106 protein-coding genes, 1 tRNA gene and 1 pseudogene (1 of these 108 only partly in view) are annotated in these 113,625 nt (G+C 58.9%); 59 read left to right on the top strand and 49 right to left on the bottom strand.

What is annotated here, in order from left to right:
* Both EKK30_RS09300 and EKK30_RS09295 read right to left on the bottom strand, forming a co-directional pair.
* Positions 1-176: the 5' end (the start) of a hypothetical protein gene (locus EKK30_RS09300; protein WP_290983674.1), read on the bottom strand. Its footprint begins 184 nt before the window's first position; only the first 176 of its 360 coding nucleotides appear in the window; it begins with the start codon at positions 174-176; the stop codon falls past the left edge of the window.
* A gap of 254 nt (positions 177-430) precedes the next feature.
* On the bottom strand, positions 431-1,795 hold the full coding sequence (locus EKK30_RS09295; protein WP_290983671.1) for a porin: 1,365 nt from the start codon (positions 1,793-1,795) through the stop codon (positions 431-433).
* A 242-nt stretch (positions 1,796-2,037) separates the two neighbouring features.
* Here EKK30_RS09295 and EKK30_RS09290 point away from each other — a divergent pair, with 242 nt between their 5' ends.
* The 3 genes from EKK30_RS09290 (at position 2,038) to EKK30_RS09280 (ending at position 5,137) form a co-directional block, all read left to right on the top strand.
* Positions 2,038-3,252, top strand: coding sequence for an FAD-dependent monooxygenase (locus EKK30_RS09290; RefSeq protein ID WP_290983668.1), 1,215 nt, complete (start codon positions 2,038-2,040; stop codon positions 3,250-3,252).
* A 137-nt stretch (positions 3,253-3,389) separates the two neighbouring features.
* The gene (locus EKK30_RS09285; protein ID WP_290983635.1) at positions 3,390-4,259 is read left to right on the top strand and encodes a lipid A biosynthesis acyltransferase; all 870 of its coding nucleotides are present in this window, start codon (positions 3,390-3,392) and stop codon (positions 4,257-4,259) included.
* 77 nt (positions 4,260-4,336) lie between these two features.
* Positions 4,337-5,137: a GTP-binding protein HSR1 gene (locus EKK30_RS09280; protein WP_290983629.1), complete on the top strand. Its 801-nt coding sequence runs from the start codon at positions 4,337-4,339 to the stop codon at positions 5,135-5,137.
* A 75-nt stretch (positions 5,138-5,212) separates the two neighbouring features.
* Here EKK30_RS09280 and EKK30_RS09275 read toward each other — a convergent pair whose 3' ends face one another.
* The 5 genes from EKK30_RS09275 to EKK30_RS09255 all read right to left on the bottom strand — a co-directional run bounded on the left by EKK30_RS09275 (position 5,213) and on the right by EKK30_RS09255 (position 9,379).
* Complete coding sequence (locus tag EKK30_RS09275; RefSeq protein WP_290983627.1) at positions 5,213-5,461, bottom strand: hypothetical protein; 249 nt, start codon at positions 5,459-5,461, stop codon at positions 5,213-5,215.
* 117 nt (positions 5,462-5,578) lie between these two features.
* Positions 5,579-7,543: a threonine--tRNA ligase gene (gene thrS / locus EKK30_RS09270; protein WP_290983625.1), complete on the bottom strand. Its 1,965-nt coding sequence runs from the start codon at positions 7,541-7,543 to the stop codon at positions 5,579-5,581.
* A 119-nt stretch (positions 7,544-7,662) separates the two neighbouring features.
* Positions 7,663-7,941 carry a membrane protein insertion efficiency factor YidD gene (gene yidD / locus EKK30_RS09265; RefSeq protein WP_290983623.1) on the bottom strand — a complete coding sequence of 93 codons (279 nt, stop codon included), beginning with the start codon at positions 7,939-7,941 and terminating at the stop codon, positions 7,663-7,665.
* A 55-nt stretch (positions 7,942-7,996) separates the two neighbouring features.
* Positions 7,997-8,629, bottom strand: coding sequence for a hypothetical protein (locus EKK30_RS09260; protein ID WP_290983621.1), 633 nt, complete (start codon positions 8,627-8,629; stop codon positions 7,997-7,999).
* A 288-nt stretch (positions 8,630-8,917) separates the two neighbouring features.
* The gene (locus EKK30_RS09255) at positions 8,918-9,379 is read right to left on the bottom strand and encodes an iron-sulfur cluster assembly scaffold protein (RefSeq protein WP_290983619.1); all 462 of its coding nucleotides are present in this window, start codon (positions 9,377-9,379) and stop codon (positions 8,918-8,920) included.
* Between the two features lie 164 nt (positions 9,380-9,543).
* On the opposite strand from EKK30_RS09255, the gene hisI reads away from it, so the two are divergent.
* Positions 9,544-9,954, top strand: a complete 411-nt coding sequence (gene hisI / locus EKK30_RS09250; protein ID WP_290983617.1) for a phosphoribosyl-AMP cyclohydrolase — start codon at positions 9,544-9,546, stop codon at positions 9,952-9,954.
* 156 nt (positions 9,955-10,110) lie between these two features.
* On the top strand, positions 10,111-11,103 hold the full coding sequence (locus EKK30_RS09245) for a patatin-like phospholipase family protein (protein WP_290983615.1): 993 nt from the start codon (positions 10,111-10,113) through the stop codon (positions 11,101-11,103).
* Here EKK30_RS09245 and EKK30_RS09240 read toward each other — a convergent pair.
* The gene (locus EKK30_RS09240) at positions 11,085-11,513 is read right to left on the bottom strand and encodes a CBS domain-containing protein (RefSeq protein WP_290983613.1); all 429 of its coding nucleotides are present in this window, start codon (positions 11,511-11,513) and stop codon (positions 11,085-11,087) included. The genes EKK30_RS09245 and EKK30_RS09240 overlap by 19 nt on opposite strands.
* Before the next feature lie 192 nt (positions 11,514-11,705).
* Positions 11,706-12,443 (bottom strand): rhomboid family intramembrane serine protease, encoded by a 738-nt coding sequence (locus tag EKK30_RS09235; protein WP_290983611.1) that lies wholly within the window; start codon positions 12,441-12,443, stop codon positions 11,706-11,708.
* A gap of 240 nt (positions 12,444-12,683) precedes the next feature.
* Between EKK30_RS09235 and EKK30_RS09230 the strand changes: the two genes are divergently transcribed.
* The 3 genes from EKK30_RS09230 to EKK30_RS09220 all read left to right on the top strand — a co-directional run bounded on the left by EKK30_RS09230 (position 12,684) and on the right by EKK30_RS09220 (position 14,949).
* Positions 12,684-13,310, top strand: coding sequence for a PAS domain-containing protein (locus EKK30_RS09230; protein WP_290983710.1), 627 nt, complete (start codon positions 12,684-12,686; stop codon positions 13,308-13,310).
* Between the two features lie 165 nt (positions 13,311-13,475).
* On the top strand, positions 13,476-14,105 hold the full coding sequence (locus tag EKK30_RS09225; RefSeq protein ID WP_290983609.1) for a PilZ domain-containing protein: 630 nt from the start codon (positions 13,476-13,478) through the stop codon (positions 14,103-14,105).
* Between the two features lie 160 nt (positions 14,106-14,265).
* On the top strand, positions 14,266-14,949 hold the full coding sequence (locus EKK30_RS09220) for a transglutaminase-like cysteine peptidase (protein ID WP_290983606.1): 684 nt from the start codon (positions 14,266-14,268) through the stop codon (positions 14,947-14,949).
* A gap of 129 nt (positions 14,950-15,078) precedes the next feature.
* Here EKK30_RS09220 and EKK30_RS09215 read toward each other — a convergent pair whose 3' ends face one another.
* Genes EKK30_RS09215 through cysE form a run of 3 tightly spaced genes read right to left on the bottom strand, consistent with a single transcriptional unit; the run spans position 15,079 to position 16,686 of the window.
* Positions 15,079-15,609, bottom strand: coding sequence for a gamma carbonic anhydrase family protein (locus tag EKK30_RS09215; protein WP_290983603.1), 531 nt, complete (start codon positions 15,607-15,609; stop codon positions 15,079-15,081).
* 14 nt (positions 15,610-15,623) lie between these two features.
* Positions 15,624-15,839: a DUF3126 family protein gene (locus EKK30_RS09210; protein ID WP_290983600.1), complete on the bottom strand. Its 216-nt coding sequence runs from the start codon at positions 15,837-15,839 to the stop codon at positions 15,624-15,626.
* A 19-nt stretch (positions 15,840-15,858) separates the two neighbouring features.
* On the bottom strand, positions 15,859-16,686 hold the full coding sequence (cysE, locus tag EKK30_RS09205; protein WP_290983597.1) for a serine O-acetyltransferase: 828 nt from the start codon (positions 16,684-16,686) through the stop codon (positions 15,859-15,861).
* A 202-nt stretch (positions 16,687-16,888) separates the two neighbouring features.
* Between cysE and EKK30_RS09200 the strand changes: the two genes are divergently transcribed.
* From EKK30_RS09200 to EKK30_RS09190, 3 genes are read left to right on the top strand one after another with little or no spacing between them, the layout of a single operon-like run.
* Positions 16,889-17,692, top strand: a complete 804-nt coding sequence (locus tag EKK30_RS09200) for an enoyl-CoA hydratase (protein ID WP_290983594.1) — start codon at positions 16,889-16,891, stop codon at positions 17,690-17,692.
* Positions 17,689-18,801 (top strand): polysaccharide deacetylase family protein, encoded by a 1,113-nt coding sequence (locus EKK30_RS09195; RefSeq protein WP_290983591.1) that lies wholly within the window; start codon positions 17,689-17,691, stop codon positions 18,799-18,801. The genes EKK30_RS09200 and EKK30_RS09195 overlap by 4 nt, the downstream gene beginning before the upstream one ends.
* A 1-nt stretch (position 18,802) precedes the next feature.
* Positions 18,803-19,303: an N-acetyltransferase gene (locus EKK30_RS09190; RefSeq protein ID WP_290983588.1), complete on the top strand. Its 501-nt coding sequence runs from the start codon at positions 18,803-18,805 to the stop codon at positions 19,301-19,303.
* Positions 19,304-19,961: 658 nt separating this feature from the next.
* Here the strand turns inward: EKK30_RS09190 and metH are convergent.
* From metH to EKK30_RS09175, 3 genes and pseudogenes are all read right to left on the bottom strand, one after another.
* Positions 19,962-23,727 (bottom strand): annotated as a pseudogene (gene metH / locus EKK30_RS09185) (methionine synthase).
* Between the two features lie 25 nt (positions 23,728-23,752).
* Positions 23,753-24,667 carry a methylenetetrahydrofolate reductase [NAD(P)H] gene (metF, locus tag EKK30_RS09180; RefSeq protein WP_290983585.1) on the bottom strand — a complete coding sequence of 305 codons (915 nt, stop codon included), beginning with the start codon at positions 24,665-24,667 and terminating at the stop codon, positions 23,753-23,755.
* Positions 24,667-25,680, bottom strand: a complete 1,014-nt coding sequence (locus EKK30_RS09175) for a metalloregulator ArsR/SmtB family transcription factor (protein WP_290983582.1) — start codon at positions 25,678-25,680, stop codon at positions 24,667-24,669. Before EKK30_RS09175 ends, metF begins: the two co-directional genes overlap by 1 nt.
* 274 nt (positions 25,681-25,954) lie before the next feature.
* Between EKK30_RS09175 and EKK30_RS09170 the strand changes: the two genes are divergently transcribed.
* The 3 genes from EKK30_RS09170 to EKK30_RS09160 all read left to right on the top strand — a co-directional run bounded on the left by EKK30_RS09170 (position 25,955) and on the right by EKK30_RS09160 (position 28,006).
* Positions 25,955-26,464: a hypothetical protein gene (locus tag EKK30_RS09170; protein ID WP_290983579.1), complete on the top strand. Its 510-nt coding sequence runs from the start codon at positions 25,955-25,957 to the stop codon at positions 26,462-26,464.
* A 154-nt stretch (positions 26,465-26,618) separates the two neighbouring features.
* Positions 26,619-27,194, top strand: a complete 576-nt coding sequence (locus tag EKK30_RS09165) for an ABC transporter substrate-binding protein (RefSeq protein WP_290983576.1) — start codon at positions 26,619-26,621, stop codon at positions 27,192-27,194.
* A 194-nt stretch (positions 27,195-27,388) separates the two neighbouring features.
* Positions 27,389-28,006 carry a PRC-barrel domain-containing protein gene (locus EKK30_RS09160; protein WP_290983573.1) on the top strand — a complete coding sequence of 206 codons (618 nt, stop codon included), beginning with the start codon at positions 27,389-27,391 and terminating at the stop codon, positions 28,004-28,006.
* Between the two features lie 74 nt (positions 28,007-28,080).
* Here the strand turns inward: EKK30_RS09160 and ettA are convergent, their stop codons facing one another.
* Positions 28,081-29,739: an energy-dependent translational throttle protein EttA gene (gene ettA / locus EKK30_RS09155; protein ID WP_290983570.1), complete on the bottom strand. Its 1,659-nt coding sequence runs from the start codon at positions 29,737-29,739 to the stop codon at positions 28,081-28,083.
* 154 nt (positions 29,740-29,893) lie between these two features.
* Between ettA and EKK30_RS09150 the strand changes: the two genes are divergently transcribed.
* A complete protein-coding gene (locus EKK30_RS09150; protein ID WP_290983567.1) occupies positions 29,894-30,628 on the top strand; it encodes a DUF1003 domain-containing protein in 735 nt (244 codons plus the stop codon).
* A 15-nt stretch (positions 30,629-30,643) separates the two neighbouring features.
* Here EKK30_RS09150 and EKK30_RS09145 read toward each other — a convergent pair whose 3' ends face one another.
* Both EKK30_RS09145 and EKK30_RS09140 read right to left on the bottom strand, forming a co-directional pair.
* Positions 30,644-31,393 carry a CPBP family intramembrane glutamic endopeptidase gene (locus tag EKK30_RS09145; protein WP_290983565.1) on the bottom strand — a complete coding sequence of 250 codons (750 nt, stop codon included), beginning with the start codon at positions 31,391-31,393 and terminating at the stop codon, positions 30,644-30,646.
* A gap of 33 nt (positions 31,394-31,426) precedes the next feature.
* Positions 31,427-32,437: a mitochondrial fission ELM1 family protein gene (locus tag EKK30_RS09140; protein WP_290983707.1), complete on the bottom strand. Its 1,011-nt coding sequence runs from the start codon at positions 32,435-32,437 to the stop codon at positions 31,427-31,429.
* Positions 32,438-32,547: 110 nt separating this feature from the next.
* Between EKK30_RS09140 and EKK30_RS09135 the strand changes: the two genes are divergently transcribed.
* Together EKK30_RS09135 and EKK30_RS09130 are read left to right on the top strand one after the other, a co-directional pair.
* Positions 32,548-33,036 carry an Lrp/AsnC family transcriptional regulator gene (locus tag EKK30_RS09135; protein ID WP_290983562.1) on the top strand — a complete coding sequence of 163 codons (489 nt, stop codon included), beginning with the start codon at positions 32,548-32,550 and terminating at the stop codon, positions 33,034-33,036.
* Between the two features lie 26 nt (positions 33,037-33,062).
* Positions 33,063-33,626 (top strand): hypothetical protein, encoded by a 564-nt coding sequence (locus tag EKK30_RS09130; protein ID WP_290983559.1) that lies wholly within the window; start codon positions 33,063-33,065, stop codon positions 33,624-33,626.
* Positions 33,627-33,647: 21 nt separating this feature from the next.
* On the opposite strand, the gene greA (EKK30_RS09125) is transcribed toward EKK30_RS09130, so the two are convergent.
* The 3 genes from greA (EKK30_RS09125) to EKK30_RS09115 all read right to left on the bottom strand — a co-directional run bounded on the left by greA (EKK30_RS09125) (position 33,648) and on the right by EKK30_RS09115 (position 38,913).
* Positions 33,648-34,121, bottom strand: coding sequence for a transcription elongation factor GreA (gene greA / locus EKK30_RS09125; RefSeq protein WP_290983556.1), 474 nt, complete (start codon positions 34,119-34,121; stop codon positions 33,648-33,650).
* 137 nt (positions 34,122-34,258) lie between these two features.
* Positions 34,259-37,534, bottom strand: a complete 3,276-nt coding sequence (gene carB / locus EKK30_RS09120; RefSeq protein ID WP_290983553.1) for a carbamoyl-phosphate synthase large subunit — start codon at positions 37,532-37,534, stop codon at positions 34,259-34,261.
* A 152-nt stretch (positions 37,535-37,686) separates the two neighbouring features.
* Positions 37,687-38,913 (bottom strand): MFS transporter, encoded by a 1,227-nt coding sequence (locus EKK30_RS09115; RefSeq protein WP_290983550.1) that lies wholly within the window; start codon positions 38,911-38,913, stop codon positions 37,687-37,689.
* Positions 38,914-39,224: 311 nt separating this feature from the next.
* Between EKK30_RS09115 and EKK30_RS09110 the strand changes: the two genes are divergently transcribed.
* On the top strand, positions 39,225-40,766 hold the full coding sequence (locus tag EKK30_RS09110) for a glycosyltransferase family 1 protein (protein WP_290983548.1): 1,542 nt from the start codon (positions 39,225-39,227) through the stop codon (positions 40,764-40,766).
* A 47-nt stretch (positions 40,767-40,813) separates the two neighbouring features.
* Here the strand turns inward: EKK30_RS09110 and EKK30_RS09105 are convergent, their stop codons facing one another.
* From EKK30_RS09105 to carA, 3 genes are all read right to left on the bottom strand, one after another.
* The gene (locus tag EKK30_RS09105) at positions 40,814-41,506 is read right to left on the bottom strand and encodes a hypothetical protein (protein ID WP_290983545.1); all 693 of its coding nucleotides are present in this window, start codon (positions 41,504-41,506) and stop codon (positions 40,814-40,816) included.
* A 30-nt stretch (positions 41,507-41,536) separates the two neighbouring features.
* Positions 41,537-42,169 (bottom strand): hypothetical protein, encoded by a 633-nt coding sequence (locus EKK30_RS09100; RefSeq protein WP_290983542.1) that lies wholly within the window; start codon positions 42,167-42,169, stop codon positions 41,537-41,539.
* Positions 42,170-42,322: 153 nt separating this feature from the next.
* Entirely contained in the window at positions 42,323-43,522 is a 1,200-nt protein-coding gene (gene carA / locus EKK30_RS09095) for a glutamine-hydrolyzing carbamoyl-phosphate synthase small subunit (protein WP_290983538.1), read from the bottom strand.
* A gap of 169 nt (positions 43,523-43,691) precedes the next feature.
* Here carA and EKK30_RS09090 point away from each other — a divergent pair, with 169 nt between their 5' ends.
* The 7 genes from EKK30_RS09090 (at position 43,692) to EKK30_RS09060 (ending at position 51,011) form a co-directional block, all read left to right on the top strand.
* Positions 43,692-44,129: a GatB/YqeY domain-containing protein gene (locus EKK30_RS09090; protein WP_290983535.1), complete on the top strand. Its 438-nt coding sequence runs from the start codon at positions 43,692-43,694 to the stop codon at positions 44,127-44,129.
* A 173-nt stretch (positions 44,130-44,302) separates the two neighbouring features.
* Positions 44,303-46,285 (top strand): DNA primase, encoded by a 1,983-nt coding sequence (gene dnaG / locus EKK30_RS09085; protein ID WP_290983532.1) that lies wholly within the window; start codon positions 44,303-44,305, stop codon positions 46,283-46,285.
* Positions 46,286-46,393: 108 nt separating this feature from the next.
* The gene (gene rpoD, locus EKK30_RS09080) at positions 46,394-48,373 is read left to right on the top strand and encodes an RNA polymerase sigma factor RpoD (RefSeq protein WP_290983529.1); all 1,980 of its coding nucleotides are present in this window, start codon (positions 46,394-46,396) and stop codon (positions 48,371-48,373) included.
* A 93-nt stretch (positions 48,374-48,466) separates the two neighbouring features.
* Positions 48,467-49,120 (top strand): methylthioribulose 1-phosphate dehydratase, encoded by a 654-nt coding sequence (gene mtnB / locus EKK30_RS09075; RefSeq protein ID WP_290983526.1) that lies wholly within the window; start codon positions 48,467-48,469, stop codon positions 49,118-49,120.
* Positions 49,117-49,665 (top strand): acireductone dioxygenase, encoded by a 549-nt coding sequence (locus tag EKK30_RS09070; RefSeq protein ID WP_290983523.1) that lies wholly within the window; start codon positions 49,117-49,119, stop codon positions 49,663-49,665. Before mtnB ends, EKK30_RS09070 begins: the two co-directional genes overlap by 4 nt.
* 1 nt (position 49,666) lies before the next feature.
* Positions 49,667-50,404, top strand: coding sequence for an acireductone synthase (mtnC, locus tag EKK30_RS09065; protein WP_290983521.1), 738 nt, complete (start codon positions 49,667-49,669; stop codon positions 50,402-50,404).
* A 115-nt stretch (positions 50,405-50,519) separates the two neighbouring features.
* Positions 50,520-51,011, top strand: coding sequence for a VOC family protein (locus EKK30_RS09060; RefSeq protein ID WP_290983519.1), 492 nt, complete (start codon positions 50,520-50,522; stop codon positions 51,009-51,011).
* A gap of 10 nt (positions 51,012-51,021) precedes the next feature.
* Here the strand turns inward: EKK30_RS09060 and greA (EKK30_RS09055) are convergent, their stop codons facing one another.
* Positions 51,022-51,480, bottom strand: coding sequence for a transcription elongation factor GreA (gene greA, locus EKK30_RS09055; RefSeq protein WP_290983516.1), 459 nt, complete (start codon positions 51,478-51,480; stop codon positions 51,022-51,024).
* A gap of 37 nt (positions 51,481-51,517) precedes the next feature.
* Here greA (EKK30_RS09055) and EKK30_RS09050 point away from each other — a divergent pair, with 37 nt between their 5' ends.
* Both EKK30_RS09050 and EKK30_RS09045 read left to right on the top strand, forming a co-directional pair.
* Positions 51,518-51,937 carry a secondary thiamine-phosphate synthase enzyme YjbQ gene (locus EKK30_RS09050; RefSeq protein WP_290983513.1) on the top strand — a complete coding sequence of 140 codons (420 nt, stop codon included), beginning with the start codon at positions 51,518-51,520 and terminating at the stop codon, positions 51,935-51,937.
* Between the two features lie 78 nt (positions 51,938-52,015).
* Complete coding sequence (locus tag EKK30_RS09045) at positions 52,016-52,591, top strand: carboxymuconolactone decarboxylase family protein (protein WP_290983510.1); 576 nt, start codon at positions 52,016-52,018, stop codon at positions 52,589-52,591.
* Positions 52,592-52,597: 6 nt separating this feature from the next.
* Here the strand turns inward: EKK30_RS09045 and EKK30_RS09040 are convergent, their stop codons facing one another.
* Positions 52,598-53,218: a TIGR02466 family protein gene (locus EKK30_RS09040; protein ID WP_290983507.1), complete on the bottom strand. Its 621-nt coding sequence runs from the start codon at positions 53,216-53,218 to the stop codon at positions 52,598-52,600.
* Between the two features lie 129 nt (positions 53,219-53,347).
* On the opposite strand from EKK30_RS09040, the gene EKK30_RS09035 reads away from it, so the two are divergent.
* The 3 genes from EKK30_RS09035 to EKK30_RS09025 are packed head-to-tail and all read left to right on the top strand — an operon-like array spanning position 53,348 to position 55,304.
* Positions 53,348-53,779 (top strand): ketosteroid isomerase-related protein, encoded by a 432-nt coding sequence (locus tag EKK30_RS09035; RefSeq protein ID WP_290983504.1) that lies wholly within the window; start codon positions 53,348-53,350, stop codon positions 53,777-53,779.
* A gap of 11 nt (positions 53,780-53,790) precedes the next feature.
* Positions 53,791-54,399 (top strand): GNAT family N-acetyltransferase, encoded by a 609-nt coding sequence (locus EKK30_RS09030; protein ID WP_290983501.1) that lies wholly within the window; start codon positions 53,791-53,793, stop codon positions 54,397-54,399.
* Positions 54,399-55,304 (top strand): carbon-nitrogen hydrolase family protein, encoded by a 906-nt coding sequence (locus EKK30_RS09025; RefSeq protein WP_290983498.1) that lies wholly within the window; start codon positions 54,399-54,401, stop codon positions 55,302-55,304. Before EKK30_RS09030 ends, EKK30_RS09025 begins: the two co-directional genes overlap by 1 nt.
* A gap of 12 nt (positions 55,305-55,316) precedes the next feature.
* On the opposite strand, the gene EKK30_RS09020 is transcribed toward EKK30_RS09025, so the two are convergent.
* On the bottom strand, positions 55,317-55,940 hold the full coding sequence (locus EKK30_RS09020) for an SIMPL domain-containing protein (protein WP_290983495.1): 624 nt from the start codon (positions 55,938-55,940) through the stop codon (positions 55,317-55,319).
* A 304-nt stretch (positions 55,941-56,244) separates the two neighbouring features.
* Here EKK30_RS09020 and EKK30_RS09015 point away from each other — a divergent pair, with 304 nt between their 5' ends.
* The 4 genes from EKK30_RS09015 to EKK30_RS09000 all read left to right on the top strand — a co-directional run bounded on the left by EKK30_RS09015 (position 56,245) and on the right by EKK30_RS09000 (position 59,862).
* Positions 56,245-57,006: a hypothetical protein gene (locus EKK30_RS09015; protein WP_290983492.1), complete on the top strand. Its 762-nt coding sequence runs from the start codon at positions 56,245-56,247 to the stop codon at positions 57,004-57,006.
* A 92-nt stretch (positions 57,007-57,098) separates the two neighbouring features.
* Positions 57,099-57,174 (top strand) — tRNA-Ile (locus EKK30_RS09010).
* 413 nt (positions 57,175-57,587) lie between these two features.
* Positions 57,588-58,700 carry a hypothetical protein gene (locus EKK30_RS09005; protein ID WP_290983489.1) on the top strand — a complete coding sequence of 371 codons (1,113 nt, stop codon included), beginning with the start codon at positions 57,588-57,590 and terminating at the stop codon, positions 58,698-58,700.
* 271 nt (positions 58,701-58,971) lie between these two features.
* On the top strand, positions 58,972-59,862 hold the full coding sequence (locus EKK30_RS09000; RefSeq protein WP_290983486.1) for a hypothetical protein: 891 nt from the start codon (positions 58,972-58,974) through the stop codon (positions 59,860-59,862).
* A 312-nt stretch (positions 59,863-60,174) separates the two neighbouring features.
* On the opposite strand, the gene EKK30_RS08995 is transcribed toward EKK30_RS09000, so the two are convergent.
* Together EKK30_RS08995 and EKK30_RS08990 are read right to left on the bottom strand one after the other, a co-directional pair.
* Entirely contained in the window at positions 60,175-64,146 is a 3,972-nt protein-coding gene (locus tag EKK30_RS08995; protein ID WP_290983483.1) for a hypothetical protein, read from the bottom strand.
* A 206-nt stretch (positions 64,147-64,352) separates the two neighbouring features.
* Positions 64,353-65,408, bottom strand: coding sequence for a tyrosine-type recombinase/integrase (locus EKK30_RS08990; protein WP_290983479.1), 1,056 nt, complete (start codon positions 65,406-65,408; stop codon positions 64,353-64,355).
* Between the two features lie 130 nt (positions 65,409-65,538).
* Here EKK30_RS08990 and EKK30_RS08985 point away from each other — a divergent pair, with 130 nt between their 5' ends.
* The 8 genes from EKK30_RS08985 to EKK30_RS08950 all read left to right on the top strand — a co-directional run bounded on the left by EKK30_RS08985 (position 65,539) and on the right by EKK30_RS08950 (position 75,092).
* Positions 65,539-65,811: a helix-turn-helix transcriptional regulator gene (locus EKK30_RS08985; RefSeq protein ID WP_290983476.1), complete on the top strand. Its 273-nt coding sequence runs from the start codon at positions 65,539-65,541 to the stop codon at positions 65,809-65,811.
* 1,041 nt (positions 65,812-66,852) lie between these two features.
* The gene (locus tag EKK30_RS08980) at positions 66,853-67,257 is read left to right on the top strand and encodes a DUF305 domain-containing protein (protein ID WP_290983473.1); all 405 of its coding nucleotides are present in this window, start codon (positions 66,853-66,855) and stop codon (positions 67,255-67,257) included.
* A 25-nt stretch (positions 67,258-67,282) separates the two neighbouring features.
* Positions 67,283-68,824: an efflux RND transporter periplasmic adaptor subunit gene (locus EKK30_RS08975; protein WP_290983470.1), complete on the top strand. Its 1,542-nt coding sequence runs from the start codon at positions 67,283-67,285 to the stop codon at positions 68,822-68,824.
* A 3-nt stretch (positions 68,825-68,827) separates the two neighbouring features.
* Complete coding sequence (locus tag EKK30_RS08970) at positions 68,828-71,950, top strand: efflux RND transporter permease subunit (RefSeq protein ID WP_290983467.1); 3,123 nt, start codon at positions 68,828-68,830, stop codon at positions 71,948-71,950.
* Positions 71,951-71,964: 14 nt separating this feature from the next.
* Positions 71,965-72,348 (top strand): hypothetical protein, encoded by a 384-nt coding sequence (locus EKK30_RS08965; RefSeq protein WP_290983464.1) that lies wholly within the window; start codon positions 71,965-71,967, stop codon positions 72,346-72,348.
* Positions 72,349-72,470: 122 nt separating this feature from the next.
* Positions 72,471-72,938, top strand: a complete 468-nt coding sequence (locus EKK30_RS08960; protein WP_290983461.1) for a DUF411 domain-containing protein — start codon at positions 72,471-72,473, stop codon at positions 72,936-72,938.
* Between the two features lie 611 nt (positions 72,939-73,549).
* Positions 73,550-74,653: a PAS domain-containing protein gene (locus EKK30_RS08955; RefSeq protein ID WP_290983458.1), complete on the top strand. Its 1,104-nt coding sequence runs from the start codon at positions 73,550-73,552 to the stop codon at positions 74,651-74,653.
* Positions 74,646-75,092: a response regulator gene (locus EKK30_RS08950; protein ID WP_290983456.1), complete on the top strand. Its 447-nt coding sequence runs from the start codon at positions 74,646-74,648 to the stop codon at positions 75,090-75,092. Before EKK30_RS08955 ends, EKK30_RS08950 begins: the two co-directional genes overlap by 8 nt.
* A 174-nt stretch (positions 75,093-75,266) precedes the next feature.
* Here the strand turns inward: EKK30_RS08950 and EKK30_RS08945 are convergent, their stop codons facing one another.
* The 5 genes from EKK30_RS08945 to EKK30_RS08930 all read right to left on the bottom strand — a co-directional run bounded on the left by EKK30_RS08945 (position 75,267) and on the right by EKK30_RS08930 (position 80,611).
* Entirely contained in the window at positions 75,267-76,709 is a 1,443-nt protein-coding gene (locus EKK30_RS08945; protein ID WP_290983453.1) for a PAS domain-containing protein, read from the bottom strand.
* 601 nt (positions 76,710-77,310) lie between these two features.
* Positions 77,311-77,478 (bottom strand): SOS response-associated peptidase family protein, encoded by a 168-nt coding sequence (locus tag EKK30_RS18145; RefSeq protein WP_366927326.1) that lies wholly within the window; start codon positions 77,476-77,478, stop codon positions 77,311-77,313.
* A gap of 86 nt (positions 77,479-77,564) precedes the next feature.
* A complete protein-coding gene (locus EKK30_RS08940) occupies positions 77,565-78,830 on the bottom strand; it encodes a hypothetical protein (protein WP_290983450.1) in 1,266 nt (421 codons plus the stop codon).
* A 129-nt stretch (positions 78,831-78,959) separates the two neighbouring features.
* Positions 78,960-80,162: a hypothetical protein gene (locus EKK30_RS08935; RefSeq protein ID WP_290983447.1), complete on the bottom strand. Its 1,203-nt coding sequence runs from the start codon at positions 80,160-80,162 to the stop codon at positions 78,960-78,962.
* 65 nt (positions 80,163-80,227) lie between these two features.
* Complete coding sequence (locus EKK30_RS08930) at positions 80,228-80,611, bottom strand: hypothetical protein (protein ID WP_290983444.1); 384 nt, start codon at positions 80,609-80,611, stop codon at positions 80,228-80,230.
* A gap of 196 nt (positions 80,612-80,807) precedes the next feature.
* Here EKK30_RS08930 and EKK30_RS08925 point away from each other — a divergent pair, with 196 nt between their 5' ends.
* Positions 80,808-81,317 carry a hypothetical protein gene (locus tag EKK30_RS08925; protein WP_290983441.1) on the top strand — a complete coding sequence of 170 codons (510 nt, stop codon included), beginning with the start codon at positions 80,808-80,810 and terminating at the stop codon, positions 81,315-81,317.
* Here the strand turns inward: EKK30_RS08925 and EKK30_RS08920 are convergent.
* A complete protein-coding gene (locus EKK30_RS08920; RefSeq protein ID WP_290983438.1) occupies positions 81,297-82,565 on the bottom strand; it encodes a site-specific integrase in 1,269 nt (422 codons plus the stop codon). The two genes, EKK30_RS08925 and EKK30_RS08920, sit on opposite strands and share 21 nt — an antisense overlap.
* 225 nt (positions 82,566-82,790) lie before the next feature.
* Here EKK30_RS08920 and EKK30_RS08915 point away from each other — a divergent pair, with 225 nt between their 5' ends.
* Positions 82,791-83,243, top strand: a complete 453-nt coding sequence (locus EKK30_RS08915; protein ID WP_290983435.1) for a low molecular weight phosphatase family protein — start codon at positions 82,791-82,793, stop codon at positions 83,241-83,243.
* Here EKK30_RS08915 and EKK30_RS08910 read toward each other — a convergent pair.
* A complete protein-coding gene (locus EKK30_RS08910; RefSeq protein WP_290983432.1) occupies positions 83,240-83,983 on the bottom strand; it encodes a DUF2470 domain-containing protein in 744 nt (247 codons plus the stop codon). The genes EKK30_RS08915 and EKK30_RS08910 overlap by 4 nt on opposite strands.
* Before the next feature lie 148 nt (positions 83,984-84,131).
* Here EKK30_RS08910 and EKK30_RS08905 point away from each other — a divergent pair, with 148 nt between their 5' ends.
* Positions 84,132-85,712, top strand: a complete 1,581-nt coding sequence (locus tag EKK30_RS08905) for a Na+/H+ antiporter (protein ID WP_290983429.1) — start codon at positions 84,132-84,134, stop codon at positions 85,710-85,712.
* Positions 85,713-85,719: 7 nt separating this feature from the next.
* Here EKK30_RS08905 and EKK30_RS08900 read toward each other — a convergent pair whose 3' ends face one another.
* From EKK30_RS08900 to EKK30_RS08885, 4 genes are all read right to left on the bottom strand, one after another.
* Complete coding sequence (locus EKK30_RS08900; protein ID WP_290983427.1) at positions 85,720-86,862, bottom strand: alpha-hydroxy acid oxidase; 1,143 nt, start codon at positions 86,860-86,862, stop codon at positions 85,720-85,722.
* A gap of 45 nt (positions 86,863-86,907) precedes the next feature.
* Complete coding sequence (locus EKK30_RS08895; RefSeq protein WP_290983424.1) at positions 86,908-87,288, bottom strand: cyclophilin-like fold protein; 381 nt, start codon at positions 87,286-87,288, stop codon at positions 86,908-86,910.
* A gap of 225 nt (positions 87,289-87,513) precedes the next feature.
* Entirely contained in the window at positions 87,514-88,758 is a 1,245-nt protein-coding gene (locus tag EKK30_RS08890) for a beta-ketoacyl synthase (RefSeq protein ID WP_290983421.1), read from the bottom strand.
* A 93-nt stretch (positions 88,759-88,851) separates the two neighbouring features.
* Entirely contained in the window at positions 88,852-89,121 is a 270-nt protein-coding gene (locus EKK30_RS08885) for an acyl carrier protein (protein WP_045836129.1), read from the bottom strand.
* 329 nt (positions 89,122-89,450) lie between these two features.
* Here EKK30_RS08885 and EKK30_RS08880 point away from each other — a divergent pair, with 329 nt between their 5' ends.
* Both EKK30_RS08880 and EKK30_RS08875 read left to right on the top strand, forming a co-directional pair.
* On the top strand, positions 89,451-91,178 hold the full coding sequence (locus tag EKK30_RS08880; protein ID WP_290983412.1) for a long-chain fatty acid--CoA ligase: 1,728 nt from the start codon (positions 89,451-89,453) through the stop codon (positions 91,176-91,178).
* Positions 91,175-91,609, top strand: a complete 435-nt coding sequence (locus EKK30_RS08875) for a MerR family DNA-binding transcriptional regulator (RefSeq protein ID WP_290983409.1) — start codon at positions 91,175-91,177, stop codon at positions 91,607-91,609. The genes EKK30_RS08880 and EKK30_RS08875 overlap by 4 nt, the downstream gene beginning before the upstream one ends.
* A 59-nt stretch (positions 91,610-91,668) precedes the next feature.
* On the opposite strand, the gene EKK30_RS08870 is transcribed toward EKK30_RS08875, so the two are convergent.
* The 4 genes from EKK30_RS08870 to EKK30_RS08855 form a co-directional block, all read right to left on the bottom strand.
* On the bottom strand, positions 91,669-92,970 hold the full coding sequence (locus EKK30_RS08870; RefSeq protein ID WP_290983406.1) for an acetyl-CoA C-acetyltransferase: 1,302 nt from the start codon (positions 92,968-92,970) through the stop codon (positions 91,669-91,671).
* A 45-nt stretch (positions 92,971-93,015) separates the two neighbouring features.
* Positions 93,016-95,034 carry a 3-hydroxyacyl-CoA dehydrogenase NAD-binding domain-containing protein gene (locus EKK30_RS08865; protein ID WP_290983403.1) on the bottom strand — a complete coding sequence of 673 codons (2,019 nt, stop codon included), beginning with the start codon at positions 95,032-95,034 and terminating at the stop codon, positions 93,016-93,018.
* 31 nt (positions 95,035-95,065) lie between these two features.
* Positions 95,066-97,543 (bottom strand): acyl-CoA dehydrogenase, encoded by a 2,478-nt coding sequence (locus tag EKK30_RS08860; protein WP_290983400.1) that lies wholly within the window; start codon positions 97,541-97,543, stop codon positions 95,066-95,068.
* Between the two features lie 218 nt (positions 97,544-97,761).
* Complete coding sequence (locus tag EKK30_RS08855; RefSeq protein ID WP_290983398.1) at positions 97,762-99,081, bottom strand: NAD(P)/FAD-dependent oxidoreductase; 1,320 nt, start codon at positions 99,079-99,081, stop codon at positions 97,762-97,764.
* Positions 99,082-99,413: 332 nt separating this feature from the next.
* Here EKK30_RS08855 and EKK30_RS08850 point away from each other — a divergent pair, with 332 nt between their 5' ends.
* The 5 genes from EKK30_RS08850 (at position 99,414) to EKK30_RS08830 (ending at position 101,991) form a co-directional block, all read left to right on the top strand.
* Positions 99,414-99,758, top strand: coding sequence for a thiosulfate oxidation carrier protein SoxY (locus EKK30_RS08850; RefSeq protein ID WP_290983395.1), 345 nt, complete (start codon positions 99,414-99,416; stop codon positions 99,756-99,758).
* Positions 99,759-99,771: 13 nt separating this feature from the next.
* A complete protein-coding gene (gene soxZ / locus EKK30_RS08845; protein WP_290983392.1) occupies positions 99,772-100,098 on the top strand; it encodes a thiosulfate oxidation carrier complex protein SoxZ in 327 nt (108 codons plus the stop codon).
* A 178-nt stretch (positions 100,099-100,276) separates the two neighbouring features.
* Positions 100,277-101,392 carry an exo-alpha-sialidase gene (locus EKK30_RS08840; RefSeq protein ID WP_290983389.1) on the top strand — a complete coding sequence of 372 codons (1,116 nt, stop codon included), beginning with the start codon at positions 100,277-100,279 and terminating at the stop codon, positions 101,390-101,392.
* A complete protein-coding gene (locus EKK30_RS08835; protein WP_290983386.1) occupies positions 101,389-101,688 on the top strand; it encodes a MoaD/ThiS family protein in 300 nt (99 codons plus the stop codon). The genes EKK30_RS08840 and EKK30_RS08835 overlap by 4 nt, the downstream gene beginning before the upstream one ends.
* Before the next feature lie 63 nt (positions 101,689-101,751).
* Complete coding sequence (locus EKK30_RS08830) at positions 101,752-101,991, top strand: hypothetical protein (RefSeq protein ID WP_290983383.1); 240 nt, start codon at positions 101,752-101,754, stop codon at positions 101,989-101,991.
* A gap of 6 nt (positions 101,992-101,997) precedes the next feature.
* Here the strand turns inward: EKK30_RS08830 and cimA are convergent, their stop codons facing one another.
* Both cimA and EKK30_RS08820 read right to left on the bottom strand, forming a co-directional pair.
* The gene (cimA, locus tag EKK30_RS08825; RefSeq protein ID WP_290983380.1) at positions 101,998-103,629 is read right to left on the bottom strand and encodes a citramalate synthase; all 1,632 of its coding nucleotides are present in this window, start codon (positions 103,627-103,629) and stop codon (positions 101,998-102,000) included.
* Positions 103,626-104,135 carry a GNAT family N-acetyltransferase gene (locus EKK30_RS08820; RefSeq protein ID WP_290983377.1) on the bottom strand — a complete coding sequence of 170 codons (510 nt, stop codon included), beginning with the start codon at positions 104,133-104,135 and terminating at the stop codon, positions 103,626-103,628. Before EKK30_RS08820 ends, cimA begins: the two co-directional genes overlap by 4 nt.
* A gap of 259 nt (positions 104,136-104,394) precedes the next feature.
* Between EKK30_RS08820 and EKK30_RS08815 the strand changes: the two genes are divergently transcribed.
* On the top strand, positions 104,395-104,859 hold the full coding sequence (locus tag EKK30_RS08815) for a hypothetical protein (protein ID WP_290983374.1): 465 nt from the start codon (positions 104,395-104,397) through the stop codon (positions 104,857-104,859).
* A 9-nt stretch (positions 104,860-104,868) separates the two neighbouring features.
* On the opposite strand, the gene EKK30_RS08810 is transcribed toward EKK30_RS08815, so the two are convergent.
* Positions 104,869-106,602: an NADPH-dependent assimilatory sulfite reductase hemoprotein subunit gene (locus EKK30_RS08810; protein WP_290983371.1), complete on the bottom strand. Its 1,734-nt coding sequence runs from the start codon at positions 106,600-106,602 to the stop codon at positions 104,869-104,871.
* 50 nt (positions 106,603-106,652) lie between these two features.
* A complete protein-coding gene (locus EKK30_RS08805; protein ID WP_290983368.1) occupies positions 106,653-108,437 on the bottom strand; it encodes a flavodoxin domain-containing protein in 1,785 nt (594 codons plus the stop codon).
* A gap of 577 nt (positions 108,438-109,014) precedes the next feature.
* Between EKK30_RS08805 and pqqA the strand changes: the two genes are divergently transcribed.
* The 6 genes from pqqA (at position 109,015) to EKK30_RS08775 (ending at position 112,981) form a co-directional block, all read left to right on the top strand.
* Positions 109,015-109,104, top strand: coding sequence for a pyrroloquinoline quinone precursor peptide PqqA (gene pqqA / locus EKK30_RS08800; RefSeq protein ID WP_013947273.1), 90 nt, complete (start codon positions 109,015-109,017; stop codon positions 109,102-109,104).
* A gap of 145 nt (positions 109,105-109,249) precedes the next feature.
* Positions 109,250-110,182: a pyrroloquinoline quinone biosynthesis protein PqqB gene (gene pqqB / locus EKK30_RS08795; RefSeq protein WP_290983366.1), complete on the top strand. Its 933-nt coding sequence runs from the start codon at positions 109,250-109,252 to the stop codon at positions 110,180-110,182.
* Complete coding sequence (gene pqqC, locus EKK30_RS08790) at positions 110,179-110,955, top strand: pyrroloquinoline-quinone synthase PqqC (RefSeq protein WP_290983363.1); 777 nt, start codon at positions 110,179-110,181, stop codon at positions 110,953-110,955. The genes pqqB and pqqC overlap by 4 nt, the downstream gene beginning before the upstream one ends.
* A 3-nt stretch (positions 110,956-110,958) precedes the next feature.
* Complete coding sequence (gene pqqD, locus EKK30_RS08785) at positions 110,959-111,264, top strand: pyrroloquinoline quinone biosynthesis peptide chaperone PqqD (protein ID WP_290983360.1); 306 nt, start codon at positions 110,959-110,961, stop codon at positions 111,262-111,264.
* 29 nt (positions 111,265-111,293) lie between these two features.
* On the top strand, positions 111,294-112,454 hold the full coding sequence (pqqE, locus tag EKK30_RS08780) for a pyrroloquinoline quinone biosynthesis protein PqqE (RefSeq protein WP_290983357.1): 1,161 nt from the start codon (positions 111,294-111,296) through the stop codon (positions 112,452-112,454).
* 170 nt (positions 112,455-112,624) lie between these two features.
* Positions 112,625-112,981 carry a cytochrome c family protein gene (locus EKK30_RS08775; RefSeq protein ID WP_290983355.1) on the top strand — a complete coding sequence of 119 codons (357 nt, stop codon included), beginning with the start codon at positions 112,625-112,627 and terminating at the stop codon, positions 112,979-112,981.
* Positions 112,982-113,037: 56 nt separating this feature from the next.
* Here the strand turns inward: EKK30_RS08775 and folK are convergent, their stop codons facing one another.
* Positions 113,038-113,568: a 2-amino-4-hydroxy-6-hydroxymethyldihydropteridine diphosphokinase gene (folK, locus tag EKK30_RS08770; protein ID WP_290983352.1), complete on the bottom strand. Its 531-nt coding sequence runs from the start codon at positions 113,566-113,568 to the stop codon at positions 113,038-113,040.
* Positions 113,569-113,625 lie beyond the last annotated feature (57 nt).

The following is a 113,625-nucleotide window of genomic DNA, read 5'->3' as shown; positions in this document are numbered from 1 at the left end:
CCTGTGTCGGTTTTTGAAGGAGCGGCTTCTTCCTGTTCCTGAGCTTTAGGCGCGTCGGGCACAGCTACGCCGCCGGGTATCGCGCCCCGCTGCTCTTCCATGGCGATAACAGTGGTGCCTTGGCTTACGGCAATCAATGCCGCCAGCGCGATGAGCACCAAGCTTAGCCGTCTCACGAATACCCCGCCATGCTTTGAAAGCACGCACATAACTCGATGTTGCGAGTTAGATAGCAGAAACTCAATGGCAATATCCCAGGGTTGTTTGCGTCCGCCACGTTTCTCGGGAGCGCTGTTGTAAGGTCGCCATATCGCTTTCGCGACACGCCGGCGAGCCAAAATCCCCTTGTTATCTAGACATTCACGAAAAGAACAAAAAGGGGCCGCCCGAAGGCGACCCCAAACATCTGCTCGCAAACGGGAGAGAGCGATCAGAATTTAATCAAACCACCGGCGATGACGGCCTGGAAGGTGTCGATGTCCTTCGTGCCGGTCGTGTTGAAGGTCACGTCGCCGTCACCCTGACGATACATCACGTAGAGATCCATCGCAGCCGGCTCAACGTTCTGCACTACGCCAACCGTCCAGAAGTTCAGCTTGGCATTGCGAATGAAGTCGTTGGCGCCAGTGTTGTTCGATGTCGGATTAGATCCGGCATCGTCGTGGCGATATTGACCGTAGATCGTGGTCTTACCAATCGGAAGCCACTTCTGCTCGATGCCACCCTGGATGAAGTACATCGAGTGATCGGCATCAAGACCAGCGACATCGCCAACAGGCGCGCCCGTCGAAAGAGGAGCGTTTTCGATAGCGTTGTCGTGAGTCTGGCCGTAGCCACCGTAAACGTAGATGCCTGTCGGAACGTGCATCACAGTCGCAGCAGCGCCGAAAAGTTCGCAATCCTGATGCTTTGTGGTGCTGCCCGGAGGACTAGAGAATGAGCTACCGTTGTTGTGGCAGGTAGCCGTGTTCTCATCGGCATTCTGGCCATAGCCAGCTTTGCCGAGAAGTTTGAAGTCGCCCCAAGTGTTGGCGTAGGTCAGCGACATGCCCCAGTTGTCATCTTCGCCCCAAGATGCCGTGAAGGTGAAGCCAGCGATCGTCGGCGAGTCGTAACGGACGATATTGCGGCGGCCATCCTGTCCCGGCGTATTGTTGTTGGGACCAGCCAGGAGGTTCGACCACGTTAGGCTGGACTTGATGCCAGCACCGCGGAGCTGGAAAGCACCCTGATAAACGCCATCAGCTTCCGCATCGTAGAAGTTGCGGGTGTTGGCAGCGTCAGCATCGTCGAGCACGTGGTACATAGCCGTGCCTTCGAGGCCGACCGTGACCTTGCCCAAATCCTTGCTCTTCAACCACCAGTTGCTCTTACGGACGGTGACGGTGTTGGAGTTGCTGCCGTCGGGCTGGCTCTGGGTGAACTGGTTCAGAGGCGCACCCTGGAGACCGAGTTCGAGGGTGTAACCGGCGGAGTAGCCAGGAGCGATCTGAGCCTCACCGACGAAGCGAACGCGCGACTGTTCGAGCGAGTTCGTGCCGACGTAGGCGTTGCTCTCGGTGCCGTCGTTCCACCACATGACTTGTTCATTCACCCAGCCGGAAACGGTGAGCGAAACCTTGCGGTTGCCCTTGCGAGCGGTGGTCGCTTCGAGTTCAGCAACGCGCTCTTCGAGATCAGCGCAGCAGTCCCCGCCCAGATCAGCAGCGGCAGCAGGCGTGTAGCTCGCAGCGGCCAGACCGAAAGCCGCCAGCAGCGCCCAGCGGCTGCTCGATAGTGATAATACCGATTTCATCGGTGCCCCTCTGTTTTTACAGACCCCAGATCACGAACGGCACGTAATCCCCTAGCGTGCCGGGCGTTGTCGCCTTATGCCCAGACGGCGTCGAAGCCATGTGGACAACTTGATCAACTGCTAACCATGCCAATTTAACAGATGCGTGACAGTTGGCCGCCAAACGCGTTGCATGTCCGCAACATCTGCCCTTTGGATAGTTTCTGTGTTTCAATAACAACAGTTTCGAGGTCTAAGGCTCGATGACAAAAGACATTTTTGACATTGCTGTCGCAGGAGCTGGTCCCGCCGGGCTTGCCGCGGGATTGGCAGCGGCGAAGTCCGGCCTCCGTACGGTGGTCATCGGGCCACCGCCCTCCATCAAGGACCGACGCACGTCCGCATTGTTCGGCGGCTCGATCGAATTGTTGAAGAAGCTCGCGAATTGGGAGCGTATCGAGCCTCAATCGGCGCCGTTGCGCGGCATTCGAATTGTAGATGCCGGCACAAGCTTCCTCCGAGCGCCGGAGGTCCTGTTCGAGGCGCGAGACGCGGGCTTGGAAGCCTTCGGCTTCAATATTCCAAACTTGATCCTAACTGAGGTATTGGAGGACGCAGCGGAGTCGAGCCTCACCCGCCTCCATGCCGCCGTCGCAACCATAAGTATCGAGCCGGATCAGGTTGATCTCGCAACGAGTGCGGGAACGGAAGTGTTCGCTCGGCTGGTCGTGGCTGCCGATGGTCGCGCATCAAGCACACGTTCAGCCGCCGGCATTGAGGTGGCACAGTGGGACTACCCCCAGTCGGCGCTCGTCGCCAGCTTCGCGCACACGCGCGATCATCGGGGCATCTCGACGGAGTTGCACCGCCATGTCGGGCCGCTCACCGTCGTCCCAGGGCCGGGTCTGACGTCCAACCTAGTCTGGATCGACACGCCCGACGAGGTGGCGCGGTTGCAAGAGTTTGATGATGCCACGTTCATTTACGAGCTCGAACAACGCCTTCGGGGACTCCTCGGCAGGCTGTCCGAGATGTCGCCTCGCCAGTCTTTCCGGTTGTCCGGCCAGACCGCAAAGTGCCTGGCGCGAAACCGGGTGATCGTCGCCGGCGAGGCAGCCCACGTTATTCCCCCCATCGGAGCGCAGGGCCTCAACCTCTCGTTTCGAGACGCGGCTACGATCGCAGACATCATCGGCGAAGCCAGGGAAAGCGGCAGCGATATTGGAGGCGAAGCGACCCTCAGCCGCTACGATAAGGCTCGCCGCGCCGACATCGGCACGCGCGTGTTTGCCGTCGACGTGCTCAATCGCTCGCTCTTGAGCAACATTCCGGGCGTGAGCCTCGCCCGCGGTCTTGGCCTGTTTGCGCTCGCCTCCAGTCCCTCTCTCAGGGCAAGAGTGATGCGCGAGGGCATCACGCCGTTTGCATCGAACCCGCGGCTGATGCATTCGGACGTATCGGACTTTCGCGCCGGCTGAAAACCCGTTGTACAGGCTTGACGGGAGCATGACGGGCGGAGCATCTCCCTGCACGATCCGTTCACGAACAAGGAGTCCGGTCGCTGTCTTCTACTGAAAATTCCCGGCTGCGCGATCTACAGTTCAGACTGGAATACGTGCTCCTGCGCATCATCGTCGGCATCGTTCGCGCCGTGCCTTTGGACGCCGCTACGCACCTCTCCGCGTGGTGCTGGCGTAGACTGGCACCCATCATCAATCCGAAGCGCCATCAGCGCGCCCTGGAAAACTTGCAGATCGCCTTTCCGGAAAAAACGGAAAAAGAGCGTGAAGCCATCGCGCTCGCACACTGGGAGAACCTGGGGCGCGTAATGGCAGAGACTATGCGGATCGATCAGATTATCGCCGAGCCGTCCCGCCTTGTGATCAAGAACCCTGAAGTCTTCAACCGGTACGCAAGCAAGCTCGGGCCGATCGTCGGTGCATCCCTGCACATGGGAAATTGGGAGCTTGCGATCTGGCCGTTGACGATCGCGGGAGCCAACCCGGCTTGCGTCTACCGGTCCGTGAACAACCCCTATATCGACAGTTACATTCGCTATACGCGCCGCGATCTTTATCCGGGCGGACTGTTCGGACGTGGCCGGGTCGAAGGCGATCATGATGAAAGTCAGAAGACCGCGCGCGTCATCATGGATTACGTGCGAACAGGCGGCCGCCTCGGCGTCGTTTGTGATCTCTACGACCGCACGGGCCTTCCCGTCCCCTTCTTTGGCAAGGATGCGCGCACCGTCGCAATTCCGGTGATGATCGCGCGACGCGTCGGTGCGCGGATATGGATGTCGCGTTGCATGCGGGTGGGCACCGACAGCCGCTTCGAAATTGAGCTCAAAGAACTTCGCCTGCCTCGCACAAAAAATCACGGCGAGGACGTCAAGTGGGCGATTGCAGAAATGACCCGGCAGTTCGAGGAGTGGGTTCGCGAGTTGCCCGAGCAATGGATGTGGTCGAACCGGCGCTGGAAGTAGAATCGGCGGGTTAGAACGCTCGGAACCGTGCGAAGCCCCGAAGCGTTTTGTTGGGTTGAACCACGATGGAGCGCGGAATGAGCGACGCCCTGAGCCCGTTACGCCTGGCTATCGTTCTGATGGGGCTATTGCTTCCGACAGTGGCGCTCATCCCCCTCGGAAGCCTCTGGCTCTGGCAGCACGGCTATCTCATTTATTGGGCCGTTGCTACTCTGATATGCACCGCGGTCGCGTTCGCATTCGAGCGCAGGACACTTGGAAAACCCGGGAAGATCGCCACGGCCGAAACGCCATCGCAGGAGGTGCTTCCGCCGGGCGTGATGCCGGACGCCGGTGTCGAAGGCGACTCCATGCGGTCCGCGGCGACGTCAGCGGTCGAGGTATTTGCGAAGAACTCCAATTCGCGCACCATCGCGACGTGGAATGATCTCCTCAACACCGGGCTCGAGACCGTCGAGCTCGTCGCCAAGGTCTACCATCCTTCTGACAAGGACCCGATGCTGCATTTCACGGTGCCGGAAGCGCTGACGCTCGTTGAACAGGTCAGCGGTCGACTGCGGCCCGTGTTCGAGGGGACCATTCCGCTTGGCAATCGGCTGACGGTCGCGCAATTTGCGCAGGTGTATCGTTGGCGCGGCATCTACGATGTGGCCGGACGGGCTTGGTCCGTTTGGCGTGTTGCTCGGCTCCTCAATCCGGCAACCGCAGTGACTTACGAAATGCGCGAGCGCCTTTCGAGTTCTCTTTTCCAGTGGTTGAAGGGAAGCATCTCGGGACGCTTGGTGCGCGCTTACATTCACGAGGTGGGTGAAGCGGCGATTGATCTCTATAGCGGCGAGTTGCGCAAGAGTTCCGCGGCACGTAAGGCGAAGGGATAGGCCCACCCAAATCAAAAACCGCCGGCTGTCGATCGACAACCGGCGGGAAGTTAAATCTCGTCTCTTATATCGTTCTTAGGATTTCCAGAGCGCGCCGACGACGAAACCGACGGCGGCTGCCATCAAAAGCGTCGTTACGGGTTGATCTTTGACCGAACGGTCGATTGCGCTCTTCACGGTGCTGGCGACCTCGCCGGCCTGACGGCTAGCCTGGCCCGCGATCTCTTGAGCGCGATCCGAGGCTTCATCGTACGTCTGCTTGGCCTTACTCTTGAGGTCTTCGACTGTGCCAGACCCATACTGGGAGGCGGATGGTGAAGCCATTTGGGAAACTCCGTTGGTTGCAACTCCTCACGTGCAACGCAGAGCGCAAGCGGAAGGTTTCACGGTATCAAAGTAGAGACTGCTGAGCAGAGACACGAACGCGTGACCTGCTTCGGGCTAAGCTCTTTCTGCGGCAGCCCACCGCAGATCTGGAGGCACCGCTTCGTTGGCAAGCGCCGTTAACGCCTCATCGAGACCAAGCACAGTCTGGTCCTGAGAGCCGAGGCGGCGGACCGAGACCTTCTTCTCTTCGGCCTCGCGCTTTCCGACCACGAGGATCACCGGCACCTTCGTCAGCGAATGCTCGCGGACTTTGAGGTTGATCTTTTCGTTGCGAAGGTCCGTTTCGACGCGCAGGCCCAGCGCCCTCGCCTTCTCGGCAACGTGGACGGCATAATCGTTGGCGTCGGAAACGATCGGCGCGACGACGATCTGCAGCGGCGCGAGCCACAGCGGAAAATGGCCTGCGAAGTTCTCGATGAGGATGCCGGTGAAGCGTTCGAGCGAGCCGAAGATCGCGCGGTGGATCATTACCGGAGTCTTTTTCTCCGACTTCTCGTCGATGTAGAACGCGCCGAGACGGCCTGCGAGATTGAAGTCGACCTGCGTGGTGCCGCACTGCCAGTCGCGGCCGATGGCGTCGCGCAGCACGTACTCGAGCTTGGGCCCGTAGAATGCGCCCTCACCAGGCTGAATCTCAGTCTTGATCTGATCGTTCGAGCGGCGCTTCACTTCGTCGAGCACATCACTCAGCGCCTTCTCCGCCTTATCCCAAAGCTCATCAGAGCCGACGCGCTTCTCCGGCCGCAGCGATAGCTTGATGACGATGTTCTCGAAGCCGAAGTCCTTATAAATCGAAAGCAGCAGATCGTTGATCTTGAGACATTCCTCCATGATCTGATGCTCAGTCAGGAAGATGTGGGCGTCGTCCTGCGTGAAGTGGCGCACGCGCAGCATGCCGTGCAGCGCGCCCGATGGCTCGTAGCGATGCACCTTGCCGAATTCGGCAATGCGCAGCGGCAGATCGCGATAGCTCTTCAGGCCGTTCTTGTAGATCTGTACGTGGCCTGGGCAGTTCATCGGCTTGCAGCAGAACACCCGCTCGTCCGGCAGGACGGTCGTGAACATGTTCTCACCGTAGTTCTCCCAGTGGCCCGAAAGCTCCCAGAAGTGCTTCTCCATCATGTCCGGGGTGTTGACCTCGGTGTAGCCGGCGCGCGCCTGTTGACGGCGCATGTACGCGATCAAGGTCTGGAACAAAGTCCAACCCTTCGGATGCCAGAACACAGAGCCAGGCGCTTCTTCCTGGAAATGGAAGAGATCCATCTCGCGGCCGAGTTTGCGGTGATCGCGCTTCTCGGCTTCCTCAAGCTGATGCAGGTAAGCCTTCAGCTTATCCTCGGTCGCAAATGCGGTCCCGTAGATGCGCTGAAGCTGCGGTTTCGTTGAATCGCCGCGCCAGTAGGCGCCCGCGAACTTCATCAGCTTGAACGCCTTGCCAACTTGTCCCGTCGACGTCATGTGCGGGCCGCGGCAGAGATCGAGCCATTCGCCCTGCTTGTAGATCTTGAGGTCCTGATCCTCGGGGATCGCGTCGACAAGCTCGACCTTGAAGTATTCGCCCTTGTCTTTGAAGAACTCCTTCGCCTTGTTGCGCGACCAGACTTCCTTGGTGAAAGGCGCGTTCTTGGCGATGATCTCGCCCATGCGCTTTTCGATCTTCGGAATGTCTTCCGGCTCGAAGGGCTGCTGCTTGGCGAAGTCGTAATAGAAGCCGTTGTCAATGACCGGACCGATGGTCACCTGCGTGCCTGGCCAGATCGACTGCACCGCTTCGGCAAGGACGTGCGCGGCATCGTGCCGGATAAGCTCCAAGGCTGCCGGATCTGTCCGCGAGACGAAATTGATCGAAGCGTCCTGATTGATCGGATCGGCAAGGTCCGCCAGCGCGCCGTTGAGCTGCATGGCGACCGTGCGCTTGGCCAGAGATGGCGATATCGACTTTGCGATTTCGAGGCCCGTGGTTCCCGCTTGCACCTGGCGCTGTTTGCCGTCGGGGAACGTAATGGTGACGTCAGTCATCGTGGCCTCCTTTGCTCACTCGCCGCAAACGGACGCGGCGTAAGACGATTTCGACCGGCGTAATGGGGTGGGATGAGGCCCAAGTCAAGCCAGGGCAAGCAACGGGCAGTTTACGGTGGCTACCGCCAGCGGCCGTACCGCCAGGGCTTGAATGGGTGGCTGACGTTCCGGATGTCCGGCACAGGATCTACCCCGTGCGTCCCGCCCGGACCGCAGCGCACGAACCGCGAGAATGTCAGCCAGAAGCCGCGCCATGCCCCGTTCAGCTCAATGGCCTGAAGGCCGTATTCCGAGCACGTCGGCCAGTGCCGGCACTGACTGCCGACCATCCATTTGAAGCTGTAGCGATAAAGGTGGATCGGCGCCTTCAGCAACGTTTTTGCAAGCCTGGAACTCATGAGGCCAGAAGAGCGCGTTCCGTCAAACTGAAGCAAGGATTAAGCGCGCTGGGCCTCAGGGAGCCGGCGCGGGAGCCTTTGAAGGTCCTGGCGCCGCCGGGGCGGCCGCTTGCCCAGCCGCCTTCGCCGTTTCCAATTCCTTTTGCAACGAGGTGATCTGCGCCTTCAGGCTGTCGATCTCGCCGCGGAGTGCCGCTGCGGCCGATTCCGCATCTGCTTTAGCTTTGTTCGCTACGTCCAGATCGGATTTGACCTTGTTCGCAGCTTCATCGGCGGCTGCGAGCCGGCCCTTCAGTTCTTCGCCGGCGCTGGCAAGTTTTGCCCTGAGATCGTCATTCTCTTTCTTGAGCGCCGCGGCGCGGTTGTCCAACTCGGAGACCTTGCCCATCGCCGTCGAAACGTCGGCCTTGCTTTCGTCGGCCTGCCGCTGCGCTTCCCCTACCGCAGCTTTAAGTCGGTCGATCTCGTCCTGTGACGATTTCCTGACTTCAGCGGCATCATCGACAGCTTTGCGCAGAGACGTTACTTCGCCGCGCATCGCGGTCAGTTCGCCATCGGCCGCGCTCTTCTGCTGCCATCCATAAATTGCGACCACAGCCAGGATCGCAATGACAGCCCACTTCAGCGCGCTTGTCGACGAGGCAGCACCGTCCGTGCGCGCGCCACTATCGTTATCCTGCGCCGACATTTAGATCTCCGTTGTGCTCTAAAGTTTATTTTGTTCGACCGGTTTGGCGTTCGTCCGTCAGTATTTTTCAAGCGCGCTGCGGGCGGTCGACGGTGACTTCTACCCTCAGTTTTTCCTGAACCGGAAGTACCATCGACACTCCAGCAACAAGAAATCCGCCGGGTATCGTAAGCGCGCCGCGTGACGTCGGGATATCTCCAAGCCGGATATAGAGCACGACACTCAATCGCCGTCGATTGGGGTGGCGGGTCCTCCGGCACGCCCAGGCAGGAATAATTGCGGTAAAGGTTAGCGCGCGGTCTGAAGCCGCGCCTCGTTTTTGGCGAGCGCTTCGTCGAGCGCCTTTTCGACCGCGTCGAAGACAAGCAGGGTAGAAGCATGCCGGGCTTTATAGTTTCGCACCGGCTCCAGCACCCCGAGGTCGGCCCAGCGCCCGTTTGGCGGCATACCGTTCTCCTTGAGCATGGACCGCATCTCCCGGCCGATGCTCCGCAGCTCGTCCGGGGTCGAGCCGACAATTTCCCGCGCCATGACAGATGACGATGCCTGTCCCAGCAGGCAGGCCTTGACCGACTGTCCGTACTCACTGACCCGTCCGTCTTTGAGCTTAAGATCGACGGTCACGGTCGACCCGCACAGCTTGGAGTGCGCAATCGCCGTCCCGTCCGGCTCCGGCAGACGGTCAGTATGGGAGATCGCCCCGGCAAGTTCGAGGATCCGCGTGTTGTAGATCTCATCAAGATTGGCCATGGCGGTCCGGTTTAGGTCTTAGGTACTTAGGGTTTGCTTGGAGCGGGCTTTTTCGCAGCCACTGCTGCGCAGCTTCCGGTCGCCATATATAAGCAGGGCTCGCCGCAAATGCGAGATGGCGGCAGAAGCGCGCTGACTTAGAACTCCCGAGGTCCTCATTCCCTATGACTGAAACGATCGAAACCACCCGCAGCTTCGAACCGCGTTTTAGTCCGGACGGGCTTATCCCCGCGATCGTCACGGATAGACGCACCGGCGATGTCCTCATGTTTGCTTACATGAACAAAGAGGCTCTTGACGAGACGATCGCCAGTGGGATCGCCCATTTCTGGAGCCGCTCGCGCGGCAAACTCTGGAAGAAGGGCGAAGAGAGCGGCAATCTTCTTCAGGTCGCGGACATCCGGACCGATTGCGATCAGGATGTCGTGTGGCTTGCGGCGGATGTTCAGGGCGATGGAGTTGCCTGTCACACCGGTGCGCGATCCTGCTTCTATCGCCGCGTCGTGCAAAGACCTTCGGGCGAGCCCGCCCTGGAGTTCGCCGACCTTCCCTCGCCGAAAGAGACGTCTAAGTGAGGGCTTCATGGTGCGATCGAGCATTACCGATGCGCGCATTCATACCTCGCTTACCTATTAGTAGTGGGACCTTAATCGCGCAGCGCTAGCCTTGCCTTCGAGGACGACCCTAGCGCGCCAGCGTGGCCGTAGTGGGCTCCTCTCGGAGTGCCGCATATGGGCAAGTCCAACGTTCGGATCGGATTGGCGCTTGGTGGCGGGGCGGCCCGCGGGTGGGCTCACATCGGAGTTTTGCGCGCACTCGAACGCGCTGGGATCAGGCCAGACGTCATCGCCGGCACTTCCATTGGAGCCGTCGTCGGCGGCTGCTACGCAGCCGGCCATCTCGATGTTCTGGAGCGATGGGCGTGCGAGCTGACGCCCAAAAGGATTTTTGGCTACCTGGATTTCAATCTCGCGGGTACGGGCCTCATCAGTGGGCAAAAACTGTGTGAGCGCCTGGAACAGCACCTTGGCGACCGTAACATCGAAGACCTAGACACCCACTTCACTGCCGTCGCCACCGAGATCGGCACGGGGCACGAGCATTGGCTGTCGCGCGGCCGGCTGGTGGATGCGGTTCGCGCCTCCTATGCGCTTCCCGGGATCTTCAAGCCAGTTAAGGTCGGCGGCCGTTGGCTTTTCGACGGCGCCCTCGTCAATCCCATTCCAGTTTCTGTCTGCCGGGCGCTCGGCGCGCGCTATGTCATCGCCGTCAATCTGAACTTCGACGTTCTGGGCCGCGGCAGCGTACTCGCCTCGCCCGAAGCGTTGATCTCGGAAGCCGACGAAGAATTGCGCAATGCAGCGGCTGCGGAGACAGCTGGCAAAAAAGGCGTGCGCGCCCTACTTCAGCGCCAGATCCTGGGCAAGGGCGATGGAGCACCCGGCATCTCGACCGTGATGGTTGATGCACTTAACATTGTGCAGGATCGGATCGCGCGTTCGCGCCTTGCAGGCGATCCACCAGACACGATGCTTTCACCGCGCCTGCAAGACGTTGGCCTCTTCGATTTTCATCGTGCACAGGAATCGATTGAAAGGGGAATGCATGCCGTGGAGCGGCAGCTCGACGACATGCTGAGCGAGATTGCGACGTGCGAACCGAAACGTGTTCGCAGGGAGCTCGAACCAATATCCGCCGGCGACGTTCAGCCCGTCGCCAAGTAATCACGCATCGCGGTAACTTCGAGTTCGACCTCGGCGGTATGGTACTTCACCACGTCGCCGATCGATATGATGCCCACGAGCGCACCATTCTCCATCACTGGCATATGGCGGAAGCGTCCCTTGGTCATGGTGTCCATGATCTCTTCAAGCGTGCAATCACGCGTGCACGAAATCACGTTCCGCGTCATGCCGAGACTGGCTGGCATGTCGAGTGCCTTTGCTCCGTGCTCTGCGATGAGTCTGATGATATCCCGTTCGGAAATGATGCCGGCGACGTTGGCGCCTTCCAAGATAATGATCGCACCGATTTTCTTGCTTGCAAGACGCAACGTGATTTCATGAAGCGTGTCGTCGGGGGATGCCGTCATCACCCCGCGAGGCTTCGATTTCAAAATTTGTCCGATGATCATTTTTCAGCCTCGGTCCTTGGAACGTTGCGCCGAACTGAAGTCGCGGCGGCCCGCCTGCTCGCCACTTGAAAGGCCGCAAGCCTGCCCGGTCTTCCGCCGGCATTCCGCTGCGATTTCTCACCCAATATTTAAATCCGCTCTTGCGGCGGAATGACCTGAAGGCTGAGGCAATTCAGCGGCGATTGCAAGCGTTCAATCCAGATCATCTTCAGAACGTTCCGTATTTTGCGGCGCACTCATCTCTGGGCGATCGAACAAGCCAAAAGCCAAAAGGCCAAAGAGATATCCGCCGATGTGGGCTTCCCATGCGACGGCGCCCGCTTCACCCATCTTGCCGAACCCGACGATGGCCAGAAGATTGATTGCGAGGAAGACAATCGAGGCGAGAACGATACGCCGATCACGGAGCGTCTGCCCAATCGAGAGCGCTGGAATGGCCGCCGGATTGTGGCGAAGCAAATAGCCTTCGCCGCGGTCAATTCCGTTGAACAGAAAGCGCATGACGCCGCCCATCATCGCCGACACCGCGCCCGAGGCACCAATAACGGGGGCCGCAAGGCCGGGATTGAGCAACAGGAACACCAGCGCTCCCGTTACACCGCCGCAGATCGAGAACAGGATGAAGCGCCAGGCACCCATTCGCGAACAGAGCACCGACCCGAACGCGAGCAGCCAGATGCCATTGAACGCCAGGTGCATAAGATCGGCATGAACCAGCATGTGCGTGACGAACGAGGTTACTTCGGCCGTAACACCTCCCGGCAATTCGGCCGCGAGCCCCGAGTAGCGCGCCGGGATGAAGGCAAGTGCCAACAGCCACCACGTGAAGTCGTCAGGCGACAGCATCGACATGACGACGTGCACGGCGATCAGCACCGCGAGAGTGCCGATGACGGCGCCGGGGGCGTTAAAGATTCTTTCTCTCTGCACGTCGTCGTCCCAGTTTGAGGCGGCCAAGCCTGTCTAGCGTGAACGGGCGTTGTTAACGGTTCGTCCGACGCCGAGCAACATTGCACGAAATGAGTGTCCCGGACTTCCGCCGGCGATGGCACGAAGGCTGCTCCCCTCACTTGGTATGGGAGCGACGCAGCAAAAGCGTGCTCCGAAATGGCACGGGAAGCCTCAAGCGGCATCCCGGCCAACGTGAATGCGGAGTTAATTCAGGTGAGCATGCAAGAAGCTGTTAGTCAGTCGTTGTTCGCGTATTGGAATGGTCTTCGAGGCAATCGGCCGGCGCCGAAGCGTTTCGAGATCGATCCTTCGCGGATTGCCAATCACCTGCCCAACACCTTCATTCTGGAGCGCCACGATGCTGGCGACCTGCGGTTTCGGCTCGCCGGAACACGTATCGCAGATGCCCTCGGCGTCGAACTCCGCGGCACGAATTTGTTCGACCTATTCAACAGCGAGGATGCACGCGCGCTCCAGGATCGGACCGACGTGATCGCAGAGCAATGTGCGGTCGGGGTCTTCCGCATGTCCGCGGTCAACCCGGAAGGCCGCTCGGCATCTTTCGAAATGCTGATCCTGCCGCTCGTTCACACTCAAGATACCGTTGATCGCTTCCTGGGCTCCATCGTACCGCTGGATAAACCCGATTGGCTCGGAACCTCCGTTCTCACCAACCGCGCGCTGACCGATCACCTTCTCGTCTGGCCCGATCGCGCGCTCGGCATTGCTCACTCCGACCGCCAGTTGCCATTCCAGCCAATCCGTCGGGAAGCTAGGATCGTCCGTTCCGCGCGGCGGCAGTTCCGCGTGTACGACGGCGGCCTGTGCCAAGCGGAAGAACGATAATCTTCTTTTAATACATAACCTTCGCAATCCGCGCGCCCACCGAATTTGGGGCGCCGGTTAGAACTTAATTAAGGAGGATGCCCGCATAATTCAGGCGGGCGTACTTCGTACTCAAGCGCGAAGACCCGTCCGACGAGCCTTTAATCGGGATTTCACGGGACGGCCATGGCTGTGCACTCGAGCATCATCCGGGATATGCGGCATCAGCCAGATGCGCTGAAGACCGGCGATCACCGCAAGCACAGGCGGCTCCCCCTCTCACTCGCTGGCCGCTTCATGCGCGCCGATCGTTCCGAGTACGATTGCCGGATGCGAGACGTGTCGGTCGGCAGCGCCGGCGTCGTGGCGGATACCGTTCCCGAAACGGGCGAACGCATCGTCGCCTACTTCGAACATTTGGGCGGAGTTGAGGGCGTTGTAGCTAGAATTACTCCGGATGGTTTCGCATTCGTTTTCAAAGTCACCGAGCACAAGCGCGAAAAACTCGCCGCGCAGATTATGTGGCTCGTCAATAGAGATGACTTCCCCGAAGCAGCCGGCAGGCGTCACGAACGCATCGGAACTGGTGGCCGACGTACGACGTTGAAGGTCGAGGAAGGGGTCATTATCGACGTGGAACTGCTCGATCTTTCAGCATCTGGCGCGTCTATCGGCACGCCAGCGCGGCCGCCGCTGGGCAGTTTGGTCATAGTGGGCAAAACACGGGCAATTGTTCGGCGTCACCACGCCCACGGCATTGGACTTCAGTTTCTCTCACTTCTTTCGCCTGACGCCTTGCGCGACAGGTTTCCTTGATCGTCTTCGCGTTGGTTGTGTGATGCCTCAAATCGCTCGCCGAGTTGCCAAAATCCTAAAGTTAAATTTTTATACGAATTTGGCGCGAATGGCGCGGCGGCCATTCATGCTAAAACCAGCTGTGTCGCGTAGAGTATCGTACCGTGTTCGAGGGCGTTTCATGAAGTACGGTAGCGTAGCCATCTCGGTGGCAGTGTGGTTGTTTAGTGCGGCGGCATTTCCGGTGGCGGCTCAACAGGTCGCCATCGTCAGTCCAGCGACGAGAGCCCCGGAGTTCATGCGTGTCTATGGCAGCTCACAGCCGCCATATGGCTTCGTCGCTTTCTGCGAGCGCATGCCTCAGGAATGCATCGTCACCTCATCCGATGACTCGCGATTCCAGGCGACTCCTCAGGCTCTGAGTGAGCTTGATGAGATCAACCGTTCGGTCAATCACGAGATTGAGCCGGCGACAGACATGGAAGTCTACGGCGTGGCCGAATACTGGACCATTCCGAAGACGCGCGGCGACTGCGAGGATTATGCGCTGCTGAAGCGGCATCGTTTGATCTCCCGCGGCTGGCCATCGGGCGTCCTGCTGATGACCGTCGTCCGCGACGAGAAGAACGAAGGGCATGCCGTTTTGACGGCACGCACCACTCAGGGCGACTTCATCCTCGACAATAAGGTCGATGTCGTCCGCCTCTGGAACCAGACGCCCTATCACTACGTGATGCGGCAATCCTACATGGATCCAAAGGTTTGGGTTTCGCTCGATCCGAACGATGCTTCGACCCCGGCGGCATTGTCCGGCGTTCAGTCGGTCGACCCGTCGATCTTCGACGCGCTGCCCAACTTTCCCTGAGGCTTTCCCGAAACGAATGATCTGAAACTGCAGGCCCGGTTCTCGCCGTCCCCCGACCGGACCTGCTTAAGCGGGCCGCGCGCTTCCCCAGCCGCCGGCCCGCATTCTTTTTGAGGGCTTAACCTCGCGTCAGCTTTGTGGAGTAAGTCCGGCCGCGTAACGCTTCCAGTTGGCCACGTAGCGTTTGGCGCCACGCCCGAAACGTTCGACCTCTTCATCGCTCAATTGCCGGACGACCTTGCCGGGCGAGCCAAGGACCATCGAACGGGGAGGAATCTCCTTCCCTTCCGGGATCAGCGCGCCAGCGCCGATTACGCATTCCTCTCCCACCTTCGCACCGTTCATGACGATGCTGCCGATACCGATGAGGCTCCCCCGGCCGATGGTGCACCCATGCAGCATCGCCATGTGCCCGACCGTGCAGTCTGCGCCGATCGTGAGCGGAAAGCCTGGGTCGGTATGCAGGACCGACCCGTCCTGCACGTTCGAGCGTGCGCCGACCGTGATCAGCTCGTTGTCGCCACGGAGCACCGCACCAAACCAGACGCTCGCGTCCTCTTCCAGCAACACTTTGCCGAGCAGAACCGCATTTGGAGCCACCCAGAACGCGCCGTTCGCGGGCGTGGTGACGCCCTCACCATCGAGCTTATAGAGAGGCATTTCGGAACTCGGTGTCAGACGCCTTCAAGATCCATATCGAGGATCGCCATCTGGAACTGGTACGACGTCTCCCCCTCCTCGACTTCCCGATAGAGTGTGGCGACGAACTCGTCATTGATGAAGACTTCCGCCATGTCGTCCTTCTTCGGCTGCGCTCTCACCTCGAGCGTAGGCGCTCCAAAAGTTTTGCGCAGATACGACTGCAGGCGAGCTAGCTCTTCCTTTTTCAATGTCTTTCTCCTGAATGAATTACAGTCCGCCGAAGTCGTCGACCCAGCCCTGCTCCATCGAGCGGGCAGGTTCGGCGCAACCGGCGCTGCCGACCACTTTCGCAGGCACGCCCGCGACGGTCACGTTGGGCGGCACTTCTGAAAGCACCACTGAGCCCGCCGCAACACGTGAGCAGTTGCCCACCTTTATGTTGCCGAGCACCTTGGCGCCTGCACCGATCAGCACGTTGTCGCCGATCTTGGGATGACGGTCGCCGGTCTCCTTGCCGCTACCGCCAAGCGTGACGGCATGCAGGAACGAGCAGTTGTCACCCACCACCGCCGTCTCACCGACAACGAAGCCCGTGGCGTGGTCGAGCATGATCCCTTTGCCGAAGCGGGCAGCGGGATGAATGTCGACAGAGAACATGCGCGAGGACTGGCTTTGAAGATAAAGCGCAAAGTCCCGCCTGCGGCTCTTCCACAGCGCATTGGCAAAGCGGTGGGTAACCAGCGCGTGGAAACCTTTGAAATAGAGCAGCGGATCCAGGTACCGCGTGCACGCCGGATCGCGGTCGTAGACCGCCTGAAGATCCGCACGAAAGACCGCGCCAAGCTCGGGTTGTTCCGCCAGCACGCTTTGAAAGGTTTGCGAAATCAGACCGGCATCGACATCCGTGTGGTTCAGCCGCTGCGCGAGTCGATGACACACGGCGTCTTCCAGCGCATTGTGGCTGAGAATAGTCGCGAAAATGAAGCTGCCGAGCGCAGGCTCGTGCTTCATCGCGGACTCGGCCTCAGACCTGATCTGGGCCCAGATGGGATCGACGATCTGGACTTTCGACGTCGCTGTCTTCGTGTTCGACACGGGAATCCTCGGCTCGAAATCGGACCCGGTGGGCCATCGATTATGGCAGGCGATTAACGGTCCTGCTTACGGCGGTCAATCGACCTTACTGTTAAACGTATACACTTTCTCCCCTCCGCGTGCATCTGCCGCCCTGGGCGGCGTTTGCCGTGTCCGAATTTGCCAATTAAATGGCCACCCGGATCGGAAAGGACACGTCTTAATGGCAGCTGCAGCTGAAGTCGCGACCCCAGCATTGCGATACAAAAAGGACGGCGCGATCGCGTGGATCATCGCCGATAACCCTGCCCGGATGAATGCTCTGACGGCTGCTATGTGGCAGGCGCTTCCCGATGCAGTCTCAAGGGCAGTCTCCGACCCCGAGGTTCGCGTAATCGTTCTGCGCGGCGCCGGTGAAAAAGCCTTCTCGGCGGGCGCAGATATTTCGGAGTTCGAGAATTCACGGACTGGCGACGCCGCTAAGACTTACGACGCCTTGAACGATGCGGCTTTCAACGCTCTGATCGGCTGCCCGAAACCGACGATTGCGATGATCCATGGTTTCTGCTTGGGCGGTGGTCTTGGCCTCGCGCTCTGCTGTGACATGCGCATCGCCGACGACGCCAGCCAATACGCGATACCTGCGGCGAAGCTCGGCATTGGCTACAATGCGCGCTGGGTGCGGCCCATCCTGGCAGCCGTGCCCGCGGCGCGAGCCAAGGAACTCCTCTTCACGGGGCGCCGCTTTCGTTCCGCTGACGCGGAAGCCATGGGCCTCGTCTCGCAGCTCGTTCTGGCGGCCGATCTTGAAGCAACTGTGCGGGCGCTGGCACTCGAGATCGCGGCAAACGCGCCGCTTTCGGTGGCGGCCGCGAAGAAAGTGATCGACGAGATCTCTCGCCATCCCGAGCATCCCGACATGGCCGCGCTCGACGCAGTTGTCATGGCATGCTTCGAAAGCGACGATTACGCGGAGGGGCGGCGGGCGTTTCTGGAAAAGCGCAAACCGGAATTCAAGGGCAAATGATCGCTTCGTTACGCTTGTCTCTGTTGACGGTCCTGAGCGCTTCGGCGCTTGGATCCTATACGCCCACGGCTTTCGCGCGTGACGACGCAAGCCTGCATGCATGCTTTCCAGCTTCGGCGCTCGCCGGAGTTCCTGGAGAGGAAAAAGTTCTGCGGGGCAATCGCACGTTTGATGCGCCTATCAAGCTGAAAGGATTCCAGCAAGCTGCGCCCGTAGCCGACGCCATGCGCGGCTCCATCCGTCGCGTCAATCTTCCGAAAGGCGAGAAAGTCATCGCACTGACGTTCGATCTCTGCGAACAGCGCGGCGAAGTCGCCGGCTACGATGGCCGCATCTTCGATTATCTGCGGCAACAGGGTGTGAAAGCCACGTTCTTCGCCGGAGGAAAATGGATCGTTTCGCATCGCGCCCGTATCGAGCAGCTGATGGCGGATCCATTGTTCGAGATCGGCAATCACACCGAGACGCACGCCAATCTGCGACTGCTTTCACCGGAAGCGATCAGGCAGCAAGTGCTCGCACCACAGAAAGCCTTCGAGGACGCGCGTGCCGATCTCGCGTCCAAACAATGCGTGGCTACATCACCGGACGCCCTCAGCGGCGTTCCCGATCAGCCAAAGATTTTTCGCTTTCCCTATGGCACGTGCAACGACGCATCCATGAAAGCGGTCAACGATGCCGGCATGCTCGCCATTCAATGGGATGTGTCGACGGGCGATCCAGATCCCCATGAATCCGCAGAACGTATCGCGGCCGCGATGGTCAATGAAGCGAAGCCCGGCTCGATCATCGTCAATCACGCGAACGGGCGTGGCTGGCACACTCCTGAGGCATTGCGGATCGCGATCCCGAAGCTCAAGGCCAAGGGCTATACGTTCGCGACGGTCACCGAGTTGCTCGCCATGGGCAAGCCCGTCATCACCGCCGAGTGCTACGATCGCAAGCCCGGCGACGTCAATCGCTACGACTTCCTTGGCGCTCTTCAACATCCGCTGAGCGCGGCGTCAAAAAGCTCCGCGACCCTTACATCGACCTCGGCTGGAGCCAAGGAAGCGCTGAAGAAGAAGCACAAGGCCGGCGACCCGGCCACTCCATCGACTGGTCAGTGACATGGCCGATGAACTCAAGGCTGCCGGTTCACACAGCGACGAAGTTTCTTTTCAACCGATAAGCGCGGACAGCGCAGCGCGCCTGGGACCAGCCTTCGCCGCGATGGACCCGTGGGCCTATTACCACTATGCCGGCGAAGCTTTGGCCGCGTATCTCGCTGGTCAGGAAGAAGCGGCTCCCCGACTCGAGATTAGGGTTGGTGATGATCTCGCTGGCGCCATCTGCATTCGAAAAAATTGGCTACGTGGCCCCTATCTCCAGTTCCTTGGAATCTTGCCGTCATTCCAGAATCGCGGCGTCGGTAGCGCGGCGCTCGAATGGCTTGAAGCCCTCGCCACGCGCGAAAAATCGCAAAACGTCTGGGTCGTCGCGTCCGGTTTCAATACCGGAGCGCTTTCGTTCTATGAGCGCTTTGGGTTCGTGCGCGTCGCGACCCTCGATGGGTTGGTCGCCGACGGGACCGATGAAATTCTTTTGCGAAAGCGGTTAGCGATCCGTTGATTGCCCGGCGCTTTTGCGTTGCATAAGCGGCTTTGGCTGCTGCGAACTGTTATCGCCGCCGCATGTGCGCGACGCCCGCAAGCGAAATATCTTTGGATCGTTTTTGTGCGCTGCGTCTGGTCTTTTGCGTACGGAACGAAAAAGGAAGAAGTCTCCCCCACCGCGAGCCCACAGAAGAAAACCACAGAATTGCGCCGTTTTTTGCTAGTTGGCATCGATCAGCGCGGAACGAGGGGGTGGGCGTCGAGTTAGCCTCTTCGCGATTGCCGAAGATTTAACGATTTGGTGACGCGCGATGCCCCGCGACGCAAAATGCTTTTTTCTTGTCAGTTACCACTGACGCTGCGTAGTTTTCGGCCGCGCTTCGAAGAGGGGAGCGGCGAATTCGGAAGCCTCTCGAACTCGGAGGTGTGACATGGCTCTGCAAGCCAGCCTTAATGTCCTTGCAGTATTATTGTCGTTTGGATTCGTAACCCTGGTCGTGCTCGGGACCTTTTGAGAGCGACCTTCTGGAGGAAACGCCTGAAACAGTAATCCCACGCACGATGCTCCAAGGAGCCAACGAGACGGGGGACTATTTCTGGGATGTCTGGCGCGAGCCAAACGACCATGCGGCGCGGCTTCAATGAGGACCGCGCCGTTTTTTTATCTCGCGTGATCAGGCTGCGGCGTTCACCGAGCGCGCGCGCTCGTAGTTCAGCACCGGCGCGAGCCAGCGCTCCGCCTCTTCTACAGTCCAGCCTTTTCGCGCGGCGTAATCCTCGACTTGATCGCGCTCGACCTTGCCCACGCCGAAATAGTGACTTTCCGGGTTCGCAAAATAAAGTCCCGAAACCGCCGAGCCCGGCCACATCGCATAGCTTTCGGTGAGAGTGATCCCCGTCTGCTGTTCCACGTCCATCAACTTCCAAAGCGTGGACTTCTCGGTATGGTCAGGTTGCGCGGGGTAGCCCGGCGCAGGCCGGATACCCTGATATTTTTCGAGGATAAGATCAGTACTGGACAGCTTCTCGCCCTTCACGTAGCCCCAAAGTTCCTTGCGCACTTTCTCATGCATGGCTTCAGCGAAGGCTTCCGCGAGGCGATCGCAAAGCGCTTTCGCCATGATGCGCGTGTAGTCGTCCGTCTTCTTGACGTGACGCTCGATTGCCTCTTCTTCACCGAGCCCTGTCGTCACCGCAAAGCCGCCGATGTAATCGGGGACGCCGGTGTCCTTCGGCGCGATGAAATCGGCGAGGGCCGTGTGCGCACGATCGCGCGAAGGATCGCGCGCGATCTGCTGGCGAAGCGTGTGCAGCGTTGCGACCTGGGTGCCCCGCCTATCGTCTTCGTATAGGGCGATATCGTCGCCGATGCTGTTGGCCGGCCAGAAGCCGACGACGGCCGATGCTTTGACCCATTTTTCCGCCACGATGCGTTTCAGGAGTGCCTGCGCATCATCGAACAGTTTTTTGGCTTCGGCTCCCACCTTATTATCGGTCAGAATTTGCGGGTAGCGCCCCGTGAGCTCCCAAGTCTGGAAGAAAGGCGTCCAATCGATATAGGGAACCAGCGAGCCCAGCGAATAATCAGCAAAGGTCCGCGTTCCGAGAAAACTCGGTTTGGCAGGTTGGAAGGTCCGCCAATCGATCTTGAACTTGTTGTCGCGCGCCGCTTTTAGTGTGATCCGCTGCTTGCGCGCTTCGTTGGCGAGATGCGCTTCGCGAACTTTTGCATATTCCGACTTTATGTTCTGGATGAACGGCGCCTTCTCCGTGTCCGAGAGAAGGTTTGACACCACGCCAACCGCGCGGCTCGCATCGAGCACGTACACAGCCTGGCCGCGATTGTAGTTCGGATTGATCTTAACGGCCGTATGCACCTTGCTCGTCGTCGCGCCGCCGATGAGCAGCGGAACAGAAAAGCCTTCTCGCTCCATTTCGGCCGCGACGAAACACATCTCGTCGAGCGACGGCGTGATCAGCCCAGAAAGGCCGATCATATCGACCTTTTCCCTCTTCGCAGTCTCAAGAATTTTGGCAGACGGCACCATGACGCCGAGGTCGATGACCTCATAGTTGTTGCATTGAAGAACGACGCCTACGATGTTCTTGCCGATATCGTGGACATCGCCTTTCACGGTCGCCATCAGGATCTTGCCCGCAGCGGGCTTCGCCTCCAAACCCGAGGCTTTCTTTTCCGCTTCCAGATAGGGCTGCAAGTACGCCACGGCCTGCTTCATCACGCGAGCCGATTTCACGACCTGAGGTAGGAACATCTTCCCCGCGCCGAAGAGGTCACCGACGACGTTCATGCCCGCCATCAGCGGACCTTCGATGACATGCAGCGGTTTCTCAGCCTTGCTGCGCGCCTCTTCGGTGTCGACCTCAATGAAATCCGTGATGCCGTGCACGAGCGCGTGCGTCAGGCGATCCTCAACCGGCCTTTCGCGCCAAGACAAGTCCTTTTCTTTTGCCTTCGCCCCGCCCTCGCCCTTGAACTTCGGTGCAGCCTCTAGAAGGCGGTCGGTCGCGTCTGGACGGCGATTGAGGATGACGTCTTCGCAAAGCTCGCGCAGCTCGGCGGGAATGTCGTCATAGACGGTGAGCTGACCGGCGTTGACAATGCCCATGTCCATGCCGGCCTGGATCGCGTGATACAGGAACACCGAGTGCATGGCTTGGCGCACCGGTTCGTTACCGCGGAAAGCGAACGACAGGTTGGAGACACCGCCTGAAATATGCGTCAGCGGCAGCTTTTGTTTGATCTGCCGCGCGGCCTCGATGAAGGCAATGCCATAGCCGTTGTGTTCTTCGATCCCCGTGGCAACTGCGAAGATGTTCGGATCGAAGATGATGTCTTCCGGCGGAAAACCGATTTTCTCGGTCAGGATTTTGTAGGCGCGCTCGCAGATTGAAACTTTGCGCTCAACCGTATCGGCTTGCCCCTCCTCGTCGAACGCCATGACGACGACAGCCGCGCCGTAACGCAGCACTTTGCGCGCATGTTCGAGGAAAGGCCCCTCGCCTTCCTTCAACGAGATCGAGTTGACGATCGGCTTACCCTGCACGCACTTGAGACCCGCTTCGATCACGCTCCACTTCGAGCTGTCGATCATGATCGGTACGCGGCTGATGTCCGGTTCGGAGGCGATGAGATTGAGGAACGTCTCCATGGCCTTCTCGGAGTCGAGGAGGCCTTCATCCATGTTGACATCGATGACCTGGGCGCCGGACTCGACCTGCTGACGCGCGACGGCCAGCGCACCAGCGTAATCGTTCTGTTCGATGAGCTTGCGGAATTTCGCTGAGCCGGTGACGTTTGTTCGCTCACCGACATTGATGAACGACTGCGCTGCGTTGGCTGCTGTCATTGTGTTTTGTTCACCCGTGAACGAATGGTTCGAGGCCGGAGAGGCGAAGACGCGGTTCGGCCTTTGTTATTGCGCGCGGTTTGTAGCCCTTCGCGTGACTTGCGATGTGAGCGATGTGATCCGGTGTCGAGCCGCAGCAGCCCCCTACCACGTTGATTAGGCCATCCGCCAACCACGGCTCGATCTTGCAAGCCATGTCATGCGGGGTCTCGTCGTATTCACCCATCGCGTTCGGAAGACCGGCATTTGGATAAGCCGAGATGCGAACGTCGGCGACATGCGAGAGTTCGGCGATATACGGGCGCATGAGCTCGGCGCCCAGCGCGCAGTTCAGGCCAATCGAGAACGGCCGCAGATGCCGCATCGAATACCAGAAGGCTTCTGCCGTCTGGCCGGAAAGCGTGCGTCCGGAGCGATCGGTGATTGTCCCTGAAATCATGACGGGGAGTTCAAGATCCTTTTCCTCGAAGACCTCGAGCGTTGCGAAGCCGGCCGCCTTGGCATTCAGAGTATCAAAGATGGTCTCGATCAGAATGATGTCGGCGCCGCCGTCGATCAATCCGCGCACCTGCTCCTTGTATGCGTCGCGGAGCTCTTCGAAATTCACGTTGCGATAACCTGGATTGTTGACGTCAGGCGAGATCGAGGCGGTCCGGTTGGTGGGGCCAACGGCACCCGCGACGAAGCGCGGTTTGTCCGGCGTTTTCTTGGTCCACGCGTCAGCCGCCCTCCGCGCGAGCTTAGCCGCGGCGACGTTCATCTCGTAGCCGAGTTCCTCCATGTGATAATCGGCGAGCGATATGCGCTGCGCGTTGAAGGTGTTGGTCTCGATGATGTCGGCACCGGCTTCGAGGTACTGGCCGTGGATCTCTTCAATGATGGCGGGCTGCGTCAGGACGAGCAGGTCGTTGTTGCCCTTGATGTCCTTGGAATGATCCGCAAATCGCTCGCCGCGATAATGGTGTTCGCCAAGCTTATATCTCTGGATCATCGTGCCCATGGCGCCGTCGATGATGAGAATGCGCTCGCCAGCTGCTTTTTCCAGCGCCGTCCAACTCGGTTTCCGTCTCATGTGAACGCCTCGATTTCTGATTTCGTTACGCTGCGTTGGCGTTTGCTGCGCGCGCCGCACGCAGACCCAGCAGATGGCAAATCGCATAGACGAGGTCGGCGCGGTTCAAAGTATAGAAGTGGAACTTCTTGATGCCTTCGTCGACGAGGTCCATCACCTGTTCGGTCGCCACCGCGGCGGCAACAAGATGCGACGTCGCGCTGTCATCTTCCAAACCTTCGAAACGGCGGGCGAGCCATGACGGCACGCTTGCGCCCGCGCGCTTCGCAAAACCCGCAACCTGCTTGAAGTTGTGGATAGGAACGATGCCCGGCGAAATAGGAACCCAGATCCCAGCCGCGCGCGCCCGTTCGAGATAGCGCAGGAAATGCGCGTTATCGAAACCGAACTGGGTGATGATGCGATCTGCGCCCGCATCAACCTTGGCTTTGAGATTATCGAGATCGGCTTCCGCAGTTTGGCTTTCCGGATGCTTCTCCGGATATCCCGCAACCGAGATTTCGAAGTCGCCAATCTTCTTCAATCCGGCGACGAGATCCGCCGCGTTCTTATAGCCGTCTGGATGCGGCTCATACTTCGCCCCTGCGCCGTTCGCCGGGTCGCCACGAAGCGCTACGATATGGCGAACGCCTTCGTTCCAATACTGGCGTGCGACCGCATTCACCTCATCCTTGGTCGCATCAACACAGGTGAGATGCGCCGCGGGCTTCAACTCGGTTTCCTTGAGCAGTCGGGTGACGGTCGCGTGTGTGCGCTCTCGGGTGGAACCGCCCGCGCCGTAGGTCACCGATACGAACTCGGGGCGCAGAGGCGCCAAGCGCGAGATCGCAGACCATAGCGTCTCTTCCATTTTCTCCGTCTTGGGCGGGAAGAATTCGAAGCTGACGACGATGTCGCCCGACCCAAGGAGCTTGCTTTTTTTCTCGGTGTTTTGTGCCATCAGCGTGCTCCCTCCCGCGCGTCGTCGGCTGACGCGGCTCTTTTCGTAAGCGGCATTTGACCGAGCGGACGTTCCGCCAACCAAATTGTCACCGTCAGCATGTCTTCGCGATCATTGGTCTTAGGCGCCAGATCTTCCACCGTTTTAGGCGTAAGGCCCGCGTCCTTCATCCACCCGACAACTTGCTCGTGAGCAAAGCCCAGACGCTCGTGCGCTTCGCGAGAGCGGAGAAATTCCAGTTCGTGCGGCGCGAAATCGACAACCAGGAGCTTGCCGCCGGGAGCGAGCACACGGGCCGCCTCTCGGATCGCCAATGCGGGATCCGACAGGAAATGCAGGACCTGATGCATGATTACAGCATCCGCCTGCTGATCGGCGAGCGACAGCGAGTAGAGGTCGCCGTGACGTACCTGCGCCTTGCCGCAGCCTTTGGCTTTCAGATTGGCACGCGCATAGGTCAACATTGTCTGGTTGACGTCGAGACCTAAGCCGCGTTCGAACCTGTCGGCAAAGAGTTCAAGGGTACGACCGGTGCCGGTGCCAAGATCTACAAAAAAGTCGAATGGCCCCTCGCCTATCGTCCGGCGCATTGCCGCCTCGACATCGTTTTCCGCCACATGCAGGGCGCGAATACGATCCCAGTCGGCGGCATGCTTCTCAAAGAAGGTCTGCGCCACCCCTTCGCGCTCCCGTTTCAGGGCTTCCGCGCGCTCGCGGTCACGGCGGACCGAGGTTTCAGATGGATCGACGTCGGCGACGAGCCGCAAAGCGAGACGCCCGCCGGCCTGCCGATCGGAAATGTGAAAATAGACCCAGCTCCCGTCGCGAAAGCGCTCGATCAGCCCGGCCTCACACAGAAGCTTCAAATGCCGGCTGATGCGCGGTTGGCTCTGACCCAGGATCAGCGTCAGGTCTTTGACGTTGAGTTCGCCACCCGCGAGAAGAAGAAGGATGCGCATGCGCGTCGGCTCGGCCGCTGCCTTGAGAGCCGTCACCAAATCCACCGTTGTCATCTCGCCGTGTCTCGACATGACGCGGAAGATATAAACATATCTTTATATGTCAAGCGGATTGTTCTATTTCCCCACGCGCTCGGGATGCGACGTTGGTTAACCGCCTTTTAGCGAAATTTACCATAAGCTCCCCCCGGCAAAGTGCGGGGGCCAAGTGGGCGTGATGAAGCGACGAAGTTACGAAGTTATTGAAGTTTCTGGCGATCGCGATCGCCTCCCCATCACAATCCGGCAAACCAATTCCAAGCTGGGAAAAATCCCGGGATTGTGTCTCATGACCGTACTTGCTGCCGCCATCGTGCTGCCGCAGTTGGTCTTCGCAATCTACGCGGTAACCGCACCTCAAGTGCGCAACGCGTTGATCGATCACCCCATGATCGCCGTTGAGCTGGCTCTAGCCCTTGTCTTTTGGGTCGCGCTGATCGTTTGGCCCTTGCGCAACATCCTTTTGGGACTGATCTCCGACCGCTACGTCGATATTCGCGACGGCGAGGTTAAGGTCGTCGATCGAACCCCTTTCTCAGCGACTCTCTGGCAGATGCCGCTCGCGAGCTTCGAAGGTGTTGCACTCCATTCGCGCTCATCCCTATCAGGCGTCCGACAGGAAGCCGTTCTGGTTCATCCCAACAGGCATCGCAGCATCGTCTTGATGGTGGCCGAGCGGATAGGGGCGCAGGAATTGGACAGTCTTTGCCGTATGTTGAGCCTTTCGCTCGTGCCGGCAGGCCGGCTCTACGACTTCAGCGATAAGCCTCGGCAAAGCCAAAATGCTGTGGCCGCATAGCCATTCGGCATTGTTTTGACGTGATTGTTGCCTCTCTAGCGTGCGGTGAGGCTTGTGTGAGTTGAGACGCGGTAGCAGAGTTCCTATGGGACCATCTGCCGTTTCGTGGTTGGTTAGGGGACGTAAGATGCGAGGGTTTGGTATGGGGTGGGCAATGTCGGCGCGTGTTCGCTCCGTCGGTTGGCTGGTGATTTTAGTCGCCGCTTTTGCAGGATTTTCGTCAGCTGGAGCGCGCGCGGAGACACCGGCCGTCTACATGCAGCGCGTTCAGAACGAGCTGATGTACGCGCAGCGCCAAGGCGGCGTGTCGGCCTACGCGAACGTTCTTCGCCGACACATGGACGTTCAGAACATCGGTTTGACCGCACTCGGCCCTCACGCTCGCACGCTGCCTAAGACGGACCGGCCCGCCTACTACAACGGCATGGTCAACTTCATCGCGAAATATGCCGCAAAAGAAGGCCCGAAATACATTGTTACGAGTGCCGTAGTAACCGGCCAGGGTGCAGGTGACGCCGGCGGCACCAACGTCGACAGTCACATCACGCTGGCTGACGGCTCGGGCTATGACATCCGCTGGCTCGTGATGAAGACAAGCCAAGGCTACAAGGTTCGCGACGCTCAGGTGGTCGGCTTCTGGATGACATCCTTCCTGGATGACCTGTTCCAGAACTACATCACCGAGAACGGCAATAACCCCAGGGCGCTCGTTCTAGCGCTCAGCCGCTGAGGCTATCGCTAACTGTGATTTTTAAGCGTCGCCCCTCGTCGGGCGACGTTTTGCTTTCCGCGCCCGCCCCAATTACGTCTAGCTTTGCCTCGACAAAGCGCCGCAGCTTGCATCGCCTGCGAGCATTGGCGAGAAATACGGCCGCTAACGTCCTATATATGGCAGCCAGATAGTCGGTGGGGAGAGAGGGGCCAATGAGCTTTTCGAAGTTGCGTCGTGCGGCGAGCGTGGCGTTCGCTATTACTTTCGCGCTGGGAACGGTGGCGCTGATCGCCTCCGCGACAACCCAAGCACAGGAACAACAACAGCCCGCTCCCGAAGGTGAACAAGCAGCTCCTCCACCCGCTGATGGCGGCGGCGCAGCGGCTCCCGCGCAGGAGGGAGCCCAGCCGAGCGCTGAACAGCCCGCCCCCGATACGGGCGCAGCGCCCGAGGCAGCGCCATCCGGCGGAAATTCGGCAGAGGTTCCCCCTGTCCAGTCGGAGACGCCAGCTGCTACTGCTGAGCCTGCGGCACCAGCCGCACCGGCCGAAGGTGCTCCTGCCGGCGCGATCACCGCAAGCCAGGTTCAGATCGGCGCGGCCGTCTTCGGTGCCGACGGTGCCAAGATCGGCGAAGTCAATGGCGTGAAGTCCGATGACTCCGGCAAAATTCAAGAAATCCTGGTGACCGACGGAATGCCGGCCGGCATCAATGCGAAGGTCTTCGAGGTTCCCGGCGACAAGATCACGAGCGTCGGCGATGGTGTGAAGCTCTCGCTCAGCTCGGAGGAAGCCAAGAAGCTTCCGATCATCGACAACAGCAAAGGTTGATCGGGCGAAATTGTTTGCCTCGATGGCGGCTTCCGGCTCGCTCTTCTTGAGACCGAAGCCGCCATCGCAATCCTCTAGCGTTCGAAGCGCTTGAACTTGATGCGGTGTGGCTCGACCGCTTGATCGCCGAGCCGCCGCTTCTTGTCTTCCTCATAATCGGCGAAGTTTCCTTCAAACCATTCGACGTGGCTGTCGCCTTCGAATGCGAGGATGTGTGTCGCGAGCCGATCAAGGAAGAAGCGATCGTGCGAGATCACCACGGCGCAGCCGGGGAAGTCTTCCAGCGCTGCTTCGAGTGCGCCCAACGTCTCTGTGTCGAGATCGTTGGTCGGTTCGTCGAGGAGCAGCAGGTTGCCGCCCTCCTTCAAGAGCTTGGCCAAATGCACCCGATTGCGTTCGCCACCAGATAGCAATCCGACCTTCTTCTGCTGATCGGCGCCCTTGAAGTTGAACCACCCGCAGTAGGCGCGGCTTGGGACTTCCTTCTTGCCTCCCAGCAGCATCTGGTCGAGACCACCCGAGATCTCTTCCCAGACAGTCTTCTTGTCGTCGAGATGCGCTCGCGACTGGTCGACGTAAGCGATCTTGACCGTATCGCCCAAACGGATCGAGCCCTTGTCCGGCTTCTCGGCGCCCGTCAACATCTTGAACAAGGTCGTTTTGCCGGCGCCGTTCGGACCGATGACGCCAACGATGCCGCCAGGCGGCAGCTTGAATGAAAGATTGTCGATCAGCAGGCGATCACCGAAGCCTTTCGTCAAACCGTCGGCTTCGATGACGACACCTCCAAGACGCGGACCCGTAGCGATCTGAATCGAAGCGCGGCCAGTTTCCTCGCGCCCAGCTTCGTCCGCCAGCTTTTCGTAAGCGGTGATGCGCGCTTTCGACTTGGCTTGGCGGGCCTTCGGCGATGATCGGATCCATTCGAGCTCACGGGAGAGAGCTTTTTGCTTGCTCTCCTCTTGGGCTTTCTCCGCGGCTTCGCGCTTAGCTTTCTGCTCCAGCCAATCGGAATAGTTGCCCTTCCACGGCACGCCTTGCCCGCGATCGAGTTCGAGCGTCCATTCGGTGATGTTGTCAAGGAAGTAGCGGTCATGGGTGACGAGGATGACGCAGCCCGTGTATTCCTTCAGGTAGCGCTCGAGCCACGCGACGCTCTCGGCGTCGAGATGATTGGTGGGCTCGTCGAGAAGCAGGATGTCGGGTTTGGAAAGCAGAAGCTTTGTCAGCGCGACACGGCGCTTTTCACCGCCCGAAAGCTTCGTCACGTCCGCGTCTCCCGGCGGCGAACGCAGCGCATCGAGTGCCTGCTCAACCTGCGCATCGAGATCCCAAAGGTTCTGCGCGTCGATCTGATCTTGGAGTGCCGTCATCTCGTCGGCCGTCTCGTCGGAATAGTTCGCCGCGATCTCGTTGTAGCGATCGAGAATGGCCTTCTTCTCCGCGACGCCTTCCATCGCATTGCCGAGGACATCCTTGTCAGGGTCGAGTTCCGGCTCCTGCGGGAGGTAACCAACCTTAATGCCCTCGGCCGGCCGTGCCTCACCGATATAGTCGTCGACGACGCCCGCCATGATCTTGAGCAGCGTCGACTTGCCGGCGCCGTTGAGGCCGACGACGCCAATCTTGGCGCCGGGCAGAAACGACAGCGAGATGTCTTTTAGGACCTGCTTTCCGCCGGGATAGGCCTTGGAAAGCTTATGCATGTGATAAACGTACTGATGTGCAGCCATGAACGGCGCCTCTGTGACTAAAAGTTCGAGGGATTGATCGGCCTTCTAGCCGATTGCGGCGACATCCTCAATTATATCATTGAGCCGGGCGCGACGTGCCGCGACAAGGTATTTCCGCGCTTTTATGGGATCGCATCGTCAGGGAACGACCGGAATGGCTGAAGAAAATACCGAAAACGGCAAAGTGCTGGAAAACGGTAAGACCCCGAAGCCCAAGGTCGCCTGCGCGCTTACAGGCAAGGAATTTTCGCGCGGCAACGTGGTCAACCTCGGGACAGTCATGACCTCCCTGGTGGATCGTATCCGCAAGGATTATCCTGATCTCAAGGATGACGCGTTCGTCTCACGCAAGGAGCTCGATCGCTATCGCACGCTCTACGTCACCGAACTCCTTCGCGAGGAATCTGGCGACGTCAGCGAGATCGAGCGACAGGTCGCCGAAAGCCTCGCTACCCACGAGACGCTTGCCGAGAACGTGGAAGAGGAATTTTCGTCCCATCGTTCGTTAGGTGAAATCTTGTCCGATGGCTTGGCACATTTTGGCGGCAGCTGGACTTTTCTGATCGTGTTCGCCGCGTTTCTCGCTGTTTGGATGCTATTCAATTCCTATCGCGCCGAAGCTGCCTTCGATCCCTACCCCTACATCCTGCTCAACCTCATCCTTTCAACCATCGCGGCGGTTCAAGCTCCGATCATCATGATGAGCCAACGGAGACAGGAAGAGAAAGATCGGATGCGATCACTCAACGACTACAGGGTCAATCTCAAGGCGGAACTCGAAATCCGGCATCTTCACGAAAAGATGGACCACCTGATCAACAAGCAATGGCAGCGGCTAGCCGAGATCCAATCGTTGCAGCTCGACAAGATGGCCGAGCGGAGGAAGTAACTCTGCGGGCGTCCTTCACCACGCCGGGTTCTTCACGCCCGTGAAGAAGTAGACGCCGAGGCCGATGGTGAACACGAGCCAACCCCAGAGGGTGTGCTCGGTATAGACGGCCCAAAACGAGCGGGTGCGCTCGTAGCGCCAGGCGAGAAGCAGCCCGACAACGAATGTACCCCCGACGGCGATCCAGTTGCGAAACAGGATATGGCCGAAGCCAAACGCGAGTGCGTTGGCGACGATCAGACTCGCGCGCGAGCCGAACAGCACGCCATAACGGTGAAAAAAGAAGACACGGTAGGCAAATTCCTGCGCCAAAACCGATGTGAACGGATAGAGCACCATGATCTTGAGCCACAGACCCGGACGCTCGGCAGCGAGAGCGAAAAGTCTATCCGGCATCACGACAGAAACCGCCAACCCGACGGCGACGGAACCGATAGCGAAGGTCGCCAGAATTGAAACCAGTGTTGCAGCCGACGGCCAACGCTCCAGTTCCTTTCTCAGGCTGAAGCTTCGATCGAAATAGAGGAACGCGATGAAGCCCAAAAGCACCGGAGGCAGGGCGTAGAAAAGCGGGACGCGGTAATCGAACACTGCAATGCGCATCAACAGCGGCAGACCAACGTATATCAGCCCAAACTCCGTCCAGAGCTGCAGGCGCCGCACTTCTGATGGATTGGCGTTTCCTACATTGTTTCCGAGCGTACCAGCTGCCGCGAAATACTCACCATGCGCTGGCAAGTCTTTGGATGCGATTGAAGCGATCATCCGATCTCCGCTGCTGCCAATCTTGTCGCTCCGCTAGCGGTCCCCGCCCAACACCAGCCCAGGAAGCATTTGCGCGCGCTTGGCCCAGCGCTTGCGAATTTCAGAAGCTATCTCTTTTGCCGAATGGAGCGGCTTGTAGCTCCACGTCGGCAACGGCCCGCCGTCTGCCGGCAGCAGTCGCGTCGCACCATATGAAGCGAGCGACGCATGAAAGCGGTCGAATTTGGCGCTCCCTCCAGAAGGAGAAAACAAGAAGATCGGCCGTCCTGTTGCGGCGGCCTCACAGGTCATGCTGACGCTGTCGGCCGTAATGACGAAGGCGTCGGCGCTTGCAAGATAATCGGGATATGGGTTCGCGCCCTCCCCGTTCCAGAATAGCGACCTAGTTCCGGCCACCGCCTGCTGAAGGCGGTCGGCGAGCGTCGCCGGCGTGCGGCGAGATGTGGTGATCATCAGGCTCGCTCCGGTTGCCGCTAACCGGCCAAGCGACGCCACCAGACGCTCCTCGTCGGCCGCCGTGTAGTTGTAGTCGCCATTGGGGCCCCCGATGAGGCAGGCAATCCGCGGGTGGGGCAGTCCGGCGATTTCCTCCGGTGGCTGCGTGCGCAGCGCTTCAAGCCGCGCCTCCGAAAACCGGTGCGGCGCGGTTAGCGTGGTAATCACGTTCGAACCGCGGCGGCGATCGTGTTGCGGCACCCAGATCAGGTCGGCGCTGTTCGGACCTGTCTTCGGATCCATCAGAATGACGGTATAGGTCTTGAGCCCAGCGCGCTTACGAAGTGCCCGGATATAAGGGATTGTCGTTCGCCCGGTCGCGAATGCGATCGTTGGCCACGGCGGGCCAGGAACTTCCGAAGAAGGCAGAGGTCCCCACGGCGCCATCAACTTGTATAGGCCAGAGAGACGGCTGCGCTTCACTTCCGCCCGCAATCCGAGGGCTTCCACGACGCCAAAACATTGCGCTTCATGTCCGGCCTTCCCGTCTGAGAAGATCCAGGCCGTCCGACCTTCCAGCGTTAAAGATTGATCGTTCACCGCGGCCATGTCCTGCAAGAGTGATCCTGTCTGCGGTGATGCGCATTGAAATATGCGAAACTTTACGCGACCAGCAACATTCCTGATATTACTCTAGCCCTCCTGCAACGGCTCGGTCCATGGCAATAGAGCTCGACGAAATAGACTGGCGTATCTTGCGCGAGTTGCAAGCCGATGGGCGCATGACGAACATCGCACTCGCCAATCGCATAGGCCTTTCTGCTCCTCCCTGCCTGCGGCGCGTCCGCGCCCTAGAGGAGGCGGGACTGATTTCCCGCTATACGGCGCTCGTCGATGAGGTTCGCCTTGGCTACGCGCTGACCGCGTTCGCAATGGTCCGCCTTCACAACCAAGCAGAAACCGATCTCCGCGCCTTCGAAAACCGGATACTAGAATGGCCGCTCGTCCGTGAGGCCTACATGCTGTCTGGCGAGAGCGACTTTATATTGAAGTGCATTGCCCGCGACTTGCAACGGTTCCAAAGCTTCGTTCTAGAGGAACTTACGGCTGCACCCAACGTCGCAAGCGTCAAAACCTATCTCACAATCCGACGCGCCAAACGCGAACCGGGCGTGCCTATTACTGTCGCTGGCCCCGAGGGAACCTGATCACGGCAAGCGAATTTGGAGGGTCGATGAGACACATTTCTCGATTGGCTAGGCTGACGACGAAGGCTGCTGTTCTCTCGCTTGTCCCGAATGTCTCGCTGGCCGTAGCGGCGACATCCGACGATTTATTCAATACGTACTTCGCCAACGTCCTCGACGGCCGTCCTTGTTTCGCGCGCACTTATGAGGACAAGGAACTTGCCGCCCATCCCGATCAGCGCGTTAGAGCGATCGAAATTGACCTGTCAAAGGCCAACGCCGACGGCACGCCAAACACGCCCGACCGCTTTCAACTGGGCTTCGCTCTGATGTTGAAGTCTGGACCGGAATGGATTGGTCAAACCGCCAGCTGCAGGACCAATGACACTGATTTCGAGTGCTATGTTTCGGGCGATGGCGGCGTTTTCAGCCTTACGCCCAAAGACGGCGGAGAACTGCGCCTTCAAACCGGAGATGACGGGCTCGCCCTCGAAAGCTCTGACAAGGATATCGAACTTGGCAAAGACGGCGGTGACAGCGTCTTCGATCTCAAGCCTTCGAAGGCCGAATGCCAAGCGGCGTCGGCATTCTTTGAAGGCGGCAGCGACTAGCTGCCGCCGTGTCGGAGTGGTTCAGCCCCACTTCACTTGCAAGACTTCGAGCGTACGCGTGCCTTTCGGCGTCGTGACGTCGACGCTCTCGCCCTTGGACTTGCCGATCAACGCACGGGCGATCGGTGAGGAGATCGAGATCTTGCGATCCCGAAGGTTTGCTTCGGTGTCGCCGACAATCGTGTAAGTGACCTTCTCGCCGGAATCTTCGTCTTCAAGCGTAACCGTCGCGCCGAATTTTATGGTGTCGCCGGAAAGCTTCGTAACGTCGATGATCTCTGCGCGGTTGATCTTGTCCTCAAGCTCCGCGACGCGAGCCTCGTTGAGCCCCTGCTGCTCCTTGGCGGCATGGTACTCGGCGTTCTCAGAGAGATCCCCATGGGCGCGGGCTTCCGAAATCGCGGCGATGATCCGCGGGCGCTCGACGGCTTTCAGCCGCTGGAGTTCCTCCTCAAGGTTCTTGTAACCTTCAAGCGTCATCGGCACCCGTTCCATTATCTTCTCCAACGTATTCGAACGGCTCAATCAATCGCGGGGGAGGCCCCGACACACGGTAACAGCAGTTTCGGCAAATAGGAAAGCAGCCCAGAAGCGGCCGCCTTTCAGCGTGCCCTGGCCGCGTCGGTAAACGGCTAGCGATGGGCGAACGCCTGCAAGGGCGCTACTTCCAGCGTGTCCGATGCCAATGCCTTTATGGCTCGAGTAACCGCCACCGCCCCTGCCAATGTTGTATAATAGGGGATGTGGTGAAGCAAGGCCGTGCGCCGGATGTCCTTGCTGTCGCTCAGAGCTTTCGAACCCTCAGTTGTATTAAAAACAAGGTGGATATCCCCGTTTTTGATGGCGTCCACGATATGCGGCCGGCCTTCCAATACCTTGTTGATGGGCTCGCAGGGAATGTCGTGCGCTTCAAGGAAGCGCTTGGTTCCCCGGGTCGCGACGACCTTGAATCCCATCGCCACCAGCTCTTTGACCGGGGCGACCACGCGCGACTTATCGCTTTCCTTCACGGAAACGAACACTGTGCCTTTGGCGGGCAACTTTTGCCCCGCGCCAAGCTGGCTCTTGCCGAACGCCATTGCGAAATCGTGGTCAATTCCCATGACTTCGCCTGTCGATCGCATTTCGGGACCCAGAATAGGATCAACACCGATAAAACGGGCGAAGGGAAAAACGGCCTCTTTTACGGCGATGTGGTCGAAGACCGGCTTCGTCAGATTGAACGACGCCAGAGACTTACCGGCCATGACCTCGGACGCAATCGATGCGATCGGCAGTCCAATGACTTTCGCGACGAACGGCACGGTGCGCGACGCACGCGGATTGACCTCCAGAATGAAGACTTCCTCGTCCTTGATCGCAAATTGTACGTTCATGAGACCGACAACGCCAAGGGCAAGTGCCAGTTCCCGCGCCTGACGTTCGAGCTCGGCAATGATCGCCGGAGACAATGAGTGCGGCGGCAGCGAGCATGCGCTGTCACCCGAGTGGATGCCTGCTTCCTCGATGTGCTCCATGATGCCGGCGACGAAGGTATCCTTGCCGTCCGACAAGCAATCGACGTCAACCTCGACCGCATCCGTCAGATAACTGTCGATCAACAGCGGGCGCTTATCCGACACGACGAGTTCCGACGGCCTGTCGAGCGTAGCTGACAAGCGCGCGACATACCGGTCGACTTCGGCGCCGTCGTGAACGATCTCCATCGCCCGACCGCCCAGCACGTAGGACGGCCGGATCACCACGGGATAACCGATCTGTTCGGCGATGCCGCGAGCCGCGTCCGGCGCCTTGGCAATTCCGCTCTTCGGCTGCTTGAGTTTCAGTTTATCGATCAGCGCTTTGAAGCGATCACGGTCTTCCGCGAGATCGATCGCATCCGGAGAGGTACCGAGGATGGGAACGCCGGCTTCTTCCAGAGCGCTTGCAAGCTTCAGTGGCGTCTGCCCGCCAAACTGCACGATCACGCCCTTGAGCGAACCCTTGCTGCTCTCGACCCTGATGATTTCGAGCACGTCCTCGGCGGTCAATGGTTCAAAGAAAAGCCGGTCCGAGGTGTCGTAGTCTGTCGATACCGTTTCCGGATTGCAGTTGACCATGATCGTCTCGAAGCCTGCGGCGGTCAGCGCAAAGCAGGCGTGGCAACAGCAATAGTCGAACTCGATGCCCTGGCCGATGCGGTTCGGGCCACCGCCAAGAATGACAATCTTATTCTTGTCCGACGGGAAGGCTTCGCATGCGGGCTCACCGGTAAGACCCGTTTCATAGGTCGAATACATATAGGCGGTGGGCGAAGCGAATTCGGCCGCGCATGTATCGATGCGCTTGAACACCGGGATGACGCCGAGATCCTTTCGCAACTTGCGAACGTCTGCTTCGGTGAGTTTGGCCAGCTTGGCGAGCCGCGCGTCGGAAAAGCCCTGCGCCTTGAGCGCACGCAGTTGAGAGGCGCTCTTCGGTAAGCCATGAGCGACGACGCGGGCTTCCGTGTCCACGATCGCTTTGATCTGCGAAAGAAACCACGGATCGATCTTGCAATACTGGTGGATCTCGTCGAGCGAGAAACCTTCCCGGAAAGCCTGCGCGACCTTTAGGATGCGATCCGAGGTCGGCCGCGAAACGGCGGCACGAACGACGTTCTTGTCATCGCCCTGACCAAGACCTTCGAGCTGAATGTCGTCGAAGCCAGTAAGGCCCGTCTCCATCGACCGCAGCGCCTTCTGCACGCTTTCAGCAAACGTGCGTCCAATCGCCATGGCTTCGCCGACCGACTTCATCGAAGTCGTCAGCGTGGTGTCAGCGCCTGGAAACTTCTCGAAGGCGAAGCGCGGAATTTTCGTAACCACATAATCGATGGTCGGTTCGAAAGACGCCGGCGTCGCCCCGCCGGTGATGTCATTCTGGATTTCGTCGAGCGTGTAGCCGACCGCGAGCTTGGCTGCGACCTTGGCGATCGGGAAACCAGTGGCCTTCGACGCCAGTGCCGACGAGCGCGACACGCGCGGGTTCATCTCGATGACGATCAGCCGTCCGTCGGCGGGATTGACGGCGAACTGCACGTTGGAGCCGCCTGTCTCGACACCGATCTCACGCAGCACCGCGATCGAGGCGTCACGCATGATCTGATATTCTTTGTCCGTCAGCGTCAGCGCCGGCGCGACGGTGATGCTGTCGCCGGTGTGCACGCCCATGGGATCGATATTCTCGATCGAGCAGATGATGATGCAGTTGTCCGCCTTGTCGCGGACGACCTCCATCTCGTACTCTTTCCAGCCGATGACGCTTTCCTCGACGAGCACCTGCGAGGTAGGCGAAGCATCGAGGCCGCGATCGATGATCTCGAAGTACTCCTCGCGATTGTAAGCGATGCCGCCGCCGGTCCCGCCCAGCGTGAACGACGGGCGTATGATTGCGGGCAATCCGACGTGTTCCAGCGCGGAGGATGCTTCGTCGCGGTTGTGAACAAGACGCGAGCGCGGCGTCTCGAGACCAATCTCTACCATCGCCTCACGGAAGAGCTTGCGGTCTTCCGCCTTGTCGATGGCCTCCGCTTTGGCGCCGATCAGCTCGACCCCATAGCGATGAAGGATGCCCTGCTTGTGCAGAGCCAGCGCCGTGTTGAGCGCCGTCTGGCCGCCCATCGTCGGCAGAATGGCGTCGGGCTTTTCCTTGGCGATGATCTTGGTCACCACTTCCGGCGTGATCGGTTCGATATAAGTGGCGTCCGCAAGATCCGGGTCGGTCATGATCGTCGCCGGATTGGAATTGACGAGAATGATCCGATAGCCCTCCTCCCTCAGCGCCTTGCAGGCCTGCGTGCCGGAATAATCGAACTCGCAAGCCTGACCGATGACGATCGGGCCTGCGCCGATGATGAGGATAGATTTGATGTCGGTGCGTTTTGGCATGCGGCGCAAAAATTTGGCCGAAGCTCGCGTGGTTGACGCGGTCGGCTCAGGGGTGGGTGGAACGTAGGGCTAAGGGGGCCTTATAGGCAAAGCATCGCGCCGGGGGAACCCCGAAATTACCGCACCGCGATGTTCCTTGCCTAGCTGACGCTCTAAGCTGTTTTTACGTTGTCACATTCAGACCTGTCGGTGCCCGGCAGGAACACCGTCAAAAGCCCCAGCAAAGGCAGGAACGAGCAGATTTCATACACGTAGGCGACACCTTTTGCGTCCGCTACGAGGCCCAGAACCCCTGCTGCGATGCCGGCAATGCCAAAAGCGGCGCCAAAGAAGATTCCTGAGATCATGCCAACGCGCCCTGGGATGATCTCCTGGGCAAAGACGACGATCGCGGGAAAGGCCGACGACAGGATGAGGCCGATGATGACGGACAGAATCACAGTCCACGTGAGGTCGGCATAAGGCAGTGCCAGCGAGAACGGCAAGGCGCCGACGATCGAAAACCAGATCACGACCTTGGGCCCGAACCGGTCGCCGTAAAGGCCGCCCAGGATCGTGCCCACGGCAGAGGCCGCCAGGAATGCGAACAGCATCAATTGAGATGCCTGCACGGACACGCCGAACTCGTGGATGGCGTAGAACGTGTAAAAACTCGAAAAGCTCGCCGTATAGATGTTCTTCGAGAACGTCAGCAATGCGAGCACTGCCAACGCCACGGCCGTTCGACCCCGCGAATGAATCAGCCCTGCTCCAGCGATGCCGCTTTTCCGCTTTGGAGTAGCGCTGGAAGCCCATTCGCCGACTTTCCAAAGGATTGCCATCGCCAAAAGCGCGATTGCCGCAAACCACGCGAGGCTCGGCTGACCGTGCGGCACGACAACGAAGGCCGCCGCCAGGGGGCCGATCGCGGTGCCGAAGTTACCGCCAAGCTGAAAAAGCGATTGCGCGAAACCATGCCGTCCACCGGAGGATAGCCTGGCGATGCGCGATGATTCCGGATGAAAGATTGCCGATCCGACGCCAACGAGCGCTGCGCCCATCAGCAGACCGAGGTAGCTCGACGTGAACGCCAATAAAATGAGGCCCGCGAAGGTCGAACCCATGCCCATGCTCGTGGAGTAGGGAACAGGGCGCTTATCGGTGTAGTGACCGATGAAAGGCTGCAGTAACGACGCCGTGATCTGAAAGGCCATCGTCAGCAGGCCGATCTGCCAGAAATCGAGCCGATAGTTGGCCTTCAGCATCGGATAAATCGCAACCAGCAACGACTGCATCACGTCGTTGAGCAGATGGCAGAAGCTTACTGCGAACAGGACTGCGAGAGAGGCGCTTGCGACCGGCGCCCGTAGCGCGGCGCGAGGTGAATCGATGGCTGACATTAGAATCTCCGGACGAGCTTCTAACGCCGCCGCGGGCGAGAAACATCGTTCATAGGAGCATGGCTGCCATCCGCGCGGGCATCGTCCGATGGGCTGATCGCGATTGTCGCAGCGGAACCTCGACTGCAATTAAGTGAGCACTTGCCCAGTAACTGGCCGTGGGCATTCAACGCACAAGCCGTATTTGACGCACCTCAAGAAGGGACTCCTCGGGGCCTCGACGCCTGTCAATTGGAAAGATGGCGGATAGCGGGATCTGCGTGGGGCGTATACCTCGTAAAAAACTGCAATGTCAGGGACATTGCCTACCCATGAACGTGCTCTACGACACTTTTCTCGCCACGCACGGCTACAGCGGCATTCCGCAGGATACGCGACTTCTTCTGAAGACGCTTGCGTCGACTCCCGGCATCAACGTCGATGCTTTGCTACATCCGACGCAATTTGATCGTTCTCGTTCGCCCCACGAGGTTTCCGCGCTCGACGTTTCAACCGCCATTTTCCGCGACCTCATTCCCAAACACCAGCCGCACGCGGGGCAGCTGAAGAAATTTCAGCGCAAGATAGGAAATGCGGTCACCAAATATCTTCGATCCCGCGAAAGTTACTCGGTCGGACCGATCGACAAAGAACTCTTCTTCGACGCAATTTGGCGTACTCGGCTGGACAAAACGCTACTTCCTTCCGACCGCGCGTTAATGCGCTCGATCAACTATAAATTCTCGCCGATCAGCGAAGAAGAACTTCAGAAACCGGGAAAGAAATTGTCGTTCCCGCGCCGAACGCTTGATACGTCGGGCTACGATTTCCTGATTTTCCAGGATACACGCGTTGTCAAAGCGCATCCGCTGACGACGAAAATTATTCGCTATCACGATCCCTTGCCTGTCATTTCTCCGGACACGTTTGCTGATGAAATGCAGATCAAGCAGCATTATCAAGCGATCGTTGCGACCAAATCGGACAGCTACTTCGTTTGCAATTCTGGGGTGACCCAAGATCAGCTCGTTCGGCTTTTCCCAGAGCTGGAAGATCGCGCCTTCGTCGTTCCCTACACGCTTCCCGATCATCGAAGCGTGCCGATTCACGACATCCCCATCACCCGCATCATCGAGGCGCGTCGCTCATTCGTCTCGGTGCCCAACATCAAGCGCAAGCCTGAAATCCCCGCCGATCCCAAGTACATCGTCATGGTGTCGACTCTGGAGCCGCGAAAAAATTTCCCAGGTGCCATCGCGGCCTTCGAACGCCTCATCGAGCGCAACCGGGACGAAGATCTGCGCTTCGTCATTGTGGGCCGACCGGGGTGGACTTTCGAAAAAACGCTTTCTGCGATGTCCTCCGGCGTCAAATTTGGCCGCATCATTCATCTGATGGACCTGACTTTTCCGGAACTCGCCAATGTCTACCGCAATGCTGAAGCTTTGGTTTTCCCCTCATACGGAGAAGGCTTCGGCTTCACGCCAATGGAAGCCTTGCAGTTCGGTACGCCGGGCGTCGTCTCCGACATCCCTGTCCATCGTTGGGTGATGGGCGATGCTGTTCTCTATGCCGATCCTTACGACGTGGATGCGGTCGCTAGCCAGCTTGAACGCCTGCTCTATGGAACGGAAGCGCTCACTCTCAGGAAAGATCTGCTGAAAGCCGGCGATGCAGTACTGGACCGATATACCGTCGAGACAACGTCAAAGCAGTGGCGGATATTGCTCGAGGGCCTTCACACGCGAAGGCAAAACCGCTGGTCGGGCTTGGCTTTCCGGCAACATAAGGCGGATAGTGATCGTGACTTTCTCGCGCCCGCTTCGGCGGTAGGCGCCCAGTATGCCGCGGCAAGAGAGCCAGCTAAAAACTAGCAGTCGCAAGATGTCGAACGATCAGATCAATCGTCGACGGCTTGTCATTACTTCGGAGCCGCCGCGGCGTCCGGGGACTTGTCGGGCAGCGGGTCCTTCGGCGGATCGATCTTCAAATCGAGAGGATAGGAGTAGGTCGTCTTGAAGACCGGCTTGTCCTCGTGGCCCGGCGCCAGAAGAACGTTACTTGAAGGAAGCCCAGTCATCGCATCCACGTAAAACATGCGGAAGGCTTGGTTCTGCGGCGCGGAGCCCTTCTCAGCCTCGTTTTCCAACTTGTAGCTCAGAACATCGCGGCCATCGATTTGCGCTCGGCCTTTGCAAGCGTAGTTGCCGACGTCGCTCTGCTGTTTGACGACCGTGTCGTCCATCTGCTCGCGCAATTGAGCCGCTATTTTCTGCGGGACCGCACGCCACCCGCCTTCTTGCTTCGCCCAGGCGTCATCGCCAACCAAAATGATCTCTGTTGTCTGATTGGTGAGCTTCGACGTCACCGTCTGGTGCATACGGTCCGGAAGAACGTAGTCGACCTTCATGGCAATCGGCCCGTTCTCGGTGAGCATGTTCGTTTCCATGCGGAACCATGACGATTTCCGCAGCTTCTGCAGCGCGGCCGAAACCTCATCGCGGCATGGATTTGCATTCGGCTTGGCGTCGGAAGGGCTGGGAGGAGCAATCTGCGCCGAGGCGGCGCCAGCGATAGCAAGTGTTGCGATGATGGAAAGAACGATGCGGCGCATAGGTGATCCCAATCGATGCCGAAGGCGGTGTTATCGGAGCTTTTGCACAGGCGCATTTGCCGGCGCAACGATCTCAATGTCCGTGGGGTAGGAATACTTCACTTCGCGCAAGGGCTTCGCGCCATCCGCAAGCGGACCGATCACATTATACGCGGGCAGGCCAGTCGCCGGATCAACATAGATCGTCCGCGCGATGACCTTAGATGGGTCTTTCAGCGCGTGCGTTCTGTCTTCGAAGCGATAGCCGAGAAGATCCTGGTTTTCATATTTTACCGTGCCGAGGCACTCGTAGCCCTCTAGCTTGCTCGGCCGCGCCAATGCTTCGGCGACTTCAGCAATGATCGATTGCGTAAACTGCGGCTGCAGTTCTTCAAAGCTACCTCCCGAGCCCGCAAATGCCCGGTTCTCGACCAGCATCGTCTGCTGCTCGCCAGGCATTGCTGGTGACGTGACCGTCTGGAGCATTCTGAGGGGAGGCATATAGTCGATGCGCATATGCGCTTCGCCCTCGGCCGTCGGCTGCGAGAACTCGACGCGAAATGCCTTCAGGGAGAGCTGCTTTCTTATGGCGGTGAGAACGTCTGCCGAGCAGTCCGTTCCGGCGGCAGATACCGGCGACGCGGCGGCAAGAGCAACGGCGGCGACGAGTATTTGCAAACGCATGCATTTCCTCCGAGATTTTTTCCTTGCGTTATACTCAGAACCGCGCCTGAAGCGATCTTAAAGTTCAGCAAGGTTTATGCGGCGCCGGGCGGAGGCAAGTCATTCCTCCGCAGCGCGTCCACCAATTTCGCGGTTAGAGCAGTGGTGGCTATCTCACCGCTCGCGGGTCGTCGGCATGCCCTTCTGATCGCGCATCATGTTTACGAACCGCGTGAAGAGATAATGGCTGTCCTGCGGGCCGGGCGAGGCTTCTGGATGATGCTGGACGGAGAATACCGGCTTGCCCTCGAGAGCCAGGCCGCAATTGGAGCCATCGAACAATGAGACGTGAGTCTCTACGACTCCAGACGGCAGGCTCTCGCGATCGACGGCGAAGCCGTGGTTCATCGAGACGATCTCGACCTTGTTGGTGGTGAAGTCCTTCACTGGATGATTGGCGCCATGGTGGCCCTGATGCATTTTCTTGGTCGTGGCGCCGAGCGCCAAACCTAACATCTGGTGGCCGAGACAGATGCCGAATACCGGCTTGCCGCTGTCTACGAGCTTCTTGATCTCCGGGACAGCGTAAGCGCCCGTTGCGGCCGGATCCCCCGGGCCGTTGGAGAGGAAAACGCCATCCGGATTGCGTGCGAGAATATCTTCGGCCTTTTCTTTCGCCGGCACGACGGTCACCTTGCAGCCAGCGGACGCAAGGCAGCGCAGGATGTTGCGCTTCAGGCCATAATCGACGGCAACGACGTGGAATTCCGGGTTCTCGTTGCGCGTATAGCCCTTGTCCCAAACCCAGCGCTGCTCATCCCAGGAATAGCTTTGGCCGCTGGTCACTTCCGGCACGAGGTCGAGGCCGAGGAGTCCGTGCCAGGAATTCGCTTCCGCCTTCAGAGCGTCGATATCGAACTTGCCCGAAGGCTCGTGGGCGATGACGCCGTTGGGCATGCCGCCTTCACGGATGCGCGACGTCAGCGCGCGCGTATCGACGCCTGCAATGGTAATGATCCCGCGCGTCTTGAGCCAGATGTCGAGATTTTCGACCGAGCGGTAATTGGACGGATCGGTGACGTCGGCGCGCAGAACGCACCCACGCACGCCTGACCGCGAAGCGAGATTTGACGTCTCAGTGTCTTCGGGATTGGCACCCACATTGCCGATGTGAGGAAACGTGAAGGTGATGATCTGTCCGGCGTAGCTCGGATCCGTAAGGATTTCCTGATAGCCGGTGATCGCGGTATTAAAGCACACCTCGCCGACGGCAGAGCCGGTCGCACCTAGACCACGCCCTGCGATGACGGTGCCGTCATCGAGCACGAGACGCGCCGTGAGTGGCGCTTCGATCCAGGGTTCAGGTGCTGTCATTTTCCATCCGTTCGTCGAAATAGAAGTGGTAGGGGGCAAGTCGCGGCGGAACCTATGGGAACGCCTTACCAACGTCAATTACGTGCCGGCCGAGAGTTCGCACTCGTCAAAGACTTGCCCCGGCCTGCGCGCAGCACGTAAAGCAGTCGTTGGAACAAGGAGACGCACCATGCGCGCGCAGATCAACGCGGACCTCAAAACGGCGATGAAGGCCGGCGACAAGCAGCGAGTGGGAACACTCAGGCTCATAAACGCGGCCATTCAGTCGGCTGAGATCGAAGCGAAGAAAGAACTCGACGATGCCGGCGTCCTCGCGGTGATGACGAAGATGGTAAAGCAGCGCCGGGATTCAATCGCTCAATACACGACGGGCGGACGCCCGGAATTGGCCGCGACCGAACAAGCGGAAATCGATATCATAGAAGCCTACTTACCCAAGCAGATGGACGATGCCGCAGTCACGGCGGCCATCGCCGAGGCCATCAAGGAGACCGGTGCCGCCTCGCCCAAGGATATGGGCAAGGTGATGGGCGTGCTGAAATCGAAATTCGCTGGCCAGATGGACTTCCAAAAGGCCAGTGCCGCCGTGAAGGCGGCGCTCGGCTAACCCCGCCTCGGAATTTGCTCAATCAGCGGGCACTGTGGAAAGCGGGTACGGAAGTCGCCCGCAACGCCTTGAACGGACGGCGTTCCGCACGAATCACCTATTGATTTGTATGCCGCGAGGATTCCCAATCCGCTGCGGCTTGGCAGGCTCGTCTCCGAGGCAAACAACGCGTAATGCGCTTCAGTCCCAACTTTCTGGATGAAATCCGCGCCAGGCTGCCCGTCAGCCAGGTGGTCGGCCGGAAGGTTGCGCTGAAGAAGGCCGGGCGAGAATACCGCGGCCTCTCACCATTCAAGGTGGAGAAGAGCCCCTCGTTTTTCGTCAACGACCAGAAGGGCTTCTATCACTGCTTTGCATCGGGTGAACACGGAGACATCTTCACCTTCGTTATGAAGACTGAGGGGCTGGAATTCCCCGAGGCAGTCGAACGATTGGCCGCTGAAGCCGGCGTGCCGATGCCGAAAACCGTCGAGCGAAATGTCGAACAGGAAGACCAGCGCGATCGCCTTTACCGGCTGCTGGAGGTGTCCGCCGAATTCTTCGAGACCGCGCTGCGTTTGGCTCAAGGGGCGGAAGCGCGCCGTTACCTGGAAAAGCGGGGTCTGGCACAGGAAACGATCAAAAGCTTCCGCTTAGGCTTTGCGCCAAACTCGAGGACGGCGCTGGGCACCCATCTCAGAGCGAAAGGCTTTTCGAACGCGGACATGGTCACCGCCGGGATGCTGATCTCCGGCCAGGACATCCCCGAGCCGTACGACCGCTTCCGGAACCGCGTGATGTTCCCGATCCTGGATCTCAAGGGCCGGGTGATTGCCTTCGGTGGCCGTGCACTCGACAAGGATGCCCAGGCTAAGTACCTGAATTCTCCCGAAACTCCCCTCTTCCACAAGGGTCATATCCTGTTTAACGCGGCAAGGGCCCGGACTGCCAGTCATGACAAGAACAGGGTTATCGTCGTCGAAGGCTACATGGACGTCGTAAGCTTGGCAGAGGCCGGTTTTGGGGAAACTGTCGCCCCTCTTGGAACAGCGCTCACTGAAGACCAGTTGAAACTCCTGTGGCGCTTTGCACCAGAACCGATCCTTTGCTTCGATGGCGATAGCGCTGGGCAGAAAGCAGCGGATCGTGCCGTCGAGGTGGCCTTGCCGGGCGTCAAACCGGGACACAGCGTATCTTTCGCGTTTCTACCTACTGGGCTTGATCCTGATGACCTCATCCGCCAGCAGGGCGCGGGCGCGATGACGACGATACTGGAAAAGACTAGGCCCCTCATCGACGTGCTTTGGGAACGAGAACTTAAAGCGCAGCCCATCGCCACCCCTGAGCAGCGCGCCGCCCTGGACGCACGGCTGAACTCTTTGACGGCCTCCATTCAAGACGCGGCCGTCCGCAACCATTACGCGCGCGAACTTCGCGATAGGTTGTACCAGCTTGGACGTGAACGCTCGGCGAGCCGCTTTGAGCCCCGTGGGAATTCCCCCCGCGGCTTCTCCTCGTATGCCCGGCCCGTGGCAGCCCCGGACTGGCGTCAAAGAGAGCGCCATAGGCTAGGCGGAGCAAACGGGGAACGCAGGAAATCGACACCTCGTGACGCATTCCCGGGCGGCCCACTGGTAAGTGCTGAGCTGGCTAGCCATGTTCAGAGCATATCGCCGCGTGAAGCTCTCATCATGAAAACGCTTCTTAACCATCCCTGGCTGATTGATGATCATTCAGAAGCGATTGCGTCGATCGAATTCGCGGCACCATCGCTTTCAATATTACGGGATGAGATTTTAGCGTTGCACGCCCGCCAGAATTCACTTGACAGCGCAACTTTACGCACCCAATTGAGCAAATCGGGGGTTGCAAAGGTGGTGGACCTCGTCGCGCAAACGATTACGCACGCCAGCGACCGTTTTGCCGAGTCAGATGCCTCCGTCACCGATGTCGAAGCCGCCTGGCACCACATTCTTGCGTTGCATCAGCGACAGGTCGTTCTTGGCCTTGCACTGAAAGCGGCTGAAGAGGCTTGGTATCGGGATTGCACAGAAGAGGCCGAGATACGCCTTCTCGACATCAAACGACAAATCGCCAGCGAGGCGGCGATGGATCAAATGGACGAAGAGTTCGACCGACCCGACGACGACGCTCCTGTGGTTAAGCGCGCCGGATAGGCGCGCCTTTGCATTCCGGTCTCGGAACACTGTGACAGCAGCAGTTCGGAGCCAAGGTATTGATTGAGCCGCTTCCCTGAGGGGCGGCACAGACGACAAGGAACAGAAATGGCACGCGCCCAGCAGGCAGTCCAGAAAACCGAAGACAAAGAGCAGGCAGCCGACGCGCCAGAGCGCGACAGCCCCCTCCTCGATCTATCAGACCAGGCCGTCAAGCGCCTTCTCAAGTCGGCCAAGGCCAAGGGTTACGTCACGCTCGACCAGTTGAATTCCGTTCTGCCCTCGGAGGAAGTTTCGTCCGATCAGATCGAAGATCTTTACGCCACACTTTCGGACATGGGCATAACGGTCGTTGAGACCGAGGAAGGCGAAGAGAAAGAAGAAGGCGCCGATGACGTCGCCGACGAGGAAGAAGGCCGCTCGCTCGTCACGCAAAGCTCGTCCGCGCTCACGAAGTCCGAAGGCAAGTCCGAACCAGCCGAACGCACCGATGATCCCGTCCGCATGTATCTGCGCGAGATGGGTTCCGTCGAGCTGTTGTCGCGCGAGGGCGAAATCGCCATCGCAAAGCGCATCGAGGCTGGTCGTGAGGCGATGATCGCCGGCCTTTGCGAAAGCCCGCTGACGTTCCAGGCCATCATCATCTGGCGCGACGAACTCAACGACGGCAAGATTCTGCTCCGCGACATTATCGATCTCGAAGCCACCTACGAAGGGCCGGAAGCCAAGGAAGTGCCGGCGATGACCGGCGAGAGCGAAAGCGCCGAGAGTGACTCCGAAACGACTCCCGGCGAAGGCGACGACGAAGACGAGTTCGAGAACGCCATGTCGCTCGCGGCGATGGAAGCGGAGCTCAAACCGAAGGTCCTCGAGACGTTCGATAAGATCGCGTCGACATACAAGAAACTCCGCAAGCAGCAGGACAAGAAGCTCGAGCAGCAGCTCGTTGGTGAGCAAGGCTCCCGTCAGCAGCAAAAGGCGTATGAGAAGCTTCGCGATGAGATCATCGTCGATGTGAAATCGCTCTCGCTCAACAACAACCGTATCGAAAGCCTGGTCGAGCAGCTCTATGCCATCAACAAGCGGCTAATCGGCCTTGAAGGCCGCCTGATGCGCTTGGCCGATAGCTACGGCGTTCCGCGTCAGCACTTCATCGACGAGTACTACGGCAACGAACTCGACCAGACGTGGCTTGATCGCGTCGCCAACAACGGCAAGAAGTGGACGCAGTTCGTCAAGGTCGAGCGCGGCCAGGTCGAACAGATCCGCGCCGAGATCCATCAGCTCGCAACTGAAACGGGTCTCGAAATTCCCGAGTACCGCCGCATCGTCAAAGCGGTGCAGAAGGGCGAGCGCGAGGCCCGTCAGGCAAAGAAGGAAATGGTGGAAGCCAACCTTCGCCTCGTTATCTCGATCGCGAAGAAATACACCAACCGCGGCTTGCAGTTCCTTGATCTCATCCAGGAAGGCAATATCGGTCTGATGAAGGCCGTCGATAAATTTGAATACCGCCGCGGCTACAAGTTCTCGACCTACGCTACGTGGTGGATCCGGCAGGCGATTACACGCTCGATCGCCGACCAAGCGCGTACGATCCGCATCCCGGTGCACATGATCGAAACGATCAACAAGATCGTCCGTACGTCGCGTCAGATGCTGCACGAGATTGGCCGCGAACCCACGCCTGAAGAGTTGGCTGAAAAGCTCGCCATGCCGCTCGAGAAGGTTCGGAAGGTTCTGAAGATCGCGAAGGAGCCGATCTCGCTCGAAACGCCGATCGGCGACGAAGAAGATTCCCACCTCGGTGACTTCATCGAAGATCGCAACGCAGTGCTTCCGATCGAAGCGGCAATTCAATCGAACCTGCGTGACACGACCACGCGCGTATTGGCTTCGCTTACGCCGCGCGAAGAGCGCGTGCTGCGCATGCGCTTCGGCATCGGCATGAACACCGACCACACGTTGGAAGAAGTCGGCCAGCAGTTCTCGGTGACGCGCGAACGTATTCGTCAGATCGAAGCGAAGGCCCTCCGCAAGCTCAAGCACCCCAGCCGGTCGCGGAAGCTCAGGAGCTTCCTGGACAACTGATACGAAGGGGCCGCGAAAGCGGCCTTTTTTATGTGATAACGGAAGATGTTATCAGTCATTCAACTATCATAAAATCAGTGGATCACTGTCATCATGACAGTGGCACTGACGATCCTCGAAACAGACGCCCGGGCTGAAACCGCGATCGATGCGGTAATCCTCGCCGGACGCTACGCAGCCGAACGGCATTGGGTGCCGGCCACCTCCGGCAATTTCTCGGTGAGGATCGACTCCGAACGCATCGCCATCACCCGCAGCGGCGTCGACAAGGGCGCGCTCACTCGCGCCGACGTCCTCATCCAAAAACTTGATGCACCGCTCGTCGCTGGCTCTTCGGCGGAAGCGGCGCTCCATACACGACACTACGTCGAACAACCTGACACCGGCGCGATCTTCCACATTCATGGGCCGCATTCGACGGTCATCGGGCTCGCCCATGCCGCCGGCGGCGCGGTGCGGCTCGATGGCTGGGAGCTTCAGAAAGCGCTGAGCGGCGTCAAAACCCATGAGACGACGATTGAGGTGCCGATCTTCGCCAACGATCAGGACATCGATGCATTGTCCGATCGCGTCGCCGCGTATCTCAGCACGCCGGTAAAGTCCGATGCTGTGCGCGCCCCAGGTTACCTGCTCGCGGGGCATGGCCTTTACGCTTGGGGTAAGACGGCCCAGGACGCACGTCGCCACGTCGAGGCGCTAGAAACCCTCTTCCAACAATCCATGATGCTCAGGAGTTATCGTCCATGACGCAGCTCATCATTTATTCGGCCTCTGACGCCAGCGATGTCCTTCTCGACACGATCGACTTCGCGCTGATCAAAGCAGAACTCGAACACGCAGGAGCAACGCTCGAACGTTGGAAAGCGGCACGGCCGCTGAGCTCGGACGCAACGTCCGAGGAAATCCTCGATGCCTACAAACCCGAGATTGATCGTCTCAAAAGTGAGCGCGGATACGTCAATGCCGACGTGATTCATATCCGGCCGGGGAATCCGAACTGGCCAGCGTTACGGCAGAAGTTTTTGAGCGAGCATACGCACGACGAAGACGAAGTGAGGTTTTTCGTCGAAGGCAGCGGCGCCTTCTATCTGCACGTCGGAGATAAGGTTTATCAGATCGTGGGTACTGCCGACGACCTTCTCTCTGTTCCGAAAGGGACCAAGCATTGGTTCGATGGCGGCCCCGAAGGCTCCTTCACGGTGATCCGCCTCTTCAATGATCCGTCTGGCTGGGTCGCTCACTACACAGGCGATGCCATAGCTGAGACTGTGCCGACTTTCGAAGCCGCCTGACGTGAGCGCCGAAGCCACCCAAGCACTGCAGCCCACCCTTGAGCGCGCACCGCTGCGCATCAATGTGGCAGCGGTTCTCCTTGATATCGAAGGGACGCTCAGTCCAATCAGCTTCGTTCAGGACGTGCTGTTTCCGTACGCGAAAGCGAAGTTGAGGGATTACCTGTCGGCGAACGCTTCGGATCCCGCAGTCCGCGATATTCTCGCTCAGGCTCGCGATCTGTCGGGCGCGCCCGATGCCATCGCCGCTATCGAAGCTTGGCAGGCAAATGACGTCAAAGCCCCTCCCTTGAAGAAACTGCAGGGCATGATTTGGGACAGCGGCTACCGCTCTGGCGCTTTTGTCAGTCCCATTTTCCCAGACGCGCTAGCCGCCTTTAGACGGTGGCACGTGGATGGATTCCCTCTCTACATTTACTCGTCTGGGTCGGTGCAGGCTCAGCATCTCTTCTTCGAGTTCACGGAAGAGGGCAACCTGCGAAGCCTATTCGAGGATTATTTCGACACGGAAATCGGACCCAAAACGGATCTGGCCTCATACCAACGCATCGCCGATCAGATCGGGCGCAGGCCTCAAGAGATCGTTTTCATGTCCGATAATGTGAAGGAGTTGGAGGCGGCCCGCGATGCGGGACTAGCCACCGTGCACGTGCTCAAAGATCGTACGCCGAGCACGCCGGATTTTCGCGAGATATCAGATTATTCCGAGATTACTCTCGGCCTCAACCCCGCCTCCTAAGCGATACCTTCGAACGATCGCGTTCTTCAATGGGCCGTTATTTGCCTGAATGATCCCTGGCGGGATCGCGCCGTTGCGCCTCCCTAAAAATAACGCCAAATTCTGGAGGAGCGAAATGTCCCAAATTCAAGAAGAGCCGGGAGGCATCCGCAGGGAGGACTGCCAACCCGTCACGCCTCACCTCGTGTGCGCAAGTGCAGCGGACGCCATTGAGTTCTACAAAAATGCTTTCGGTGCGACCGAGTCGATGCGGCTCGCCGGAGCAAACGGCAAGCTCATGCACGCGGCCATCAAGATCGGGAGCGCCAGCGTGATGCTTGTCGATGAATTGCCCGAGTGGGGCGCCGTTTCGCCCCTCACTCTCGGCGGCAGCCCCGTGACCATCCACCTCTACGTTTCCGATGTCGACGCGTTCGTCGAGCGTGCCGTAAAAGCTGGCGCGCTACTCCGAATGCCTGTCGAAGACATGTTCTGGGGCGACCGGTACGGCATCATCGAGGATCCATTCGGCCACAAATGGTCTATCGCAACGCATCTGCGTGACATGAGCGTTCCCGAGATCGAACAGGCCATGCGGAAGCTCATGCCGGCGTCAACCAGCGACTAGCCGGCTGCCACTATTCGATTGTGATGATTTCCGCCTCGCCAGCGCCGGCGGTCACCGTATCACCCACGCTCTTTTCCATTAGCGCCTGGGCGAGTGGCGAGACGTACGAGATCCTTCCCTTGGCGGGATCGGATTCGTCCTCGCCGACGATGCGGAAGGTCTGCACACGGCCATCGTCGCGTTCCAGCGTGACAGTCGAACCGAACGAGACGACGGAGGCGTTGGAGGGCGCGGCCTGAACTTCCGCGGTCGTCAGCCGTTGAGTCCAATAGCGCAAATCTCGCGAGGTGCGCTGGATTGCGTCTCGGTCGCCCGAACGCTGACCCGCCGCAAGCTCGTCCTGAAGACGTTCGACCTCGGCCTCGATCAGGGCTAAGCCTTCCGGCGTCACCAAGTTCCGATGTTCCGAGACGAGCTTCTCGGGAAGCTCTTCCACGGCGTCGGATTCTCTCACAAATGCTCTGCTCATCGAGCCAATATAAGCATTTTCCAGGGCCGGTACCAGAATGCGACAACACCAGCAAACGTTGACGATAGAGACCCGGGGCCAGGGTCTCAGCGAGTTCACTCTCGATGTCGTCCAAATCGTTGGGAATTCTGAAATCGAAGTGGGCTTGGTCCACATTTTCTGCCGCCACACCTCGGCATCGCTGCTGATCCAAGAGAACGCGGATTCCGACGTGCAGCGGGACCTGATCGCATTCTTCAAGCGTTTGGTACCGGACGGCGATCCGCTATTCGTCCATCGCGCCGAAGGGCCAGATGACATGCCTGCTCACGTCAAAAGCGCACTGACGCAATCGACGCTGACGATCCCCATCGCCAACGGACGGCTGATGCTCGGAACCTGGCAAGGCATTTACCTTTTTGAGCATCGTGCTCGACCCCATACGCGCGAAGTGATCGTGCACGTCATCGGCGATTAACGCCTTCTTTTGCATGAGCGTGAAACACAGCTACTCGCACACTGCGCTTGCTGCCGTCGCCTTCAAATGGAGTTTTTCATGCGCCTCCCCCTCATCCCAACCGACACGCTGACACCCGAACAGAAGTCTCTCTACGACGATATGAAAAAGGGCATCGAGGCCAACTTCAAAGGCTTCACTGCCATCAACGAGAATGGCCAGCTGATCGGCCCTTGGAACCCTTGGCTTCGCTTTCCGAAATTTGGTGGCCCCGTTTGGGAATACACGAAGGCGATGTCATCGTCGCCGAAGCTGCCGCGCACCGTCCGCGAGATCGCCATTCTCGTGACGGGCACGAAGTTCCACGCAGCGTACGAGTTATATGCTCACGTCCTTATCGCAGAGCTCCGCGGCCTGCCGGACGACAAGATCACCACAATCATCTCCGGCAATCGGCCGACCGATTTGACGAGTGAAGAAGCAGTCGCCTACGACCTTGCTTCGAGCCTAGTGACGGGAAGCACACTCCCCGCGTTGACATACAAACGTGCAGTCGCCGCGTTCGGCGAAGACGGAGCGGCCGAGTTCATCTATTTGGTCGGCCTCTATTGTACCGTCTCGGTGGTCCTGAACGGCTTCGACGTGCCGCTTCCTCAAGACGGCACGGCGGACTGAGCCGGGCTACTCAAGGCGATAATTGAAACTTACCGAAACGCGTTCGGCTTTGGCGTGATTGATCGGCACTTCATGCCGGAGCCAGCTTTCCCAAAGAAGGAGCGTACCTGGCGACGGCGCCACCGAAACAAAGGTCTTGTTCTTATCCTTCGCTGTGGACTTACGCGGTGGCGCGGCCATCAGCATGGGCAGTCTGGGATCTTCATATTTGATCGCGCTCGCATCTTTGGGAACGGCAAGGTACAGCGTGCCGCTGATTACCGAGTGCGGGTGGATATGCGCGCTATGGTGACCGCCTGGCTTCAGAACATTGATCCAAAGACTGTCGAGAACCAGCGCTCGCCCATCGAGATCGAACTCAAGCGTGCGAGCGAAGCCCGCGACGTGCCGGTCCAGAACAGCGACGAGGTCAGCGAAAGTCGGATCTCGGACGGGCAGATCGTTCAGCGAGGCATAAGATGTATATCCAGGATAATCATTGGCTTTAGACCAATTTTGTCCCGCCCGGTCGGCACCGGATATCTCCTCCGCCGCAGTTAGCAGTTCGGATACCAGCTGAGACGTCGCACCTCGCGCGAGCTCCTCACGGTAAATCTGGGTGACGAAAAGCTCCTGTACGCGCGCCATGACCTAGCCCCCAAATGGAAGGTGAAATGTCGCGTTTACCCCAGCATCCTTGCGCATGGAAGGGTGGGAGCCGACCTGCTAAGACCCCCCAAGATCGAATCGCAAAAAAGCCGACCGGAGAAACTCCTGATGTCCGACAATTCCGAATCCGAAGCCCGCTCAGCAACGGCAGCCCTCATTCGCGACTACTACGCCGCCTTCAATCGCGGCGACACCGACGCGATGCTCAATTACCTGACCGATGACGTCATCCACGACGTTAACCAGGGCGAGCGCCGTCAGGGCATCGAGAAATTTCGCGCCTTCAATGCGCGCATGACCCACAATTACAAGGAAGAGCTTAAAGACATCGTCGTTATGGTATCTAAGGATGCCACACGTGCATCGGCCGAATTCAACGTGCACGGCACCTACAAGAACACCGAGGAAGGGCTGCCTGACGCCGTTGGCCAAAAGTACGTGCTGCCCGCCGGAACGTTCTTCGCAATTCGCGATGGCAAGATCGCCCGGGTGACGACCTATTACAATCTCACCGACTGGATCGCTCAAGTCGCTGGCTGAGGGAACGAAGCATGGCGGCCGAAGAAAAGAAGAAGCTCGAAGTCAAATCGGTAACGGGAGCGGATATTCTTTCCGTCCTTCCCGATCTCAGCCGGCTTCGGATCATCGTGTTTCGCGACTGGCCTTATCTCTACCAAGGCACGCTGGAATACGAAGAGAAGTACCTGGAGAAGTTCGCCAAAGCCAAAGGCGCCGTCGTGGTTTGTGCTTACGATGGCGACCAAATGGTAGGCGCGTCGACCGGTGCTCCTATGATCGAGCACGCCGATGAGTTCGGAGAGCCATTCAAGAAGGCCGGCTACGATATCTCGAAGATCTTCTACTGCGGCGAAAGCGTTCTGCTGAAAAGCCATCGCGGCCACGGTCTGGGTCACGCCTTCTTCGACGGGCGCGAGGCCCAAGCAAAGAAGCTCGGCGGCTTCACCCACTCCACGTTCTGCCGTGTCGTGCGGCCAGACGATCACCCGTTGAAACCTAAAGATTATGCCCCACTTGATCCGTTCTGGAGAAAGCGGGGCTACGAGCCAGTGGAAGGGCTGGTCGCCACGTATGATTGGCAGGATGTTGATCAGCCAGGCGAGACGACCCATCAAATGCAGTTCTGGATGAAGAAGCTCTGATGCATCACAAGGCACTCAAGGTCGCAAGCTCTCAATACCCGATCGGTCAGCCCAAAACGCTTGCCGAGTGGGAGGAGAAGATTGCGCTTTGGGTCAAGAATGGCGCGGCGACCGGCGCAGAGCTTCTCGTGTTCCCCGAGTACGCTGCCATCGAGCAGGCGGCATGCTTTGGCCCCGAAGTATACGGTGATCTGCAGGCGACGCTCACCAAGGTCGCGGAGATCAAGGATCAACGAGTTCAATTCCACGTCGAACTCGCGAAAAAGCACAAGGTGCATATTCTCGTCGGCTCCGGTCCCGAGAAGAAGGCAGATGGGCGCTTCGTCAATTCAGCTCAGCTTGTCACCCCGAACGAGACTGTCGGCGTTCAAGAGAAGCTGATCATGACTCCGTTCGAGCACTCCTGGGGCGTGACCGCAGGCAAAGAGGTGCGCGTCTTCGAGACGGCGATCGGCGCGTTCGGCATTGCGATCTGCTACGACAGCGAGTTCCCACTCATCGCGCGCGCCATGGCTGAAGCAGGTGCAGAGGTCTTGCTTGTGCCCTCATGCACGGAGCGCGTTTCCGGCTATCACCGCGTTCGCACGGGCTCGATGGCCCGCGCGCTGGAAAATACGATTGCTTCCGTGCAAAGCCCGATCGTGGGCGACGCACCGTGGTCGCCCGCCGTCGACTTCAACGCCGGAGCCGCCGGAATTTACGTCCCGTCCGAGAACGGTGTCTCCGACACCGGCGTGCTGGCCCAAGGAACACTTAATGCCGCGGAATGGGTGACCGCAGAGATCGACATTGCGCGGCTACGGCGCGTGCGCGAGACCGGCGAGATGCACAATTTCGGCGATTGGTCGATCCAGCCAGGGGCTCCAACGCCGAAGGTCGCCGTCGAAGTCGTCCGGCTTTCCTAGAGACCAAAGGTACTACTTCAGCGCCCAGGTGATCGTCACGCGCGCTTCGAGCGTGCTTGTGCCGGTCTCGATCGGAACCGATGAAGCAGCGGCTTTTGCGAGACGCGGCGCGTACATCACCGGGCCGCTTGAACTCGTTTCCTCCGATATCTGGAGAACCTCGCCGACATCGGTACCTGCCGCAGCGGCCAAAAGCTTGGCCCGGCGCTGTGCGTTCGCCACCGCTTCTTTGCGGGCATCGTCCTTTAGCGCATCTTCCTTCGACACTTCGAAGGCAAGGCCTTGTATTTGATTGGCGCCGGCGCTCACGACATTGTCCAGAATATCGCCGAGCTGCCCAAGCTTGCGCACGAGCACCACCACCTGATTGCTGACGCGATAGCCGCGCACCTTCGGCGGTTGGCCTTCCTTCGAATAATCCATGACCGGTTCGACGTTGAACGAGGCGGTCTGGATGTCTTTCGGATCGATGCCCTTCGACTTCAATTCCGTGATGATCGTCGTCATCGTCTCACTGTTCTTGGTCAGCGCTTCGCGGGCCGTGGCAGCCTCCGTCGATACGCCGGAGGTGATGCGCGCGCGGTCAGGCTCGGCCTCCGCCGTTCCCGTCGCGGAAACCGTGATTGTTCGTTCCATCGGCTTATCCTCCGCGTGCAAAAGGCTTGCTGGCGTCATGAGCAACGCCGTTATGCAGCCAAGTTGAAGTGCTGAAGGGAGGCGGCGGGAACGCAGGGCGCTAAGCATCAAGTATCTCCGACATTTTCCCCTTGGTCGCTATAGTCGCTTCGAGGACAAAAGAGGGCAGAATACTGTCCAGGGCATGAATGGCGCGCCTGTCCCCTCGGTGCGCGCCTTGCGACGGCGGTATCTCCTGCTATAGCTTGAGCCGCGTTTTGCTCGCTTGGGCGTTCGACGCATTCATGCTGCGCCGGAAAAGAGAATGGTCGACACGAAAGCTCGCGACGAAGCCAACAGCGCATCTACAGGTTCCGACATTCGCCAGTCGTTCGGCTCGGAATTCTTGGTAGTCGGCTTTTTCACTCCCAATTACGAGGCTGCCGCCAGGGCCTTCGCGAACAACCTCGTCGAGCACCGCATCTCTCATCACCTTTACGCGCGTCCCCTCCTCGACGGTGATTGGTATTCACAGACTCGCCAGAAGCCTACGGTTCTCGCGCAGGCGCGCCTCGATCATCCAGCTGAAACTTTGGTCTTCATGGACGTTGATTGCCGCGTACGCGGCGACATCGGTGCCATCCTGCAAACACGCGGCGACGTGGTCATGCGAACCAAGGGAACCTCCATGGGCTCCCGCCAAGCCCTGAAGCCCACCACGCGGGTGCTCCTCCTTCGGCCCAACATCGGGTCGGACGCATTCATCGCCGGCTGGGAGGCCGCCTGCCGCCGGGCGGGCAAGGGGAATTCCGCCGAATACATGCTGATCCAGGCGATGTCCGACAGCCCGGAAACTTATTCGGTGGGGACTTTGCCGATTAGATTCGCCGGACTGGAATTGCACGATGCTCCGCCCGATGCGGTCATCGTACACGACAGCATTCGCGATCCGACCCGCCCCGCATGGGCCCTCCGGCGCGGCCTGCAACGCTATTTCCGCGGCCTCAGAAATACCGCCTATCGGATGGCGACCGGGAAGACTTACGACGAACTCTACAAAAAACGTGGAGCTTCTGGTCGGAGTTGATTGACCAGGAATTGGAGTGACAGATTGCCTGCCACAAAAGCGTCGTTGAGGCTGTCCCCGCGGCAAACATCTGATAAGAGAAGCACCGCGAGGGGCCCGTAGCTCAATGGTTAGAGCTGACGGCTCATAACCGTCTGGTTCCAGGTTCGAGTCCTGGCGGGCCCACCAGAGAAATCAATATGTTAGCTAAACTTCTAAATCTACCAGTCTCGCAGTTAGGTCCACTTTAGAGGCGCCGTCGCATCAAAAGAGCGCTGACCTTGATCGGCGCCCGAAGTCGGCCCGAATCCACAGCCGCAGAAACCCCCGCATCTGGAATTGCATCTCGTCGGCATTTTTATTCGCGTATTTCGTCGATCGGCGTGACCGGCTCAGCACGCGATCCTAGACAGTTGGCTTCACAGCAAACAATGCTTCTCAGTGAGCAAATATTTCAGCGCTCTGGGGATGACGATACCTGCATCCTTGACCGTCCTTCCGAATACGAGTCCATCGTTGAGCTCCTAGCCGTCTCAGCCGCTGCCAACGCCGTTCCTTGCTGAAGTGCTCGGCACCTTCGTCAACAGACAGGGATGCATCCCGTGAAATTTCTTCTCGCTATACTTCGGATTGCTGGCTGGCTGATCGCGATGGCAATAGCGCTCGCCGCATCCGGTGCCAGCATCGTCTATGCCTACCGCTACGGGGTCACGCTGGCCGCTTCAGAAGCAGAGCCCTGGATGACCGGCACGACTCTGGCGGTGGCAGACGTCGCCAAAGTGGGTTTGCCGGCGATAATTGTCGCTCTGTGGGCAAGCTCGCATAAAGTGACATCCGGTGCGCTCAGCGTCGTCTTTGTGATGCTTATCTTTCTTTCGCTTTGGGCATCAGCCTCGATCACGACGATAGAGCGTGTCACGAGGGACGCCAAGGTCAACAACGCCTCCAAGATCGAAGCCGATTTGCGAGCCGAGCTGCGTGCCGCTGAGAGCCGCATCGTCGAGCTAGGCTCACCCCCTCCTCTCACTGCAATCGAAGCCGAGATCGACGGTTTCAAAACCGACGCGCGCTGGCGCACGACCGAGGCGTGCAATCCGCTCAATGTGAAACCAGGCTCTCGGCGTTTTTGCGAGCAGGCTGCGCTGAAGCAAGCGGCTCGCGAGAAAGCAGCGGAGGCAGACGGTCTGCGAGTTCGCACGAACGAAATCCGACGCACCCTTACGACACCTTCGCCTGACGCGGGGCGCATTGCGAGTCCTGAGCTGGCGGTCGTCGCGGATGTGTCAGGGTGGCGTGCCGAAAGCATCGGCCTCTCGCGAGCCGGCTTCTTCGCCGTTGCGCTCGAACTGCTGGGTGCCTTCGCACCATCCGCGGTCTGGTTCTTGCGCCCATCGGCTGGCGCAGGATCATCGGTTCCGAAGAGCGCACCACAACCTACCAGAGTTGCGGATACGTCGCGGAAGCAGGCGCCGCGCTCGCAAAGCCCAGCGCCGGGCTCACGATCGAATGTCAGGAGTCAAGTCGCAGGCAAGCGTGGCCGAAAACGAGACCCGAATGTTCTTGATTTCGTTCGCGAGTTTCACGAAAGGCACGGTCGGTCGCCAAATATTCCCGAGATGCGCGCTGAGTTTCCGGGTCTCCATAAATCCACGTTGTGGCGCGCCGCACGGGTTGCGTTAGTGGGAGCAGATAGTCCGCAGCAACTCACGGCGTAGTGGTTGCGATGAGAGGATCGGCCGGTTGCTATTTGCCGTCCTGAGCAGTTTCACAAATTCTCTGAAGTCGACGGGTTCCCAGATGGTTATGCTTTTACGCAACCTACCCACGTGCAACCGTTGCGCTTGCGCTCTGCTCAATTGCTTTTCGGAACCTTGGTGCGGTTGGATTGGCACGACGGAGCGGTTGCGGCGCCATTTCACATGGTTGCAAATTGCCTACTAAACCGGGACAGCCAATCGATTAACTTTCGGCTTTTTAGGAAATAGTATGACACCCGAATTCTCAGAATTCTCTTACGGTTTTGCCCTTCTAAATGATATCGTCGGTTGGTCGCCGTTGGCGATTGCTCCGATACTTCCCAGTCTGATTGAGGAGGCTAACGTCGGCTATGATGTGAAACTGGATTGGCCCGGAGTGCCTCTGTACCTTCAATTTAAACGCGCTGATTTTATGTTACGCCGTACTAAAAAGCTTAGAAGAAAGACGAAGCTGAATTCTCCCTACTATCGTTTCAAAGTTATGGATCAGAGTAGATCGCGACAGCATCAATTGTTGTGTGAATTAGATCGCGGAAACAACACCGTGTTTTATGCGGCGCCGCGTTTTCACCAGCTCGCCGCGATCAATGCGGCATGGTCAGCCAAGCGCGTCGGCCGTAAGTCGATTTTTGTTCAGCCCTCCGAAATAGGGGAACTTGACGAGCAAGCACACTATGTCGCCTTTGATGAGCTCACAACATACGTGCTTTCGGAGCCACGAGAAATATCGCACGCAACTGACCATGACGTTTTGAATAAGTTGCAAAAAAGGTTGAAAAAACAGACTCGCTCAATTCGCGATAACCTCCCAAATCTAATAGACGAGGCGCTCAAGGCGGAACGTCGCGCGGATTTAAAAGAACAACATAGAGAGGACCAGCGGGAGGCGGCAAAGCTTGCTCGCGCTAAAGATCGCGGTTTGCGGGAGCCCCTCGGCTACAGCGTTGGGCGGACTTCGATAGGAATTGTGCCGGTCGAAGAAGTTGTGGAGCCTTCCCCAATTCCTACTCGGCAAGTGGGTCAGTTGTCTGGTCCGCAGAGTGAATTACGGAGACTTGCAGAAATCGCAGCTCACCACTTTGATACACAGCTATGCGTGGTGCAACCTCGTCAGACATAGTCCTCCGTTAGAGGATGGGCGCGATCGAATTGGGGATGGATTTCACGTTCCAAGACACTTGGCCGAGGACATTCTCAAGGCAACCTCAACCTTAATCTCCTGCGCTTGTTCCCAGTCCTCCTCCCGCCGATCGTGCATAAGAACGAGCTTGTCGCCGAACTGGAAGCTCTGTGCGCCAGGGTCGAGGCTGTTAACGCTCTCCAGAAGGAGACCGCCGCGGAGCTGCAGGCATTCTCCCCGCTATTCTCGACAAAGCGTTCAAGTGGGAACTATGACCCACAACACAGCAATGAACCAAGGCCCTTCGGGTCGTTACCTCATCGGACTAATATCAATGACCACGACGCTAAGGCGATGCCGATCGTCCGCTGGAATGAGGGATGTCAACGCGTCATACAATTCAGCTGCAGATGTCGGGCGAGCAATTCCGGCTGGGAGAGCCGGCATCCGCCGCCCGTCCTTCTCTCCAGACCATAAAACACAATAAATGCCGACACCTTGAGCCCGCACGTCGGAGGCATATAGATGATCGAGCTGTGTACGCCACGCGTTCCACAACTCGGGGTGATAATGGTGCTTCACCTCGATCGGAAGCAGACGGATAGCGGCCTGCAATACTACGATATCGCAGCGCTTCTCCGCTATCATGTGGTGCTCCACAGTGGCAGCGAGATCGAGCGGCGCGATCCGATGCTGTAAATCAGCAGCCAGCAGCTTGGAGCAGATCGGCTCGTCTTTCGGCTGCTCGTAGGATCGATTTTTGTCGCCCCAGTAAGCATTCAATCTTGCAAAGGATGTTCCTCGGATCTCCGCGGAAAGTTGCTCGAAGTGGTCGACGACGACAGCTAACAGGTCAGCCATGTTGGCAGGCGCCGAATTCATCAGGCTCGTCGAAATGCGTTCGCGCTCTGGAGCCTCAAAGTCCTGCTCCCGCCGCTGCCGCAGGCGCTGTGCCAGATGGTGCCGCGCGAGATCGCGATAACTCACGAGCGCCGGATCGCCGGCCAATTGTGCAAGACGAAGCCCTGCTTGTTCATCGTCGCATGACGCAAGATACTTGATATTTCCAGCGACGAATTCGGCGGCGTCGTGGTCGTTGTGCCGTCCCCAGGACGAACCGAGCCGACTCCCCGCATTGTGGAAGCGAGCACCGACGCTTGCAATCAGCGCTGCCGTCTTTTCCGAGGGCATGGGAGCAACCGCGTCGGACATCACGTCACCGCCACGCCAAAGATCAATTGCCGCCCAAGCGCCGCTTTCGGATAAAGTCGCAAATTTTGTGGTGAGGTCAAAAGGCATTGGTTCTAAGACGAACAAGCCAGCGAGCCACAAGCCAGCCATCTCGTCTGTCGTTGACACCTTGGCCAGCGCTGCAGTGGCCATTTGGCGTGCAGTTTCCGGTTCGTTGAAAAGGAGATGAAGGACGCAAGTTTGCGCGACCTGGGACGTCGGTAAGACTGGCCCGGCGAACAACGGCGGTATCATGCTGCTGACGATTGCCGCGCATTCTGGACGTTGCGTGAGATCGTAGAAGCACGGAAGCTCCGATGCGCCGCGATCGACAGCATCGCGCCAAGCATCGGCTAGAAGTGAGCGGACGGAGGATAGCGAATCGATAAGACGCGCAGAGAACCAATCCGCAAACAACGGCTGAGTATCGGGCACGCTCACAAAAATATCAGCACGCGCGATGATCCCCGCTGCGACAACTGCCTCGGCAGCTTGAGGGATAGGCCGATGAGCGCGTAGTCGCATAGATGCGGACAGCATCAGCAGAATGAGATGAGTAGAGTAGCCATTGTTGCGACCAGCCTGAAGCATGGCGTCAACGGTCGGTAGATTCGGAGTATCGACGAACGCGTCAAACCCCGAAAGGAAGGCGTTGGCTATCGCGTTATCTGTCAGCTCGACAAGTGGCGCTTCCAAAGGCGCAGAAGCGTCAGCATCATGCCTTTTCCCATAGTATCTGACGGCCCAGCGCAATGCGCCGACAGCATTTCCAGATGCGATCGATGCGATATCCGGCGCGAGGCGCTTGACGTTGTTTGCGCGCGTCTCCTCCGTTTCCTGTCGTCTGGCAAGCACGCGCTCGCGCTCTTCCAACACGTAGGGTTCCAGCTGATGAACGTCCCAGCCTCTCGCCGCGGCCGCAAGATCCGGCCGGGCACAGAGAAGCGCAGCGGCTTGTTCCGCTTCGGCCAACGTGAACCCCGTTTGGGGAATCCTCCAAATCCCCTCCTGGAAATAGCCAGCCGCAATCGCCGCGAGAGGCTCTGTGGCAGCTTTGGTAAGCAAGAATAAATGGGGCGGGTGTGGCCATAGCTTGTATGGGACGCAGCGAGTGAAATCCCCACGCAAGCATCTAAACAGATCAACGGTAGTTTCTGGCGCGGCCTCGCGGACGGCGGTGTCGAAGAGCTCGGCAAACAAGCTCGGCTCAATACCAAAGCGTGCAACCAGCGCCTCATCGACTTCACAATCACTTTGGTGCGGTTTGATCGACCGCAACCACGAAAGCAGCTGCAACGGATCGATCGGCCTCTGTGTGGCCAGTCGATCGATGAGCCAATCCCTAAAGAGAAGCTCTAGCTCGACAGGGTTCCTGGCGTCCTCTGGCAGCAGTTGGCTGGCGGTATCTAGTAATGTATCGAGGTCAATTGGGCGGATCAGATCCCGCAAGGGATTGAGGATCCCAATCACGCTGTGTTCGTCCCTTTGCGATTTGTACTGATGAAGAATGGAGACGACACGAGCAACAAAATCGGCTTGCCGCGCGGTCTCGCGAAGAAGCGTGATACGCAGCGCCGGCGCAGACATATCGTTGCTTTGCGCAGCCAAATGTTGCTCGGCATCTTGCGCCACTGCAGCTTTGCCATGGCGCAATAGGGCGCGCAAAGCAGTTGATCGCAGCCAAGTGTTATCGGTTGGGGTGAACGCATGCGCAGCGATCTCGGCGTCGAGGTCGAGGTTGTCGGCGGAGGCCGCAATTGCCTCCAGACATGCTACGAGGAGATGAGAGCTGGCATTCGAGTCGGTGAGAATTGAGAGCAGAATGGGACGCGTCGATCGGTTTGCCAACCCGTTGAATGCGCCCCGTTCGTCTTCGCTGGCAAGAAACCACGGATCAGTTGCTTTGACCAGCGCAGACCAGATTGCGATCTGCACTGCGGGCTGAAGGCAAGCGCCGTCGCCGTAGGTCGCGACTGCGTAGGGATCTCGAACAATGAGTGACTCGGCTTCTATGCCGAGATGGCACATCAACCAAGCGAATAGGCCTCTCAGCGCGGAAACAGGTGCTCCATCCAGGGCGCACATCATGGCCAGCGTACGGGTCACTGGGAGACCGTTGCGAATGCGGCTGGCCAGGAATTCGGCCGCCAGGAACTCTGCAATGGTGCGGTGGGCCGGTTGAAACAGGTCAGTTTTTGGGGATGAGAAGACGCGCCGGGTAAGTGCCAGATCCGCGTGGACCATCGGCGCATAGGGAATGGTTGAGATGGCAACGACATCATCCTCATGTGGAGCCGCATCCACCCTACACAGCGCCTCGCCATCCGCGAGCAGAAGTGTGGCGCACGCGGCGCCGGCCGCGCGTCGCAGATCCTTCATGGCTACAACCGCCGTGCCGCGTGGTTGATGCGCAGCGTTTGTTTCAATGAGCAGGTTTTCGACGCCATACTGATATGCTTCGAATTTGTTGCGCGGATGCTTACCAGACTTCCAGGCGCTCACCATCAATTCGAGAGTCTGCGGATTACCGAGCAGGTTGGCGATTCCGAAGGACTTGGCTTCGTCGATGAGTTGATCCGCGTTTGTCAAGCGGCCGGCAACGATTGTGCGGATTTCTGCGTCGTCGAACGGCAGAAGATCCAAGACGATAACGCGACCGCTTGGACTCGCGGCCGAGATGACCGATTGGTCGAGAGCGCTAAACCAGTCGGCAGCGCGGCAGGACAGCCTGAACTTCGGCTTGCCTAAGTCTATGAGCGCTTGAGCAACCCGATCGGCGGCCGCGTCAGTCCCGAAGATCTTGCGATATTCGTCGAGCCCATCGAGAAATAGCGGGTGAGCAACCGGCGGAGCAGGTTCGAGCAGAAACGCCCTGACGGTTTTGGCGTAAGTCCCTCCCACGATGCCGAATAGGGTGGATTTGCCCGAGCCAGGATTACCTAGCAGGATGAGAGCGTCGGCATCGACGAATTCACTGAAGGACCTCGGTTCCTTTGAGGACCGACCGAAGCCATCGTCACGAATAAGAACACGGCGGTCCGCAATTTTGATCAAACACTTCCTCCCGGCGTAGCACGGTTATCGGTGCGGGAGGTACGGGTGCCCGAGTCTGGCCGTGAGCGGCATCGACCCACTCGTCGTTATCATCAAGATCGAACCCCCATAGATTGTGTTGGTGGCGAGCTTGTGCACGTCGCCAACCCTAGTTCGGATGTGGTCGGCGCTGGACGATCCTTCACGTTTGCCAGCTCGCCACTATCTCAAACGTCTCTTCGCAATCCTACCCCAATCCGTCGACCAGGACGGAGATTGTTCTTGTCGGCCTGTCTTACGTATCGGGCGAGTATCGTTTGTGATCGATGGCCCGTAACGCTAGCAATCTCCAACGTCGAGGCGCCGGCCTCCGCGGCGCTTGTCGCGAAACCGTGGCGCAGCGAGTGCGCGGCATACCGAGCGGCCTCTTTAAAGGCCAGTTTTTCTGGCACGCCGCTCCTGACAAGGTGCTGTGCGACGCGAGCCTTCACGATCCGCGGAACGTAATCCGCCGACAATCGCTCTCGCTGAAGTCTGTCACCTTTTCGGAATGAGCGGAACACAGGCTCTCCCGAGGCGATGCCTGCTTGATCGAGCCATCGGTCGATCGCCTTTGCCGCTTCGCGATTATCCTCGCGGTTGACGATAATTGGATCATCGTCGTCGGTCACTGTCTTGCCGCGCACGAGCACGATGCGGAAGTCTTTTGCGTTCCGCATGAGGAAGCCGCTGCCCTCCCCCAGCCGATCGAGATCGAGCCCGACAAGTTCGCTCCGCCGGCGCGCGGCGGCAAAACCCAGCGCCAGAAGCGCAGCGTCCCTTACCGCGACCAGATCGTCAGCGAGGCCTTCGAGGATATCGAGAAGCTGGCGAGCCGGGAGGGCGGCGGACTGGTTGGGCGCCTCGGCCTTCTCGCGCTTGATGCCTTGGAGCACACCGCGGAGCGCCTGATGACGGGTGTCAAAGCTCAGCCCCTTTGCGACGTGAGCAGCTCTGATCGCTGGGATGACGGTGCGGACGGATGATATGGCCTGACCAGCTTCGCCGGTTGCGATGCGTCGACCGCCGCGGCGTCCGTGATTGGCACGCTCGGCGATCCAGTTCGCGACCGCGACGGGAGAAGCGGGATACGGAGCGACGCTCTGCTCTTCGCAGTGCTGTTCCCACGCCTTGAGTTGTGCGGCGTAGGCACGAAGCGTGTTCGGGGCGAGCGACGCCTTCAGGAACTTCAGCGCATCCTTCGACAGGAAATCGATTTGTGGAATGATGTCGGTCTTCGTCACGGCGCCCCCTCTTCGCCATCGGGACACGATAGGTCCCGATAACCATCCCTTGTCAGAACCTAAATAAGGACGTTTTTCGTCCCTGACAAGGGCGATATTTGTCCCTTGTGGAATCTGCTATCTCGCTTGAATGGACAAATGGCATGGGCGGCAGATCGCTGCGGCACGAGCGATGGCCGGCTTGACCATCGCAGAATTGGCGGCCGCGGCGGGCGTCACGGAGCGCACCATTCGACGGATCGAAGCTGCCGAGACAATCACAATCGCAGAACGTCTGACTCACGGTGCAATCTCGCTCGCGACATGGGAGAAGGTTGTCTCGGCTCTTCTCGATCACCGCGTTGAACTTATTCCACCCCGCGGCGAAAGCGGCGCTGGCGTACGCTGGGTGGGCCGCCGTTAGCTTATCGAACATTGCGCCCGGAACTCTTTTTCGAAGGTAAAGCTGATATCGGTTTGGATAGGCTCGAAACGTCAGATTCTGACCCGAAGCCGACGTCGGCAATTGCCATGTTAGTCCCAACGCACGTCTGCTTTGCCGAGGAAGCCGTCATCGACCATCGGTCTAAAAGAAGTGATCTGCAAGTCACTCGCGGCGTCTGCTTGCCAGCATAAAGGGGACGTCTTGGCCTTGCGTTTAAGGCCATTGTAGATGTTGACTGCACGCTTCGAAGGCAGCAAGCGTATCTCTAGGCGTGTCGAGCAACGTAGTCTGACGAATGTCACGCATCTCTGTATTCGCGGACTTCATATTGCGGCCGTACGGCGCTGGCACAGCGAATGAGCGAATACCCGACGTTGTTGACCTCGGATACCCTGGAAGGGTATACTTCATACATCAGCTTGTGAGAAATTTGTGAAACCTGTTGCCGCCATACGGCTCGTTCTTGCGACCGCGCTTGTTTTCCTCTTTTCGGGGACGATGGCGTTTGCGCATGAGGGTCATCACCATGGCGCACAGATCGAGCAGACCGCAAAGGCAGCGGCTGCGGTAATTCCAGCAAAGTTTTCGGCTGCTCCTGCCAAGCATCTTTCCGGGCCCGATGTCCTGCCCAGACACAATGGTGTCGTTGCTTCCGTGACTTCCGCGTCTTCGTCAGCCTCCGGCTGCGACCACGGCTGCTGCTGTTGCGCTGGCGGTGCTTCGCCATGCGGAATGTCAGGCTGCACGGCGCTCGGCTTGTCGGCTGCCGAACAGTTTGTTCCGCGAACTGCCGACTCAGACAAGCTCGCATTTAGCATCGCCGACGCCCTCCATGGACGCAGCGACTCCGGTCTCGACCGGCCTCCAAAAGCCTAATCCTTCAAATTCTGTGATGTGAATCGGCATGCCTTGCGTGTGCGCGGATAACCGCATCGTTTTCGCTTGTTTTCAGCTGTCCGGGCCACCGCCCGCGCGGCGCGGCAGGCGATGCAAACCCATACATTCGAAGGATCGAAGACAATGAAACTAGCAACACTCGCAATGACTCTTGCGCTCTCCAACCTGCCTCTCGCGGCGCATGCGGGAGACATGAACAACATGCAGGATATGCAGCACATGCACGACATGGGCAGCATGAAGGGTATGCCCGGCATGATGGGGGGCGATCATTCGGAGTCGTCAAAAGCTTTCAGCGACGCGATGACGAAGATGCATGAAAAGATGAGCATGCAGATGACCGGCGACGCCGACGTCGATTTCGTAAAGGGCATGATCCCGCACCATGAAGGCGCGGTGGACATGGCCAAGATCGAATTGCAGTGCGGCAAAGACCCCGAGCTTCACAAGCTCGCCGAAGGCATCGTGAAAGCGCAGGAATCCGAGATCGCTTTCATGAAGTCCTGGCTCGAAAAGCACGGAAAGTAACGCCATGCTGAGGGGAAATACGGCTATGAAGTTCGCTGGAAAAATTCGCGTCACCCTGGGGTGCTGCGTCTTTGCAGCCGCATTTCTCACCTCGCCGCTTGCGATGGCGCATGGCGGCGAGGACCATGGCAACGAGGAGAAAGCTGTCGATCCGGGCATTCCTGCCCGTGTAGCGGCAAGCTCGGAACTCTTCGAAATTTCAGGTGTGCCGACGGCGTCGGGCGGGGGCAAGCTCGTCATCTATCTGACGGACTTCTGGTCAAACCAGCCCGTCAAAGGCGCAAAGATCGATGTCACTTTCGGGGAGACGACCGCTCAGGCTATCGTCGTCAAAGAGCATTACGAGTTGCCTGCACCATGGGTGACGAAGCCGGGCAGCTATGCGCTCACCTTCGCGGTCTCGGCTGGCGATAATTCTGACCTTCTGATCGGAACGCTCGATATACCGGCGGCAGCAGTTCAGCATACCCACGAAAGCATCTGGGATCATATCGTTCCGCACGACCTGATTGCCGATGCAAGCGAGAAAGGCACCGCAGCCATTCTCGATCTTCCCGATAATTCCCGCCGCGCGGCTGACGGCTCGATCTTCATGCCGAAGGCAACGCAAGCCCTCCTTGGCGTCGAGACGATCCGAACCTCTCAGGCAGGCCCCATCTCAAAGATAATGAGCTTCGCGGGCCAGATTGTCACCGATCCGAACAAGAGCGGGGTTGTGCAATCGCTTCTCAATGGCCGCATCGAACCGCCGCAAGGCGGCTTCCCGGTCATCGGTTCCCGTGTCGAAGAGGGTCAGATTCTTGCCTATCTGATGCCGCGCGTTGAACTCGTCGATCAGAGCGATATTCGCCAGACGACGGGAGAACTCGATCGCCAGATCATGCTCGCTGAGTCAAAAGTTGCGCGCTACGACAAGCTGAAGAATGTCATAGCCGACTCGCTCATTACCGACGCGCACACGGAACTCGATGGCCTCAAGGCCCGCCGCGCCGAAATCAAACCTGTGCTCGGTGAGCGCCAGCCGCTTCTCGCGCCCGCGTCCGGTGTGGTTGCCGTTGCAAATGTGATGGCGGGCCAGGTAGTCGATCCGCAGACAACGCTTTTTCAAATCGTCGATCCGAATAGTCTTTTCGTGGAGGCGCTCGCTTTCGATCTCACCGCCGTGCCCGGCATCGAGCGCGGTGCGAAGGCGGCAAGCGCCGTCACCTCTGACGGGCAGAAACTTTCTCTAGAGTTTGCAGGGCGCAGCCTTTCGCTGCGTCAGCAGGCGGTGCCGCTTCTCTACCGGATCAAGAGCGGAGGCGACGGCCTGAGCCTCGGTCAGCCGGTGACGGTTGATGTGCCCGTCGAAGAGCCGGTAAAGGCGATCGCCGTTCCCCGCTCAAGCGTTGTGCGCACCGCAAATGGCCAGCTATCCGTCTTGCTCCATGTTGCGCCAGAGCGCTTCGAGGCACGGCCTGTTGTTACCGAGCAAGTCGATGCGGCCCGCCTCGGCATTACCGCTGGGATCGATCCTGACGTGCGCATCGTCGGGCGCGGCGCTGAACTCGTCAATCAGGTGCGGTAGGCCATGTTCAATTTTCTCGTCAGGACAAGCCTTGCCAACCGCCTCGTCGTGCTTGCCGCTGCGGCAATTCTCGTCGTGTGGGGCAGCTTCACGGTTTCGACCCTGCCGGTCGATGTGTTTCCGGATCTCAACAAGCCGACCGTGACGATCATGACAGAAGCCGAAGGCCTCGCGCCGCCCGAAGTCGAGCAGCTAATAGGCTACCCGATTGAAAGCGCGATGAACGGCCTTTCCGGCGTGACGCGCGTGCGTTCTGTTGCCGGTATCGGCCTCTCGATCACCTACGTCGAGTTTGACTGGGGCACCGATATCTACCGCAACCGGCAACAGGTTGCCGAGCGCCTTGCGACGCTATCAGCCCAGCTGCCGCCCGGCGTGACGCCGCAGATGGGGCCTGTCTCATCCATCATGGGCGAGATCATGCTGATCGCCGTGACGGGCGGTCCTGAAGCCGATCCAATGACGGTGCGCGAGACGGCGGATTTTGTGATCCGCCCGCGCCTTCTCGCAATACCGGGCGTCAGCCAGGTCATTCCGATCGGCGGCGAGGTCCGGCAATACCGCGTCACCCCAAATATCGCGGCAATGGCTTCGCTCGGCGTCAGCGCGTCCGACATCGAAGCCGCGATCCGCGCCTTCGGAACGAACACGGGCGGCGGCTTCGTCAACCAGGACGACCGCGAGTATCTCATTCGCAATCTCGGGCGCACGACAAGCCTTGAAGATTTACGCGGCATTTCCGTCGCAGCGCGCGCGGGTCAACCGGTTCTCCTGCGGCAGGTGGCGACCGTCGATTTCGCGGCAGCGGTCAAGCGCGGGGATGCGGGCGCAAACGGCGCGCCAGCAGTGATCGTGTCCGTGCAGAAGCAGCCGGGAGCCGACACCGTAAAACTGACGCAAGAGGTCGAAGGCGCTCTCGCCGAGCTTTCGCGCAACCTGCCGAAAGGGATCAAGGCGAACCAGCTTCTCTTCCGTCAGGCGGATTTTATCTCGACATCGATTTCGAACGTCGAAAATGTCCTGAAAGAAGCTGCGGTCGTCGTCGCCGTCGTGCTGTTCCTTTTCCTCCTCAACGTGCGGACGACGGCCATTTCCCTGACGGCTATACCGCTCTCGCTGTTCGTCACTGTCCTCGTCTTCAAATATTTCGGGCTGTCGATCAACACGATGACGCTCGGCGGCCTCGCTATCGCCATTGGCGAACTCGTTGACGATGCCGTGGTCGATGTCGAGAACATCTACCGCCGCCTGCGGGAGAATGTCCGGCTTCCAAGGCCGCGACCGCTGCTCGAAGTCGTGGCAGACGCCAGCATCGAGGTGCGATCCGGCATTATCTACGCGACTTTCATCATCGTCCTTGTCTTTGTGCCGCTGTTCGCGCTCTCCGGCATTGAGGGGCGGCTCTTCGCGCCGCTTGGCGTCGCCTACATCGTCTCGATCCTTGCGAGCCTCCTTGTTTCGATCACGGTGACGCCCGTGCTCGCCTCGTTTCTGCTGCGCAAGTCGGTCGAGAATGCACATGGCGATAGCGCCATCGTCCAGACGCTGAAGCGCTGGAATGAAAAGGCGCTAAAGGCATCTTTTCGGTCGATACGGTTTGTAGCCGCATTCGTTGTCTGTGCATTTATGGCCGCACTGCTGTTTGCGGCGCTCCTGCCGCGCACCTTCCTGCCGCCGTTCAACGAGGGAACGCTCACGATCAGCCTGACGCTCAATCCCGGGATCTCGCTTGAGGAAAGCAACCGTTTGGGCCTGATCGCCGAAGCGCTGCTGAAAGAAATTCCCGAGGTCAAATCCGTTGGCCGCAGGACGGGGCGCGCCGAACTCGACGAACATGCCGAAGGCGTTCATTCGGGCGAGATTGACGTCGATCTCAAAAAATCGCACCGGACGCGCGAGGAGATTCTGGCGGATGTCAGGCGCAAGCTCGCCGTGCTCCCGGCGAGCACCAATGTCGGCCAGCCGATCTCGCACCGCCTTGACCATATGCTGTCGGGCGTTCGCGCGGAAATTGCCCTCAAAATTTATGGAGACGATACCGAGACGCTGCGCGCGCTTGCTGAAACACTGCGTGGCAAACTCACAGGCGTAAAAGGCCTCGTCGATCTGCAGCTTGAGAAGCAGGTTCTGATCCCGCAACTTGAAGTCAAGGTCGATCCTGCCCGCGCTCGGCTGTACGGCATCACGCCCTCAGGCGTTACGGAAGCGCTCGAAAGCCTATCGAACGGACGCAAGGTTTCGACCATCGTGGACGGCGCGAAGCGCTTTGATGTCGTGCTGCGGCTTGCGGATCAGGACCGCACGACGGCGGGCCTTGGCGGTCTTCTCATCGAAACACCGAAGGGCCGCATTCTGCTGCGCCTTGTCGCCGATGTTTCGGAATCGGAAGGCCCGAACCAGATTCTGCGGGAAAATGGCCGCCGCCGCATGGTCGTTCTGGCGAACAGCGACGGTTCCGATATGGGTGCGATCGTGAGGCAGATCCGCGATGTCGTCGCAGCGACGCCATTGCCAGCCGGATATTCGACAAGCCTTGAAGGCACGTTCCAGGCGCGCGAGCAAGCCTCAAAGCTGATCCTCGGGCTGTCGGTCATTTCGCTATCGTCCATCTTCATCGTGCTCTTCAGCCGTTACCGCTCTGCGGTTCTGGCCTTCATCATCATGGGCAATGTACCGCTCGCCTTCATCGGCAGCGTCGCGGCGCTATGGATCGCGCACCAGCCTTTATCTGTCGCCTCGATGATCGGCTTTATCACGCTGACGGGCATCAGCGCGCGTAATGGCATCCTCAAGATCAGCCACTACATCAATCTGGCTCTCCATGAAGATGAGCCGTTTGGCGAAGGTCTCGTCATCCGTGGCAGCCTCGAACGGCTGACGCCCGTTCTTATGACGGCGCTCTCTGCGGGCCTTGCGCTGACGCCGCTGCTGCTCGATGCGGGCGCGCCCGGGAAGGAGATACTGCATCCCGTTGCCGTGACGATATTCGGCGGGCTTATCAGCGCAACGCTGCTCGATCTTCTCGTGACGCCGCTCCTGTTCCTGCGCTTCGGCAGGCCCGCGCTTGAGCGTCTCGCAATCAATCCTGTTCCAACGGGAAAACCCCAACTCGCTGAAACTTTCTGACAAAGGAGAATGATATGTTTCGCAACAAAGCCCATCTTATCGCAACCGCTCTCGTGCTCGCTGCTTCTTCGCCCGCGCTCGCGCACGAGGAGGCCAAAGGCTCGCATGGCGGTCACGTCATGGAGGCCTCCGGCCACCATATTGAGTTTGTGCCATCTCCTACGGAGGTAACGTTCTATCTTTCGGACGAAGCGGGAAAACCCATCCCCTCGAAGGACGCCAAAGCAAAAGCCTTCGTGCAGGACGGCGGCAAGACGACACCGCTCGCGCTGACGCCTGCCGATCCAGACAAACTTACGGCAAAGCTGGCCACGCCTCTCACTCCGGGCTCGAAGGTTGCCGTGACCGCGACAATGCCGGATGGGCATAATCTGCAGGCGCGTTACGTCGTGCCGTAACCGGGCCGGGATCGAACAAAATCTATCCTCGCGTCGCAAAGTATTTGATATCGCCGGCTATCGTCGCTATGCGCCCATCTATGATGCGCCAGTCACCGCAAACATCTTGATTGGAGAAGAGAATGAACGCCGAGATTCTTCATTACAGGCGCCGCGAGATGTTGAGATTGATGGCGGCCGTACCTGTCCTGTTGGCGACAAATGCCGGGGCGAATCCGCTCCCCGTTATTGAGGTCTACAAAAATCCGAGTTGCGGTTGCTGCGGCCGGTGGGTGCAGCACTTGAAGAGCAACGGCTTTATCGCGAACATCAATGAAGCGCCTGACATGTCGACTATCAAAGCGCGGTTCCGAGTGCCTCAAGATCTTGCATCGTGCCATACGGCTATAATCGCTGGCTACGTTATCGAAGGGCACGTGCCTGCTCACGCCATTCGGCGGTTGCTTGCCGAACGACCTCAAGCGTTGGGCCTTGCTGTCCCCGGCATGCCGGTTGGCTCTCCCGGAATGGAGGGAAGCTCGCACGAAGCTTTTGACGTGTTTCTCTTCACTTCAGAAGGAAGCAAGAAGGTCTTTGAGCACTACGACTAAACTTCGCCCTAAACGCGCGCATGCCCATCGCTCCGAAGCCAATTTTCCGTATCTGTACCCGAGCGAGAGTCCTTGGTGTGTCGGCTGTGAACAAAGCGGTACTCAGCGCGGCGAGCAAGGCTTCCGCTTTGCGATCGAAAGCAGATATCCGCATCTGGTGGATTCCGACCTCGTCCAACCTTCTAGCCAATGTCGGCTCATGGGACCTTGCGGTCGTGTAGCGCCGTCGCGATGCCGAGAAAGCGATAATCGGCCGAAACTCGGTAGGCAGCCGCCGGTCATCCCATGAAGGTCAGATGCGCTCGAAAAAGCAGACTTCGTGCCTTTTTCTAACGGGCCATTTGCGGCCCGATCAAATTGCGCGGTTTTCGCTCTCATAAGATCATCCTGACTTCGTCAACCAGGCGTGCAGATCGGCGCTGATCGTCTCGGCGTCCGTCGTCGGCATGCCGTCCGGGCAGGCCTTATAAGACTTGAATTTGCTGTTTATCGCGCCTCTTTCGCGAAAGCCGAGAGGCATCACCTTGATCAGTCAGCGTCATTTTTTCGCATACCCGGTATATATGTCCACGGCGTTATCAGCAGGGGCATCTTTGACGGAATTAAAACGCATGCGTCAACGCGATGATTGGCATCTCACAGGCGACATCGACCACGAGCAAGGATCTGGCGATCCGTTCGCCGCCGCTGTGAGGGCGACACGGATGCCGATGGTCGTCACCAACCCGGATCTCGAAGATAACCCCATCGTTTTTTGCAACGAAGCATTTCAACGGCTGTGCGGGTACGAGCGCAGCGAAATTATCGGACGGAACTGCCGATTCTTGCAGGGTCCAGAGACAGATCAGAATTCCGTTCGTCGAATACGTGCGGCTATCGAGGGTGGACGGGATATCGAACTCGACATTCTTAACTACCGCAAGGATGGTTCCACATTCTGGAACGCGTTGTATTTGAGCCCGGTTCGCAACGCGGCAGGAGACATCAAGTTCTTTTTCGCCTCCCAACTCGACGTGACGGCTCGAATTGAGGCGCAGATTCTCATTGCCCGGCAGAAGGAGGAGATTGAGCGGGAGGTGGAGGCGAGGACCGCTGCTCTGCGCGCGGCTTTGGACACGAAGACATTGCTCCTGCACGAAGTCGACCATCGCGTTAAAAACAATCTCACGTTGATCGGCTCGATCCTGCGGCTGCAGGCTAGGCGCATCACCGATCCCGTTATCGCGTCCCAGCTCAGTTCGATGCTTGAACGGCTGGACGCGCTGTCGGCTGTCCACCGCCAGCTGTACGAATCGAGCGATTTGGCCGTATTCGACGCTGGGGCCCTTGCCGAGACCCTGGCTTCGGGGATTGTCGGGACATGTGGCAGGAACGATATCGCAATCGTCCGCGATGTTAGTAGTGTTCCGGTTCCCTCATCGACCGCAGCGCCTTTGGGGCTCATTCTTAACGAGGTCATCACGAATGCCGTCAAGCACGGCTTTGCGAACGGTCGTGGCGGAACATTGAAAGTGAATGCGAAGTCGGACGGCTCTTCGGGAATGATTGCGATAACGGATGATGGCGCCGGGTTCGGAACAGAGCCCCCTTCCGGAGGTTTAGGATCGGTGCTGATCGAGCGACTCGTTCGGCAAATCGGTGGACGCGCTAGCTGGGAAAGTGGTCATCCGGGGAGTCGCGTTACTATCGTCTTTCCGGTGCATGAGAGTGACTAGACCAACACCGCCCCTAGATGTCCTGATTGTCGAGGACGAGGCGTTGATTGCCTTGGACCTGTCTTTGCTCGTGGAGGATCAAGGGCATCGCGTGGTGGCCGAAGCAGATTCGCTCGATGCAGTAACCCAAGTTGTGGGAACAATTGCGCCAAACCTTGTCTTCCTCGACCTGCATTTAGCCAAAGGCCAGAGCGGCTTTGACGTTTGTCGCCTCGTTCAAGCCGCGTGGAAAGACAGCACCATCGTTTTTCTCACTGCGAATCCGGATCTGGTTCCCGCTCATTGCTGCGGAGCCCACGGCGTCATTTCGAAGCCGTTTACGAGATCCGGAATTTCGGAAGCGCTACGTTATCTCGAACAAGGCATATGCCGCCCGCCTCCCCATGGGGACGCGCCCGAATGCCTCGCCAAGACGGACAATTTCAAAAATCAATGGTGACCTTCTCAGGCTACGACGCGGAGTCCTTCCTCAGGGTTTTACTATCCGGCGATCGATACCTCGGGGGATTCCTAGGAAATCAAAGAAAGTGCTCCGGATTGCTCGGCGCGCCATGAGCAACCTCGTCTTCTGTCAACCGGAAAGCGGACCGGCGAATGCGAAGCGGGGATGACATCAAACGGGTATGCGCAGGTGAACCCTTAGTCCACCGGGCGACCAGTTGCGGCGCACGTCGGCCCGCATCGCCTTCGCCATTGATGTAACCAGCTGACTTCCAAATCCGACTGTTGATGGCTCGGCGTCGATGACGGGACCGCCGCGTTCGATCCATTCAATCTCCGTCGCGTCGGATCGAGACGTTACCTCCACCGCAAGCCGACCCTCGCAATTCGACAGTGCGCCATATTTGACGGCGTTGGTTGCGAGTTCATGTAATATCAGCGCCAACGGCGTGGCGACGGCGGAGTTGATGTCCGAATCGGCTCCACTGACGATGATGCGGCCCGATAGATAATACGGGGCAAGGATCGTCTGAATAAGCCCGGCATACGTTTGATGCTCGCCGGATTGCACAAACATCGACGCGGCATGATCCGTTTTGATATACCGGTTTGCAATCGCCAGGGATTGAAGCCTGGTCATCAGGTCTTTCGCGAAGGCGTCGGCTTCCGGCTTCGAGCGCGCCGCCATTGCGATCAGGCCCGTCACCACGGCGAAGATATTCTGAATGCGGTGGGAAAGCTCGCGCGAGATCAGATCGCGGGCCTCTTCGGCTTCCTTGAGATCATGGATGTCAGTGCAGGTTCCGAACCATCGCTCAATCGCACCCTGGCTGTTGCGGATGGGGAGCGCCCTCCCGAGCGTCCATCGATACTGCCCGTTGCGATCGCGTAGGCGATATTCGATTTCGTAGGGCGCTCCGGTCGCAAGCGAGTGACGCCAGGTTTGCCACGCACGCTCACGGTCGTCAGCGTGGAACATCTCGTTCCAGCCTTCTCCGTCCGTCGAGCCGTAGGGCACGCCGGTGAATTCGTACCAACGATCATTGTAGAAGTCGTGGTACCCGTCCGGTCTTGTCGACCATACCATCTGGGGCATGGTGTTGAGGATGTCGCGGAGACCCGTCTGCAGATTGGCCGAGGCAAGTTGGTCTTCAACCAAGCCCACAAAGTCTTTGAGGTTCGCCTCGTCTTGATCCGTCCAAGCCCGGGGTTGCGTATCGATCGCGCAAAGGGACCCGACGACCTCGCCCGCCTGCGCCCTGATGGGCACGCCGAGGTAGGCGATGCAGTTGAGGTCCGTCACCGCCATGTTGTCCCGCACCAGCGGATCCTGCCGTGCATCGCAGACCCTAAGAGTTTTCTCGGATTCGACGACGTGCCGACAAAACGAATGACTCAACGGCGTTTGGCGCGCGGAGGCCCAAGGCTCGGACAAACCGTAGGAGCTTTTGAAAAACTGCCCGCTCGCGTCAACGATCGATATCAGCGATACGGGAGCCTGCAGCGTTTGCGCGACCAGTCGTGTAATGCGGTCGAATCGGTCGCTTCCCGGCAAATGATCGAGCTTTGCGAAAGCTGCGGCCATGAGGCGCTTCGGGTCGTCAAGATTGGCCACGCGAACTCACTTTGGTCGGCAATTGCCGTCTGCTCTTATTCTCTCAGTCAGTTGGGGTTTAGTTGCTCACACCTATGGCGAGAGCCTGGATCCCTTCAGGATGCCCGCCTTAAGACTCCAACCGCAACAATGCTACCGCAAGATCGGGGGATGCCGTCCCGATTTGGCCGAAACGATCCATGTCGATGGTATATGCCGTTTAGCGAAAACTCGAACATACGGCAACTTCACCGAAATCTTCTCACCCCGCAAAAAACAGCAGTATGTTTAATCGGCTCGTTCGGCACAGCTCACCCGGCGATGCGGGCGACAGGTATCAATCGCAGTTTCTGTTCAATCAACCCCAACATACCGCCGGCTTCCGCGCAATTTATGCCTCATTGACGCAGAACGCGGTTTTTATGACGCGAAGCCTCACAAGGCGGACGTGGTCGGCGAGGGGCGTCCGCCTCGCCGATCATCGCGCGCTCGGTGTCCGCTTATGGCACATAGCGGACGTTCCATGAACGCCGCCCCTTATCCTGGTTGGGCGGAATTCGACTTTTTTTTTGCACCGCTTGGTCCACATCCTCCGGGGTCATGAGGACCGTGACCCGAGACTTCACCGTTCCGCTGGCCTGGGCGACAATGGCGTTCTGTTTCCGTTGTCCTGGAAAGTCCGAAGTACGGACTTTACTTCGGTCGAGGACGCATCTGTCTCCCCAAGCCATGTCGCCCATTCTTCGGGCTGAAGGATCGCGGGCATTCGGTCGGTGATCTTCCTCCGCACGGCGAATTGTTCGCGCGTTGACGTCAGTGCCCACTCGATACTTTGAGCCGAAAGCTTACCCTGAAAGACTACGGAAGCTCTGATCCTTAAAAGACATCCCAGAGCCCTTTTGCAACTTGCGTCGCTGCCTTGTCATAGATCAGGTCGTTCGCCTGCTTATCGAGCACGTAAGCGAAGACGCTGCGACGTCCCATGTCGGGCTCGACCTTCACCTTGTCGACGGCGATGATCACGTGCTCGTCGCCCTTCGGAGGCCCGAACTTGGATGCGATCGCTAGGCCGATGTCACGCTCTTCCTGCTCGCCAACTTCGCCGCGAAGGATCTTCGAGAACTTTGAGGTTCGAGCAACGCAGAAGCCGTGATCGGCCTTGTTGCCGAACTCGGCCGAGCCTGCTGAAGCGATGATGCGAAACGGCTTGATGCCGCCGGCATCGCCATACCCGCCCTTCGGCAAATGCGTCACGATCTCGAAGATGATGCCCAGCTCTCGCGTGAGCGCGCGGGCTTCCTTCATCATGCGACGGACATAGATCGTTTCGCGCTCGCCGCCCGAGACGTCGTGATCGAATTCGTTCCAGGGATCGCAGACGAACACGCGAACGCCGTGCGATTTGTTGAAGAAGCGAACGCGCTCGAAGTATTCGATCATCGAGCGCTCGTTGAGCACGTTGGGCTCATCCCAGAACACGCGACGCTCAAGGTCCATTGCTGGCCGGTGATCGATATTCCTCTCGATCGCTTCCTGGGCTGAGCAGCCGATCGCCGTTCGCCAGGTGCGCTGCCGAAAGTCGACGCGGCGGTCTTCCCAGGCGCAGACGTGTAAGCCCCAGCCGTAGTGATGCGCGAGCTTGAGCCCGAAGAGTTGCGCGATCGTCGACTTGCCCGAGCCGTAACCGCCGCAGAAGACCGCGATGTCGGGGAACGTCCATCGTGCGGTGAGCTGATCGATGTGCGCGTGGAATGTTTCGAGTTCTGGCTCGTCTCCCCAGTCGGCAAGCGATCGCGATGTTTTCCAGTACACGTCCTTCGGGCGATTGAGCCGCGCGAGGACCTGCTGCGGGTTTGCCTTCGACAGAGTGACGCCGTGCCCGAGATCGATGAAGCGCAGATCGGCAGCCTCGCGACCTTGTGCGATCAACTCCGCCAGGCGCGCGATGCCGTCCTCCTCGCTCTCGGCGACGACGAGCAGGTTCTGCGTGAGTTCGCTCGGTAGGACCTTCAGGCTGTTGATGTCGTCGATCTTCACCGCCGGCATCCGGAACTCGCGTTGAATGAAATCGAGGTCCGCGTCGTTCTCGACAATGAACGTGACTTGCTGCGCCTGCAAATTTGCAATCGGGTTCGTATTCATTTCTGGGCCTCCACTGTCCTCTGAACTCAGAACGCTGTTTCCCGCTGCGAGGGTCGTGCGCTTACGGGCGTTCTCGACTTGGGGGTCACTCTGCTACCCCCGTACGCAAACGCCGCTCCTGAGCGATCCTCAGAGCTGTCTGATGCCGCCCCTGCCGAAGTTGGAGCGATTGAACCTGAGCCCGCCGGCTGCCGGCGCTTTGCGCTTGTCGGCCTCCTGGTAGGCCAGCGCCTGATTGATCTCGGCGGCCACCATCGTCGGTGTCGCGTTGCGTGGGTCCTTGGCGACCTTGACCGCGGCCTTCACGAGCGCAGCCGATAGATCGAGCCCCCTGGCCTTCGCCTCCTGCTCGAAGTGCGCGAGCGTGCCGTTCACGAGCGAGAGCCTCCCGAGCTGGATGTCGAAGACGACGCCTTCCGAGCCATCGAGCGAAGACAGCGCGCCATAGCGACGGTTGTGACGGACGCTCGCCGCGTGCGGGTTCAAGTTGTTCAGGTCGGAGCCAAAGCGAGTTGCAGCTCCGACGCGTACCGGCAGTTTTGTTGCTGCTGCAACGTGTTGTTGGGGGGTAGGGGGGCTTTCACTTGAGCCGTTATCAGCTCTGCCTTTTTCGAAAGAGCTTGCGCCAGCAAGAGGGGGAGATTGGGCGCTGTGCGCCTCTCGCCCGTTCTCTTGCTGGTTTAATTGCCGGTTCCTTGCAGGTTCGCTCGTATGAAATGGCAGGGGTGGATCGTCGGAAATGGCAGGGGTACCCTCGTGCGAATTAGCAGGGGTGGTATCGCCGGAAATGGCAGGGGCCTCAATCGGCGGCCTATCGCCCGAAATGGCAGGGGTACCCTCGTGAGAATTGGCAGGGGTTTGACTCAGCTGCTCGCGACTATAGATCCTTTTGGCGCACCTAGCGTCGCGTTCGGCATTGAGCCTGTCGTGGATTGAATAGATGCGCTGATAGTTGACCCGCACGATTGGTTCTCGCCCAGGGCGCGATGTTGCTGAGATCAACCCCTCCTCAATTGCAGCTTGGCGCGCCCGACCGCCTGCACGGGGGTCCGTCGATCCGACCGCCGCCGCATAGGTCACGTTCGACGCCCAGGATGTTCCGATCTTGTTATTCTCTCGACGAAGCGCGACCAGAGCGGCCAGCTTTGGGCGCATATTGATTTCCGGATCGAAAAGCACCGCATCGATACGCTCGAAGGCGTTCAATGTCTTGGCGTCGTTGTCCTCTGGCACCGTGTAAATCCCCCAATTCGCTGCGACTGTATGCTTGACCGCAGTCACGATTATTCGTAACGGGAGATCGAATTCCTCGTCCTCGATCTCCGAGATCATCGACCAAAACTCGCGAGGTTCTGCCAGGAACCTCGTTACAATGTTCGAGCCGGCTGTAAAAAAAATTACGCTGACTTCTGCAGTGCGCGCGCATCGCGCTCGGCGACGCGCTCATTCTGAAATTGAGCCAGCTCCGATTCAAGCCAACCGATCCGATGCTCCGAAATTCGGATGGGCGCGGGGTAGACACCCTTTGGCCATCCGCGTTTCAGCGTGCTCACCGAAATACCTAGGCGTTCAGCTGCATCTGCCGCTCCGAATATTCGACAGGCCAAAACATTGGATGCAGAGCTATTGGTATTAGGCTCAACAGAGGCTATCACGGTATCCAATGCGGAATGGCTGATTGCGTCGTTGCTAGTCCGATCCATTTCATGCTCCAGCATGCCGTTTTCAATTAATGTGTTTCGCAATGTATTCGGAAAAACTTGAAGCGCCAGAGCGTTCAACCCATTGATTCCCTGTCCATTTTTTATGGACAGGCCGGTGTCAAGATTAACTGGACACCGACCTCGTAAGGCCTTGCCGCGACTCGGATATTTTTGAGTGCCTTTTGGGTCACTCAGGAAAGTACAATCTTTGTTTTCTGTGGAAAGCGTTGGCCACGCGCGCGTTGCTTCTCGCGGCCGAAAGGAACGTCAACGAATGCGACACTTCCGAACAGTTTGCACCGAGTTGGAGTGTATCAGGGTATCGATTGGCGGCGAAATTGATGCCGACCCAGCGCACTCGATTGTCATTGAGTTTCGTTCGGCGAATAACGTGACCGATGAAGCGTTAGGTCCCGATGTGTCGTGCGAATTTCACGTCGACCCCGACACAGCTCGGAGGTTTTCGGCGCTACTGTTCGCGGCCTATATCGCAGCTGCAGCGGGTAACCCGCGCTCGGAGCTAATGGACCAGAACGATGATCGTGATTTCGGCCTATTTCTCGATGCTGGAGTAATGGCTGACGGTAAAATCCATGTCACATTTGAACTTCTGCAATCACCATCCCACGGCAGTCTTCCTTCTCTAATTTGGGCGGTAAAACTAGAGGCCGCCGCCGTGGCTGAACTCTCTGAGGCGCTCCTCAGCGCATCGAAGATTGCTGCTGAGGAGCGCGTATCGCCAACGTCTCAACACGAAAGGGAATCACCTCAGGACGCGCGATAAATGTCTCGCCCATGCATCAAGCGCCGCGCGCTTCTCTTTGGCGCCATCGTGCCAATCGTAGTGCTCAGCAGTGACGCCCTTGGCCTTGTGGTTGAGCACCATCCCGACGGTGTCGCGATTGATCCCCTGGCGCCGCATCCCCGTCGCTGCCGATCGACGGAGATCGTGAACGGTGGCAGGCGTCATCGACTTGAGCGTATTCACGAACAGATCGCGCTGGGCTGAAGGCAGCACGACATTCCCGATCGGCACGTCAGCATTCTTGGGGCTTGGAAAGATGAGCGCTGAAGACGCATCGGCACTCGCCTTTCGAGCATCGCTGAACAGCTTCACCGCCAAGTGAGATAGCGGCACGTAGTGTTGACGCCCGTTCTTGGAGTGCTCTCCGGGGATCATCCAATACGGCTCGGCGGCGGTCAGGTGTCGGTCCTGCTTGCGTGCCCGCCTCACCTCTCCTGGCCGCTGGGCGGTGACGAGAACCAGCTGAAGCGCCTGCTTCGTTCCTAGCCGCTTGTCGCTTTCCTCAAGGGCGCGCCACCATTCAGCGATCTCAGCATCGTCCAGTACGCGCTCGCGTGCCTTAGGCTTCGCGTAGCTGCCGCCGGAACCTCTCCGCCGTCGACCGAGCATTGCTGCTGGATTCGAGGTAATCCCGTAGCGCTCTGCCATACTCGGTCGGTCGAGAATGACAAAGTTGTACAGCGCCTTCAAGTTCATCACGAGACGCGAGGCCATCGCCTCTGCACCTCTGCCAAAAATGGCGCGGCCCACTTCATCGATATCGCCGGCGGTGATCAGTGCCGGGTGCTTCGCGCCTAGCGCAGGGATTGCATCTTTCCGCAGTTCCCGCCCGACCTCTCCGATCCGCGCCAGTCCTTTCCGCGCTTCGAGGTATTCATCAAGCAGGTCCGCGAATGTCAGCCTTCCCTTAGCCCGGGCAGCCAGCCGGGCACCGTCATTCGCGACAACGTCTCCCTCTATAGCGACCCGCTCGAACAGATCGGAAGATTTCTTTCGAGCCTGCACAAGTGTTGTCGCCGGGTAAGGGCCAATCTTGACCTTTCGCTTCTTGCGAACCCCGTCTTTCTGAATCGAGTAGTGAACCTTCCAGGTCTTGCGGCCTCCTTTGCTGACGTGAAGTACGAGGCCAGCAAGATTTTCGAAGCGGTACTCGGTCTCGTTTCCCAGCCCCGCAAACGTCGCGGCTCGAACTGACCGATCTGTGAAGTCTAAATAGCGCTGGAGCATTCTAGGTCCGTTTCTAGATCCACTTTTGCGAACCTAGATGACCCGCCCTGCCCCTGCAAGATCGGCTCGAAACTATCAATAGATGTCTGTTTTGAAGCCCTTTCTTGCACTTCCCACCAACTATGCGATGTCAGGTGCGATCATGTGATATCAGGCAAAAAACCGTCTGGTTCCAGGTTCGAGTCCTGGCGGGCCCACCAATGAACTCACCGCATCGGCGAACTCATGAGTAAAAAGCGAATCCTCTTTCTCTGTACCGGAAACTATTATCGCAGCCGGTATGCGGAGGAGCTTTTCAATCATCTCGCGGCACGGGATGGTCTTCGTTGGGTGGCAACCTCGCGGGCGCTTGCTCTGGAGCGCGGCAAGGACAACGTCGGGCCCATCGCGCGCTCCACAATCGCTGCCCTAACCGCGGACTCGATTGCTCCTGCGGGAGCAAACCGGATGCCACTTGCCTGCACCGCAGACGATCTGGCGGCCGCCGACCTCGTCGTTGCCGTCAAGGAAGCGGAACATCGCGCGCTGCTGACGGAGCGGTTTGAGGGATGGGAAGATCGCGTTATCTATTGGCACGTGCACGACATCGACATGGCGCATCCTGCTCAGGCACTTGCCGAGTTGAAGCAGCACGTAACCGCTCTCGCGCAGCAGCTGGCGGAGGCTGTTAAGGCCTAACCCTCGCGCGCGAGAGCGACCAGCACCGGGCGAAGCTCAGCCGCAGACGTCAGCGTCTTTTCGAACCAGAGGCGCGCAATGCGATCACCGGAAGTAAGATCCAGCCCCTCAGGATCGATCGTCGCCAGTTTCCAGTCTTTGCCTTCTTCGCCGAGCCGTTCGGCATAACGCTGGATCGCTGCAAGGTGATCGGCATTCATGTGCTCAACAGCGCCGGATTCGATCTGGGCAAGATCTTCAATGCCATCAAGCCCGGTGCGCAAATCGTCTGCGCTGAGCGCATAGGCTTTGCCGAAGCCGCCGTTGAGCGATGCACGCGAACTCTCGAAACGCCAAAACGAAAAGTCGGGGAAGTCGACATAGAGGGCAGCCTTGGGATGTCGAGCGAGATAGCGTCCTCGCAAATGCGCGCGCTCCTGCTCGGACGTGATTTGTCTGGCATTGCCGATCAGCGTCATGCGCGGATGCGCAAGCGGATCGCCTTTTCCAGGCTCGCCCACCAGGACGGAGCAGCGGCTGTCCGCCTTGAGGTTTGTGCAGTGACCGGAGAGCGAAGAAATCAGAAAGATCGGCGCGCCATCCATTGCAGTTGCCAAACTGACGCGACTAACGGATGGCGAGCCGTCCAGCGGATCCAGCGTGGCCAATGCTCCATAGCGCGCGCTGCGAACAAGCCCTTTGGCCTGTTGTCGCGCGCTGTCGTCGACCGTTCGAAGGACATCTGGCTTCTTCTCTGACATCCGGCCGTTTCCTCACATTCGCTGCTTGCAGTTTTCGAGCGCCGCGCACGAACTATTATCGCAGGCCGAAAGCTATACAAGAAGGTCATCGACCTACATGGCGGCGTTGCCCGTCAAGAAGAATGGATGAAAAGGAACTATTCCGCGTATGCATCCAGTCGAAGTTTTTGAACTCACATTAGTGGTGCTTATCGCTATTCTTGGGCTGCATTGGCTGGCACTCAGGCTCAAGCTGCCGCCTGCGGTTGCGCTTCTCGTGGGAGGCGGTGCGCTGGCGTTCGTTCCAGGCTTGCCCGTTTTTGAACTCGACCCGGAACTCGTGTTGGTGCTGTTCCTGCCACCTTTGCTGATGGACGGGGCTTACTTCACTGCACACGCCGAGTTCCGCAAACACATCGCCGGCGTTTTGTCTCTCGCCATAGGTGCAGTCGTATTCACCACGCTGGTGATCGGTGTTGTCACCCATTGGTTGATGCCGGAGTTGCCGTGGGCCGCATGTTTTGCGCTCGGCGCTATCGTATCGCCGCCTGACGCGGTGTCGGCCCGCGCGGTTCTTCAGACCGTGAGATTGCCCCGGCGCCTATCCACTTTACTGGAAGGCGAAAGCCTCCTCAACGACGCGACCGGTCTTGTGCTTTTCCGCTTCGCGGTCGCGGCGGCATTGACTGGCACGTTCTCCGCCGGTGCGGCGGCCGGGCAGTTCCTGTTTCTGGCTATCGGCGGCATTGTCGTCGGAGCGGTCATCAGCGGCGTCTGGATGCTGGTTCTCAGCCGGCTCAATGACGAGCACCTCATCATTGCTGCATCCGTGCTGATGTGCTGGGCCGCCTACATTGGCGCGGAAGCCGTTCACGTCTCCGGCGTCATTGCGACCGTAACCGCTGGTCTCCTTTTGGGCTGGTTCCAGCATACGATTTTCTCGGGCCGCGTGCGCGTCCGTGCGACCGCTTTTTGGAAGGTGATGGTCTTCATCTTCGAAGCCTTCATTTTCATTCTGATTGGCCTCTCGCTTCGCGGCGTGCTGGAGCGCGTAGGCGGCATCGACGTGGTGCTGCAGCAGATGGCCGTGCCCGTCTTGGTCATCGTCTCGGCGATGACGGTGGCACGCTTCGCTTGGGTGTTCGGAAGCGATGCGGTCCTTGTTATCCTGCGCGGCCTCGGACTAAGAAAAGCACGTCCACTGGGAGTCAAGGCCGCTACAGTATTGGGCTGGGCAGGAATGCGCGGTGTCGTAACGCTGGCTGTCGCCCTTACACTTCCCGACGCGATCCCGGGTCGCGATTTTATGCTCGTGACTGCGTTCGCGGTCATCCTTGTTACCGTCGTTCTGCAGGGGACCACACTTGGAGCACTCATCCAGCTCCTCGGTCTCGTCGATCACGAGCCGCCGCCGAAACTCACGTCGTCACAAGCCGAGGCTTCCATGATGGAGGCGCAACGAAAGGCGGTTGAGGAACGCGCCTACGACGATGGCGGACAGCTAATCCATCCGCAACTTCTTGAGCGATACACCCGCCGGTCCACGATCGCCGCGCGCTACGTAGGCCATGAAGAAGCGCATAAGGACGCTATTAATGCGCACTTCAATGTAATCCTTGCAGCGGTAGCGGCAGGACGGACGGAGTTGATGCGCCTCCATCGCAGCGGCGACATCGATGACGAGACCCTGCAAAGCCTGGAGCACGATCTCGACATCCAGGAGATCGCTGCGTTGGACGGCCTTGTTTGAAAAAGCTTTAGGTTTCGAGGCGCTCGCGCGTGATCTGATCGATTGTGCGTACTCCGGCTAGCGCCATCGTAACGTCGAGCTCCTTGGCAATCAGATCGATGGCCTTGCTCACCCCCGCCTCACCCGCTGCCCCTAAACCGTAAAGGTATGCGCGGCCCAACAGGCACGCTTTCGCTCCGAGTGCCAGAGCGCGAAATACGTCCTGACCAGAGCGTATTCCGCCGTCGAAAAGTATCTCGGTTTCCGCACCGACCGCGTCGACGATGCGCGGCAGCATCGAAATCGACGATACGGCGCCATCGAGCTGGCGGCCGCCGTGATTTGAAACGACGATGGCCGTCGCGCCGCTCTTAGCCGCAAGACGTGCGTCTTCGACATCCATGATGCCTTTGATGATGAGCTTGCCTGGCCACTGCTCGCGCACCCAAGCCACGTCATCCCACGAAAGCGCTTGGTCGAACTGGCTGCCGATCCAGTCCATGTAGGACGCAAGATTTTCCGTGCCCGGTATGCGCCCCGCTACATTGCCGAATGTCTTTCGCTTCCCCATGAGGACGCTCATGACCCAGCTCGGCTTCGACAGGATATGAGCGATCGTACTGAGATGAACGCGAGGCGGGACGGTAAGACCATTCCGCACGTCGCGGTGACGCTGGCCCAGAACCTGCAGATCGACAGTCAGGACAAGAGCGCTGCAGTTGGCTGCGCGCGCTCTGGCGATAAGGTCGGCGACGAAGCCGCGATCTTTCATGAAGTAGAGCTGGAACCAGAACGGCTTTGAGACGGCATTTGCGACATCCTCGATCGAGCAGATTGAGAGGGTGCTGAGCGTGTAGGGAATGCCTGCCTTCTCCGCTGCGCTGGCAGCAGCGATCTCGCCGTCGCCGTATGCCATCCCGCTCATGCCGACCGGCGCGAGAGCAAGCGGAAGCGGCTGCGAAATTCCAAGCACGGTTTGGTGCTGATTGCGATTGGCCGCGCCCGCCAGCACGCGCTGCCGAATGTTGATGCGAGCGAGATCAGCGAGATTGGCTGCGAGTGTGGATTCAGAATAAGAGCCGGATTCGTAATATCCCATGAAATCGCGCGGGACACGGCGGTGCGCGAGGCGCCTGAGATCTTCGATACAGGCAACGGATTTAAGGGACACGATGCGGGCCGGACGAATATCAGGAAGGAAACGGATACGGCTTGATCAACACTCGGCTTCACTGACCGATACGAGAACGCCGGGATGCACCGACTTTAGCTGACGCACGTCATCAAGCGCTTCCGCCCATACGTTGCATGGGCCCGCCATACGAATTTCTCCGCGCGTGCGCGATAGCGGCGTCGGCCCAAAGCCGATTGAAATCGCGTCCCCCTCTGGCCAGAAAACGATGTCGCCAGCCTTGACGGTCACACGCGCATCAGGCTCAGCGGCCGAACTTACCGGCGCATCGAAATAGACTTCGCCGCCCCATGTGCGTGCTGAAGATTCGATTGGCAGAGCCGCCCAGATCCGTTCTGCGGTGGGCGTGTCGAGCAGCCTCGCGCGAATAGCGACACCCCCGGCCCGGATCACGATCTTTCGCATACCGCCACAATCCCATCAGCGCTTGGCGACCCGGACAGGAATGCGGCCGCAAGGAGGAAGTGTCTCATTGAGGACTGTCGCCTTCAAGAGCTTTGCCCTCCTCAACCCAAACAAAATGCCTGGCGCGGCCGAAAGTTGCCTGCGAAAAGCGCGATTGGGCGTCGCAACGTCCGTGCTGCGTTTGCGAAACCGGCCAGAACGCTGATCGCCTGGCCGGAAAGTACGTCACTTCGGCGCCGGACCGAACACGAGAGATGTATTCAAGCCGCCGAACGCGAGGGAGTTCGACATGGTGTAGCCGAGCTTCTTCTCGCGACCGACATTGGGGACGTAATCCAAATCGCAGCCATCGCCCGGCTCGTCGAGCCCGATGGTGGGCGGAACCCAGCCCTCCTGCATCGCCATGATGGTGGCGACCGCCTCGATACCGCCGCCGGCGCCAAGGGGATGACCATGCATCGACTTTGTGGAGGAGATCGCAAGCTTGTAGGCGTGATCGTTAAAGACGTTCTTGATCGCCTTCGTCTCGTTGATGTCGTTGTCCGCCGTCGCTGTACCGTGCGCGTTGAGATAGTCGATTTGCTCGGGCGAGATGCCCGCGTCCTCAATCGCTTCCTTCATGGCTTCGCTCGGACCTTCGACGGTCGGCTTCACCATGTCCTGGCTGTCGGACGCCATTCCGTAACCGCAGAGTTCCGCAAGGATCGTGGCACCACGCGCCTGAGCATGCTCGAGGCTCTCGAGAACAAGAACGCCGGCGCCATCGGCGAGCACCGTTCCATTGCGTTTTTTCGCAAATGGGAAGCAGCCTTCGGGCGACAGCACGTGAAGAGCCTGCCAAGCTTTCATCGTGCCATAGTTGATCACGGATTCAGATGCGCCGACGATTGCCACATCGACGAGACTGTCCCGGATGTAGTCACGACCGATGCCGATCGCGTGCGTGGCCGTCGAACAGGCCGAGCACGTCGCAAACGTCGGGCCCTTGACGCCGAATTCTATGCCGACGTGAGCTGCCGCAGACGAGCCGATGATGCGCAACAACGTCAACGGGTGCGTGGCCCGCTTATTATGGATGAAAAGATCTCGGTAGGCCGTCTCGAAGGTGGTTAGGCCGCCTGCACCCGAGCCGATGATGCACGCCGAGCGATAAGGATCGGTGAGCGGCATTTCGAGGCCAGACATCTTCACCGCCTCGTCCGCGGCTGCGGCGGCGAACCATGAATAGCGGTCTGCGAGCGTAATGATCCGATCGCGCTTGAAGTGCTTCAGTCGTGCCTTGGGATCGAAGCCCTTGATCTGCGCAGCAATGAGGATTTTCAGATCATCGATAGGAAAGCCCTCGAGCGGGCTGACACCCGATTGGCCAGCTTTAATGCTTGCCCAGAAATCAGGGACGTTCTGACCAATCGGAGTTACGACTCCGAGGCCCGTGACGACGACACGGCGTCCCGGCTTACGTTTCGACATCTTCAATCTTTCTTGTCTACCGGATGCGCGGAAACCCCCGGTCGGGGGTTCCTGCTTCTCACTACGATTTCGACAGAAGAGCGCTCGCGGCCATTAAGCCTTGGCTGCGGAAGCCTGCTTAGCGGCAATCAACGACTTCACGCGATCAACGACTGAGCCCACAGTCTTGAACGCTTCGACTTCTTCATTGGCATTGTACGGGATCTCGATCCCGAAGCCATCTTCAATGTCGAAAACGATCATCGCAAGATCAAGTGACTCAATCTTGAGATCTGTAAGCTGGGTGTCGAGCGAGATATCGTCGCGCGGCTCCTTCATATGCTTCTTGAGGATTTCAATAACCTTAGTCGCGACTTCGTCCATCGGCCTCTCCCACCCTCGCAATCACTGCGACGGGCCAGTTTTGCTTGGCATCTACCTAAATCAAGACCACTACATCAGCAAGCGGGGGGGTCACTTATCCTTAAACAACCACGAAGTCCAGGTACGGACCGTCGCGCTCGCCCAAAGGCCGGTTTACGCGCCGCGAGTGGCACCCACGAAGCGGTTTGCAACCCTGATCGAGCGCTAGCGCCGACCCCCGAAAATTGTCTAAATATCGCGCGTCCCTTGCTGGTTATCGACCGGTTTACGACATCTTCAGTGAAGGTCAACGCAAACCGGATAAAACAAAATCTAGCCGCCGGACACCCATGAATTCAGAAGCCACCCAGCCTGTGTCTGAGATGTCGCCGATCTGGGTGAGGTCATACCCCGCTGAGGTTGATTGGCGCATGCCGATCCCCAAGGGGGCCGTACCTGAGCTTCTTGAGCGCGCGGCGCGCCGTTTTCCCAGCAATCCGGCAGTCAGCTTCCTCGGGCGGGTTACGTCCTATGCCGAGCTTGACGCCGAGGTCGCCCGGGTGGCCGCTGGCTTACAGCGGATCGGAGTAAAACGGGGAACGAAGGTGGGCATATTCCTGCCAAACACCCCGACGTTCGTGGTCTACTATTTCGCAATACTCAAAGCGGGTGGGACAGTTGTCAACTTCAACCCACTTTATACTGTCGAGGAGCTGACATTCCAAGCCAAGGACAGTGATACCGAGATCATGATTACGCATGATCTGGCCATGCTGTTTACCAAGATCGAGGCCCTTTTACTGGCGGGCGTTATCAGCCGAGCTATCGTGGTGCCGTTCACTAGCGTTTTGCCAGCACTGAAATCGGTCCTGTTCCGGATTTTCAAGCGTAAGGACACCGCCAACATAGCGGCGTCTGCCGCCGCCAGCCGGGTCGTCAGCGGAGCCGATATCGCGGGAACCGCGCCTTCGACCTTTTCCCCCGTTACGATCGACCCCGACAACGACATCGCTGTCTTGCAGTACACGGGCGGGACGACGGGCACGCCCAAAGGGGCAATGCTGACCCATGCAAACATTGTCGCGAACACCAAGCAGGTGGTCGCCTGGGCAACCTCCCTGAAGCACGGCGAGGAACGGGTTCTGGGCGCGCTGCCGCTCTTTCATGTGTTCGCGATGACGGTGGTGATGACGGTTGGCATCGAGCTTGCTGCCAAGATCATCCTCATCCCACGATTTCAGCTGCTCGAAGCATTGAAGCTGATCGACCGCGATAAGCCGACGATGATGCCCGTCGTCCCGACCATCCTGACGGCCATGCTGAATTTCGACGGCATTAAATCGTACAACCTCTCCTCGCTGAAGTTCTGTCTCTCGGGGGGCGCTCCGCTACCCCTAGAAACGAAGCTGAAATTCGAGGAGATGGCAGCTGGCGCGATAAAGGTCGTGGAGGGCTACGGGCTGTCGGAAACGTCGCCCGTGCTTACGGCCAATCCCCTTGAGGGCGAGCCGGTATCTGGCTCAATAGGTTTGCCCCTTCCGGGCACCACGATTTCACTGCGCAGCCTCGATGACCCGACAAAGGAAGTGCCGCAGGGCGAGCGTGGCGAGCTTTGCGCCAAAGGGCCGCAGGTTATGAAGGGCTACTGGAAGCGGCCAGCCGAGACCGAAAAGCAGTTCGTTGGCGAATTCCTGCGCACTGGCGATGTCGCGATTATGGATGAACGCGGCTATTTCTGCATCGTCGACCGCATCAAAGATCTGATCATCTGTTCCGGCTTCAACGTCTATCCGCGACGCATAGAGGAAGCGATTTACGCGCATCCGGCCGTTGAAGAGGTGACCGTGATTGGCGTGCCCGATCCCTATCGCGGGGAGGCGCCGAAGGCGTTCGTCAAGCTGAAGACAGGCGCATTCGCGACCACCGCCGAGATCTTTGAATTTTTGAAACCTAAGATCTCGAAGATCGAAATGCCGGCATCTATCGAGTTCCGCGACAGCCTGCCCAAGACGATGATCGGTAAGCTGTCGAAAAAGGAACTCGTTGCCGAAGAATCCAAGCGCGAAAAACCGGCATGACGGGAAAGACAGTCCCGCTTACTGAACCATCCGCAGGTGAAGCGCCGCGCGAGCGCACGTTTTCGATTTCGGCGTTGGCGAAAGAATTCGGCATCACCACGCGCACCATACGTTTCTATGAAAGCCGCGGATTGATCGCACCGGAGCGGATCGGCACGGCTCGGCGTTATTCCAAGCGTGATCGCGCCAGGCTGATGCTCATATTGCGCGGCCGAAATCTTGGGTTCACCATCGACGACGTTGGCGAATATCTTTCGCTCTACGATTCCGATCCTGGCCAATTGGCGCAGACGCGGCTACTGCTGGATAAGGTCACGACGGCGATAGCCGAACTCGAGCGGAAGCGGGAGGACATTCAGCACTCCCTTGCCGAACTCGACGAAATACGCGCTCGGTGCGAAGCACATCTGAAAAGCGGCGAGCGGCAATAGCGCCGGTCATTCGTCCGAAAACGAGCGCAGGGCGCTTCCGCTCATACCGATTAGCGAGATCAAGCCGCTTTGGCTTCGATCGTGGTCGGCGACTCCATGACTGCAGTCACACCCATGCCGCCCGCCGTGCAGACGGAGATGAGACCACGGCCACCTTTCGTAGAAAGCAGCTTCGCGAGATTGGCCACAATGCGCGCCCCGGTGGCGGCGAATGGATGTCCGAAGGCGAGGGATGAGCCTTTGACGTTGAGCTTCGATCGGTCGATTGATCCGAGAGGCGTGTCCTTGCCCATGTGCTTCTTGCAATATGCCGGGTCTTCCCACGCCTTGAGCGTGCAGAGAACCTGAGCCGCGAATGCTTCGTGCAATTCGTAGAAGTCGAAATCCTGCAGAGTAAGGCCGGCGCGATCGAGCATCTTGGAAACGGCGATGGTCGGGGCCATCAGCAGACCGTCGCCGCCAACGAAGTTGTTGGCGATGTGCTGGCCGTACGTGATGTAGGCTTGGATCGGCAGGTTGCGCTGCTTGGCCCACTCCTCGGACGCAAGTAACACCGTGGCTGCTCCGTCCGTCAGCGGCGTGGAGTTGCCCGCCGTCAACGTCCCACGATCCGATTTCTCGAACGCGTTCTTCAGTGATGCCAGCTTTTCGAGCGTGATATCCGGACGGAGATTGTTGTCGCGGTAAACTCCCGCGAATGGAACCACGAGGTCATCCATGTAGCCCTCGTCATAGGCCGCCGCGCCCTTGCGGTGGCTTTCGTAGGCGAGCACGTCCTGATCAGCGCGGGGAATATGCCATTCCTGCGCCATCAGCTCGCAGTGTTGTCCCATCGAGAGCCCCGTGCGCGGCTCAGAGACGGCGGGAGGTTGCGGCGCGAGTTCGCCCGGCGACAGCCCCTTGAAGGCTTTCAGCTTGTCCATCGCCGACTTGCCCTGCTGCGCCTCGATGAGACGCTTCGAAAACTTCTTGGAAAAGACGATGGGCGCGTCCGAAGTTGTATCGGAGCCGACAGAGATCGCGCTCTCGATTTCTCCGGTCGCGATTTTCGCAGCCGACATCAAAGCCGATTGCAACGAGGTTCCACATGCCTGGATAAGCGTGACACCCGGAGTTGACGGCGCGAGCTTGGTCGAGAGCACCGCTTCCCGCGCGAGGTTGAAGTCCTTGGAATGTGTGACGACCGCGCCACCGACCACTTCGTCGATGTGCTGACCTTTGAGACCATACCGGTCGACCAGCCCGTTGAGCGCGCCTGCCATCATGTCCAGATTGGATTGATCGGCGTAAAGCGTGTTTGAGCGGCAGAATGGAATGCGGACTCCGCCAACAACCGCAACGCGCCGTAATTCTCTTCCCATTTCCGTCTCCGATATGCCCCGTTTCAACGGGTGAGAATTGTTTTCTTACTCAGCCGCTGCCGCCTGCGTGGGAGGCTGCGCGCCCTTTTGCGCGAGACTTGCCCGGTAGTGCAATGGACCGCCTCGGAATGGCGCGAACCCTGTGCCGAAGATCATACCAGCATCGACGAGATCGGCCGTCTCGACGACACCATCGTCGAGAGATTTTTGGGCTTCATCGATCATCGGTGCGACGAGCTCGCGGCCGAGAAGCTCAAGTTCCGCTTTCGCAAACTTCTTCTCAGACTTGACGGGCTTGCCGTCCTTCCAGACGTAGAAGCCCTCGCCCGTCTTCTTACCAAGCCGTCCAGAAGCCACGAGACGATCGAGTCGCGAGCCTTCGCTCGACTGCCCAAGAATCTTGGCGACGTGAGCGCAGATGTCGAGACCGACGTTGTCGGCCAATTCGATCGGACCCATCGGCATTCCGAAGGTCCGCGCCGCTTCGTCGATCTTTTCCTTGTCCTCGCCCTGTTCAAGCCGTGTCATGGCCGCGAACATGTAGGGGGTGAGAACTTTATTGACGAGGAAGCCCGGCACGTCCTTCGTGATCAGCGGGAATTTGTCGATGGAGGTGACGAAGGTCGCGCCCTTTTTCACTTCGTCATCTCGGGTGCCGTTGCCGCGAACAACTTCCACTAAAGGCATCTGCGCCACCGGCGAGAAGAAGTGGAGGCCGATCAGACGGCCAGGATCCTTCATCGGCGCCGCAATGTCTTCGAGCTTCAGTGAGGACGTATTGGTGGCGAGCACCGCACCGGGTTTGACCCTCGCTTCCAGATCAGCGAACAGCTTCTGCTTGATATCCAGGCGTTCGACGATCGCTTCAATGACGACGTCGGCCCGGGCCACGCCTTTGCCTTCCGGATCGGCGATTAAACGTGCCTTGGCCGCATCGCGCGCCGCCTTGGTCTTGAACTTCTTCGCGAACAGCTTTCCCTGCGCCTTGATACCTTTTTCCAGCTGTTCAGCCGAAATGTCCTGGAGCGTTACCTCCATGCCGGATGCGACGCAGACACCGGCGATATCAGCGCCCATCGTGCCCGCGCCGATGACATGAACGCGGCTCGGTCGCCATTTGAAACCCTTCGGCGCCTGTCCTTTTAGGAGCTCAGTCAGCCGGAACACCCGCCGCAGGTTTTTCGACGTATCCGACATCATGAGGGGCGCGAACGCCTTTGTCTCCTCGCGCTTCATTGCTTCGAGATCGCCGCCAAATTTCTCGAAGAGGTCGATTAGCCGGAACGGCGCCGGATAATGATCCTCGCGAACCTTCTTCTCCGTTTCCTGTCGGATCTTCCCGGCGAGGAACCCGCGCGCTGGCCACTTGGCAAGGATCGCTTTCGCGGAGCCTGCCGGCGTAGAGCGGCGGTTCTGCAAGACGGCCTTGCGCGCCGCCCAATGCAATTCTCCGGGGCTGTTGACCAGCTGATCGATGAAACCCTGTGGCTTGGCAACCGAAGCGCGGATCATGCCGCCAGTCAGCATTGCCTGCATGGCAGCCATAGGACCGGCCTGTCTGATCGAACGCGCGGTGCCGTTGAATCCCGGGAAAATGCCGAGCTTCACTTCCGGGAAGCCAACCCGGGTGGAATCATCGCGCGTGGCGATACGGTAGTGGCAGGCCAGGATCAGTTCGAGACCGCCGCCGACGCACACGCCGTGGATCGCAGCCACGACGGGAACCGAAAGTTTCTCGATCCGCTCGAACAGCTCGTTCACCGGCTTCAACGCCGCAACGACATCCTGCTCGCTCGTGAACGTCTCGAACTCCCGGATGTCGGCCCCGACGACGAAACCGCGTTCCTTGCCCGACATGATGACGAGCCCGCGGATCTTCTTAGCCGCGGCATCTGTCTCGGCTTGCGAGATGATCCTCGCGAGTTCTTCGATCGGGCGGCGACCAAGCGAATTCATGCTCTCGCCTTCGCGATCAAAGATCGCCCAGGCAATCCCCTCGCCGTCGACCCAGTAGCGCCAGTCCTTGAGTTCGATAATGCTCGGTTCAGCCGCGAATTCCGTCATCGTACACCTCAACAAAAAATTGGCGCGGGGTTCATTCCGCCGCGAGACTCTCGGCGCCGCGAGCGTTGTGGCCGAGCGTCACATAATTCGGTTTGACTTCCTGGGGATCGAAATGATCGACAGCAATGACCCGCGCCACAAGCCGTTCAACCTCGCGAAGCTGGTCGGCTTCATCGGCGGTAATCACGCCCTTGAGATGCGCATCTGCGAACCAGTCGCTACCGTGATATCTCCGAACAACCCCGTCGCGGATTGCTTTTTCGAGCTTCTTCTCGACGGGCTCGGCGGCAATCACTTTTTCGAGCGTCACCTCGAGGATGCCGGTGGGATCGTTCACATCCTTGGAGACGAAGATATCGCGGGTCAGACGATCACGCACTTCGCCAGGCTGAAGGACATGCCGTGCGACTTGATGGCCCAAGACGTCCGACGCGGGCCTGTGGCGCCGGCCTAACGGGAAGACAACGACGCTCATCAAAGGCTGGGCCCAGCGAACAGGGAAGTTCTCGATCACGCCGCTCATAGCTTCCTGGAAGCGGTAGAGAGCATTCTCGGCGGCAAGCTGGACGATCAATTCATCGCCATCCGGACGGCCGTCATCGTCATAGCGTTTGAGGGTAGCGGAAAGCATGTAGAGTTCGGATAAGGCGTCCGCCATCCGGCCTGTGATCTTCTGCTTCGTTTTCAATCCGCCGCCCAGAAGCGCGACCGTGAGATCGGCGACAAATGCATAAGAGCGGCTGGCGCGACCGAGCTGGCGATACCAGTGCGACATGCGCAGAGCGTCGTCCGGCGCTTTGACGAACGCACCGCCCGTCAAATTGTGCACAAAGCCGCCCGTAGCGTTCGAAAGCGAGAACGCGATGTGATTGTTAAAAGCCGCTTCGAAAGCATCGAGCCCGCGCCGCTTGTCCGGATCCTGAGCGGCCTGCACTTCCTTGTAGAGATACGGGTGCGAGCGCAGCGCCCCTTGGGCGAACGTGATCAGGGTGCGTGTCAGAATATTCGCGCCTTCGACCGTGATCCCGACAGGGACCATCTGGTAGGCAGACTGCAGATAGTTTGCCGGGCCATCGCAGATCCCGCGACCACCGTGGATATCCATGGCGTCATTCACAGCGTGTCGCATCTTCTCGGTCGTCTGATATTTCATCAGTGCCGAGATGACGGACGGCTTCTCGCCGCGTGAAACCATCGCTGCCGTCATCGCACGCGCAGCCTCGTTGACGTACGCCGTTTCGATGATGCGCACGAGCGGTTCCTCGATGCCCTCCATGCGCGACACGGGCAAGCCGAACTGCTTGCGAATGCGGGCGTACGCGGAGGTCACGCGCAGCATCATCTTCGCACCCGCCGTCGCGGACGACGGCAGCGAAATCGCGCGGCCAGCCGAGAGGCATTCCATCAGCATGCGCCAGCCGTTGCCGGCCATCTTGTCGCCGCCGATAACCCAATCCATGGGGATGAAGACGTCATTGCCCCAGTTGGGGCCGTTTGGAAATGCAGCCCCGGATGGCAGATGCCGCCGACCAATATTGACGCCAGGGTGATCGGCAGGAATGAGCGCGAGCGTGATCCCGATGTCCTCGCCCTTTCCGAGCAGGTTGTCGGTATCGAACAGGCGGAATGCGAGGCCGACGAGCGTCGCTTTAGGACCCAGCGTAATGTAGCGCTTGTCCCATGAGAGCCGAATGCCAAGCGTCTCTTGGCCTTTGAAAGTCCCACGCGTGACGTATCCCACATCGCGCATTGTGGCGGCGTCAGAACCCGACGTCGGCCCAGTCAGCGAGAAGCAGGGAACCTCTTCGCCTTTCGCCAGGCGGGGCAGGTAATAGTGCTTCTGCTCGTCCGTGCCGTACTTCTCGATGAGTTCGCCCGGCCCAAGCGAGTTCGGCACCATGACGATCGTCACGACATCGGGCGAGCGGGAGGCTATCTTGCCGAGGATGAGCGACTGCGCCTGAGGCGAGAACCCGAGGCCGCCGTGCTCCTTCGAGATGAGCATGCCAAGGAAGCCGTTGCGCTTGACGAAGTCCCAGATCTCTTCAGGCACTTCGTGAAGAGCGTGACGCACCTGCCAGTCGTCGATCATGCGGCAGAGATCTTCAGTGGGGCCGTCGAGAAACGCGCGCTCCTCTGCCGTCAATTCGATCGGCGGAACCGACTTCAGCGTATTCCAATCCGGCGCGCCGGAAAAAAGTTCGGCGTCAAAGCCGACCGTTCCGGCCTCCAAGGCCTGAGCCTCGGTATCTGAAACGCGGGGGAGAATTTTGCGGACTTGTGCAAAGACAGGCGCGACGATCACGCTACGCCGTACGCTCGGTATCGACAGCACCGCGAGCGCGAGGAAGGGCAGCCAGGCAACCGCCGAAAACAGTCCTACGTGGCCGCCAGTCGCCAGAAGCGTCCAGACACCGACGGCAGCCGCCCAGCCCCAAAGGGGAACCCGGAGCATGCCAAGCGCCAAGAAGGCGACCAGCGCCAATAAAACAAGAACGACCGGTGCCATTTCCGTGCCTCCCGTAAGGGCTGCCGCAGGGCGATAGTCTTAGCGTGGCCCGTTACCATCCGTTGACGTATACGTCAACTCGGGTAAACCGCTCGCAAAAGTCCAGGGCGGCATGGACCACATTCTGAGGCTAATTAATCACGATTGTGCGGCAGCACCTAATCTTGCAGATACATTGACCCACACTCAGGCCTAGTCCCGATGCTGCGCGACAAAGTTTAAGGATTGCGGAAATTCGGAAGCGGCGTCTCTCCGAATAAGTCTTCGCAAATCGTCTGATACCAATCGGCGCTTTCCTGGAAGACTTGCCGGCGCATGTCAGCACTGTCATCAGGTTTGGAAATGAAGGGTTCTTTCACCTCGAGATAGTGCTTTCCGTCCTTGGTAGCCGGCACATAATCGCCGCCGATCTTGGCACTGTTGTCGGGCGCAACCATAGACCAACAGGTATTGCGGTAGCGGCCCGTTTCTCGCGGCTTCCCCCGAAGGTCGGCAATGATATCTGCGGCCACGACACCGGCCTGGCTGAGCGCCGAATAGGCGGACTTCGGCATGTCGTTGGCGATTGCCGCATCCCCCAAAACATACACGTCCTTGGCTTTGGTAGACGTGAAGTTGACGGGATCGACGGGACACCAGTCGCCGTCTGTCAAACCCGAGCTCGCAGCTATGGCTCCGGCCTTCTGAGGCGGAATAATATTTGCGAGCGCCGCGCGTTCCGAACGTCCAGCCTTGGTCGTCACGACGCCCGTCTTCGCATCAACTTTGACGACGGAAAAATCGTCAATCTCGTTCGTCAGATTTATCTCGACGATACCCTTGTAATACTCGTCGAACGCTTCCTCGAACACCGCTTGCTTCGAGTACGTTTTCTTCGCATCGAAGATGACCAGCTTCGCCTTCGGCTTCTTGGTCTTCAGAAAATGCGCGATCATGCAGGCGCGCTCGTAGGGCCCAGGAGGACAGCGATAAGGATTGGGAGGAATAGACATGACGACCAATCCCCCGTCGGGCAGTGCCAAAAGCTTCTCCTTCAAGAGCCACGTCTGTGCGCCCCCTTGCCAGGCATGAGGCATGATCTTGGCTGCTTCCGGCGAATAGCCCTCGATCGCATCCCATTTGAAATCGATACCTGGCGCCACGACGAGACGATCGTAGGTGAGCGGTTGCCCCTTCGCGAGCGTCACCTTTTTCGCCGCCGTATCGATGCCGGTCACGGTATCTGTGATGACGTTGATCCCGCGCCTCTTCACGCCCTCATAGTCGTGGGTAATCGATTTGAAAGTACGAAAGCCACCGAGATAAAGGTTCGAGTAGAAGCAGGTTGTGTATCGCTCCTTGGGCTCGACAAGCACGACGTCGAGATTTGCGTCCGCCGTCTTGAGGCGGTTCGCGACTCCCGCGCCTCCCGGACCGCCGCCGACAATCACGACACGCGCCACACCGGCGGCAAGCGCCGGCCTTGGCAGTTCCAAGATCGCGGCCAGTCCCGCAGCCCCCGCCACCCGGTTGAAATCCCGGCGCGTAATATCAGTCATTTCCTGCCCCAGATTTCTGGTATTCCGACCTCAGCTTGGCGGGCTGGCCCGATTTCGATCACCTTCTTTTCCAGCGACATTTGCCATGCCGGCCCCGCCGTGTCAGGAAAATAAACGGTAAGGTGTTGGAGCTTCGGCCCCTCGCTTCCTAAATGACAATCTCTTAGTCATCCGAGGCCGCGCGCGTGGGCCACAGCATCGCACTCTCAATTCTTAACCGACGGACCTTTCTCACGACTGCGGCCGCGGCCGTTAGCTTGTCACCATTCATCGCCAGGGGAGACGAAGTCCCTTCCGCCTTGCCATCCGAGAGAAGTGCGGAATTCAAAGAGGTGTTCGCCAAGCTCGTGGGGAACGCCGCACCAGTAGAAGGCAAGATCACCGTCGATCTCCCCGAAACGGCCGACAACGGGAACTTCGTTCCGATAACGATCGCCGTAGATAGCCCGATGACGGAGACTGATTATGTCAGCGCCATCCATCTGCTTTCGACCGCCAACCCCCACGCCCATGTCGCCACGTTCCATTTGTCTCCGCTGAATGCCGTCGCGCGGGTGCAGAGCCGGATGCGTCTGGCAAAGACGCAAGACGTCATCGTGCTGGCTGTGAAGTCTGGTGGCGAAATGCTGATCTCCACGACGGGCGTGAAGGTCCTCATCGGCGGCTGTGGTATCTGAGGAACTTAAGCGAATGGCAGCAACCAATCCGCGCATCAAGCTTCCGGACATCATCAAACAGGGTGACGTTATCGAAGTGAAGACGCTTGTCCGTCACGAAATGGAAACGGGCAATCGTCGCGATAAGAACGGCAAGCCGATTCCGCGAGATATTATCAATTCCTTCGTAGCGAAATTTGATGGCCGTGAGGTCTTTCGTGCTGAGTTCGGCCCCGGGATCTCCGCCAATCCTTATCTTGCGTTTCAGATGCGGGTACCGGGACCGGGTATCATCGAGGTCACCTGGACCGACGATGACGGCGTTCAAACCGTCGCGACAGCCCCACTGAACATTGCATAGAATGCTCGCGCCTCGACCGATCCCATTGGCAGGCGCAATAGGTCCACTACGGTCGTCCGAATTTTTTCAGGGAAACTGTCGGCCCCTCACCTCACCGTTCGTCTTGAGGCTAGCAGCGGCCGAAAATTGGCCTTCAGCCGAAGGTACATGTGGCTGCCGAAGTAAATCGGGAGGTGACATGACTGGCGTTCGATTACTGGTTGGCACGCGCAAAGGCGCATTCATCCTGACATCCGATGGCAAGCGCCAGGACTGGGACGTCAGCGGGCCGCATTTCGCCGGCTGGGAAATCTACCACGTCAAAGGCTCACCCGCCGATCCCAACCGGATCTACGCCTCACAATCGAGCGGCTGGTTCGGCCAGCAAATCCAACGATCGAGCGACGGCGGTAAAACATGGGAAGCCGTTGACAACACATTCGCTTACGACGGCGTTCCCGGAACGCATCAATGGTACGATGGGACCCCGCACCCTTGGGAATTCAAGCGTGTTTGGCATATCGAGCCCTCGCTGACCGATCCTGACATCGTGTACGCCGGCGTGGAGGACGCGGCCCTTTTCCAATCCAAGGACGGCGGCAAATCGTGGGCCGAATTATCTGGTTTGCGTGGCCACGGATCTGGGCCGAAATGGCAGCCGGGCGCCGGAGGAATGTGCCTCCACACTATTCTGCTCGATCCAAAAGATCCAAAGCGCATGTTCATCGCGATTTCAGCCGCAGGCGCCTTTCGAACCGATGATGGTGGGGCGACGTGGCGGCCCATAAACCAGGGACTCAAATCGCAGTACATCCCCGATCCAACGGCTGAGGTTGGCCATTGCGTACATCGCCTCGCCTTGCACCCATCACGCCCTGACGTCCTATACATGCAGAAACATTGGGATGTGATGCGTTCCAACGATGCTGGTAATTCCTGGCACGAAGTGAGTGGCAACCTCCCCACTGATTTCGGATTCGTCATCGACGTGCACGCGCATGAGCCAGAGACGATCTACGTCGTTCCGATCAAAAGCGATGCCGAGCACTTTCCACTCGATGGCCAATTGCGCGTATGGCGCAGCCGAACGGGCGGCAATGATTGGGAGCCTTTGACGAAGGGACTGCCGCAATCCAACTGCTACGTGAACGTGCTGCGCGATGCGATGGCCGTCGACACGCTTGACTCTTGCGGTGTCTATTTCGGTACGACAGGAGGGCAAGTCTACGGCTCTGCCGACGCCGGTGATAGCTGGACGACCATCGTCCGCGATCTTCCTGCCGTGCTGTCTGTTGAAGTGCAAACGCTCTCATGATCCGCGTCGTGCTGCCGTCGCATCTACGTAAGCATGCCAACATCAACGGCGAAGTAACGGTCGATCTGGGAGAGACCGCCGCTACGCAGAGGGCTTTGCTCGATGCGCTCGAAAGCTCATATCCGGTACTACGCGGCACAATCCGGGATCATGGAACGCAAAAGCGCCGGGCATTCTTGCGATTTTTTGCCTGTCAGCGAGACATCTCGCACGAACCACCTGACGCGCCGTTGCCGGCCGAAGTCATCAGCGGCGCGCAGCCTTTCCTCATCGTGGGCGCGATCGCCGGCGGCTGAGATCGGCTATTCCCTGACCGTCGAAGATCGGCCAATGTCTCGGCACGATTCTGGGAATGGCTGATGCGCAAAGCGATCCGAACAGTTTTCATCATCATCGTAGCAGGGCTGATCTTCTTCGGTCAGCGCTGGTACAATTACGTGACGAACAAGACGAGCCCGTATGAAGAAGTGGGCATCCAGATCAACAGTGTCCTGCCCGCACCCTTGCGCAAGTGGGGCTGCGACAAGCTGCATGGGAATTTCCCGACGGCACTGCCCCCAATGGGCTGCCAGGGGCAGGACGGCAAGAGCTGGATGTGACGGCAATTAGCCTACGCGCGCATTATCGCGCAGAAGCTTGTAATTGATCGAGTCAAGCAGCGCTTCGAAGCTCGCATCGATGATGTTCGGCGACACGCCGACTGTCGTCCAGCGATCACCGGTTTCGGTATCGTGGCTCTCGACGAGAACGCGCGTGACCGAAGCGGTACCGCCGTCCCGCGTTTGCGTCAGAATACGAACCTTATAGTCCACCAGTTCAACATGCTCGATATGCTTCTGATAGCGGCCGAGGTCGCTTCGGAGCGCCTTATCGAGTGCATTGACCGGGCCGTTACCTTCACCCACCGAGACGAGGGCGGCATCGTCACCCGCGATCGAAACCGTCACGACCGCTTGCGAAACAGTGCCGTTCCCGTTGTGCGACTTGGATCGCTCTTCCTTGCGCTCGACCGTGACGCGGAAGTTATCGACTGAGAAATAACGTGGCACGGTGGCGAGCGCGCGGCGCGCCAGCAACTCGAAAGAAGCTTCCGCGGCCTCATAGGAATAGCCGAGATCTTCGCGCGCCTTGACCTCATCAAGCAGAGCCTGAACGCGGATGTCGTCCTTGTCCGAAGGCAAGCCGAGTCGATCGAGCGCAGAGGTGAGCGACGACCTGCCACCCTGCTTGGAAACCAGGATCCTGCGTTCGTTACCTACGCTTTCAGGCGGCACGTGTTCGTATGTCTCCGGCGCCTTCATAAGCGCGGAAGCGTGAATGCCTGCTTTGGTCGCAAAGGCGCTCTCCCCGACGTAGGGCGCGTGCCTGTTCGGCGCTTCGTTCAGCACTTCGTCGAGCACCCGGCTGGCGTGCGTCAGAGTACGGAGCTTCTCCGGCGTAACCGAGGTTTCGAAGTAATCGGCAAATTCGCTCTTCAAAAGAAGCGTCGGAATGATCGACGTCAGATTTGCGTTGCCGCACCGCTCGCCCAATCCATTCAAAGTTCCCTGGATTTGGCGGCAACCGGCCCGCACCGCCATCAAGGTATTGGCTACGGCGTTTTCCGTATCATTGTGCGTGTGAATGCCGAGACTGGCGCCCGGAACGTGCTGAGCAACGTCGGCAACGATCCGCTCGACCTCGTGCGGAAGCGTGCCACCATTGGTATCGCAGAGCACGACCCAGCGCGCACCCGCGTCAAAGGCCGTCTTGGCGACGGCCAGCGCATAATCGCGGTTCGATTTGTACCCGTCGAAGAAATGCTCGCAGTCGATCATCGCTTCTCGCTGTGTCTCGACGACGGCGCGCACCGACTGATCCACGGCTTCGAGATTTTCCTCGTTGGTGATTCCGAGCGCGACACGGACTTGATAGTCCGAAGACTTCGCAACAAGGCAGATGCTGTCGGCGCTGGACTGCAAGACTGCCTGGAAACCCGGATCATTCGAGACAGAACGCCCGGCGCGCTTTGTCATGCCGAAGGCGGTAAAGCGGGCCGATTTCAAATCCGGACGCACGTTGAACAGTTCGCTATCGGTCGCGTTGGCGCCTGGATAGCCGCCCTCGATGTAATCGACGCCCAGTTCATCAAGCACGCGCATCAGACGCCGCTTGTCTTCCAGCGAAAAGTCGACGCCTGTCGTCTGCGCTCCGTCGCGCAACGTCGTGTCGAATAGATAAAGGCGTTCCTTGCTCATGACGGCTTCGATGGCTTCTTGGTCGGGCTCTCGGCCAGCCGCTTTATCATGGTGGTGTTGGAAAGCCACTGATCGTCGCGCGGAACAGAGTTGCGCTGCGTCGCAACGTAGCCGCGCCGCTCGAAGAATGGGACTGCCGTATCGCTCGCATCCACGGTCACCGCCTCAGCCCCCCTGGCCCTCGCAATTTTTTCAAGCGCTTCGGCGAGCGCCGTACCCACCCCTTCGCCGGCATAATCGGGATGTACATAAAGCATATCGATGGTCTTGTTGTCCTTGAGCGAGCCAAAGCCCAGGTACTCGCCGTCGAGCTGCACCACAAGCGTCAGCGCTTGCCCAAGACGCGACCGGAATTCGGCTGCATCTTCCGCGCTCGCCGCCCAGGCAATTCTTTGGTCCTCGTCGTAGTCGTCGACCGTCAGTTCGTCGATCGATTGCGCGAAGAGATCGCGAAGCGCCATCGCATCGGCGGGAAGAAAGGGGCGAAGCGGGTATTCGTCGGACATAGGATTGGGACCGGCTAAATGTTTTGTCTCACGGCCGGGATGCGCCGCTTTGAATGAAGCCAACTTTTGGGATGCTCACGGGGCCTATCGCCAAGCCTGAGGGCTGGCAAGTCCCTTCTTGATGTCCTCGGCACGCTTTTCGGCGGCAATGTACGGCAAACACATCCCTGGTTTTCATTCGTTTATGCCATTGACGTTAGCCTTAGGGGCCCTAAGACTAAGGTAGTATATGGAGGGTCCGCTTACACCCGAGAAACGCATGCCGCTGAACTACGAGACAGCCAAAGCGGTCGTCGACGAGGCGCACCGAGCCTGGAGCGCGGGCGACATCGATGCAGTCCTTCGCACATATGCCGACGATATCTGGTTTCAAAGAAATGCGGAGCAAGCGTCAGCTCCGCCATTGGTGATCCATGGCAAGTCGGAGATGGAAACGTTTCTCCGCGGCATCGCCTCGAAAGTCAGCGGCATGGCGGTGCTTGAGAGCTTTCAATTCCATTCGGGCATAGGCCGGTCACGCGTCTCCTATTTTCTGACCGATCGCGAAACAGGCCAAACGCTGTCGGCAACGTATCGGCAGATAATCATGTTTCGCGGCCTGCAGATTTCACGCATGGAGCAATTCCATGACGCTGCGCGGTTGTCGGCATTCTTCAGGCTGATCGAGGTTCCGGTCTTTTATCGCGAAAGCGCACCGAGCAAGGCCGAGGCGGAAGAATCCTGACAGCCGGGGCTATTGGGCCAGCTTGATGTCGGCGTGAAACTGGTTGCCGGCCAGCGTCGCGTTCACGTACCCCGAACGGATGGTGAAATCCCCGAAGCGCTCGCCCTCTTTCCGCGTCTTCGCATAGTTGATGAAGATCGGCTCCAAAAGCGAAACTATGCGCTGCTTGTCGATGTCCTGTGCGTATAGCTTCGACAGGCGGGAGCCATTGAACGCTGCACCCAGATAGAGGTTGTAAAGGCCGGGGTTACGGCCGACCAAGCCGATCTCGGCGAGATAAGGCCGCGCACAGCCGTTAGGGCAACCGGTCATGCGGATGACGATGTCGTCTTGCGTCAAGCCAGCTCGATCCAGGCTATCTTCCAGAGCCGTCACAAGATCGGGAAGGAACCGCTCGCTTTCGGCCAAGGCCAGTCCGCACGTCGGCAAGGCGACGCAGGCCATCGCGTTGCGACGCAGGCCCGACGAAACATCAAGCGCGATCCCATGCTTCTTCAGGATGCTCTCAATCTTCGCCTTGGATTTCGCAGCCACGTTCGCAAGGATGACGTTCTGGTTTGCCGTGCATACGAAGTCGCAAATGCCGAGATCGGCGATCTCGCGAAGGGCCGTTCGCAGCGTGTAGCCCGGACGATCCTTGATGCGTCCGTTCTCTACGAACAATGTCAAGTGCCACGGCTTGTCGGCAGACTTCTTTCCGTCGATCGTCTGACGCCATCCGATCCTGTCGCCGGTGCTCGTGAAATTGAATGGCTTCGGCTGGCCTAACGCGAAGCCGGCGCGCTTCTCGACCTCGGCACGGAAATTATCGAGACCTCGATCTTCGATCGTATACTTCAGTCGGGCACGCGCCCGATTCTCGCGATTTCCCCAGTCGCGTTGAACCGTCACGACCGTTTCGGCGACCTTTATGGCCTGCTCAGGCGTGCAAAAGCCCAAGAGATCGGCTGCCCGCGGGAAGGTATTCGTGTCGCCGTGGGTCATGCCCATGCCGCCACCGACCGTGACATTCCAGCCGACGAGCTCGCCCTTTTCGATGATCGCGATATACCCGAGATCGTGGGCATAGATGTCGACATCGTTGTCCGGTGGCACGGCGACGACGACTTTGAATTTGCGTGGCAGGTAATGGACGCCGTAGATCGGCTCTTCATCCTTCTTCGCCGGGCCCGACCTGTCTTCGACCTTTTCGCCGTCGAGCCAGATCTCGTGGTAGGCGCCAGTCCTGGGCAGCAAGTGCTCGCTGATCGCTTTGCCGAGATCATAGGCCTGCCGATGCGCCTTTGAGAGATCAGGATTGGCGGCCGTCATGACGTTGCGATTGACGTCGCCGCACGCAGCGAGCGTATCGAGACAAATGTCATTGAACGCCTGCATCGTGCGCTTCAGGTTGGATTTGATGACACCGTGAAACTGGAACGTTTCCCGGGTCGTCAAGCGCATCGAACCGTTGGCGTAGGTGCTGGCAATGTTGTCGAGCCCGATCCATTGCTTGGCGCCCAGGTACCCTCCCGGAATACGCAGACGGATCATGAAGGCATACGCCTTCTCGAGCTTCTTCTTGGACCTTTCACCTCGAACGTCGCGATCGTCCTGGATGTAGGAGCCGTGAAATTTGATGAGCTGCTGATCGTCTTCGGCGATCGCGCCGGTCTCGACTTTCTTCAGGCCTTCGGCGAGCGTGCCGCGCAGCTGGTGGCTTTGTTCCTTGATGAACTCGTTCTTCGAGCGCTTATCGGTCATTGCTGTGTTCCCGGTCCCGTCGCGCAACTTCGGCGGCGGGAGAATTTCAATCAGTAGACGTCGCGCTGATAGCGGCCGGCCTTAGTCAATTCCTTGAGCTTCGCGCGCCCGGCGTCTTCATCGCCTTTGAGCGGCTCGGCGAGGATCTTGACCAGCATCTGGTCGACGTCCTTGGCCATACCCTGCTCGTCGCCGCAAACATAGATGTGCGCGCCCTCCTCCAACCAAGCGCGCAAGTCATCGCGACGCTCCCAGAGTCGATGCTGCACATAAATCTTCTCCGGCTGATCGCGAGAGAAGGCGACGTCGATCCGCGTGAGATCACCCGATTCCAGATACTCTTGCCACTCGAGCTGATAGAGGAAGTCGTTGGTGAAGTTCCGCTCGCCGAAAAACAACCAGCTCTTGCCCTTGGCTCCATCGGCGACGCGCTCCTCGATAAAAGCGCGATACGGGGCAATTCCGGTGCCCGCACCGATCATGATGATCGGCGTGTGGCCATCCGGCGGCAGACGATAGTGGCGGTTCGGCTTGACGTAGATGCGCGCCGTTTGACCAGCCTTCCGGCGCTCTCCAAGGAACGTCGAAGACACGCCCTTGCGGACGCGGCCGTGCGATTGCCAGCGCACGGCGCCAACGAGAAGATGTGCTTCTCCCGGATGCGCTTTGAGGCTCGAGGCGACTGAGTAAAGCCGCCCGGGAAGCGGACGCAGAAGACCTGTCAGCTGCTCGGCCGTGAGCTTCTCCGGATAGGTCGCGAAGAAATCAATGAGCTGCCGGTCGGCTGCGAATTTCGGGTACGCTTCACCTTCAAGAAGCGCCTTGGCATCCGAGCGCCCCGTAAGCTTGGCATAGTTTTCGACGAACGATCGCGAAAGCGTCGTCACATCGTAGGACTTCTGCAGCTTGAGAAGCAGCGCTGCGTCCGATCCGAGGCCGACCGTTTGCAATAGTTCATCGACAAGCGCCGGATCGTTTTCCGGATACATGCCGATTGCATCGCCTGGTTGATACGTGAACGCGGGATCGTCGAACGTGAACTCGGCATGCCAGGTCTCGCGCGTCGATCCGGTGCCGTTGAGATTGATGAGGGTCGAAATTTCTGCTTCGAGCGGATGCTCGGCAGTATACTTGGGCTCGTCGTCGTCCGTCTGAGGAGCAGCGGCACCAAAGTCGACGTGGACCACCGTGCCGCCTGCACCTTGCTCGTCCTTGGGAGCAAGTTTACCGAGCGCCTTGTCGGTCCAGTCAGCGGCCTGCTTCGCGTAATCGAGATCGAGATCGGCGCGATCGAAAGCGCGAACGCCCCCAAGTTCTTCAAGCCGGGCATCGATTGCGCGCCCAACAGCGCAGAACTGCGCATACGCCGTATCGCCCAGCGCCAGCACCGCGAAGCGCACGCCATCGATCCGAGGCGCAGCGTCACTCAAGAGGGTTTGATAGAAGTCGACCGCGCGCGAGGGGGGATCACCCTCGCCCCACGTCGCGGCGAATACGACAATGTTCTTGGCTTTGGCGAGCAACGCCATGTCGGCGTCCGCCATATCGAAGACCTTGGCGTCCAAACCGTGCTTCTGGGCAATCTTCTTCGCTTTGTTTGCGAGAGCCTCCGAGTTGCCGCTCTCACTCGCGTAAAGGATCGTCAATGGCGCCCGCGGCTTCGCCGTCGGGACCGCCTGAGCGAGCCCGCCACCCTGCGCAGCTTCAAAACCAGCAAAAAAACCCGCCAACCAAGAGCGTTGCTGCGGAGTTGTCCGCGCAACCACCTTGTTCAGCATCTCGATCTCTTCCGGCAAAAACGGCGCGTTGCGCGGAAGCAGCGGGGTCGCGGTCACGAAAGATCTCCTCGTCGGGCTTCGCCATCCGGCGCCCAAGGCGTCGACCTAGCGCGCCTTAGTATCCGGGAAAAGCCTAAATTAGTCAGAGAGTGGCGGCTGCTCTGAACTCGCTAACGGGTATTTCCTAATAAAGCCGACCCGATGCCACTGGGAAGCGAGCACCAGTCGCTCGCTGGGATGGTTCTTAGTTTATTTTAGAACAATTTTCTACTGACCTGCGGCATCCTACCCAAAAATAAGAATTATCTTCTAATATACTAGACAAAGCGACACATGGCCGGTCGAATATCGCTGGACCCGGCGCGCCGCTATGATCGCCCATGCCCGGTGGGCTCGTCTCGCAGGTGCTCAGTGCCTGGGTTGGATCAGGCCCACACGCAGACGTGAAAGGCCTTGATTTGAAAAGAACTCTGCGAACGTGCTTCTTAGCGCTCGACAGCGGTTTCGAGCCTTGACTTTGAAAGGACGATCCGCAGATTGGGTCGGCACAAAACATAAGTGCCTGCACCAATTGAGTGGGCCCTCGGCGGGGTCTGCAAGGTAGGAAAGCAGTTTACCGCTTGGAGGAAACACCATGAAGACTTGGACGAAGCCCGAAGTTCGCGAGCAGGAAGTCGGCCTCGAAGTTACGAGCTACCTTCCGGCTGAGATCGACCTCATCTAACCGGTGATGTCACTGATCTCGCAGGACTTGTGAGATAGCGGCGCGGCGGTCGATTGGAATGATCGGCCGCCGTAGCTGTATGCTCTCCAAGCATGAGAGCGCTGCCGGCTTCGGCGACCAGCCGGCGTAACCAAGTTCAGCATCAATGATCATAAAAGTGCTCGGATCCGCCGCTGGGGGTGGATTTCCGCAATGGAATTGCAACGGCTTCCACTCATCCCGGGTCAGGGCTGGAGAAGCGGGATACAAGCCTCGGCTGCAATCCTCTCTCGCCGTCAGCGCAAACGGCGACGACTGGGTCTTGCTCAACGCATCTCCCGACATTCGCCAGCAGATCAACGAGACGCCCGAACTGCAACCCGCTCGCTCTGGGCCGTTACGCGCCTCTCCTATCAAGGCGGTCGTCGTGACGAATGCCGACGTCGATCACATCACCGGCCTATTGAGCTTGCGGGAAGGCCAGCCCTTCACGATTTATGCGTCCGACCGCGTGCTTGCGACGCTCAACTCCAATTCGATTTTCGATGTCCTTGCGGCCGACACGGTCAAGCGCACGGTGTTCGAACTCGACAAGCCGACACGACTTGAAGGAGCAGGAACGGATCTCGGATTGATCGTCGAGGCCTTCGCTGTACCAGGGAAGATTGCACTGTTTCTCGAGAAGGGCGGCGCGGACAACAATTTCGGAAGCCGCGACGGCGATACGATCGGCCTGAAAGTCACCGATTCAAAAACCGGCAAAGCATTCTTCTACATCCCCGGCGTGGCAGAGATTGATCCACCGCTGGCGGATAAGATCCGAGGCGCCGACTTGATCTTTTTGGACGGCACGCTGTTTACCGATGACGAAATGCTGACCCAAGGCTTGTTGAATAAAACGGGCAAGCGAATGGGTCATATCTCCGTCTCGGGACCGGATGGCTCGATTGCCGCTTTGAGCAGCCTCAACGTGAAACGACGGATTTACGTCCACATCAACAATTCTAACCCAATCCTGGACGAAAACTCAGAAGCCCGTAAAGTCGTTGAAGCATCCGGTTGGGAAGTCGGCTTCGACGGCATGGAGGTCCGCCTATGAATCCGGTAAGCCTTGAAAAGAAAACCGCTGAACGTCGCGGCAACGAGCCGCCGATGTCGACATCCGAATTTGAAGCCGCTCTTCGCGCTGTTGGCCCGGAGCGCTACCACGATCTGCACCCGTTTCATCACATGCTGCACGGGGGCAAGCTCAATAAGGGTCAGGTGCAAGCCTGGGCGCTCAATCGGTTTTGCTATCAATCCGCCGTTCCGCGCAAGGACGCGGCCCTCATCAGCCGCGTTTACGATCGCGAGCTTCGGCGCGAGTGGACGCACCGCATCCTCGATCACGACGGTCTCCTTCCTGACGAGCAGGGCGGCATCGAACGTTGGCTTGTTTTGACCGATGGCCTCGGCCTCGATCGCGACTATGTCATCTCGCGGCGTGGTGCTCTTCCAGCTACGGTCTTTGCGGTAGAATCCTACGTCACGTTCGTTCGTGAGCAGCCGCTGACGATCGCTGTGGCGTCCTCGTTGACAGAGCTTTTCGCCCCAAAGATCCATAAAGAGCGGATCTCGGGGATGCTGGAAAACTATGACTTCATCGATGACAAGGTGATGGCCTATTTCAAACGCCGCCTCACGCAGGCGCCGCGTGACGCGGACTTCGCTTTGCAATACGTCTTGCAGAACGCCAAGACGCGCGAGGAACAGGAAGCATGCGTTGATGCTGTCCGCTTCAAGTGCAACGTGCTTTGGGTTCAGCTTGATGCGCTCTATCATGCCTACGTCGACGGCCACGTGCCGCCCGGCGCATTCCGGCCCGAGGCTTGAGGCATGAGCAGCGACACAACTCGCACACGTGTGATCATCGTGCCGGCTTCAAAACCGGCACTTCCTACCCACATAAAGCTCAGACACGATCCAGGCCGCGGCCGTTGGCACGTCCTTGCGCCGGAGCGCGTGTTCGAGCCGGATCCCATCGCCATCGAGATTCTCAAGCGTTGTGACGGCGTCACTTCGGTCGAGCAGATCGCCACTGATCTTGCGAAAGACTACAACGCGCCACTGCAAGAAATACTGAACGACACGATATCAATGCTTCAAGAGCTTTCGGACAAAGGCGTTGTCAAAGCCGCTTGAGGAAAACCGGGATCAACGGAGCTGACGTCATGAACGAAATAGCGCCGATGGAGCAATTCTCCGAAAAGCCGGTTGTCGAAGCGTGCGCTCGCGCGCCGGTCGGTCTGCTTGCGGAGCTGACGCATCGCTGCCCGCTCCAATGCCCGTATTGCTCCAACCCTCTCGAACTTGACCGCGTCAACAGCGAGCTGACCACCGAGCAGTGGCAGGATGTGATGCGCCAAGCCGCAGACCTTGGCATCCTGCAGATCCATCTTTCCGGGGGTGAGCCCACGGTTCGCAAAGACCTGGAGGACATTGTCGAAGTTGCAGCCAAAGTCGGTCTTTACACCAACCTCATCACCGCAGGCGTCACCCTCACGCGCGACCGGCTGAAGCGTCTGAAAGAGCTTGGTCTCGATCACGTACAGCTGTCGATCCAAGACGTCGACGACGTGAACGCAGAGAAGATCTCCGCCTACAAGAACGGGCTCGCGAAAAAGCGCGAAGTGGGCAAGTGGGTGCGCGAGTTCGACATGCCGCTCACCATCAACGCGCCGATCCATCGCCTCAACATCGAAAACCTGCCGAACATCATCGAATTTGCTGTTGAAATGGGTGCAGGCCGCATCGAGGTCGCGAACATCCAATATTACGCGTGGGCGCTGAAGAACCGTGCGGCGCTGATGCCGACCCGCGCCCAAGTTCTAAAGAGCGCCGAAATTGTTGAGGCGGCCAAGGAACGGTTGAAGGGCGTCATGGTCTTCGACTTCGTGGTTCCGGATTATTATGCCAAAACACCCAAGCCTTGCATGGGCGGTTGGGGACGCGGCGTGATGAACGTCACCCCGCAAGGCCGGGTTCTCCCCTGCCACGCCTCGGAGTCGGTTCCAGGCTTGGTGTTCGACAACGTCAAGGATCGTCCCCTGGCCGACATCTGGCTCAACGGCCAGGCTTTCCAGAAATACCGCGGCACGAGCTGGATGAAGGAACCTTGCCGGAGTTGCCCGCGCGCCGAGATCGATTTCGGCGGTTGCCGCTGCCAGGCGATGGCGTTCACAGGCGATGCGGCCAATACCGACCCGGCGTGCAAACTTTCTCCGCATCACGGCGCCTTCGTAGCCGCGGCGGAACAGGAAAGCGCCGAGCAGACCCCGCCTCCATTTGTCTACCGGCGTATGGCACCCGCGAAAGCGCCCGCGGCTGAGTAATTTCTAAGAAAAAGTACTGCGTGTGCAGTGCGGGAGAGAGCGACCAAAGACCTAGCCGGTGCGGCATTCTGTTCTGGTCCGGTTCAGAAAAAAAATGCCAATTTCCTGCGGCTGAGCTAAGAGTTGCTGCGTTTCAAGTATCGCTCAGGCGAAACGGGAAGGAAATCAGAATGCGCAAGTGGGTTCTGGCGATCGCGATGATCGCTGCTGTTCCGTCGGTCGGCATGGCCGCCGATGCCGAAGCAGGCAAGACGGTCTTCAACAAGTGCAAAGCATGCCATCAGGTCGACAAGAACGCTGTCGGCCCGCACCTTGGCGGCATTGTCGGCCGCAAGGCCGCTTCGGTTGCTGACTACAACTATTCAGAAGCTCTGAAGAAGTCGGGCATCACCTGGGACGAGGCAGCCTTGGACAAGTGGCTGCAGGGTCCGAGCAAGGACGTTCCCGGCACGAAGATGATCTTCCCCGGCATCAAGGATGCAACGGATCGCGCCAACCTTATCGCGTATCTCGCAACGCTGAAGTAAGCCGATCTGATATCAATACAAAGCACCGCGAAGAATCATCTTCGCGGTGCTTTGTTTTATCGATGATCGAGTGGAACCACGTCGTCACCGCCAACCGCCTTTAAAAGCTCATCGATGCTTTGACCGTCTAAGGCGATGTTCGGCGCGATGTCTCTCAAAGGAACGAGGACAAAGCTCCGTTCCGCGATCAGCGGGTGCGGCACGACAAGATCAGGCAGATTTATGCAGCTCGCGCCCATCGCGAGAATATCGACATCGATGATCCGCGGACCCCAATGCCGCGTTCGGACGCGACCCATCTCGTTTTCAACCGCCTGGCAGCGCCCGAGAAGCTCATGGGGTGAGAGCGTCGTTCTGACACCAACGCAGGCATTCACGAACCAGTCCTGATCGATGACACCCCAGGGCGCCGTCCGATAGAGCCGCGAGCGGCTGACGACATCAATGTCGCCGGCACGACCGAGGATCTCGATTGCCCGTTCGATATTGAGAACCCGGTCGCCCATATTCGTACCAAGGGCGATAATGGCGTCACAACCGGGCGGAAATCCGCTGATGGCGGGAGCGGCGCCAGAACTTTTCTTCATCGCCGGTCAGTCGTACTTGATGTAGGCGAAGCGCATATCGCCGCCCGGCGTGCCTTC

Origin of the sequence: Hyphomicrobium sp. (genome assembly GCF_003987855.1) — a bacterium.
Taxonomy (GTDB): Bacteria; Pseudomonadota; Alphaproteobacteria; order Rhizobiales; family Hyphomicrobiaceae; genus Hyphomicrobium_B.
This window is presented reverse-complemented; position numbering and strand designations above follow the sequence as displayed.

Bases quoted from the DNA above. Each gene is read 5' to 3' on its own strand.
- EKK30_RS09175 (WP_290983582.1), bottom strand. From the start codon at position 25,680: ATGACAACGGTGGATTTGGTGACGGCTCTCAAGGCAGCGGCCGAGCCG.
- EKK30_RS08980 (WP_290983473.1), top strand. From the start codon at position 66,853: ATGAAACTAGCAACACTCGCAATGACTCTTGCGCTCTCCAACCTGCCT.
- EKK30_RS08865 (WP_290983403.1), bottom strand. From the start codon at position 95,034: ATGACGGAATTCGCGGCTGAACCGAGCATTATCGAACTCAAGGACTGG.
- EKK30_RS09025 (WP_290983498.1), top strand. From the start codon at position 54,399: ATGCATCACAAGGCACTCAAGGTCGCAAGCTCTCAATACCCGATCGGT.
- EKK30_RS08820 (WP_290983377.1), bottom strand. From the start codon at position 104,135: ATGTCCGACGAATACCCGCTTCGCCCCTTTCTTCCCGCCGATGCGATG.
- yidD (WP_290983623.1), bottom strand. From the start codon at position 7,941: ATGAGTTCCAGGCTTGCAAAAACGTTGCTGAAGGCGCCGATCCACCTT.
- soxZ (WP_290983392.1), top strand. From the start codon at position 99,772: ATGGCAGCAACCAATCCGCGCATCAAGCTTCCGGACATCATCAAACAG.
- EKK30_RS08925 (WP_290983441.1), top strand. From the start codon at position 80,808: ATGCGACACTTCCGAACAGTTTGCACCGAGTTGGAGTGTATCAGGGTA.
- EKK30_RS08935 (WP_290983447.1), bottom strand. From the start codon at position 80,162: ATGATCTCGGAGATCGAGGACGAGGAATTCGATCTCCCGTTACGAATA.
- EKK30_RS09115 (WP_290983550.1), bottom strand. From the start codon at position 38,913: ATGTCAGCCATCGATTCACCTCGCGCCGCGCTACGGGCGCCGGTCGCA.
- mtnB (WP_290983526.1), top strand. From the start codon at position 48,467: ATGACAGTGGCACTGACGATCCTCGAAACAGACGCCCGGGCTGAAACC.
- carA (WP_290983538.1), bottom strand. From the start codon at position 43,522: ATGACAGCACCTGAACCCTGGATCGAAGCGCCACTCACGGCGCGTCTC.
- EKK30_RS09195 (WP_290983591.1), top strand. From the start codon at position 17,689: ATGATCGCTTCGTTACGCTTGTCTCTGTTGACGGTCCTGAGCGCTTCG.
- thrS (WP_290983625.1), bottom strand. From the start codon at position 7,543: ATGACTGACGTCACCATTACGTTCCCCGACGGCAAACAGCGCCAGGTG.
- EKK30_RS08810 (WP_290983371.1), bottom strand. From the start codon at position 106,602: ATGACCGATAAGCGCTCGAAGAACGAGTTCATCAAGGAACAAAGCCAC.
- pqqD (WP_290983360.1), top strand. From the start codon at position 110,959: ATGAGCAGCGACACAACTCGCACACGTGTGATCATCGTGCCGGCTTCA.
- EKK30_RS09040 (WP_290983507.1), bottom strand. From the start codon at position 53,218: ATGGCGCGCGTACAGGAGCTTTTCGTCACCCAGATTTACCGTGAGGAG.
- pqqE (WP_290983357.1), top strand. From the start codon at position 111,294: ATGAACGAAATAGCGCCGATGGAGCAATTCTCCGAAAAGCCGGTTGTC.
- EKK30_RS08775 (WP_290983355.1), top strand. From the start codon at position 112,625: ATGCGCAAGTGGGTTCTGGCGATCGCGATGATCGCTGCTGTTCCGTCG.
- pqqA (WP_013947273.1), top strand. From the start codon at position 109,015: ATGAAGACTTGGACGAAGCCCGAAGTTCGCGAGCAGGAAGTCGGCCTC.
- EKK30_RS08815 (WP_290983374.1), top strand. From the start codon at position 104,395: ATGCCGCTGAACTACGAGACAGCCAAAGCGGTCGTCGACGAGGCGCAC.
- EKK30_RS08885 (WP_045836129.1), bottom strand. From the start codon at position 89,121: ATGGACGAAGTCGCGACTAAGGTTATTGAAATCCTCAAGAAGCATATG.
- EKK30_RS08890 (WP_290983421.1), bottom strand. From the start codon at position 88,758: ATGTCGAAACGTAAGCCGGGACGCCGTGTCGTCGTCACGGGCCTCGGA.
- EKK30_RS09165 (WP_290983576.1), top strand. From the start codon at position 26,619: ATGTCGGCGCGTGTTCGCTCCGTCGGTTGGCTGGTGATTTTAGTCGCC.
- EKK30_RS09240 (WP_290983613.1), bottom strand. From the start codon at position 11,513: ATGATCATCGGACAAATTTTGAAATCGAAGCCTCGCGGGGTGATGACG.
- EKK30_RS08830 (WP_290983383.1), top strand. From the start codon at position 101,752: ATGCGCAAAGCGATCCGAACAGTTTTCATCATCATCGTAGCAGGGCTG.
- EKK30_RS09170 (WP_290983579.1), top strand. From the start codon at position 25,955: ATGACCGTACTTGCTGCCGCCATCGTGCTGCCGCAGTTGGTCTTCGCA.
- pqqB (WP_290983366.1), top strand. From the start codon at position 109,250: ATGATCATAAAAGTGCTCGGATCCGCCGCTGGGGGTGGATTTCCGCAA.
- EKK30_RS09220 (WP_290983606.1), top strand. From the start codon at position 14,266: ATGAAGTACGGTAGCGTAGCCATCTCGGTGGCAGTGTGGTTGTTTAGT.
- EKK30_RS08965 (WP_290983464.1), top strand. From the start codon at position 71,965: ATGTTTCGCAACAAAGCCCATCTTATCGCAACCGCTCTCGTGCTCGCT.
- EKK30_RS09295 (WP_290983671.1), bottom strand. From the start codon at position 1,795: ATGAAATCGGTATTATCACTATCGAGCAGCCGCTGGGCGCTGCTGGCG.
- EKK30_RS09050 (WP_290983513.1), top strand. From the start codon at position 51,518: ATGCGACAACACCAGCAAACGTTGACGATAGAGACCCGGGGCCAGGGT.
- EKK30_RS09190 (WP_290983588.1), top strand. From the start codon at position 18,803: ATGGCCGATGAACTCAAGGCTGCCGGTTCACACAGCGACGAAGTTTCT.
- EKK30_RS09110 (WP_290983548.1), top strand. From the start codon at position 39,225: ATGAACGTGCTCTACGACACTTTTCTCGCCACGCACGGCTACAGCGGC.
- EKK30_RS09130 (WP_290983559.1), top strand. From the start codon at position 33,063: ATGAGACACATTTCTCGATTGGCTAGGCTGACGACGAAGGCTGCTGTT.
- EKK30_RS09225 (WP_290983609.1), top strand. From the start codon at position 13,476: ATGGCTGTGCACTCGAGCATCATCCGGGATATGCGGCATCAGCCAGAT.
- EKK30_RS08910 (WP_290983432.1), bottom strand. From the start codon at position 83,983: ATGTCAGAGAAGAAGCCAGATGTCCTTCGAACGGTCGACGACAGCGCG.
- EKK30_RS09140 (WP_290983707.1), bottom strand. From the start codon at position 32,437: ATGGCCGCGGTGAACGATCAATCTTTAACGCTGGAAGGTCGGACGGCC.
- EKK30_RS09280 (WP_290983629.1), top strand. From the start codon at position 4,337: ATGAGCGACGCCCTGAGCCCGTTACGCCTGGCTATCGTTCTGATGGGG.
- EKK30_RS09100 (WP_290983542.1), bottom strand. From the start codon at position 42,169: ATGCGTTTGCAAATACTCGTCGCCGCCGTTGCTCTTGCCGCCGCGTCG.
- EKK30_RS09200 (WP_290983594.1), top strand. From the start codon at position 16,889: ATGGCAGCTGCAGCTGAAGTCGCGACCCCAGCATTGCGATACAAAAAG.
- EKK30_RS09030 (WP_290983501.1), top strand. From the start codon at position 53,791: ATGGCGGCCGAAGAAAAGAAGAAGCTCGAAGTCAAATCGGTAACGGGA.
- EKK30_RS09230 (WP_290983710.1), top strand. From the start codon at position 12,684: ATGCAAGAAGCTGTTAGTCAGTCGTTGTTCGCGTATTGGAATGGTCTT.
- EKK30_RS09045 (WP_290983510.1), top strand. From the start codon at position 52,016: ATGCGCCTCCCCCTCATCCCAACCGACACGCTGACACCCGAACAGAAG.
- EKK30_RS08860 (WP_290983400.1), bottom strand. From the start codon at position 97,543: ATGGCACCGGTCGTTCTTGTTTTATTGGCGCTGGTCGCCTTCTTGGCG.
- ettA (WP_290983570.1), bottom strand. From the start codon at position 29,739: ATGGCTGCACATCAGTACGTTTATCACATGCATAAGCTTTCCAAGGCC.
- EKK30_RS09215 (WP_290983603.1), bottom strand. From the start codon at position 15,609: ATGCCTCTCTATAAGCTCGATGGTGAGGGCGTCACCACGCCCGCGAAC.
- EKK30_RS08960 (WP_290983461.1), top strand. From the start codon at position 72,471: ATGAACGCCGAGATTCTTCATTACAGGCGCCGCGAGATGTTGAGATTG.
- EKK30_RS08870 (WP_290983406.1), bottom strand. From the start codon at position 92,970: ATGGGAAGAGAATTACGGCGCGTTGCGGTTGTTGGCGGAGTCCGCATT.
- EKK30_RS09105 (WP_290983545.1), bottom strand. From the start codon at position 41,506: ATGCGCCGCATCGTTCTTTCCATCATCGCAACACTTGCTATCGCTGGC.
- EKK30_RS08880 (WP_290983412.1), top strand. From the start codon at position 89,451: ATGAATTCAGAAGCCACCCAGCCTGTGTCTGAGATGTCGCCGATCTGG.
- hisI (WP_290983617.1), top strand. From the start codon at position 9,544: ATGACTGAAACGATCGAAACCACCCGCAGCTTCGAACCGCGTTTTAGT.
- EKK30_RS09290 (WP_290983668.1), top strand. From the start codon at position 2,038: ATGACAAAAGACATTTTTGACATTGCTGTCGCAGGAGCTGGTCCCGCC.
- EKK30_RS08940 (WP_290983450.1), bottom strand. From the start codon at position 78,830: ATGAATACGAACCCGATTGCAAATTTGCAGGCGCAGCAAGTCACGTTC.
- EKK30_RS08975 (WP_290983470.1), top strand. From the start codon at position 67,283: ATGAAGTTCGCTGGAAAAATTCGCGTCACCCTGGGGTGCTGCGTCTTT.
- EKK30_RS09255 (WP_290983619.1), bottom strand. From the start codon at position 9,379: ATGGCCAATCTTGATGAGATCTACAACACGCGGATCCTCGAACTTGCC.
- EKK30_RS08895 (WP_290983424.1), bottom strand. From the start codon at position 87,288: ATGCGAAAGATCGTGATCCGGGCCGGGGGTGTCGCTATTCGCGCGAGG.
- EKK30_RS08915 (WP_290983435.1), top strand. From the start codon at position 82,791: ATGAGTAAAAAGCGAATCCTCTTTCTCTGTACCGGAAACTATTATCGC.
- EKK30_RS08875 (WP_290983409.1), top strand. From the start codon at position 91,175: ATGACGGGAAAGACAGTCCCGCTTACTGAACCATCCGCAGGTGAAGCG.
- EKK30_RS09060 (WP_290983519.1), top strand. From the start codon at position 50,520: ATGTCCCAAATTCAAGAAGAGCCGGGAGGCATCCGCAGGGAGGACTGC.
- EKK30_RS09035 (WP_290983504.1), top strand. From the start codon at position 53,348: ATGTCCGACAATTCCGAATCCGAAGCCCGCTCAGCAACGGCAGCCCTC.
- EKK30_RS09275 (WP_290983627.1), bottom strand. From the start codon at position 5,461: ATGGCTTCACCATCCGCCTCCCAGTATGGGTCTGGCACAGTCGAAGAC.
- greA (WP_290983556.1), bottom strand. From the start codon at position 34,121: ATGGAACGGGTGCCGATGACGCTTGAAGGTTACAAGAACCTTGAGGAG.
- EKK30_RS08920 (WP_290983438.1), bottom strand. From the start codon at position 82,565: ATGCTCCAGCGCTATTTAGACTTCACAGATCGGTCAGTTCGAGCCGCG.
- EKK30_RS09145 (WP_290983565.1), bottom strand. From the start codon at position 31,393: ATGATCGCTTCAATCGCATCCAAAGACTTGCCAGCGCATGGTGAGTAT.
- EKK30_RS08985 (WP_290983476.1), top strand. From the start codon at position 65,539: ATGGACAAATGGCATGGGCGGCAGATCGCTGCGGCACGAGCGATGGCC.
- rpoD (WP_290983529.1), top strand. From the start codon at position 46,394: ATGGCACGCGCCCAGCAGGCAGTCCAGAAAACCGAAGACAAAGAGCAG.
- folK (WP_290983352.1), bottom strand. From the start codon at position 113,568: ATGAAGAAAAGTTCTGGCGCCGCTCCCGCCATCAGCGGATTTCCGCCC.
- EKK30_RS09245 (WP_290983615.1), top strand. From the start codon at position 10,111: ATGGGCAAGTCCAACGTTCGGATCGGATTGGCGCTTGGTGGCGGGGCG.
- EKK30_RS08855 (WP_290983398.1), bottom strand. From the start codon at position 99,081: ATGACTGATATTACGCGCCGGGATTTCAACCGGGTGGCGGGGGCTGCG.
- EKK30_RS08835 (WP_290983386.1), top strand. From the start codon at position 101,389: ATGATCCGCGTCGTGCTGCCGTCGCATCTACGTAAGCATGCCAACATC.
- EKK30_RS09150 (WP_290983567.1), top strand. From the start codon at position 29,894: ATGGCTGAAGAAAATACCGAAAACGGCAAAGTGCTGGAAAACGGTAAG.
- pqqC (WP_290983363.1), top strand. From the start codon at position 110,179: ATGAATCCGGTAAGCCTTGAAAAGAAAACCGCTGAACGTCGCGGCAAC.
- EKK30_RS08905 (WP_290983429.1), top strand. From the start codon at position 84,132: ATGCATCCAGTCGAAGTTTTTGAACTCACATTAGTGGTGCTTATCGCT.
- EKK30_RS08955 (WP_290983458.1), top strand. From the start codon at position 73,550: ATGCGTCAACGCGATGATTGGCATCTCACAGGCGACATCGACCACGAG.
- greA (WP_290983516.1), bottom strand. From the start codon at position 51,480: ATGAGCAGAGCATTTGTGAGAGAATCCGACGCCGTGGAAGAGCTTCCC.
- cimA (WP_290983380.1), bottom strand. From the start codon at position 103,629: ATGAGCAAGGAACGCCTTTATCTATTCGACACGACGTTGCGCGACGGA.
- EKK30_RS09160 (WP_290983573.1), top strand. From the start codon at position 27,389: ATGAGCTTTTCGAAGTTGCGTCGTGCGGCGAGCGTGGCGTTCGCTATT.
- EKK30_RS09260 (WP_290983621.1), bottom strand. From the start codon at position 8,629: ATGTCGGCGCAGGATAACGATAGTGGCGCGCGCACGGACGGTGCTGCC.
- EKK30_RS08970 (WP_290983467.1), top strand. From the start codon at position 68,828: ATGTTCAATTTTCTCGTCAGGACAAGCCTTGCCAACCGCCTCGTCGTG.
- EKK30_RS08840 (WP_290983389.1), top strand. From the start codon at position 100,277: ATGACTGGCGTTCGATTACTGGTTGGCACGCGCAAAGGCGCATTCATC.
- EKK30_RS09070 (WP_290983523.1), top strand. From the start codon at position 49,117: ATGACGCAGCTCATCATTTATTCGGCCTCTGACGCCAGCGATGTCCTT.
- metF (WP_290983585.1), bottom strand. From the start codon at position 24,667: ATGGCACAAAACACCGAGAAAAAAAGCAAGCTCCTTGGGTCGGGCGAC.
- EKK30_RS09000 (WP_290983486.1), top strand. From the start codon at position 58,972: ATGACACCCGAATTCTCAGAATTCTCTTACGGTTTTGCCCTTCTAAAT.
- dnaG (WP_290983532.1), top strand. From the start codon at position 44,303: ATGCGCTTCAGTCCCAACTTTCTGGATGAAATCCGCGCCAGGCTGCCC.
- EKK30_RS09135 (WP_290983562.1), top strand. From the start codon at position 32,548: ATGGCAATAGAGCTCGACGAAATAGACTGGCGTATCTTGCGCGAGTTG.
- EKK30_RS09090 (WP_290983535.1), top strand. From the start codon at position 43,692: ATGCGCGCGCAGATCAACGCGGACCTCAAAACGGCGATGAAGGCCGGC.
- EKK30_RS09015 (WP_290983492.1), top strand. From the start codon at position 56,245: ATGGTCGACACGAAAGCTCGCGACGAAGCCAACAGCGCATCTACAGGT.
- carB (WP_290983553.1), bottom strand. From the start codon at position 37,534: ATGCCAAAACGCACCGACATCAAATCTATCCTCATCATCGGCGCAGGC.
- EKK30_RS09020 (WP_290983495.1), bottom strand. From the start codon at position 55,940: ATGGAACGAACAATCACGGTTTCCGCGACGGGAACGGCGGAGGCCGAG.